Origin of the sequence: Streptomyces sp. NPDC048254 (genome assembly GCF_043201895.1) — a bacterium.
Classification (GTDB): Bacteria; Actinomycetota; Actinomycetes; order Streptomycetales; family Streptomycetaceae; genus Streptomyces.
Genome location: NZ_JBICZJ010000002.1, coordinates 167,703 through 279,699, shown reverse-complemented (window position 1 = coordinate 279,699; position 111,997 = coordinate 167,703). Strand labels below are relative to the sequence as shown.

The 111,997-nt window shown below is 69.9% G+C and carries 115 protein-coding genes; 32 read left to right on the top strand and 83 right to left on the bottom strand.

All coding sequences use genetic code 11. The features are described 5' to 3' along the window. Window positions 1-143: 143 nt before the first annotated feature. Complete coding sequence (locus ACGFZQ_RS06560) at window positions 144-1,031, top strand: DUF4429 domain-containing protein (protein ID WP_393839426.1); 888 nt, start codon at window positions 144-146, stop codon at window positions 1,029-1,031. 5 nt (window positions 1,032-1,036) lie between these two features. Here the strand turns inward: ACGFZQ_RS06560 and ACGFZQ_RS06555 are convergent, their stop codons facing one another. Beyond that, window positions 1,037-1,831, bottom strand: a complete 795-nt coding sequence (locus ACGFZQ_RS06555) for a class II aldolase/adducin family protein (protein WP_351742103.1) — start codon at window positions 1,829-1,831, stop codon at window positions 1,037-1,039. 139 nt (window positions 1,832-1,970) lie between these two features. Between ACGFZQ_RS06555 and ACGFZQ_RS06550 the strand changes: the two genes are divergently transcribed. Next, window positions 1,971-2,474: a pyridoxamine 5'-phosphate oxidase family protein gene (locus tag ACGFZQ_RS06550; RefSeq protein WP_393839425.1), complete on the top strand. Its 504-nt coding sequence runs from the start codon at window positions 1,971-1,973 to the stop codon at window positions 2,472-2,474. 3 nt (window positions 2,475-2,477) lie between these two features. Here ACGFZQ_RS06550 and guaA read toward each other — a convergent pair whose 3' ends face one another. Further along, window positions 2,478-4,058 (bottom strand): glutamine-hydrolyzing GMP synthase, encoded by a 1,581-nt coding sequence (gene guaA / locus ACGFZQ_RS06545; RefSeq protein WP_351742109.1) that lies wholly within the window; start codon window positions 4,056-4,058, stop codon window positions 2,478-2,480. Between the two features lie 292 nt (window positions 4,059-4,350). Here guaA and ACGFZQ_RS06540 point away from each other — a divergent pair, with 292 nt between their 5' ends. Next, the gene (locus tag ACGFZQ_RS06540) at window positions 4,351-4,659 is read left to right on the top strand and encodes a chorismate mutase (RefSeq protein ID WP_393839424.1); all 309 of its coding nucleotides are present in this window, start codon (window positions 4,351-4,353) and stop codon (window positions 4,657-4,659) included. A gap of 638 nt (window positions 4,660-5,297) precedes the next feature. On the opposite strand, the gene ACGFZQ_RS06535 is transcribed toward ACGFZQ_RS06540, so the two are convergent. Further along, window positions 5,298-6,443, bottom strand: coding sequence for a hypothetical protein (locus tag ACGFZQ_RS06535; protein ID WP_393839423.1), 1,146 nt, complete (start codon window positions 6,441-6,443; stop codon window positions 5,298-5,300). A 294-nt stretch (window positions 6,444-6,737) separates the two neighbouring features. Here ACGFZQ_RS06535 and ACGFZQ_RS06530 point away from each other — a divergent pair, with 294 nt between their 5' ends. Further along, window positions 6,738-7,763, top strand: coding sequence for an LAETG motif-containing sortase-dependent surface protein (locus ACGFZQ_RS06530; protein ID WP_393839422.1), 1,026 nt, complete (start codon window positions 6,738-6,740; stop codon window positions 7,761-7,763). Between the two features lie 106 nt (window positions 7,764-7,869). Here the strand turns inward: ACGFZQ_RS06530 and ACGFZQ_RS06525 are convergent, their stop codons facing one another. The 4 genes from ACGFZQ_RS06525 to ACGFZQ_RS06510 form a co-directional block, all read right to left on the bottom strand. Further along, on the bottom strand, window positions 7,870-9,645 hold the full coding sequence (locus ACGFZQ_RS06525) for a GMC family oxidoreductase N-terminal domain-containing protein (protein WP_393839421.1): 1,776 nt from the start codon (window positions 9,643-9,645) through the stop codon (window positions 7,870-7,872). Between the two features lie 99 nt (window positions 9,646-9,744). Continuing rightward, a complete protein-coding gene (locus ACGFZQ_RS06520) occupies window positions 9,745-11,370 on the bottom strand; it encodes a succinic semialdehyde dehydrogenase (protein ID WP_393839420.1) in 1,626 nt (541 codons plus the stop codon). Between the two features lie 136 nt (window positions 11,371-11,506). Continuing rightward, a complete protein-coding gene (locus ACGFZQ_RS06515) occupies window positions 11,507-12,454 on the bottom strand; it encodes a serine/threonine-protein kinase (protein WP_393839419.1) in 948 nt (315 codons plus the stop codon). Between the two features lie 108 nt (window positions 12,455-12,562). Next, the gene (locus ACGFZQ_RS06510; RefSeq protein WP_393839418.1) at window positions 12,563-14,167 is read right to left on the bottom strand and encodes a serine/threonine-protein kinase; all 1,605 of its coding nucleotides are present in this window, start codon (window positions 14,165-14,167) and stop codon (window positions 12,563-12,565) included. Window positions 14,168-14,380: 213 nt separating this feature from the next. Between ACGFZQ_RS06510 and ACGFZQ_RS06505 the strand changes: the two genes are divergently transcribed. Next, a complete protein-coding gene (locus ACGFZQ_RS06505; protein ID WP_393839417.1) occupies window positions 14,381-14,794 on the top strand; it encodes a hypothetical protein in 414 nt (137 codons plus the stop codon). 71 nt (window positions 14,795-14,865) lie between these two features. Here ACGFZQ_RS06505 and ACGFZQ_RS06500 read toward each other — a convergent pair whose 3' ends face one another. From ACGFZQ_RS06500 to ACGFZQ_RS06490, 3 genes are all read right to left on the bottom strand, one after another. Further along, a complete protein-coding gene (locus ACGFZQ_RS06500) occupies window positions 14,866-16,500 on the bottom strand; it encodes a serine/threonine-protein kinase (RefSeq protein ID WP_393839863.1) in 1,635 nt (544 codons plus the stop codon). A gap of 178 nt (window positions 16,501-16,678) precedes the next feature. Further along, entirely contained in the window at window positions 16,679-19,360 is a 2,682-nt protein-coding gene (locus ACGFZQ_RS06495; RefSeq protein WP_393839416.1) for a protein kinase, read from the bottom strand. Between the two features lie 136 nt (window positions 19,361-19,496). Further along, the gene (locus ACGFZQ_RS06490; protein WP_393839862.1) at window positions 19,497-21,590 is read right to left on the bottom strand and encodes a serine/threonine-protein kinase; all 2,094 of its coding nucleotides are present in this window, start codon (window positions 21,588-21,590) and stop codon (window positions 19,497-19,499) included. A 170-nt stretch (window positions 21,591-21,760) separates the two neighbouring features. Here ACGFZQ_RS06490 and ACGFZQ_RS06485 point away from each other — a divergent pair, with 170 nt between their 5' ends. Then, a complete protein-coding gene (locus ACGFZQ_RS06485; protein ID WP_393839415.1) occupies window positions 21,761-22,804 on the top strand; it encodes a serine hydrolase domain-containing protein in 1,044 nt (347 codons plus the stop codon). A gap of 55 nt (window positions 22,805-22,859) precedes the next feature. On the opposite strand, the gene ACGFZQ_RS06480 is transcribed toward ACGFZQ_RS06485, so the two are convergent. Further along, a complete protein-coding gene (locus ACGFZQ_RS06480) occupies window positions 22,860-24,566 on the bottom strand; it encodes a glycerol-3-phosphate dehydrogenase/oxidase (protein ID WP_393839414.1) in 1,707 nt (568 codons plus the stop codon). A 290-nt stretch (window positions 24,567-24,856) separates the two neighbouring features. Here ACGFZQ_RS06480 and ACGFZQ_RS06475 point away from each other — a divergent pair, with 290 nt between their 5' ends. Further along, a complete protein-coding gene (locus ACGFZQ_RS06475) occupies window positions 24,857-26,065 on the top strand; it encodes a nucleotide sugar dehydrogenase (RefSeq protein WP_351742144.1) in 1,209 nt (402 codons plus the stop codon). A 118-nt stretch (window positions 26,066-26,183) separates the two neighbouring features. Next, entirely contained in the window at window positions 26,184-26,750 is a 567-nt protein-coding gene (locus ACGFZQ_RS06470) for a hypothetical protein (protein WP_393839413.1), read from the top strand. A gap of 70 nt (window positions 26,751-26,820) precedes the next feature. Here ACGFZQ_RS06470 and ACGFZQ_RS06465 read toward each other — a convergent pair whose 3' ends face one another. From ACGFZQ_RS06465 to ACGFZQ_RS06450, 4 genes are all read right to left on the bottom strand, one after another. Continuing rightward, complete coding sequence (locus ACGFZQ_RS06465; protein WP_355923078.1) at window positions 26,821-27,945, bottom strand: GuaB3 family IMP dehydrogenase-related protein; 1,125 nt, start codon at window positions 27,943-27,945, stop codon at window positions 26,821-26,823. A 105-nt stretch (window positions 27,946-28,050) separates the two neighbouring features. Then, window positions 28,051-29,553 carry an IMP dehydrogenase gene (gene guaB / locus ACGFZQ_RS06460; protein WP_393839412.1) on the bottom strand — a complete coding sequence of 501 codons (1,503 nt, stop codon included), beginning with the start codon at window positions 29,551-29,553 and terminating at the stop codon, window positions 28,051-28,053. Window positions 29,554-29,705: 152 nt separating this feature from the next. Beyond that, window positions 29,706-30,293, bottom strand: a complete 588-nt coding sequence (locus ACGFZQ_RS06455; RefSeq protein WP_351693558.1) for a sigma-70 family RNA polymerase sigma factor — start codon at window positions 30,291-30,293, stop codon at window positions 29,706-29,708. 277 nt (window positions 30,294-30,570) lie between these two features. Continuing rightward, on the bottom strand, window positions 30,571-31,182 hold the full coding sequence (locus ACGFZQ_RS06450; protein WP_003948568.1) for a response regulator transcription factor: 612 nt from the start codon (window positions 31,180-31,182) through the stop codon (window positions 30,571-30,573). Between the two features lie 381 nt (window positions 31,183-31,563). Between ACGFZQ_RS06450 and ACGFZQ_RS06445 the strand changes: the two genes are divergently transcribed. Beyond that, window positions 31,564-31,893, top strand: coding sequence for a WhiB family transcriptional regulator (locus ACGFZQ_RS06445; protein WP_351742155.1), 330 nt, complete (start codon window positions 31,564-31,566; stop codon window positions 31,891-31,893). A gap of 81 nt (window positions 31,894-31,974) precedes the next feature. On the opposite strand, the gene ACGFZQ_RS06440 is transcribed toward ACGFZQ_RS06445, so the two are convergent. Continuing rightward, complete coding sequence (locus tag ACGFZQ_RS06440) at window positions 31,975-32,874, bottom strand: LysR family transcriptional regulator (RefSeq protein WP_393839411.1); 900 nt, start codon at window positions 32,872-32,874, stop codon at window positions 31,975-31,977. A 79-nt stretch (window positions 32,875-32,953) separates the two neighbouring features. On the opposite strand from ACGFZQ_RS06440, the gene ACGFZQ_RS06435 reads away from it, so the two are divergent. The 4 genes from ACGFZQ_RS06435 to ACGFZQ_RS06420 all read left to right on the top strand — a co-directional run bounded on the left by ACGFZQ_RS06435 (window position 32,954) and on the right by ACGFZQ_RS06420 (window position 35,607). Then, entirely contained in the window at window positions 32,954-33,622 is a 669-nt protein-coding gene (locus ACGFZQ_RS06435) for an MOSC domain-containing protein (protein ID WP_393839410.1), read from the top strand. A 97-nt stretch (window positions 33,623-33,719) separates the two neighbouring features. Further along, a complete protein-coding gene (locus ACGFZQ_RS06430; RefSeq protein WP_351742164.1) occupies window positions 33,720-34,493 on the top strand; it encodes an SDR family oxidoreductase in 774 nt (257 codons plus the stop codon). A 75-nt stretch (window positions 34,494-34,568) separates the two neighbouring features. After that, complete coding sequence (locus ACGFZQ_RS06425; RefSeq protein WP_393839409.1) at window positions 34,569-35,276, top strand: ester cyclase; 708 nt, start codon at window positions 34,569-34,571, stop codon at window positions 35,274-35,276. A gap of 139 nt (window positions 35,277-35,415) precedes the next feature. Next, a complete protein-coding gene (locus tag ACGFZQ_RS06420) occupies window positions 35,416-35,607 on the top strand; it encodes a hypothetical protein (RefSeq protein WP_393839408.1) in 192 nt (63 codons plus the stop codon). A gap of 232 nt (window positions 35,608-35,839) precedes the next feature. On the opposite strand, the gene groL is transcribed toward ACGFZQ_RS06420, so the two are convergent. From groL to ACGFZQ_RS06400, 4 genes are all read right to left on the bottom strand, one after another. Beyond that, window positions 35,840-37,465 (bottom strand): chaperonin GroEL, encoded by a 1,626-nt coding sequence (gene groL, locus ACGFZQ_RS06415; protein WP_351693584.1) that lies wholly within the window; start codon window positions 37,463-37,465, stop codon window positions 35,840-35,842. A 117-nt stretch (window positions 37,466-37,582) separates the two neighbouring features. Continuing rightward, window positions 37,583-37,891 (bottom strand): co-chaperone GroES, encoded by a 309-nt coding sequence (groES, locus tag ACGFZQ_RS06410; protein ID WP_330459340.1) that lies wholly within the window; start codon window positions 37,889-37,891, stop codon window positions 37,583-37,585. Window positions 37,892-38,143: 252 nt separating this feature from the next. After that, window positions 38,144-38,947, bottom strand: a complete 804-nt coding sequence (locus ACGFZQ_RS06405) for a polysaccharide deacetylase family protein (protein ID WP_393839407.1) — start codon at window positions 38,945-38,947, stop codon at window positions 38,144-38,146. Continuing rightward, entirely contained in the window at window positions 38,944-39,831 is an 888-nt protein-coding gene (locus tag ACGFZQ_RS06400) for a polysaccharide deacetylase family protein (protein ID WP_393839406.1), read from the bottom strand. Before ACGFZQ_RS06400 ends, ACGFZQ_RS06405 begins: the two co-directional genes overlap by 4 nt. Before the next feature lie 90 nt (window positions 39,832-39,921). On the opposite strand from ACGFZQ_RS06400, the gene ACGFZQ_RS06395 reads away from it, so the two are divergent. Then, complete coding sequence (locus ACGFZQ_RS06395; RefSeq protein ID WP_393839405.1) at window positions 39,922-41,118, top strand: methyltransferase domain-containing protein; 1,197 nt, start codon at window positions 39,922-39,924, stop codon at window positions 41,116-41,118. Between the two features lie 19 nt (window positions 41,119-41,137). On the opposite strand, the gene ACGFZQ_RS06390 is transcribed toward ACGFZQ_RS06395, so the two are convergent. From ACGFZQ_RS06390 to ACGFZQ_RS06370, 5 genes are all read right to left on the bottom strand, one after another. Beyond that, on the bottom strand, window positions 41,138-42,406 hold the full coding sequence (locus ACGFZQ_RS06390) for an RNA polymerase sigma factor (RefSeq protein WP_393839404.1): 1,269 nt from the start codon (window positions 42,404-42,406) through the stop codon (window positions 41,138-41,140). Window positions 42,407-42,449: 43 nt separating this feature from the next. Next, on the bottom strand, window positions 42,450-42,806 hold the full coding sequence (locus ACGFZQ_RS06385) for a YciI family protein (RefSeq protein WP_393839403.1): 357 nt from the start codon (window positions 42,804-42,806) through the stop codon (window positions 42,450-42,452). Window positions 42,807-42,947: 141 nt separating this feature from the next. Further along, a complete protein-coding gene (locus ACGFZQ_RS06380) occupies window positions 42,948-44,003 on the bottom strand; it encodes an LCP family protein (protein ID WP_393839402.1) in 1,056 nt (351 codons plus the stop codon). 84 nt (window positions 44,004-44,087) lie between these two features. Continuing rightward, window positions 44,088-45,440: an endo-1,4-beta-xylanase gene (locus tag ACGFZQ_RS06375; protein ID WP_393839401.1), complete on the bottom strand. Its 1,353-nt coding sequence runs from the start codon at window positions 45,438-45,440 to the stop codon at window positions 44,088-44,090. A 102-nt stretch (window positions 45,441-45,542) separates the two neighbouring features. Beyond that, window positions 45,543-46,574, bottom strand: a complete 1,032-nt coding sequence (locus ACGFZQ_RS06370; protein WP_351742186.1) for a LacI family DNA-binding transcriptional regulator — start codon at window positions 46,572-46,574, stop codon at window positions 45,543-45,545. Window positions 46,575-46,678: 104 nt separating this feature from the next. Here ACGFZQ_RS06370 and ACGFZQ_RS06365 point away from each other — a divergent pair, with 104 nt between their 5' ends. From ACGFZQ_RS06365 to ACGFZQ_RS06355, 3 genes are all read left to right on the top strand, one after another. Further along, window positions 46,679-48,976, top strand: a complete 2,298-nt coding sequence (locus tag ACGFZQ_RS06365; protein ID WP_393839400.1) for a glycoside hydrolase family 3 N-terminal domain-containing protein — start codon at window positions 46,679-46,681, stop codon at window positions 48,974-48,976. A gap of 138 nt (window positions 48,977-49,114) precedes the next feature. Continuing rightward, window positions 49,115-49,786 carry a DUF998 domain-containing protein gene (locus ACGFZQ_RS06360; protein WP_393839399.1) on the top strand — a complete coding sequence of 224 codons (672 nt, stop codon included), beginning with the start codon at window positions 49,115-49,117 and terminating at the stop codon, window positions 49,784-49,786. Next, window positions 49,783-50,421, top strand: coding sequence for a TetR/AcrR family transcriptional regulator (locus ACGFZQ_RS06355; RefSeq protein WP_393839398.1), 639 nt, complete (start codon window positions 49,783-49,785; stop codon window positions 50,419-50,421). The genes ACGFZQ_RS06360 and ACGFZQ_RS06355 overlap by 4 nt, the downstream gene beginning before the upstream one ends. Here the strand turns inward: ACGFZQ_RS06355 and ACGFZQ_RS06350 are convergent. Genes ACGFZQ_RS06350 through tsaB form a run of 4 tightly spaced genes read right to left on the bottom strand, consistent with a single transcriptional unit; the run spans window position 50,418 to window position 52,936 of the window. Further along, window positions 50,418-50,684: a hypothetical protein gene (locus ACGFZQ_RS06350; RefSeq protein ID WP_393839397.1), complete on the bottom strand. Its 267-nt coding sequence runs from the start codon at window positions 50,682-50,684 to the stop codon at window positions 50,418-50,420. The genes ACGFZQ_RS06355 and ACGFZQ_RS06350 overlap by 4 nt on opposite strands. Continuing rightward, a complete protein-coding gene (tsaD, locus tag ACGFZQ_RS06345; RefSeq protein ID WP_393839396.1) occupies window positions 50,681-51,772 on the bottom strand; it encodes a tRNA (adenosine(37)-N6)-threonylcarbamoyltransferase complex transferase subunit TsaD in 1,092 nt (363 codons plus the stop codon). Before tsaD ends, ACGFZQ_RS06350 begins: the two co-directional genes overlap by 4 nt. Then, entirely contained in the window at window positions 51,765-52,262 is a 498-nt protein-coding gene (rimI, locus tag ACGFZQ_RS06340; RefSeq protein ID WP_393839861.1) for a ribosomal protein S18-alanine N-acetyltransferase, read from the bottom strand. The genes tsaD and rimI overlap by 8 nt, the downstream gene beginning before the upstream one ends. 17 nt (window positions 52,263-52,279) lie before the next feature. Continuing rightward, window positions 52,280-52,936, bottom strand: coding sequence for a tRNA (adenosine(37)-N6)-threonylcarbamoyltransferase complex dimerization subunit type 1 TsaB (gene tsaB, locus ACGFZQ_RS06335; RefSeq protein ID WP_393839395.1), 657 nt, complete (start codon window positions 52,934-52,936; stop codon window positions 52,280-52,282). 112 nt (window positions 52,937-53,048) lie between these two features. Between tsaB and ACGFZQ_RS06330 the strand changes: the two genes are divergently transcribed. Further along, window positions 53,049-53,612, top strand: coding sequence for a hypothetical protein (locus tag ACGFZQ_RS06330; RefSeq protein WP_393839394.1), 564 nt, complete (start codon window positions 53,049-53,051; stop codon window positions 53,610-53,612). A 105-nt stretch (window positions 53,613-53,717) separates the two neighbouring features. Here ACGFZQ_RS06330 and ACGFZQ_RS06325 read toward each other — a convergent pair whose 3' ends face one another. From ACGFZQ_RS06325 to glmS, 8 genes are all read right to left on the bottom strand, one after another. Then, entirely contained in the window at window positions 53,718-53,879 is a 162-nt protein-coding gene (locus ACGFZQ_RS06325) for a hypothetical protein (protein WP_393839393.1), read from the bottom strand. Window positions 53,880-54,054: 175 nt separating this feature from the next. Beyond that, the gene (tsaE, locus tag ACGFZQ_RS06320) at window positions 54,055-54,597 is read right to left on the bottom strand and encodes a tRNA (adenosine(37)-N6)-threonylcarbamoyltransferase complex ATPase subunit type 1 TsaE (RefSeq protein WP_393839392.1); all 543 of its coding nucleotides are present in this window, start codon (window positions 54,595-54,597) and stop codon (window positions 54,055-54,057) included. Further along, entirely contained in the window at window positions 54,563-55,816 is a 1,254-nt protein-coding gene (locus ACGFZQ_RS06315) for an alpha/beta fold hydrolase (protein WP_393839391.1), read from the bottom strand. Before ACGFZQ_RS06315 ends, tsaE begins: the two co-directional genes overlap by 35 nt. A gap of 129 nt (window positions 55,817-55,945) precedes the next feature. Beyond that, window positions 55,946-57,142, bottom strand: a complete 1,197-nt coding sequence (gene alr / locus ACGFZQ_RS06310; RefSeq protein WP_393839390.1) for an alanine racemase — start codon at window positions 57,140-57,142, stop codon at window positions 55,946-55,948. A gap of 93 nt (window positions 57,143-57,235) precedes the next feature. After that, window positions 57,236-58,156, bottom strand: coding sequence for a L,D-transpeptidase (locus tag ACGFZQ_RS06305; protein ID WP_393839389.1), 921 nt, complete (start codon window positions 58,154-58,156; stop codon window positions 57,236-57,238). A gap of 226 nt (window positions 58,157-58,382) precedes the next feature. Beyond that, window positions 58,383-59,834, bottom strand: a complete 1,452-nt coding sequence (locus ACGFZQ_RS06300) for an NAD(P)H-hydrate dehydratase (protein WP_393839388.1) — start codon at window positions 59,832-59,834, stop codon at window positions 58,383-58,385. A gap of 54 nt (window positions 59,835-59,888) precedes the next feature. Further along, a complete protein-coding gene (locus tag ACGFZQ_RS06295) occupies window positions 59,889-60,260 on the bottom strand; it encodes a holo-ACP synthase (protein WP_351742222.1) in 372 nt (123 codons plus the stop codon). A gap of 53 nt (window positions 60,261-60,313) precedes the next feature. Further along, entirely contained in the window at window positions 60,314-62,161 is a 1,848-nt protein-coding gene (glmS, locus tag ACGFZQ_RS06290) for a glutamine--fructose-6-phosphate transaminase (isomerizing) (protein ID WP_393839387.1), read from the bottom strand. Between the two features lie 197 nt (window positions 62,162-62,358). On the opposite strand from glmS, the gene ACGFZQ_RS06285 reads away from it, so the two are divergent. The 3 genes from ACGFZQ_RS06285 (at window position 62,359) to coaA (ending at window position 63,903) form a co-directional block, all read left to right on the top strand. Further along, on the top strand, window positions 62,359-62,721 hold the full coding sequence (locus ACGFZQ_RS06285; RefSeq protein ID WP_393839386.1) for a hypothetical protein: 363 nt from the start codon (window positions 62,359-62,361) through the stop codon (window positions 62,719-62,721). Beyond that, window positions 62,718-62,852, top strand: coding sequence for a CbrC family protein (locus ACGFZQ_RS06280; RefSeq protein WP_393839860.1), 135 nt, complete (start codon window positions 62,718-62,720; stop codon window positions 62,850-62,852). The genes ACGFZQ_RS06285 and ACGFZQ_RS06280 overlap by 4 nt, the downstream gene beginning before the upstream one ends. Window positions 62,853-62,934: 82 nt before the next feature. Then, window positions 62,935-63,903, top strand: coding sequence for a type I pantothenate kinase (gene coaA, locus ACGFZQ_RS06275; RefSeq protein ID WP_393839385.1), 969 nt, complete (start codon window positions 62,935-62,937; stop codon window positions 63,901-63,903). Between the two features lie 142 nt (window positions 63,904-64,045). Here coaA and glmM read toward each other — a convergent pair whose 3' ends face one another. The 3 genes from glmM to rplM all read right to left on the bottom strand — a co-directional run bounded on the left by glmM (window position 64,046) and on the right by rplM (window position 66,646). After that, window positions 64,046-65,404, bottom strand: a complete 1,359-nt coding sequence (gene glmM, locus ACGFZQ_RS06270; protein WP_393839384.1) for a phosphoglucosamine mutase — start codon at window positions 65,402-65,404, stop codon at window positions 64,046-64,048. A 228-nt stretch (window positions 65,405-65,632) separates the two neighbouring features. Beyond that, window positions 65,633-66,160 (bottom strand): 30S ribosomal protein S9, encoded by a 528-nt coding sequence (gene rpsI / locus ACGFZQ_RS06265; RefSeq protein ID WP_046730620.1) that lies wholly within the window; start codon window positions 66,158-66,160, stop codon window positions 65,633-65,635. Window positions 66,161-66,202: 42 nt separating this feature from the next. Next, window positions 66,203-66,646 carry a 50S ribosomal protein L13 gene (rplM, locus tag ACGFZQ_RS06260; RefSeq protein WP_046730621.1) on the bottom strand — a complete coding sequence of 148 codons (444 nt, stop codon included), beginning with the start codon at window positions 66,644-66,646 and terminating at the stop codon, window positions 66,203-66,205. 335 nt (window positions 66,647-66,981) lie between these two features. Here rplM and ACGFZQ_RS06255 point away from each other — a divergent pair, with 335 nt between their 5' ends. From ACGFZQ_RS06255 to ACGFZQ_RS06225, 7 genes are all read left to right on the top strand, one after another. Beyond that, window positions 66,982-67,860, top strand: coding sequence for a hypothetical protein (locus tag ACGFZQ_RS06255; RefSeq protein ID WP_351693671.1), 879 nt, complete (start codon window positions 66,982-66,984; stop codon window positions 67,858-67,860). A gap of 84 nt (window positions 67,861-67,944) precedes the next feature. After that, on the top strand, window positions 67,945-68,349 hold the full coding sequence (locus tag ACGFZQ_RS06250) for a hypothetical protein (protein ID WP_393839383.1): 405 nt from the start codon (window positions 67,945-67,947) through the stop codon (window positions 68,347-68,349). 65 nt (window positions 68,350-68,414) lie between these two features. Continuing rightward, entirely contained in the window at window positions 68,415-69,806 is a 1,392-nt protein-coding gene (locus ACGFZQ_RS06245; RefSeq protein WP_393839382.1) for a glycoside hydrolase family 26 protein, read from the top strand. A gap of 256 nt (window positions 69,807-70,062) precedes the next feature. Then, on the top strand, window positions 70,063-71,514 hold the full coding sequence (locus ACGFZQ_RS06240; protein WP_393839381.1) for a glycosyltransferase family 2 protein: 1,452 nt from the start codon (window positions 70,063-70,065) through the stop codon (window positions 71,512-71,514). A 21-nt stretch (window positions 71,515-71,535) separates the two neighbouring features. Beyond that, a complete protein-coding gene (locus ACGFZQ_RS06235; RefSeq protein ID WP_393839380.1) occupies window positions 71,536-72,759 on the top strand; it encodes a glycoside hydrolase family 113 in 1,224 nt (407 codons plus the stop codon). A 15-nt stretch (window positions 72,760-72,774) separates the two neighbouring features. After that, window positions 72,775-73,872, top strand: a complete 1,098-nt coding sequence (locus ACGFZQ_RS06230; protein ID WP_393839379.1) for a sugar phosphate nucleotidyltransferase — start codon at window positions 72,775-72,777, stop codon at window positions 73,870-73,872. 35 nt (window positions 73,873-73,907) lie between these two features. After that, the gene (locus ACGFZQ_RS06225; protein WP_393839378.1) at window positions 73,908-75,932 is read left to right on the top strand and encodes an acyltransferase family protein; all 2,025 of its coding nucleotides are present in this window, start codon (window positions 73,908-73,910) and stop codon (window positions 75,930-75,932) included. Here the strand turns inward: ACGFZQ_RS06225 and truA are convergent. From truA to ACGFZQ_RS06035, 38 genes are all read right to left on the bottom strand, one after another. Continuing rightward, window positions 75,898-76,779, bottom strand: coding sequence for a tRNA pseudouridine(38-40) synthase TruA (gene truA, locus ACGFZQ_RS06220; protein WP_393839377.1), 882 nt, complete (start codon window positions 76,777-76,779; stop codon window positions 75,898-75,900). The genes ACGFZQ_RS06225 and truA overlap by 35 nt on opposite strands. A 126-nt stretch (window positions 76,780-76,905) precedes the next feature. Continuing rightward, window positions 76,906-77,415, bottom strand: coding sequence for a 50S ribosomal protein L17 (gene rplQ / locus ACGFZQ_RS06215; RefSeq protein ID WP_351693695.1), 510 nt, complete (start codon window positions 77,413-77,415; stop codon window positions 76,906-76,908). Between the two features lie 161 nt (window positions 77,416-77,576). Next, entirely contained in the window at window positions 77,577-78,599 is a 1,023-nt protein-coding gene (locus ACGFZQ_RS06210) for a DNA-directed RNA polymerase subunit alpha (protein ID WP_003966937.1), read from the bottom strand. Between the two features lie 124 nt (window positions 78,600-78,723). Continuing rightward, complete coding sequence (rpsK, locus tag ACGFZQ_RS06205) at window positions 78,724-79,128, bottom strand: 30S ribosomal protein S11 (RefSeq protein WP_003956432.1); 405 nt, start codon at window positions 79,126-79,128, stop codon at window positions 78,724-78,726. 70 nt (window positions 79,129-79,198) lie between these two features. Further along, the gene (gene rpsM / locus ACGFZQ_RS06200) at window positions 79,199-79,579 is read right to left on the bottom strand and encodes a 30S ribosomal protein S13 (RefSeq protein ID WP_393839376.1); all 381 of its coding nucleotides are present in this window, start codon (window positions 79,577-79,579) and stop codon (window positions 79,199-79,201) included. 224 nt (window positions 79,580-79,803) lie between these two features. Beyond that, window positions 79,804-79,917 carry a 50S ribosomal protein L36 gene (gene rpmJ / locus ACGFZQ_RS06195; protein WP_003998809.1) on the bottom strand — a complete coding sequence of 38 codons (114 nt, stop codon included), beginning with the start codon at window positions 79,915-79,917 and terminating at the stop codon, window positions 79,804-79,806. 61 nt (window positions 79,918-79,978) lie between these two features. Next, entirely contained in the window at window positions 79,979-80,200 is a 222-nt protein-coding gene (gene infA, locus ACGFZQ_RS06190) for a translation initiation factor IF-1 (RefSeq protein ID WP_003948620.1), read from the bottom strand. Between the two features lie 174 nt (window positions 80,201-80,374). Then, entirely contained in the window at window positions 80,375-81,211 is an 837-nt protein-coding gene (gene map / locus ACGFZQ_RS06185) for a type I methionyl aminopeptidase (RefSeq protein ID WP_351748634.1), read from the bottom strand. A 104-nt stretch (window positions 81,212-81,315) separates the two neighbouring features. Continuing rightward, window positions 81,316-81,981 (bottom strand): adenylate kinase, encoded by a 666-nt coding sequence (locus ACGFZQ_RS06180; protein WP_393839375.1) that lies wholly within the window; start codon window positions 81,979-81,981, stop codon window positions 81,316-81,318. After that, window positions 81,981-83,294, bottom strand: a complete 1,314-nt coding sequence (gene secY, locus ACGFZQ_RS06175) for a preprotein translocase subunit SecY (protein WP_351693704.1) — start codon at window positions 83,292-83,294, stop codon at window positions 81,981-81,983. The genes ACGFZQ_RS06180 and secY overlap by 1 nt, the downstream gene beginning before the upstream one ends. Before the next feature lie 189 nt (window positions 83,295-83,483). Continuing rightward, a complete protein-coding gene (rplO, locus tag ACGFZQ_RS06170; protein ID WP_007443991.1) occupies window positions 83,484-83,939 on the bottom strand; it encodes a 50S ribosomal protein L15 in 456 nt (151 codons plus the stop codon). Between the two features lie 2 nt (window positions 83,940-83,941). After that, on the bottom strand, window positions 83,942-84,124 hold the full coding sequence (gene rpmD, locus ACGFZQ_RS06165; protein WP_006376032.1) for a 50S ribosomal protein L30: 183 nt from the start codon (window positions 84,122-84,124) through the stop codon (window positions 83,942-83,944). Beyond that, on the bottom strand, window positions 84,124-84,729 hold the full coding sequence (gene rpsE, locus ACGFZQ_RS06160; protein WP_016645168.1) for a 30S ribosomal protein S5: 606 nt from the start codon (window positions 84,727-84,729) through the stop codon (window positions 84,124-84,126). The genes rpmD and rpsE overlap by 1 nt, the downstream gene beginning before the upstream one ends. A 36-nt stretch (window positions 84,730-84,765) precedes the next feature. Next, window positions 84,766-85,149 (bottom strand): 50S ribosomal protein L18, encoded by a 384-nt coding sequence (rplR, locus tag ACGFZQ_RS06155; protein ID WP_089099426.1) that lies wholly within the window; start codon window positions 85,147-85,149, stop codon window positions 84,766-84,768. A 3-nt stretch (window positions 85,150-85,152) separates the two neighbouring features. Beyond that, window positions 85,153-85,692, bottom strand: coding sequence for a 50S ribosomal protein L6 (gene rplF / locus ACGFZQ_RS06150; protein ID WP_351693707.1), 540 nt, complete (start codon window positions 85,690-85,692; stop codon window positions 85,153-85,155). Window positions 85,693-85,716: 24 nt separating this feature from the next. Next, window positions 85,717-86,115 (bottom strand): 30S ribosomal protein S8, encoded by a 399-nt coding sequence (gene rpsH, locus ACGFZQ_RS06145; protein ID WP_089099428.1) that lies wholly within the window; start codon window positions 86,113-86,115, stop codon window positions 85,717-85,719. 238 nt (window positions 86,116-86,353) lie between these two features. Beyond that, window positions 86,354-86,539 (bottom strand): type Z 30S ribosomal protein S14, encoded by a 186-nt coding sequence (locus ACGFZQ_RS06140; protein WP_003948630.1) that lies wholly within the window; start codon window positions 86,537-86,539, stop codon window positions 86,354-86,356. A gap of 5 nt (window positions 86,540-86,544) precedes the next feature. Further along, entirely contained in the window at window positions 86,545-87,102 is a 558-nt protein-coding gene (gene rplE, locus ACGFZQ_RS06135) for a 50S ribosomal protein L5 (RefSeq protein ID WP_093499638.1), read from the bottom strand. Then, window positions 87,102-87,425, bottom strand: coding sequence for a 50S ribosomal protein L24 (gene rplX / locus ACGFZQ_RS06130; RefSeq protein WP_030967306.1), 324 nt, complete (start codon window positions 87,423-87,425; stop codon window positions 87,102-87,104). Before rplX ends, rplE begins: the two co-directional genes overlap by 1 nt. 2 nt (window positions 87,426-87,427) lie before the next feature. Then, window positions 87,428-87,796: a 50S ribosomal protein L14 gene (gene rplN / locus ACGFZQ_RS06125; RefSeq protein WP_003992364.1), complete on the bottom strand. Its 369-nt coding sequence runs from the start codon at window positions 87,794-87,796 to the stop codon at window positions 87,428-87,430. 132 nt (window positions 87,797-87,928) lie between these two features. Continuing rightward, entirely contained in the window at window positions 87,929-88,216 is a 288-nt protein-coding gene (gene rpsQ, locus ACGFZQ_RS06120) for a 30S ribosomal protein S17 (RefSeq protein WP_351748630.1), read from the bottom strand. Next, window positions 88,216-88,440 (bottom strand): 50S ribosomal protein L29, encoded by a 225-nt coding sequence (rpmC, locus tag ACGFZQ_RS06115; protein ID WP_010036720.1) that lies wholly within the window; start codon window positions 88,438-88,440, stop codon window positions 88,216-88,218. The genes rpsQ and rpmC overlap by 1 nt, the downstream gene beginning before the upstream one ends. After that, window positions 88,440-88,859 (bottom strand): 50S ribosomal protein L16, encoded by a 420-nt coding sequence (rplP, locus tag ACGFZQ_RS06110; RefSeq protein WP_030788270.1) that lies wholly within the window; start codon window positions 88,857-88,859, stop codon window positions 88,440-88,442. The genes rpmC and rplP overlap by 1 nt, the downstream gene beginning before the upstream one ends. Before the next feature lie 5 nt (window positions 88,860-88,864). Beyond that, the gene (gene rpsC, locus ACGFZQ_RS06105) at window positions 88,865-89,692 is read right to left on the bottom strand and encodes a 30S ribosomal protein S3 (protein WP_093499641.1); all 828 of its coding nucleotides are present in this window, start codon (window positions 89,690-89,692) and stop codon (window positions 88,865-88,867) included. Continuing rightward, complete coding sequence (rplV, locus tag ACGFZQ_RS06100; RefSeq protein WP_003974262.1) at window positions 89,692-90,039, bottom strand: 50S ribosomal protein L22; 348 nt, start codon at window positions 90,037-90,039, stop codon at window positions 89,692-89,694. The genes rpsC and rplV overlap by 1 nt, the downstream gene beginning before the upstream one ends. Before the next feature lie 43 nt (window positions 90,040-90,082). Then, complete coding sequence (gene rpsS / locus ACGFZQ_RS06095; RefSeq protein WP_003948639.1) at window positions 90,083-90,364, bottom strand: 30S ribosomal protein S19; 282 nt, start codon at window positions 90,362-90,364, stop codon at window positions 90,083-90,085. Window positions 90,365-90,376: 12 nt separating this feature from the next. After that, window positions 90,377-91,213 (bottom strand): 50S ribosomal protein L2, encoded by an 837-nt coding sequence (gene rplB, locus ACGFZQ_RS06090; RefSeq protein WP_189268841.1) that lies wholly within the window; start codon window positions 91,211-91,213, stop codon window positions 90,377-90,379. 38 nt (window positions 91,214-91,251) lie between these two features. After that, window positions 91,252-91,671: a 50S ribosomal protein L23 gene (gene rplW / locus ACGFZQ_RS06085; protein WP_382528428.1), complete on the bottom strand. Its 420-nt coding sequence runs from the start codon at window positions 91,669-91,671 to the stop codon at window positions 91,252-91,254. Continuing rightward, on the bottom strand, window positions 91,671-92,327 hold the full coding sequence (rplD, locus tag ACGFZQ_RS06080) for a 50S ribosomal protein L4 (protein WP_351693717.1): 657 nt from the start codon (window positions 92,325-92,327) through the stop codon (window positions 91,671-91,673). Before rplD ends, rplW begins: the two co-directional genes overlap by 1 nt. Before the next feature lie 8 nt (window positions 92,328-92,335). After that, the gene (gene rplC, locus ACGFZQ_RS06075) at window positions 92,336-92,980 is read right to left on the bottom strand and encodes a 50S ribosomal protein L3 (RefSeq protein WP_062706771.1); all 645 of its coding nucleotides are present in this window, start codon (window positions 92,978-92,980) and stop codon (window positions 92,336-92,338) included. 18 nt (window positions 92,981-92,998) lie between these two features. Further along, complete coding sequence (gene rpsJ / locus ACGFZQ_RS06070; protein WP_003948644.1) at window positions 92,999-93,307, bottom strand: 30S ribosomal protein S10; 309 nt, start codon at window positions 93,305-93,307, stop codon at window positions 92,999-93,001. Between the two features lie 505 nt (window positions 93,308-93,812). After that, window positions 93,813-94,079: a hypothetical protein gene (locus ACGFZQ_RS06065; RefSeq protein WP_393839374.1), complete on the bottom strand. Its 267-nt coding sequence runs from the start codon at window positions 94,077-94,079 to the stop codon at window positions 93,813-93,815. Window positions 94,080-94,555: 476 nt separating this feature from the next. Beyond that, entirely contained in the window at window positions 94,556-94,768 is a 213-nt protein-coding gene (locus ACGFZQ_RS06060; protein WP_351693732.1) for a bacteriocin immunity protein, read from the bottom strand. 27 nt (window positions 94,769-94,795) lie between these two features. Further along, entirely contained in the window at window positions 94,796-99,424 is a 4,629-nt protein-coding gene (locus ACGFZQ_RS06055) for a DUF6531 domain-containing protein (protein ID WP_393839373.1), read from the bottom strand. A 115-nt stretch (window positions 99,425-99,539) separates the two neighbouring features. Next, complete coding sequence (locus ACGFZQ_RS06050; RefSeq protein ID WP_393839372.1) at window positions 99,540-99,854, bottom strand: hypothetical protein; 315 nt, start codon at window positions 99,852-99,854, stop codon at window positions 99,540-99,542. Window positions 99,855-99,871: 17 nt separating this feature from the next. Continuing rightward, complete coding sequence (locus tag ACGFZQ_RS06045) at window positions 99,872-100,483, bottom strand: hypothetical protein (protein ID WP_393839371.1); 612 nt, start codon at window positions 100,481-100,483, stop codon at window positions 99,872-99,874. Window positions 100,484-100,498: 15 nt separating this feature from the next. Further along, window positions 100,499-100,957, bottom strand: a complete 459-nt coding sequence (locus ACGFZQ_RS06040; RefSeq protein ID WP_393839370.1) for a hypothetical protein — start codon at window positions 100,955-100,957, stop codon at window positions 100,499-100,501. A 4-nt stretch (window positions 100,958-100,961) separates the two neighbouring features. Then, the gene (locus ACGFZQ_RS06035; RefSeq protein ID WP_393839369.1) at window positions 100,962-101,609 is read right to left on the bottom strand and encodes a hypothetical protein; all 648 of its coding nucleotides are present in this window, start codon (window positions 101,607-101,609) and stop codon (window positions 100,962-100,964) included. A gap of 78 nt (window positions 101,610-101,687) precedes the next feature. Here ACGFZQ_RS06035 and ACGFZQ_RS06030 point away from each other — a divergent pair, with 78 nt between their 5' ends. The 4 genes from ACGFZQ_RS06030 to ACGFZQ_RS06015 all read left to right on the top strand — a co-directional run bounded on the left by ACGFZQ_RS06030 (window position 101,688) and on the right by ACGFZQ_RS06015 (window position 104,007). Further along, window positions 101,688-102,032, top strand: a complete 345-nt coding sequence (locus ACGFZQ_RS06030; protein WP_351748618.1) for a hypothetical protein — start codon at window positions 101,688-101,690, stop codon at window positions 102,030-102,032. Window positions 102,033-102,062: 30 nt separating this feature from the next. Then, a complete protein-coding gene (locus ACGFZQ_RS06025; RefSeq protein ID WP_393839368.1) occupies window positions 102,063-102,611 on the top strand; it encodes an isochorismatase family protein in 549 nt (182 codons plus the stop codon). 154 nt (window positions 102,612-102,765) lie between these two features. Continuing rightward, window positions 102,766-103,608 carry an FkbM family methyltransferase gene (locus ACGFZQ_RS06020; RefSeq protein ID WP_393839367.1) on the top strand — a complete coding sequence of 281 codons (843 nt, stop codon included), beginning with the start codon at window positions 102,766-102,768 and terminating at the stop codon, window positions 103,606-103,608. Window positions 103,609-103,719: 111 nt separating this feature from the next. Then, window positions 103,720-104,007, top strand: a complete 288-nt coding sequence (locus ACGFZQ_RS06015) for a hypothetical protein (protein ID WP_393839366.1) — start codon at window positions 103,720-103,722, stop codon at window positions 104,005-104,007. 49 nt (window positions 104,008-104,056) lie between these two features. Here the strand turns inward: ACGFZQ_RS06015 and ACGFZQ_RS06010 are convergent, their stop codons facing one another. The 5 genes from ACGFZQ_RS06010 to rpsL form a co-directional block, all read right to left on the bottom strand. Further along, on the bottom strand, window positions 104,057-107,032 hold the full coding sequence (locus ACGFZQ_RS06010) for a glycosyl hydrolase 115 family protein (protein WP_393839365.1): 2,976 nt from the start codon (window positions 107,030-107,032) through the stop codon (window positions 104,057-104,059). Between the two features lie 185 nt (window positions 107,033-107,217). Then, window positions 107,218-108,411: an elongation factor Tu gene (gene tuf / locus ACGFZQ_RS06005; RefSeq protein ID WP_351748608.1), complete on the bottom strand. Its 1,194-nt coding sequence runs from the start codon at window positions 108,409-108,411 to the stop codon at window positions 107,218-107,220. A gap of 156 nt (window positions 108,412-108,567) precedes the next feature. Beyond that, window positions 108,568-110,694 carry an elongation factor G gene (gene fusA / locus ACGFZQ_RS06000; protein WP_351748606.1) on the bottom strand — a complete coding sequence of 709 codons (2,127 nt, stop codon included), beginning with the start codon at window positions 110,692-110,694 and terminating at the stop codon, window positions 108,568-108,570. A 39-nt stretch (window positions 110,695-110,733) separates the two neighbouring features. After that, a complete protein-coding gene (gene rpsG / locus ACGFZQ_RS05995) occupies window positions 110,734-111,204 on the bottom strand; it encodes a 30S ribosomal protein S7 (protein ID WP_007384059.1) in 471 nt (156 codons plus the stop codon). Between the two features lie 2 nt (window positions 111,205-111,206). Beyond that, window positions 111,207-111,578: a 30S ribosomal protein S12 gene (gene rpsL, locus ACGFZQ_RS05990; RefSeq protein WP_003948652.1), complete on the bottom strand. Its 372-nt coding sequence runs from the start codon at window positions 111,576-111,578 to the stop codon at window positions 111,207-111,209. Between the last annotated feature and the right edge of the window lie 419 nt (window positions 111,579-111,997).

Sequence of the window (111,997 nt, the reverse complement as noted above, 5' to 3'; positions counted from 1 at the left end):
CCTCCCCGGGGCCGGACGACGCCGTGCAACTCCCTTGTGTCGAGAGCGAATTGTGCCCTACGCCACGCTGTTCGCGTTCAGCAGGTTGGTCACGACGGGTGAAGGTACGGCCGACAGGTTGACCCGGCTGCGAGAATTCCCCCATGGCCGAGATCATCCAGCGGGACGGGACCTGGGCCTTCGACGGCAGCACGGTACGGATCACGCCGGGACGCCATCGCTCCGTGCCGCTGTTCCGGCAGACGTACGGGGAGATCGCCGTACCGCTGGAGGCGGTGTCGGGGGTGGTGTACGAGCCGGAGCGCAAACGCGGGCGGCTGCGGATCCGGCTGCGCGAGGGCGCGGATCCGCTGCTGCAGGCGACGGGCGGGCGGCTGCCGGAAGGAGCGGATCCGTATCTGCTGACGGTGGACAAGGACCGCTCCGGGGTGGCGGAGTACGTCGTGGCGGAGATCCGGCAGTCGCTGCTGCTGGACCAGATCCCCACGGAGCCGACGAAGGCGTATCTGCTGCCGGGGCCGCCGGTGCCGGTGTCGGTGCGGTCCTCGGACGGCACGGTGTCGTTCGACGGTGCGCAGGTGCGGATCGACTGGGCCGACACCTCCGACCGGGTCAAGCGGGCGACCGGGCCTCGGATCATCGGCATCGGCGACCTGGTGCAGGTGGAGTGGCTGCCCAACTCCGGTTACGAGGACGGCTTTCTGCGGTTCGTCACCCGGGAGACGGTGTTCTCGAAGCTGCCGGCGGAGCGCGACCCCTACGCCCTGGACCTGTGGGGCAGTGTCCGCCGCGATCTGCTGACGGCGCTGGTCGCGGCGGCGGTCACGGCCCGGCTGCCGCATCCCTCGACCCGCGCGGGCGCGGAGTACGCCGACCGGGACCGGTCCCCGGCGGCCGTGCCGCGCCAGTCGGCCGACCATCACGACATACTGCTGCGCAGGCTGCGGGAGTTGGGCGAACTGCACCGGGACGGCGTGCTCACGGACGAGGAGTTCGCGCTGACGAAGGCGGCCGTGCTCCGGAGTTTCTGAGGCCGCTAGCTCAGCAGGTCCGGTTCTGCGCGGCTGATGTCCTGCCACACGGGCTGGTAGTTGATCCAGGCCACCAGGTCGCCGCCGAGCTGTTCACGGGTGGCGACGGCGAGTTTGTGGTCGATGAGCAGCGGGCGGCCGGCGGCTTTGGCGGTCAGCTGGACCTGCGCGGACTTCTCCATCGACAGGAACCACCAGGCGGCCGCGTCCACCGAGTCGCCGACCGTCAGCAGCCCGTGGTTGCGCAGCACCAGTGCCTTGCGGGAGCCGAGGGCGCCGGCGATCCGGCGGCCTTCATCGGCGTCGACGGCGACCCCGGTGTAGGCGTCGTAGAGGGCGTGGTCCTCGTAGAAGGCGCAGCTCTCCTGGCTGATCGGGTCGAGCAGGTCGCCGAGGGCGGACAGGGCACGGCCGTAGACGGAGTGGCAGTGGGCGACGGCGACGACGTCCGGGCGGGCCGCGTGCACCTGGGCGTGCACGGTGAAGGCGGCCTGGTTGACGTGGTAGCGGCCCTCGATCACCTGGCCGTCCTGGTTGGCCAGGACGAGGTCGCTGACGGTGACGTGCTTGAACGGCATGCCGAACGGGTTCACCCAGAAGCAGTTCGAGTACTCGGGGTCGCGGGCGGTGATGTGCCCGGACACCCCGTCCTCGAATCCGGCCCGGCCGAAGATCCGCAGCGCGCCCGCGAGCCGTTCCTTGCGATGCCGGCGCTCGTCGTCGAGCGAGTCGTGCATCGGCGGCATCGCGAACCGGAGCTGATCGGTGGGCAGCGGCAGGGGCGGGGTCGGCCCGTGCATAGATCCTCCAGCACTGGGTTTGTGTTACGGGCGGAAGTTACCGTCGGTCAGCGCAGGAAAACAGAGCTGTTCTGTAAAGATGACGCGCGCGAGCAAATCACGACAGAAGATGTCGGGTATCGGCAGCACAGTGGCTCGTATGACACGTACAACCCCCACGAGCGGAACAGCCGGTACCGACTGGGCGGCCTTCGTCGCCGCCGCGCCCGACCTGGCGCGAACCGTCGAGAGCCGCTTCGCCGCCCACCGCCACCACGTCCTGGCCACCCTCCGCAGGGACGGCTCCCCCCGCACCTCGGGCCTGGAGGTCCGCTTCCTGGACGGCGGGCTCTGGCTCGGGATGATGCCCGACTCGGTGAAGGCGCTCGACCTGCTGCGCGACCCGCGGTTCGCGCTCCAGGCCAACCCTGGGGACGGCACCGACATGGGCGGCGGGGACGTACGGATCGCCGGGCGGGCGTACGAGGTCGAGGATACGGCTGTGAAGGGGGCGTACATGGAAGAGGTGGAACCGCCGGAGCCGTTCCACCTCTTCCGTACCGAGCTGACGGAGGTCGTGCGGACCCACGTCGAGGACGACACCTGTCTGGTCGTCGAGATCTGGCAGCCCGGTGAGCCCCTGCGCACCGTCAGGCGCCGGTAGGCACTACTCCCACTCGATGGTGCCCGGCGGCTTCGAGGTGACGTCGAGGACGACCCGGTTGACGTCACTGACCTCGTTGGTGATCCGGGTGGAGATCTTCGCGAGGACGTCGTACGGCAGGCGGGACCAGTCAGCCGTCATGGCGTCCTCGGAGGAGACCGGGCGCAGCACGATCGGGTGACCGTAGGTGCGGCCGTCGCCCTGGACGCCGACCGAGCGGACGTCCGCGAGCAGGACCACCGGGCACTGCCAGATGGCGCGGTCGAGACCGGCCGCGGTCAGCTCCTCGCGGGCGATGGCGTCGGCCTCGCGGAGCAGGTCGAGGCGGTCCTTGGTCACCTCGCCGACGATCCGGATGCCGAGGCCGGGGCCGGGGAACGGCTGGCGCTGGACGATCTCCTCCGGCAGGCCGAGTTCCTGGCCGACCATCCGGACCTCGTCCTTGAAGAGCTTGCGGAGCGGCTCGACGAGCTTGAACTCCAGGTCCTCGGGGAGACCGCCGACGTTGTGGTGGGACTTGATGTTGGCGGTGCCGGTGCCGCCGCCGGACTCGACGACGTCCGGGTAGAGCGTGCCCTGCACCAGGAACGCGACCTCGGGGCCCGCGTCCGCGATGATCTCGGCCTGGGCCTGCTCGAAGACCCGGATGAACTCGCGGCCGATGATCTTCCGCTTCGCCTCCGGGTCGGAGACACCGGCGAGGGCCTTCAGGAACCGCTCCTCCGCGTCCACGACCTTGAGCTGGACGCCGGTCGCGGCCACGAAGTCCTTCTCGACCTGCTCGGTCTCACCCTTGCGCATCAGGCCGTGATCCACGTACACGCAGGTCAGCTGGGCGCCGATGGCCTTCTGGACGAGGGCGGCGGCCACCGCGGAGTCGACACCGCCGGACAGGCCGCAGATGGCGCGCTTGTCGCCGACCAGCTCGCGGATCGCGGCGACCTGCTCCTCGATGACGTTGCCGGTGGTCCAGGAGGGCGTGAGACCGGCACCGCGGTACAGGAAGTGCTCCAGGACCTGCTGGCCGTGCGTGGAGTGCATGACCTCGGGGTGGTACTGGACGCCGTAGAGCTTCTTCTCGTCGTTCTCGAAGGCGGCGACCGGGACGACGTCCGTGGACGCGGTGACGGCGAAGCCCTCGGGGGCGGCGGAGCAGGCGTCGCCGTGCGACATCCACACGTGCTGCTCGTCCGGGGTGCCCTCGAAGAGGGTGGAGGCCGGCTTGGAGACGTGCAGGTCGGTACGGCCGTACTCGCGGGAGCCGGTGTTGTCCACCGTGCCGCCGAGGGACTGTGCCATCAGCTGGAAGCCGTAGCACATGCCGAAGACGGGGACGCCGGCCTCGAAGAGCGCGCGGTCCAGGCGGGGGGCGCCCTCCTCGTACACGGACGAGGGGCCGCCGGAGAGGATGATCGCCGCCGGGTTCTTGGCGAGCATCTCGGCGACCGGCATGGTGCTGGGCACGATCTCGCTGTAGACCCGGGCCTCGCGGACGCGACGGGCGATGAGCTGGGCGTACTGCGCGCCGAAGTCGACGACCAGGACGGTGTCGGGGGTGGCGGCAGCGGGAGTCGCTGATGACACGGGGTGCCTTCCGGCGGTGGGGCGGGGGTCTGTGGTTACCGATTCTAACGGGGCGGGCGGGGGACACCCCGACGAGGTGATGTGGCATACTCGCCGCCATGCTCACGCAGACGACCTTCCTCTTTACCTATGGCAACCGGCCCGCCGGCTGCCATGGTCGTCACGCTTGAGCAACTGACAAGCGACTTCCCCAGGCGCCCCGGGCCGACAAGGTCCGGGGCGCCTGGTGTTTCTCCGGATCGTGTCGGCCCGGGGGGCCTCCCGAGAACGACGAGAACGAGGAGCCCCCGACATGACCGCCAGCCCCACCGCGCAGCACGTCAGCCCCGCCGAGAGGACCGGTGCCCGTACCGCCGAGGCCGCCGACGTGATCACCGGTGCGCGGGAGCGCATCGACGCGCTCGACGACCGGATCATCGGTCTGATCCAGGAACGGATGGCGGTCTCCGCCGTCATCCAGGAGGCCCGGATCACCTCCGGCGGCCGCCGGGTGAACCTGTCCCGGGAGATGGAGGTCCTCGGCCACTACAGCGAGGCGCTCGGCAGGCCGGGCACCTCCCTCGCCATGACACTCCTCGAACTGTGCCGCGGCCGGATCTGAGTTCGGGTGGATCTGAGTTCGGGGCCTTCTCACCCGTACGGCGCGTGACCGGCACGCGAACCGCTTCGTTGGTGGGGTGTCCGTGTCAGCCAGGGGCGGGCCCGAAAGAACCACGCGTGGCTCACTGGAGCGATGAGGCGGACGGATCGTGCCGTGCGCCGTGGGACCTCGTTCCAGTCACGTGACCGGACGGCAGGGGACAGCAGCCCGGTCACACCAGAGACGGCCGGCTCCGGGGACGCCCGGGGCCGACCGGCGGAAAATTGCAAAAATGCACAAGGGCTGGGTCAAACGGTTGCGGAGGCCGCGTGCATCCAGCACGATGCCTAGAAGGCCCCCAAGGCCTTCACAGCTCCCAAGTCCCAGTTCAGGCAACGGAATCGCCGTGTGCCGACCGTCCGTCAAAGGTCGAGACCTGCCGTACGCCCCGAGTGCGCAGGGGCGCCGACCCGGGGCACGGACGGCGGCACAGGGCACAGAGACCAGCGGCGCAACCCCCCGGCGCCGCTCCCCGGCACCGGCGCTGCCCTGACGTCGGTGCTGACGGAAGAAGGGCCCCGCGGCTCCGTCCCGCGGGGCCCTTCGCCTGCCCGTAGGCACCCGTAGGCACCCGTAGGCACCCGCACAGAGCTGTACGGCTAGGTGCGGCTCACCGTGCCGCACCCCTCCGGCTCGTTCCCGAGTTTCCGGCTGCGGTCGTACGGGTCGATCGACGGGCCGCTCGGGGCGGCGCTGCCCGTCGGCGCCCGGGACGGGAACTGCGGGTGCAGATAGCCGTCGTAGATGTCGCAGGCCGAGTTGCCGGCGTCCCGGACGTGGCTCAGCAGGGTCAGGCGGCCGGGGGTGACCCGGTAGTGCGCGGGGTCGGAGAGTTCGGTGTCGATGACCCGGCGCACGATGGTGCGGGTGACCTCGGTGGAGCCGTCGGCACGGACGACCGGGTAGACGAAGGTGAAGTCCGCGTGCACGGCCACGCCCTCGAACTTGCCCTGGGCGAAGGTGATCCGGCCGCGCGTCTTGACGACCTGGCCGGCCAGCTGGACGTCCTCGGGGTCGAAGCGGCTGAAGAGTGACAGCGGGTCGTGGGCCTTGCTCGGGGTGTGCAGTGCGGTGTTGAGCCCGTCGAGCAGGCGGGGCTGCTGGGGGTCGAGCACGGCGAGGGCGGCATCGGGGTGCGCGCCGGCCACGACCTCGGGGTTGAGATTGGCGTCGACCAGCAGCTTCTTGGTCTGCTGGAGGGCCAGTTCGACGCGGTCCTTCGGGATCGAGCCGAGCGCGGTGGCCTTCGGCAGCACGATGCCGTCCGCGCCGTCGGCCCAGCGCAGTGCCGGGGAACCGGCGAACGGGTGGGCGAGGGTGGGGGTGTCGGCGGCGACCGCGGACGGCGGCGCGGTCGGGGCGGCGGTCTCGGCGGGGAGCTGCGAGGTGGCGGTGTCCACGTCGGACGCCGAGCCGAAGGGGTCGCCGGGGATCAGCGACGGCCGCATCGCCACGACGGCGACGGCGATCGTCAGCGGCAGGCCGATCACGGCCCATATCCTGCGGCGCCGGGCGGCCCGCCCGTTCGTCTCCTGCCAGGCCGGCCCGGTCCGCCACCCCTCGGGCTCCCCCCGCTGCCCCTTGAGCCGCTGGGTCACCTCACGGACCCGGGCGGAGGGCTCCTTGGGGGCGGACTTGCGGATGTCCCGTTCGCTGTCGCGGAGGAACTGCTCCCACACCTCGTCGGATATGGAGGAGGACGACGGCTCGTCCCCCGACGATTCTTCGGACCGTCTGTCAGACATGGCACTCTCTCGCTCGGCCGTTCGACGCGGCGAGAATAACCTTGGCGTCGGCCGTGTCCATGCCTGCCCCCGCACCCGGCCTTCCGTACCTTGCCGCAGGAGTTGGGGCCGGCGCCGGCCGTGCCGCCCGGACCGGCCGCTGTCGGCAGCTGCACATCGCGCCCACATCCTGAAGTGACGACCGTCACATAAGAATTCGGTGAATGTGGAGGCAACCATTCGCAGGATTCGCCGGTCACATCACCGGAACCAGCGGTTACATCCGTCTGCCGCACCTGAGTCACGGGGGTCCTCATGAAGCTTCGCCGCGCCATGGCCGCGGCAGCCGCCACGGCTGTCATCGGGCCGGTCGCCCTGCTGTCCGCACCGGCCGCCTTCGCGGACGACCTGCCCTCCACGCCGGCGTCCGAGAGCGCGCCGAGCGAGATCCCGAGCGACTCCGCCTCGGCCTCGCCGTCGGACTCCGTACCGCCGAGCGACAGCGCTTCGGCGTCCGCGTCCGAGTCCGCTTCGGCGTCCGCCTCGCCCAGCGACAGCGCGAGCGCCAGTGCCAGCGCGTCCGCCTCGGCCGAGCCGTCCGAGTCGGCGGAGCCCAGCGAGGACCCGTCCGACCCGGACGTGCCGTACTGCGAGGACCTCGACGAGGACTTCGGCAACGCCAAGGTGTCCGCCGACATCAAGGGCCTGCCCGGCAAGATCGTCGCGGGTGACGGCTTCCACGGCTTCAAGCTGGTCGTGACCAACGAGTCCAAGACCGACATCGAGGGCGTCGCCTTCTACGCCGAGATCGAGAACTACGAGCTCACCGAGTCGAAGTACCTCAGCCCGTACGTCGATCTGGAGTTCAAGAACCCCGACAGCGGCTCCTGGGACCGGATCGGCAGCGACGACTGGGCCGGCGACTACTTCTTCTACGTCGAGAAGCTCAAGTCCGGCGCGAGCAAGTCGGTCGACCTGCGCGTCTCCATCGACGCCAAGGCGCCCGCCGGTGACGCCTACTCCTTCGGCTCCGGCGCCTACCTCGACAAGGTCGACGGCCAGGACTGCATCGCCGAGGGCTGGGCCCAGTACGACTTCACGGTCCTCAAGGCCGGCTCGTCCAACCCGGACCCGGGTACGGCCACGCCGGGCGACGACGGCGGCAAGGACTCCGTGAAGAAGCCACAGGGCAGCGTCTCCGACCTGCCGACCGGCAACCTCGCCGAGACCGGCTCCAGCTCGGCCCTCCCGGTCATCGGGCTCGTCGGCGGGGTCGCCGTCGTGGCCGGCGCCGGTGCGGTGTTCGTGGTGCGGCGCCGGAAGGCCGGGGCGGCCGCATAGCCATGTGAACGAGGTCGCGCGGACCGTCGTCGTACGGCGGCCGCGCACACCGGACGAAGAGGGACCTGGGCTCGGAGGGGGGCACAGGTCCCTCTTCGGCGTCCGGCTACTTCTTCGGGGGCACGGCCGGCATGCCGAGGAAGGGCAGCCGCAGCGCACCGAACGCCTCGGCCGGAACCACCGGCCGGTGCGGCTCGACCGGCCGGAGGCGCTCGTACGCCTCGCCCTGCCGTGGCCGCGGATCCGCCTCGCCCTTGTTCGGCCAGTACGACATCGCGCGCTCGGCCTGCGCGGTGATGGTGAGGGACGGGTTCACGCCCAGGTTCGCGGAGACGGCGGCGCCGTCCACGACCGAGATGCCCGGGTGGCCGTAGAGCCGGTGGTAGGGGTCGATGACCCCGGTCTCGCGTGAGTCGCCGATCGGGCAGCCGCCGAGGAAGTGCGCGGTGAGCGGGGTGCCCATCAGCTCGCCGACGTTGCTGCCGGCGAAGCCGTTGATCTCGGCGGCGAGCACGGTGGCCGCCTCCGAGGCGGCCTTGATCTGCTTGGGGTTGGGGGCGCCGTGACCCTGCCGGGCGGTGAGCAGGCCCTTGCCGACGCCGTCCGGTTTCAGGTACGTCGTCAGCGAGTTGTCCAGCGACTGCATCACCAGGCCGATGATGGTCCGCTCCGACCAGCGCCGGTTGGAGAGCGAGCGCAGCACGAGCAGGGGGTGGCGGGCCGCGTTCGCCAGCCAGCCGAGGACGCGGGAGGAGCCCTCCGCGTACGGCACCTGGAGGATGGACATGCCGCCCATCGCGTTGGAGCCCTTGCCGTAACGGACCGGCTCGATGTGCGTGTTCTCGTCCGGGTGGATGGACGAGGTGATCGCGACACCCTTGGTGAAGTCGGCCTTCGGGGTGCCGTGTGCCCTGCGGTAGCGGCGGTCGTCGGTCTGGGCGCCGACCAGGGCCTCGGAGTTGGTACGGGTGAGGTCGCCCAGCCGGTCGGAGAGGTACGGCAGCTGGCCGCCGGCCTTCATCCGGTGCAGCAGGGTCTGGGTGCCGTAGGTGCCGGCCGCGACGACGACCCGGCGCGCCTTGAGGATCCGGCCCTTCGCCTTCTTGTCGTCGGTGGGGAGGGTCGCGACCGCGTAGCCGCCCTGGGAGTCGTCGGTGACGGAGACGACGGTGGTCATGGCGTGGACGACCGCGCCCGCCTGCTCGGCGAGGTGCAGGTAGTTCTCGTTGAGGGTGTTCTTCGCGCCGTGCCGGCAGCCGGTCATGCACTCGCCGCACTCGGTGCAGGCGTTGCGGGCGGGGCCGGCGCCGCCGAAATAGGGGTCGTCGACCTGGTCGCCCGGCGCGGCCTTCGTCTCGCCGTCGGCGTCCTTGCCGTCGCCGAAGAAGACGCCGACGGGGGCGAGATGGAAGGTGTCGCCGACGCCGAGCTTCTCCGCCGCCGCCTTCAGGTGGACGTCGGAGGGGGTCATCGTCGGGTTGAGCCGTACGCCGAGCATGCGCTGCGCCTGGTCGTAGTACGGCTTCAGCTCCTCCTGCCAGTCCGTGATGTCACGCCACTGGGGGTCGTCGAAGAAGGGCTTCGGGGGGACGTAGAGGGTGTTGGCGTAGTTGAGCGAGCCGCCGCCGACGCCCGCGCCGGCCAGCACCATGACGTTGCCGAGGAGGTGGATGCGCTGGATGCCGTAGCAGCCGAGCTGCGGGGCCCAGAGGTAGTTCTTGATGTCCCAGGAGTTCTTGGGGAGGGTTTCGCGGGTGAAGCGGCGGCCGGCTTCCAGGACGCCTACGGTGTAGCCCTTTTCTGTCAGGCGCAGGGCGGTTACCGATCCGCCGAATCCTGATCCGACGACTATGACGTCGTAGTCGTAGGTGTCCTGGGGCACGATTTCTCCTCTTTGAGCCTACGTGCAGGTAGTTCGTGGTTGCTCGCGCCCACGCGGCGGAGCCGCATATCGATACGGGCCGCGCCCCTGACGGGGCGCTTATCGCAGCCTCAGCGCCTTCATCACCCGGAGACTGGTGCTCATGAACGCGGCGTACTTCTCGTCGTCCATGCCCAGTGAGGGGGCCATGGGAAGGAGCCTCTGCTGCGCTACGGTCTGCGCCTCGGTGTACTTGAGGATGCCCTCCGAGCCGTGGCGCCGGCCCAGGCCCGAGTCCTTCATGCCGCCCATCGGGGACTGGACGCTGCCGTAGGCGGGGGCGTAGCCCTCGTTGACGTTGACCGTGCCGGTGCGCAGGCGGGCGGCGACCTCGCGGCCGTGGCCGCCGTTCTTCGTCCAGACCGAGGAGTTCAGGCCGTACGGGGTCGCGTTGGCGTGCTCGACGGCCTCCTCCTCCGTCTTGAAGCGGTAGAGGGAGACGACCGGGCCGAAGGTCTCCTCCGTGCAGACGGCCATCGCGTCCTCGACGCCGTCGAGGATGGTCGGCTCGTAGAAGTAGGGGCCGATGTCGGGGCGGGCGGTGCCGCCGGCGACGACCGTCGCGCCCTTCTCCACGGCCTCCGCCACATGCCGCGTGACCGTCTCCAGCTGGCGCTCCCCGACCAGGGATCCCATGTCCGCTCCGTACGCGAGGGACCGGCCGAGGCGCATCGCCTTGGTGCGGGCGGCGAATCGCTCGACGAAGGCGTCGGCGATCGACTCGTGGACGTACAGCCGCTCGATGGAGATGCAGAGCTGGCCGGCCGAGGAGAAGCAGGCGCGGACCGCACCGGCGGCCGCCTTCTCGATGTCGGCGTCCGCGAGGACCAGCATGGCGTTCTTTCCGCCGAGTTCGAGGGAGACGCCGACGAGCCGGGCGGCGGCACCCTGGGCGACCTCGCGGCCGGTGCGGGTGGAGCCGGTGAAGGAGACGTAGTCGGCGTGCCTGACGACCTCGGGGCCGACGACCGGGCCCTCGCCGAGGACGACCTGGAAGACGTCGGCGGGCAGCCCGGCCTCGATGAGGATGTCGCGGGCCCACAGGGCGGTCAGGCAGGTCTCGGTGTCCGGCTTCATGACGACCGCGTTGCCCGCGACGAAGGCGGGCAGCGCGTCGCCGACGGAGAGTTCGAGGGGGTAGTTCCAAGGGGCGATCTGGCCCACCACGCCCCGCGGGTGGCGCAGTTCGGTGACCTTGGTGAGGGTGGGCATGGCGCCCACGTGCCGCTTCGGCCTCAGATAGGAGGGGGCCTTGCGGCCGTAGTGGCGGGCGGCGACGGCGACGGCCTGCACCTCCTCGTGCGCGTGCAGCCGGGCCTTGCCGGTCTCCAGCTGGATGAGGTCGAGGACCTCCGCCTGCCGGGCCAGGACCAGGTCGTGGAAGCGGAGCAGGACGGCCGCGCGCTGCCGTACCGGCACCTTCGCCCACACGGCCTGTGCCGCGCGGGCCGCGTCGAAGGCCTTGGCCACGTCCTCGGGGGTGGACTCGGGCAGGTCGGCCAGCTTCTCGCCGGTGAAGGGCGTGTGGTTGGCCGTGCGGCCGGAGCCGGCGACGCCCTTGGTGAGCTGGGCGATCAGCTCGGGCGTGACCACGTCGGCGGCCGTTCTGGCGCCCGCCGGGGCGGGGGCGAGGGGATTCGTGCCGGTGTGCGCCGGTGCGTGGGCCGGGGCCTGCGAGTCCGTCATGAGCCGCAGGGTATTCGGGAGCGGGGCCTTTGGGTACCCGTGGGTAACCCGGTTTCACCGAGTACACACACGCCGCCAGTGATCACTGGCAGAGAATGTGCTGATCAGGGTGTTGGACGGGGGTGGTCGGCGCCGGTCAGCCGCGTTCCGGTTTCTTGGCGAGCAGGAGGCCGAGCGCGGCGAAGGGGGTGAGGCGGCGGGGCTCGGGGGCCGTCGGGGACGGTACGGCCGGGGGCGGCGACTGTGCCGGTGCGGCGGGCACCGTGACCCACTTCGGCAGGGCCTCCCCCGCGACCCCGGCGAGGGCCTCGGCGGCCTCCGGGGCGGCCGGCCGGGCCTCCGGGTCGGGGGCGAGGAGCCGCTCCAGGAGCGGGCCGAGGGGACCGGCGTCCTGCCCGGTGGCCGCCCTCAGCAGCGCGCCCAGGGACCACAGGTCGGAGGCGGGACCGGCACCGCGCCCCGCGGCACATTCGGGCGCGACGAAACCGCCGAAACCGTCGGGGCCGCCGAGACCGTCGGAGCCGTCGGAGCCTCCGCCGTCGCCACCGTCGTCGGAGCCGATGTGCCCCTGCTGCCCCGCGCCGATACCGAAGTCGGTCAGCACGACCCGCTCGCCCCCGGTCTCCAGGAGAACGTTGGACGGCTTGAGGTCACGGTGCACGATGCCGACACAGTGGGCGGCGTGCAGGGCGCCGAGCACGGCGAGCCCGATCCGGGCGGCCTCGGCGGGAGCCAGCGGGCCGTGGGCGGAGAGGGCCTCCTTGAGGGACTCGCCCTCCACCAACTCCATGACGACCCAGGGAAGTTCGTCTTCAAGAAGTACGTCGTGAATGGCGACGGCGGCCGGATGGTCGACGCGGGCGGCGGCGCGGGCCTCGTGCAGCAGACGGTGTGCGGCGCGCTGCCGCTCCTCGTCGTCCGGCTCGCCGGTCAGGCGCGGCTCCTTGACGGCGACCTGCCGCCCGTCCTGCTCGTCCCGGGCGCGCCACACGGTGCCGGACGGCCCGGAGCCGATGCGCCCGGCGAGCCGATAGCGCCCACCGATCAGACGTTCCCCGACCGGCTGTTCGCCGTCTTCACTCATGTCACATGAGTACCTTGCGCACCATGCCCTTGTCGAAGCGGCGCGGTCAGAGGCCCACGGCCGGCGGATGTCGGCGTCACTCCGGCCGAGTCACCCCTTCCGGGGCCCTCAGTCCCCCGCGAACGTGTCCACCGCGACGTCGAAGTACTCCCGTGCCTCCCGTACCTTCCCGACCGGCGCGGACACCCACACGTCGTACATCCGGCCGTCCTGCTCCCAGCAGAGGTCGTAGGTGTGCCGGGGGCCCTCCGTCGCGCTGAAGCCCTTCCAGGTGAACTCCCAGAAGGCGGCGGGGTGCCCGGAGTGGGTGGTGTCGGTGACCCGGCCGTCGTGGTAGCCGGGGTTCGTGCTCGGCCCGTCGGCCGCCGCCCGCCGCATCGCCGTCCCCGGTCCGCCCGTCTGGGGCTCGGAGACCTTGATGCCGAGCCGGAAGGTCTGCCCCGGCGACAGGTAGAAGACGCGCTGGCCCTGCGCGTCGCGGGTGAAGCCCTCCGGGACGGCGAGGGAGAAGCCGGCCGAGTCCTGGGCGAGGCGGTAACCGGAGGGCGCGGTGCGGGAGTCGGTGGGCGAGGGTGAGAGCGAAGGGGGCGACGAGGACGGAGTCGGGGTGGTGGGCGCCGGGTGCGACGTGGAGAGGGTCGCCGTGCCCCCGGGGCCCGGGGTGCCGCCGCCTCCGCCGCCGTTGAACAGCAGCGCGGCCGCCGACACTCCGGCTCCGGCCATCGCCGCGACCAGCAGCGCGGCGACCAGTACCCCGCGGGGCGAGTACCGGGGCGGCCCGGCCGGTGCCGGGGCCGGTGCCGGCGGCCAGGGCAGGTCCCGCTGGGTCGGCGTGTACGCGGAGACGCCGACGCTCTCCGTCGTACTCGCGACCGCCACGGCTCCCGTCTCCAGGAAACCGCGCAGCATCCGCTCGGCCTCCGCCGCACCCAGCCGCCGCTCGGGATCCCGCTCCAGCAGCCCTCGTACGACCGGCAGCAGCGGCTCCGCCTGGGCGGGTGGCCGGATCTCGTCGGAGACCACGGCGTGCAGGATCCCGCCGAGCGAGTCGCGCCGGAACGGCGACTCGCCGCTGAGCGCCGCGCACAGCAGCGCGCCCAGTGACCACAGGTCGGAGGCGGGACCGGACCGGGAGCCGGACATCCGCTCGGGCGCGGTGTACTCGGGCGATCCCACGAAGGAACCGGTCTCGGTGAGCGTGGTGGCGCCCGCGACCTGGGCGATCCCGAAGTCGGTGAGCACGACACGCCCGGTGTCCGCCTCGACGAGCACGTTCGCCGGCTTGATGTCCCGGTGCAGCACCCCGGCGGTGTGCGCCGTCCGCAACGCGCTCAGCAGGGCGATCCCGATCCGCGCGGCCTCCCCGACGTCCACCGGGCCGCTCCGGGAGATCCGGTCGGCGAGCGAGCCGCCGTCGATCAACTCCATGACGATGTAGGGCCGTTCGCCCTCCTCCACCACGTCGTGCACGACGATGATGTGCGGGTGGTGCAGCTGCGCGACGGCCTGCGCCTCCCGCAGGGTGCGGTCGCGGCGCAGCCGGGCGTCGTCGTCCGGGAGGGAGTCGTCGACGATGAGTTCCTTCACGGCGACCTGGCGGCCGAGCAACTGATCGGTCGCGCGCCATACGACACCCATCCCGCCCCGCCCGAGCCGCGTTTCCAGGCGATAACGCCCCGCGATCAGACGGACGGCTTCCCCGTCGGTCCCCATGGCCCCATGATGCCGCACCGGACGGACCCCTTCCGGCGCGGTGACCGGCCAAGTGCACCACCGACCGACTTCAGCGGCGATCATTTTCAGCCATGAACGATTTCAAAACGGGTGCAAGCATGGCGAACAGCCATGCCATACGCCCCATAAAAGGTAAACCGGGCGGCTGGAATCATGCTGTCAAGTGAATCATGGAAGCCTTATCTTCCCTTTATGGGAAACACATTGAAGCGCCTTTCCGTCACGAGCGTCGCAGCGGTGGCGATATTCGCCGCGACCACAGTCACCAATGCCAGCGCGGCGAGCGGCGGAGCCGCGTGCTCGGTGACGGGCGCCACGGGGAGTCTCACGTTCACCAACTGGTCAGCCCACTATGTGGACATCAGCGGTTGGATCAAGGACACCGCTGCCGATGGTCACCATGTGGCCATTCGCCTCGTTTCCATAGACGACAGCACTGGATTCGTCACGGAGTGGGGCTGGCATTCCGAATACGACGGAAACGACCAGAAGAGCAGCTTCTCCACTTACGCGGCGCCCTCGGGTGATTCGCTCGACTACATCGGCGCGCAGGTGGCGGTCATAGAAGGAAGCACGATAGTCCGTTCTTGCACCGACTACGCCTGAGCCTCAGCGGAGGGCGGCCGAGTGCGCCGCCGCCCAGTAAGGACGGCGGCGGCGCACTGTTCCAACTCGGGTCAGCCCTCCTGGAAACCCCGCAGGATCACGCCGAACTGCTTGCTGGTGGTGGTCCAGTCGTCGGCCGGCGAGGCCGCGTAGATGGCGTACTCGGTGCCGGCGCTGTTCATGTACCCGACGTCGATCGCATGGTAGGGCCCCGGGAAGTAGTGGGGAGCGTCCTTGGCCAACGCGTTCCAGGTGTACTCCCAACGGACGCCCGGCTGGTCGCGGAAGAGCTCCTCCTTGAGGCTCAGCTGCTTGTAGCCGAGCAGCCGATTCGAGACCCGTTGATCCAGGTCTTTCATGTGCTCGTACGCGGTGCTGAAGTCCGGCGCGGTGTCGACGGCGACCCGCACGAGGTGCTTGCCCTTGTCGGGCGAGTAGTCGACCTGCCGGAGGCCGTCCTGGTCGATGGAGACGGACCGCTTCCACCCCTTGGGCAGGGAGATGCTGAAGCCCACCGGGTCATCGCGCCGCTCCCAACCGGCGGGAACCGCCCCCTGACCGCCCCCGTCGCTCGGCGAAGCACTGGCGCCGGCGCCGGCACTGGCACCCGGAGTCGACGAGGCAGAGACGAGGCCGCCGGGGCTGTCCGTGCCGAACTGCTGCAGCGCGACCGCGACGCCCCCACCGACGACCGCCGCGAGGGCGACGATCAGGGCGAACGTGCGCAGGCGGTACCGCTTCGCCGGCACGGGCACGGGCACGGGCCCGATCGTCACCGGCGGATACGGCGTGGCGACGGCCGACTGCACACGGGTACTGGTGCCCGTCCCCGTCCCCGTGACGTCGTACCCCGTCTGCCCCGTCGCCACATACATCTGCGCCCCGCTCGGCCGCCGGCCCTCGGCCGCCTCGGCGAGCATCTGCTCGGCCTCTTCGGGGCCGGGCCGCTGGGCGGGTTCCTTGCGCAGCAGCGCGGTGATGACCGGCTCCAGCGCACCCGCGTTGCTCAGCTCGGCGGCCTCGTCCTCGACGACGGCCTGCATGGTGGTCAGCGGTGAGGTGCGGCGGAACGGCGAGCGCCCCTCCACCGCGGTGTACAGCGTCGCGCCCAGCGCCCACAGGTCGGAGGACGGCCCGGGATCGTGCCCGCGCACGCGCTCCGGCGCGAGATAGTCGACGGATCCGACGACTTCCCCGGTACGGGTGATCGTGGTGTCGCCCTCGATCTGGGCGATGCCGAAGTCGGTGAGGAGGACCCGGCCGTCCCGGCCGATCAGGACGTTGCCCGGTTTGACGTCCCGGTGCAGCACGCCGGCGCTGTGCGCGGCGCGCAGCGCGCGCAGCACCCACAGCCCGATCCGCGCGGCCTCCCGCGGCTCGACGCGCCCGCGCTCCTTGACCTCGTCGGCCAGCGAGTGGCCCTCGACCAGCTCCATGACGATCCACGGACGGCCGTCGTGTTCGAGGACGTCGTGGACGGTGACGACGGCGGAGTGGTTGATGCGCGCCGCGGCCCGGGCCTCCGCCCGGGTGCGGGCCAGCAGGATGGCCTGGTCGCCCTCGGAGACGTAGAGCGCGGCCGTCAACTCCTTGATGGCGACCGCCCGGTGCAGCACTTCGTCGTGGGCGCGCCACACCCGGCCCATGCCGCCGCTGCCGATGGTGTCGGCCAGCCGGTAGCGGCCCGCGATGAGCAGGCCCTGCATCTGATTCACGTTGCCCCGCAATGGTCTTGTCAGGGCCAGACTAAGGACCGGCCTTCGGTCATGGAACCGGTGGGGTCCCACGGAGACAGCACTGTGACGGTTTTCGCTTTCGCCACGAAAAGTGAACGGAATCCGCCCAGCGGAACGGGAACCATTCGACGCGCACCGGCGTTGACGCTCAGCCGGTGTACTTGTACGTCGACGACGCCTGGTCGTACAGCCGGGTGACCTCGTCCCGTTCCGACTCCGGGCCGCGGACCTGCACGATGTGGTACCGGCCGTTGATCAGGAAGACCATGTTCCGCACGAACAGGTCGCCCTGCCCGCTGTCCGTCCAGGTGAACTGCCCCTCGGCCGACACCTGCCGGCCCACCGTGATGGTCCGCAGCCCGCCCGCCGTGGCCCAGCTGGAGTCCCGGTACGGCTGCAACTCCGCCTCCTTGTCCCGCTGGTACGTCATCGGGTCGTTGCCGTAGGTCGCCGCGCTGTCCCGCCCGGCCACGACGATCAGCTCGAACTTCCCGTGCGAGTAGATCACCTGGCCGCTGCCGTTGCGCGGGGTGCGGCTCCAGCCCTTGGCGACGGCGATCCGGAAGCCGTCCGGGTCGCCGCGCAGGGTGAAGCCGTCGGCGGCCGTGTCGCCGCCCGTCGAACCGGCGGTGGTCTGCGTCTCGGTGGACGGGTCCGCCGTCTGCGTCTGCGTCGGTGTCGGCGTGGGGGTCGGGCTCGGACTCGACGCGGGACCGGCCTCGCCGGCCGCGCCGGTCCGGTCGCCGTTCGTCGCGGCGCCGTTGTCCGCGCTGTCCTTCTTCGGCAGGAACACCATGGCGTACGCGACCACGGCGGCCAGCAGGAGCAGCACCAGCAGAAGCAGCGTACGGCCCAGTCTGCGCGGGGACTTGGCCTCCTGGCGGGCCCGCTTGTGCCGGCCGTGCGGACTGGTCGCCGGGAGCCCGGCCCGGCGCCAGCGCACCAGTTGCCCGCGCCGGCGGACGATCGGCAGCCGAGCCGGGTCGGCGGCGGGCGGGGCGGCGACGACATGCGCGCCGGCGTCCGGCTCGGGCGCGGACCGCACCAGCGAACGCAGCCAGCCGCGCAGCTCCTCGAAGTCCAGCCGCTCGGTGGGGTCCTGACGCAGCAACGACTCCACGACCGGCCTGAGCGACCCGCACTCCTCCGCGAAGGCGGGCGGCTCCGAGCACACCAACTGCACCAGCTCGGCCGTCGACTCCTCCGGATACGGCGCGTGTCCCTGCACGGACCGGAACAGCAGCGCGCCGAGCGCCCACAGGTCGGTGGCCGGTCCGATGGGCGCCGCCAGCTGCCAGTTCTCGTGCACGGGCCCGGCCTGTTCCGGCGCCCAGCGCTCGGTCACCGGCCCGACCACGGTCATCCGCACCTGCCGCGCCCGCTCGGCGGCCAGCGCGGTGGCGGGCCCGCGCCGCCCGGTCACGGCGGCGACACCCGGCTCGCCCCAACGGGGGGCCTGCGCGGGCAAGACCGGTCGCGGGAGGTCGGTACCGGGACCGACGGCCGGCAGCGCGGTGCGCTCCGCGGGAGCCGCGCCGGGACGGGGCACGGCCCCGTGCCAGGACGACGGCGCACCGCTCACCCCGTACGGGTCGGCGATCTGGCCGGGCGGCACACTGCCGCCGGATCCCTGCACCTGCCCCTGCACCTGCACCTGGGTGTACGGCGGTTGCTGGGCCGCCCCGTTGGCATACGGCGGCTGCGCCGCACCGTTGGCCTGCCCCGGACCGTACGGCGGCTGCGGGGTGGGCGTGCCGGTGTCGGCGTCGGCCGGCGGCCGGGCGCCGGGCAGCGCGGCCCGGCCGTTCTGCTGGGCCTCCTGGACCCGGGCGGCGGCCCTGGCCCCCGCCCGGTACGCGGCGATCGCCCCGGCCCGCGCGGCCCGGACGTCCGCACCGGTCTCCAGCGCCCGCCGCTCCACCGCGCCCGTACCGGTTCCGCCCGGACCTTCGTCCGGCCCGCCCCCCGGCAGCCCGCCGGCGGCCCGGGCCTGAATGGCGGCACGCCGGGCGGCCTCGGGATCCGCTTCCGGCACGCCGGGCGCCGTCCGCGCGCCGGTCGTACCACCCGACGCACCACCCATGCTCCCGATGCCCCCGACAGCGAGGGCGCCCGAGCCTCCGGGACCGGCCGGACCGCCGGATGTGGCGGAACCTTCCGCCTCCCCGGCCCGCCGACGGCCGGCGGTCTCCGCGCCGCCCTCTCCCTCCGGCGCCGGCACCGGGTCGTACCCGCACAGCGCCTCTTCCGCCGCCCCGACGGCGAGGCCGGTCAGCATCACCCGGCCGTCGTCGCAGACGAGGACCGTGCGGGCGGTGATGTTGCGGTGCACCCAGCCGTGCGCGTGCAGCACCCGGAGCGCCATCAGCACGTCGGAGGCGACCTCGGCCGCCCGGTACGGCGTCAGCGGCCGCTCGGCGAGCAGGGTCGCCAGCGACCGCGCGGCCACGAACTCGCTGACGATCCAGAGCGAACCGCCCTCGGCGAACACGTCGAAGACCTGGTCGAGCCGGGGATGGTCGGGGATCCGGGCGGCGGCCTGCGCGGCCTCCACGGCGCGGCGCACCGCGGGATCGCTCGGCCGGCGTGTCGCGGTACGGGCGGCCGGTGGCCGACGCGCGCCACGGTCACGGGCCGTGAACCCGTCGGGCAGCCCCTCGGCGTCCAGCACCTCCGCCTCGACGACCTCCGGCAACGGCACCTGCCGGACGTACACTTCCTGCCCGCTGTAGGTGTCGAAGGCCCGGGTCTCGGTGTGTTCGTACTCGTCGGAGGGGGGCAGGGGCAGGCGGTAGCGGTCGGCGAGTACCCGACCCGCGTAGTCGTCCACGTAGCCTCCCCCGGCCGCCCGGTGGTCAAATCCGTTCGTTTCGCGGCCCGTTCCGCACACCTACCTGGATGCGTACGGTCCGCAACCACTCACGATACGTGCCGGAGGCAAGTCGCATTGAGGGGATGCGAATTTGTCACTTCGGCTCGAAGCTCGCCGTCAGTGTCTTCCAGGTGTCCTTGCGCAGCTCACTGCTCCAGTCGGCGGCCTTCGCGGTGTACATCAGCGCGTAGCCCTGCTTCGGGCTGACGACGAACCCGCGGTCGACGGTCCGGTACTCCGTGCCGCCGTCGACGTAGGTGAACTCCCAGTCAGCCGTGTTCCAGCCGCGGTAGCTCACCGCTGCTATTCGGATCTTCTGGTACTGGGAGCGCACCATGTAACGCTCCTGGTTCTTCCAGTCCGCCACCGGGTCGTCCTTGGGCGTGCTCGTCCAGGCGATCAGCAGCTTCTGCCCGTCGGGCCCGGTGAACCGGTCCCCGGCGGAGCTGCCGGTCTGGAACTTCCAGCCCTTGGGCAGCCCGATCGAGTACCCCTGGCCTCCGTTGTACGTCTGCACCGCCGAGGCGCTGTCGCTGCCGCTGCCACTGGAGTTCGACGCCGAGGAACCGTCGTCGTTCGACGCGTCGGTGTCGTCGCCGGTGCTCCCGGCGGCCGCGGCCGCCGCGGAGTCGCCGTCCGCCTGGTTACCGCCGCTCGTGTCCTCCTTGGTGGAGGATCCGCCGCCGGACCCCGAGCCGGAACTCGCGCTCGCGCTCGCGCCCGAGCTGGCCACCGCCTTGGAACCGCCGCTCTTGCCGCTCCCCTTGTCGTCCCCGTCGTCGCCGCCCAGCGTGAGGGCGAGCACGGTACCGAGCACCGCGAGCACCACCACCACGGCGATGATCACCAGGGTCCGCTTCGGCACCACGTCCGTGAGCGGAGCCCGCGGCACGGGCCGGGGCGCCAGGTCCAGATCCGGCGGCGGCACCACGGGCCACCCGGAACTCGCCTTGCCGGCGGCGGGCTTGGCCCCCGCCGATGCACTGCCGGCACCAGCACCGGCACCAGCACCAGCACCAGCGGCGGACCCGGTGCCAGGACCGGCAGCGGGACGTGCGCCGCCCGCCGAGCCGGAGACCGGGCCCGAAACGGAAGCGGCCGAACCGCCCTTGGCGCCGCCCGCCTCCACGGCGGGGCTCTTCGTGCGGGTCGCGGACGCGGCGCTCGCCGCTCCCGCGGCCTTCCGCACGGACCGCAGCGCCCCGCGCAGCTTCTCCCCCGCCTCCTCGCCCCGCCTGGCCCCGGCGCCCTTCTCCGCCTGCGGCGCGTCCGGCTGCGGAGGCAGCGGCACGACCCGCGTGGCATCGACGGGCAGTTCCTCGGGCGCGCTGATCACCGCGTTGAGCATCGCCCGCGCGCCGGCGTCGTCCAGCCGCTTGGCCGGGTCCTTGGTGAGCAGCCCGTAGATGACGTCCCGGAGCGGCCCCGCGTTCTTGGGCTCCTCCAGCTGCTCGGTCATCACCGCGGTCAGCGTGGCGATCGCCGACCCCTTGTCGTAGGGCGGGGCGCCCTCGACCGCCGCGTACAGCAGGCCGCCGAGCGACCACAGGTCGGCCGCCGGGCCGGGCTTGTGACCGCGGGCCCGCTCCGGGGAGATGTAGGAGGGGGCGCCGACGAGCATGCCGGTGGAGGTGATCGACGGGTCGCCCTCGACCTGGGCGATACCGAAGTCGGTGAGCACCACCCGGCCGTCGCCCTCGGAGATCAGCACGTTGGACGGCTTCACGTCCCGGTGCAGGATGCCCTCACGGTGCGCCGACCGCAGCACGTCCAGGATCGCGAGCCCGACCTCGGCCGCACGCCTGGGCTTGAGCAGGCCGTCCTCCCGGATCACCTCGGCCAGCGACTTGCCCTCGACCAGCTCCATCACGATCCAGGGCCGGTCGTCCTCCTCGACCACGTCGAAGACCGTCACCGCGCTGTTGTTGCGGATCCGGGCGATCGCCTTGGCCTCGCGCAGGGTGCGCGTGATCAGGCGCCGCTTCTCCTCCTCGTCGATGTTCGACGGGAACCGCAGCTCCTTGACGGCCACCGTCCGGCCCAGGGTCTCGTCCTCGGCGCGCCACACCGTGCCCATGCCACCGCGGCCGAGCACCCTTCCCAGCCGGTACCGCCCGGCGAGAAGACGCTCACTGTTGTCCTGACGAGTCTCCTGACGAGAAGTACCCGCCCGCTCCGCCTCCGACATGCGTCCCCTCATGCAACCCGCCCTGACAGAGCCTTCATTGTCCCTCACCCGACAAGTGCCCGACGCCCAGGGTGCCCCTGACCGCACATCGGGGCCGGCCGACCGGAACCCCCCGTGACGAGGGCGTCACCCGAGCCTGGATGATGGGCCGCGACAAGGGAGGAACCCGGATGCCGTCGCTTCGGACACTGGTGGCCATACCGGTCTCTCTTGCCCTGCTGATCGCCCTGGTGACGGTCGGTTCCGCGTCCTCGGCGGAGGCCACGGACCCGCTCCTGTCACAGTTCGTCACCAAAGGCCGGGCACCCGCGGCCGCCCTCCTGGACCGTGACGGCGACGACGTCCGCTATGCGGCCGCCGGCCGGGGCATCACCCGTGCCGACCACTTCCGCGCCGGCAGCATCACCAAGACCTTCGTCGCCACCGTCGTCCTGCAACTGGCCGCGGAACACCGGCTGTCCCTGTCCGACCCCGTCGAGCGGTACCTGCCGGGGCTGCTGCGCGGACGTGGCGTCGACGGCCGGCGGATCACCCTGCGTGCCCTGCTCGGCCACACCAGCGGGCTCGCCGACTTCACCGAGCTCACCCGAGGGGCCGTCCCCCTGACCCCGCTTCAGGCCGTACGCATCGCACTCGCCCTCCCTTCGACCGGCCTCGGCCGCTACTCGTACTCCAGCACCGACTACGTCGTGCTCGGCATGGTCATCCGCCGGGTCACCGGTCACTCTTACGCCACCGAGGCGCGGCGCCGCATCATCGCTCCTCTCCGTCTCACCGGCACGTCCTTCCCGGGTGCCCGTGCCGCGCTGCCCGCGCCGCACGGCCGCGCCTACGCGGCCGACGGCTCCGACGTCACCGAGCTCGACCCGCGCGTGGCCGGCGCCGCGGGTGAGCTGGTGACCACGCTCGACGACCTGGACCGCTTCTACGCGGCGCTCCTGGACGGCGAGCTGCTGCCCTCGCACTGGCTGCGCGAGATGCTCAGCACCCGTGCCGCACATGGGGTGTACGGCCTGGGGATCTTTCCTGTGAAGCTGCCGTGCGGGACCACGGTGTGGGGGCACAACGGCCGGATCGCGGGCAGCTATGTGCGGAGTGCTGCCTCGATCGGCGGCCGGCATGTCCTTACGTTCCGCGTGAACACGACGGCGGTCGGGGACCCGGACCTCGAACCCGCACTGCTCGCGGCCGAGTTCTGCCCTCGCGGTAGGTAGAACGGCCGGGGTTCGGGGGAAGATCCCGGCCCCGGGTCGCTCGATCGGGTGGGTTTCAGAGCGGTGCGATGTCCGGGGCTCCCAGGCGGGCCGCGTCGGCCGTCTGGTCGTCCGGCTGGAGTTGGGACGCCCGTTCCGCCTCCACCCGCTTCTCATAGTGCTCGACCTCCCGCTCGATCTGGTCCTTGTCCCAGCCGAGGACCGGCGCCATCAGCTCGGCGGCCTCGCGGGCGCTGCGGGTGCCCCGGTCGAAGGTCTCGATGGAGATGCGGGTACGGCGGGTGAGGACGTCGTCGAGATGGCGGGCGCCCTCGTGGGAGGCGGCGTAGACGACCTCGGCGCGCAGATAGTCGTCGGCGGCCGAGAGCGGCTCGCCGAGCGCCGGGTCGGCGGCGATGAGTTCGAGGACCTCGTCCGCCATCGAGCCGTACCGGTTCAGCAGGTGCTCGACCCGGACCACGTGGATGCCGGTGCGGGCGGCGATCCGCGCCCGCGCGTTCCACATCGCCCGGTAGCCCTCCGCGCCGAGCAGCGGGATGTCCTCGGTGACGCACTCCGCGACCCGCGTGTCGAGCCCGTGCACCGCCTCGTCGACGGCGTCCTTGGCCATCACCCGGTACGTCGTGTACTTGCCGCCCGCGACGACCACGAGCCCCGGCACCGGATGCGCGACCGTGTGCTCGCGCGACAGCTTGCTGGTGGCGTCGGACTCCCCGGCCAGCAGCGGGCGCAGACCGGCGTAGACGCCCTGGACGTCGTCGCGCGACAGCGGCACCGCGAGCACCGAGTTGACGTGGTTGAGGAGGTAGTCGATGTCGGCGCTGGAGGCGGCCGGGTGGGCCTTGTCCAGGTCCCAGTCGGTGTCGGTGGTGCCGATGATCCAGTGCCGGCCCCACGGGATGACGAACAGGACCGACTTCTCGGTGCGCAGGATCAGGCCGGTCGCGGAGTGGATGCGGTCCTTGGGGACGACCAGGTGGATGCCCTTGGAGGCGCGGACGTGGAACTGGCCGCGCTCGCCGACCATCGCCTGGGTGTCGTCGGTCCACACACCGGTCGCGTTGACGACCTGCTGGGCGTGGATCTCGTACTCCCCGCCGCCCTCCACGTCCTGCACCCGGGCCCCGACGACCCGCTCGCCCTCGCGCAGAAACCCGGTCACGCGCGCGCGGTTGGCGGCCTTCGCACCGTAGGACACCGCCGTGCGCACCAGGGTCGCCACGTAGCGGGCGTCGTCCATCTGGGCGTCGTAGTACTGGATGGCGCCGACCAGGGCGTCCTTGCGCAGGGCGGGCGCGATCCGCAGGGCGTGACGGCGGGTCAGGTGACGGTGGATGGGCAGGCCCCGGCCGTGCCCGCTGGCCATGGACATCGCGTCGTAGAGCGCGACGCCCGAGCCGGCGTACAGGCGCTCCCAGCCCTGGTGCTGGAGCGGGTAGAGGAAGGGCACCGGCTTGACCAGGTGCGGGGCGAGGCGTTCCAGGAGCAGGCCGCGCTCCTTGAGGGCCTCGCGGACCAGGGCGAAGTCGAGCATCTCCAGATAGCGCAGGCCGCCGTGGATCAGCTTGCTGGACCTGCTGGAGGTGCCGGAGGCCCAGTCACGGGCCTCGACGATGCCGGTGTTCAGGCCCCGGGTGGCCGCGTCCAGCGCGGTTCCGGCGCCTACCACTCCGCCGCCCACGACCAGCACGTCCAGCTCGCGCTCGGCCATGGCCGCCAAGGACTCCGCCCGTTGCTTCGGCCCCAGTGTCGCTGTCCTCACCGCTGCCTCCCGCTCTGCCGCCATCGGTCATGGCTCGTCGTCGGTCGTCGGTCGCATCGGCCACACCCGGCAGGTGAGGCCCATGCCCAAAGTCTGACCGCGTTGCCCGACTTCAGCCACCACGCGCCCCCAGCCTGTGGACAACGCTCACCGAACCCCCGGAAGACACACGTACACAATCCCACATAACGTTCATATTTACTCCTAGTCTGACATTGCGCTTCGCTCATCCTGTCCACAGGGCTTGCGCACCTGTCCCGCTTCGGTTACTGGGAAGGACGGCCCACGCCATGCCCGCAGACCTCGCCGTCATGGGACTCGGTCCCTACGGCCTGCCCCTCGCCCAGGCCGCCGTGGCCGCCGGCATCCCCACGATCGGGTACGCCACCGGTCCCGAGGCGGGCTCGCTCAGCCCCGCCGAGCTGCGCCGGATGCTCTCGGGGGGCTTCCGGGTGGCCAAGGACCCGGCCGAGCTCGGGCGGGTGCGGACGGCCGTGATCTGCGCGCCGACCCCGCGCGGCGCCGACGGCGGGCTCGACCTGAGCCGGGTGGAGGCCGCGGCCCGCACCCTGGCCGAGCGGCTGCGCCCGCACACCACGGTCATCCTGGAGTCGCCGGTCCACCCGGGGACGACGGAGGACTTCCTGCGGCCTCTGCTGGAGAAGGGCTCGGGTCTGCGCGCGGGGCGCGATTTCCATCTCGCCTACTCGCCCAGCCGGGTGGATCCCGGCAGCCGCGACTTCACCCCGGCCAACACCCCGAAGGTCATCGGCGGTCTCACGCCGGCCTGCACGGAGTCGGCCGCCGCGTTCTACGGCCGGCTCACCGACAAGGTGGTACGCGCGCGTGGCCCGCGCGAAGCCGAGACCGTGCAGCTCCTGGAGACCAACTTCCGGCACGTCAACATCGCCCTCGTCAACGAGATGGCCGTCCTCTGCCATGACCTGGGCGTCGACCTGTGGGACGTGATCCGCTGCGCGGAGACCAAGCCGTTCGGATTCCAGGCCTTCCGCCCCGGACCCGGTATCGGCGGCCACGGGGTCGCCCAGGACCTGTCCGGCGTCGCCGGCCGCGGCCTGCGCATGGTGGAACTGGCCCAGCAGGTCAACAACCGGATGCCGGGGTACGTCGTCCAGCGCGCCGCCGCGCTGCTCAACGAGCACGGCAAGTCGGCCCGCGGCGCGCGCGTGTTGCTGCTCGGCGTCACCTACAAGGCCGACCTCGCCGACCAGCAGGCCACGCCCGCCCGTGAGATCGCGATCCGGCTGATGGAACTGGGCGCCTCGATCAGTTACCACGACCCGCACATCGCGTCCTGGAACGTCCTGGACCGCCCTGTCCCCCGCGCGGACTCCCTCTACGAGGCGGCCGCCGACGCCGATCTGACGATCCTGGTCCAGCAGCACCGGACGTACGACCTCCAGGGTCTGTCGGTGAAGGCACAGCTGCTGCTGGACACGCGCGGGGCGACACCGACGGGGGCGGCTCACCGGCTCTGAAATCACCAGGAGCGTTGTCACAGGCTCCTGTTAGTCTCCCCTCACTCGTCGCACAGGTGTGCGCACGTCGCTTCACCTCGCCGTTCTCGCAGTGATCCACCAGGGGGGATTTTCTGTCATGAGCCAGTCAGCTCCACCACCGCCGCAGCCACAGCCCCAGTCGCACCCGCAGCCGCAGCCGCAGCCCGCCGACGGCAACCCGTTCGCCCAGCAGCAGGCTCCGTCGCCGTACGCCGCCCAGCCCGGCGCCGTACCCCCGCCTCCGGCGCCGCCCGCGCCGCCCCGGGGCAATGTCGCCGTCGGCCTGGCCGCCGCCGTCGTCGCGGCCGTGGCCGCCGCCGCCCTCTACGGCGTGGTCATCGGCCTCACCAAGCACGAGATCGGCTGGGCGGCGGTCGGCGTCGGCTTCGTCATAGGCCTCGCGGCCGGCCGGCTCGGCGGCCGCAACCCGATGCTCGCCGTCGTCAGCACCGTCCTCGCGCTCGGCTCCGTCTACCTGGGCCAGCTGGTCGGCGAGGCGATGATCGGCGCCGACCAGCTCGACGTGAGCTTCTCCGAGCTGTTCTTCCAGCACTTCGGCGTCGTCCAGGACGCGTGGAAGGAAGAGTCCGACCCGCTGACCTTCCTCTTCTTCGCGATCGCCGGGTGGGCGGCGTTCTCGGGAGCCAAGAAGGCGGCGGCCTGACCGGCTCGTGGTACACGAGAGGGCCGGTCACCCCACCCGGGTGTCCGGCCCTTCGCTCGTCCTCCGGGAACTACCGCTTGTGCTGGCTGTCCGCCACCGTCACCTCGACGCGCTGGAACTCCTTCAGCTCGCTGTAGCCGGTCGTGGCCATCGCCCGCCGCAGCGCCCCGAAGATGTTCATCGAGCCGTCGGGGATGTGGGACGGGCCGGTGAGGATCTCCTCGATCGTGCCGACCGTGCCGAGGTCGACCTTCTTGCCACGCGGGAGTTCCTCGTTGACGGCCTCCATGCCCCAGTGGTGGCCCTTGCCGGGGCCGTCCGTGGCGCGGGCCAGCGGGGAGCCCATCATGACCGCGTCGGCGCCGCAGGCGATCGCCTTGGGGAGGTCGCCGGACCAGCCGACACCGCCGTCGGCGATGACGTGGACGTACCGGCCGCCGGACTCGTCCATGTAGTCGCGGCGGGCGGCGGCCACGTCCGCGACGGCCGTGGCCATCGGGACCTGGATACCCAGCACGTTGCGCGTGGTGTGCGCGGCGCCGCCGCCGAAGCCGACGAGCACGCCGGCCGCGCCCGTGCGCATCAGGTGCAGGGCGGCGGTGTACGTGGCGCAGCCGCCGACGATGACCGGGACGTCCAGTTCGTAGATGAACTGCTTCAGGTTCAGCGGCTCGTGCGAACCCGACACGTGCTCCGCCGAGACCGTCGTACCGCGGATGACGAAGATGTCCACGCCCGCGTCGACGACGGCCTTGGAGAACTGGGCCGTGCGCTGCGGGGAGAGCGCGGCGGCGGTGACCACGCCCGAGTCGCGCACCTCCTTGATGCGCTGCCCGATCAGCTCCTCCTTGATGGGAGCCGCGTAGATCTCCTGGAGGCGGCGGGTCGCGGCGTCCGCGTCCAGCTCGGTGATCTCGTCGAGCAGCGGCTGCGGGTCCTCGTAGCGCGTCCACAGACCTTCGAGGTTCAGCACCCCGAGGCCGCCGAGCTCGCCGATGCGGATCGCGGTGGCCGGGGAGACGACCGAGTCCATGGGGGCGGCCAGGAACGGCAGCTCGAACCGGTAGGCGTCGATCTGCCAGGCGATCGAGACCTCCTTCGGGTCCCGCGTACGGCGGCTGGGGACGACGGCGATGTCGTCGAAGGCGTACGCCCGGCGGCCGCGCTTGCCGCGCCCGATCTCGATCTCAGTCACGTCTGTGGCCTTTCCCTCTTCGTTTCAGCGTCTTCCAGTATCGCCGACGGGTACGACAAGGGCGGCCCCGGTGCATCCGGGGCCGCCCTGGAAAGGCCGTGGTGACTACTTGCGGCTGTAGTTCGGCGCCTCGACCGTCATCTGGATGTCGTGCGGGTGGCTCTCCTTGAGGCCCGCGGAGGTGATGCGGACGAACTTGCCCTTGGACTCCATCTCCTCGATGGTGGCGGCGCCCACGTAGCCCATGGTCTGGCGCAGACCGCCGACGAGCTGGTGCAGCACGTTGGAGAGCGGACCGCGGTAGGGCACCTGGCCCTCGACACCCTCGGGCACGAGCTTGTCGTCGGCGGCCACCTCGGCCTGGAAGTACCGGTCCTTCGAGTACGACCTGCCCTGGCCGCGGGACTGCATCGCACCGAGCGATCCCATGCCGCGGTACGACTTGAACTGCTTGCCGTTGATGAAGAGGAGCTCGCCGGGCGACTCCTCGCAGCCGGCCAGCAGGCTGCCGAGCATCACGGTGTCGGCACCGGCGGCGAGCGCCTTGCCGATGTCGCCGGAGTACTGCAGACCGCCGTCGCCGATCAGCGGGATGCCGGCCGCGCGGGCGGCGAGGGACGCCTCGTAGATGGCGGTGACCTGCGGGACACCGATGCCGGCGACCACGCGCGTGGTGCAGATGGAGCCGGGGCCCACGCCCACCTTGATGCCGTCGACACCGGCGTCGATGAGCGCCTGGGCGCCGTCGCGGGTGGCGACGTTGCCGCCGATCACGTCGACGTCCACGCTCGACTTGATCTTCGACATCCAGCTGAGGGCGTTGCTGTTGTGACCGTGCGAGGTGTCGACGACCAGGAAGTCCGCGCCGGCCTCGGCGAGCGCCTGGGCCCGCTCCAGGGCCTCGGGACTGGCCCCGACGGCGGCGCCGACGAGCAGGCGGCCCTCGGCGTCCTTGGCGGCGCTCGGGTACTTCTCGGCCTTGACGAAGTCCTTGACCGTGATCAGCCCCTTGAGGACGCCCTCGGCGTCGACCAGCGGCAGCTTCTCGATCTTGTGCTTGCGCAGCAGCTGGATGGCCTCGGTGCCGGAGATGCCGACCTTGCCGGTGACCAGCGGCATCGGGGTCATGACCTCGTGCACGCGGCGGGTGCGGTCGCTCTCGAAGGCCATGTCACGGTTGGTGACGATGCCGAGCAGCTTGCCGGCCGGATCGGTGACGGGCACACCGCTGATGCGGAACTTGGCGCACAGGGCGTCGGCCTCGGCGAGGGTCGCCTCCGGGCGCACCGTGATGGGGTCGGTGACCATGCCGGACTCGGACCGCTTGACCAGGTCGACCTGGTTGACCTGGTCCTCGACCGACAGGTTGCGGTGCAGCACGCCGACGCCGCCGAGGCGGGCCATCGCGATCGCCATGCGGGACTCGGTCACCTTGTCCATCGCCGCCGACAGGAGCGGGATGTTGACCCGGACGTTGCGGGAGATGCGGGACGAGGTGTCGACCGCGTTCGGGAGCACCTCGGATGCGCCCGGCAGCAGCAGCACGTCGTCGTAGGTAAGCCCGAGTGTCGCGAATTTTCCGGGCACTCCGTCGACGTTGGCAGTCATGACACCTTCCCCAAATGGCCTTGAACGGTGCGGATGTCCATGCTAACGGGAAGCACAGGCCCCAAATTCCACGGTACGACTCAGCCTCGGGCTTCGTATGTTCGTACGGAAACGAGCGCACGCCTGTTCATCGGGGGCGGCGAACCGTGCGGCTACTGCTCCGCCAGGGCGCGCAGCCGGCTCAGGGCCCGGTGCTGGGCGACCCGGACCGCGCCCGGTGACATTCCCAACATCTGACCCGTCTCCTCGGCGGTGAGGCCCACCGCGATGCGCAGGAGAAGGAGCTCGCGCTGGTTCTCGGGGAGGTTGGCCAGGAGTTTCTTGGCCCATTCGGCGTCGCTGCTGAGCAGCGCCCGCTCCTCGGGACCGAGGGAGTCGTCGGGGCGTTCCGGCATCTCGTCGGAGGGGACGGCCGTGGAGCCCGGATGGCGCATCGCGGCCCGCTGGAGGTCGGCGACCTTGTGGGAGGCGATGGCGAAGACGAAGGCCTCGAAGGGGCGGCCGGTGTCGCGATAGCGGGGCAGCGCGAGGAGAACCGCCACGCAGACCTCCTGGGCCAGGTCCTCCACGAAGTGGCGGGCGTCACCCGGGAGGCGCGACAGGCGCGTACGGCAGTAGCGCAGCGCGAGCGGGTGGACATGGGCGAGCAGGTCGTGCGTGGCCTGCTCGTCCCCGTCGACGGCGCGATGGACGAGAGCGCCGATCGTCCCTATGGCGGTGACCGCCTCGTCGTCGCGCATCGGTCCATCGTGCCCTGCGGCCGTCGGCGGTGTGGCACCGCGTCCGTCGTTGTGCACCGAAGCGTTATGAGCAGGTGCGCCGGAACTCATCCCTTGCGCCCTCCCCTTCCGCTCGAACGACTCGTCCCCGAGAGACTCCACACCTCAAGGATGCGGCATCGGCGCCGAAACGAGCAGCGGGCCTCCGGCGCTCCGCCTTGCGGACCCCGCCCACCATGGGGTAGGCGGGGGCGTCCGGTCGGTCCGCGGTCCCGCTGCGACGCAGCTCACCGCCCTGCTAACGGACCAGTCCCCAGCGGAAGCCGAGGGCCACCGCGTGGGCGCGGTCGGAGGCGCCGAGCTTCTTGAACAGGCGCCGGGCATGGGTCTTCACGGTGTCCTCGGAGAGGAACAGCTCGCGGCCGATCTCGGCGTTGGAGCGGCCGTGACTCATGCCCTCCAGGACCTGGATCTCGCGCGCGGTGAGCGTGGGCGCGGCGCCCATCTCGGCCGAGCGGAGACGGCGGGGCGCCAGCCGCCAGGTGGGGTCGGCGAGCGCCTGGGTGACGGTCGCGCGCAGTTCCGCACGCGAGGCGTCCTTGTGCAGGTAGCCGCGGGCGCCGGCCGCGACGGCCAGGGCCACCCCGTCCAGGTCCTCGGCGACCGTGAGCATGATGATGCGCGCGCCGGGGTCGGCCGACAGCAGCCGGCGCACGGTCTCGACACCGCCCAGTCCGGGCATGCGCACGTCCATCAGGATCAGGTCGGAGCGGTCGGCGCCCCAGCGGCGGAGGACTTCCTCGCCGTTGGCCGCCGTCGTCACGCGCTCGACGCCGGGCACGGTCGCCACCGCGCGGCGCAGCGCCTCTCGGGCAAGCGGGGAGTCGTCGCAGACGAGGACGGATGTCATGACCGCCCTCCGCAGCTGATGCGCGTCACCTTGAGCCTCCAGGCTGGTACGGAATCGTCACCTGTGCGGTCGACCGTCTCGGACGCCTGCCCGAGCGCTTGTTGTTTCAACCGCCTCCGCACTCTCAACGACGGTCACTCGAAAGAGTTACGGGGCCTCATGCCGTCTTCGGCACTCTACGTGAGGGGGCGGACACGGTGCAGACATGGACGTCAGACCCTCAACTTTTCATCACATCCAATGCCCCATTTAGACCTTTTTCTTCCCGTTTCACGGTGTCTGGGGCTAGATTCGCAATGAGTCATATTTTCATCTCTCTAGACCGGAGATGTACGGTCGTTGGCACCGTATCCGCCCAGAACGGCTACAAGGGGTCACGTAATGGCAGATTTCTCCCGCCTTCCCGGACCGAACGCGGACCTGTGGGACTGGCAGCTCCTGGCCGCCTGCCGTGGGGTCGACAGCTCGCTCTTCTTCCATCCCGAGGGCGAGCGCGGGGCGGCTCGGAGTGCCCGTGAGAACTCGGCCAAGGAGGTCTGCATGAGGTGCCCGGTCCGCGCGGAGTGCGCGGCGCACGCGCTGGCGGTCCGCGAGCCGTACGGCGTCTGGGGCGGCCTGACCGAGGACGAGCGCGAAGAGCTCATGGGGCGGGCGCGCAACAGGCTGGTGTCGGCAGCGACGACCAGCGGCGACCCCCTCCCGCACACCTGAAAGAACCGACTCCCCCGCACACGCCTGAAATAACGTTTCTTCAAACCGCTGCCGAGTGGGCCGTCCGTCGGCCCCGCCTCCCTAGGCCCGCCGGGCCGCCCTGCGCAGCTGTTCCAGCGTCGCCGCCACGGCCGGCACCTGTGCCAGGTCGGGCAGGGTGAGGGCGACGATCTCCCGCACCACCGCGGGTTCCAGCGCCACCGTGCGCACGCCTCTCGGGCGTACCGACTCGACCGCCAGCTGGGGCAGCACCGCTACACCCAGACCGGCGCCGACCAGGCCGACCACGGCCGGGTAGTCGTCGGTGGCGAAATCGATGCGCGGCGTGAAGCCCACGTTCTCGCACGCCTGGACGAGCTGTCCCCGGCAGCGCGGGCAGCCCGCGATCCAGGGCTCGTCGGCGAGTTCCCCGAGGGCGACCGATTCCGCGCGCGCGAGCCGGTGCCGTTCGGGCAGCAGGCCGACCAGCCGGTCCGTCAGCAGCGGCCGCACCACCAGGTCGTCCCACTCCTCGGCGCCCGCCGCACCCTCGTAGCGGAAGGCCAGCGCGATGTCGCAGTCGCCCGCGCGCAGCAGCTCCACGGACTTCGGCGGCTCGGCCTCCTCCAGGGAGACCCGGGTGCCGGGGTGGGCCGCGCGCAGGGCGGCCAGTGCCGTCGGGACCAGGGTGGAGCTGCCGCTCGGGAAGGAGACCAGGCGGACCCGGCCGGCGCGCAGGCCGGCGATCGCGGCGACCTCCTCCTCGGCGGCGGTGAGCCCGGCGAGGATCCCGGAGGCGTGCCGCACGAGGGCCTCGCCGGCCTGGGTCAGGCGCATCTCACGGCCGTTGCGCACCAGCAGCGGGGTGCCGACGGAGGTCTCCAGGGCCTTCATCTGCTGGCTGACGGCGGGCTGGGTGCAGCCCAGTTCGCGCCCCGCCGCCGAGAAGGAACCGGTGGTGGCGACGGCACGCAGGACACGGAGATGACGGGCCTCTATCACTCTCCGAGCATAAGGCGGGCTTGGACAGCACGCGTAATAACGCGTCGACGCTTTGAGGCAGGTCCCGTACCTTCGGACCATGGAGCTTCTCTCGGTGAACCTCGGCATCCCGACGCCGTCGCCCCACACGGACCAGAAGGACGGCGTGACCGGCATCGACAAGCGACCCGCGGACGGCCCGGTGCGGGTGCAGGCGCCCGGCCCGAAGGGGGTCGCGGGCGGCGGGCTGGCCGGGGACACGGTGTGCGAGCTGCGCCACCACGGCGGCGACGACCAGGCTGTGTACGCCTACGCGCGCGAGGACCTCGACGACTGGGAGAAGGAGCTCGGCCGGCCGCTGCCGAACGGCTGTTTCGGTGAGAACCTCACGACAAACGGGCTGAACGTGTCGGATGCGCTGATCGGCGAGCGCTGGCGGATCGGTTCCGAGGTCGTACTGGAGGTCACCTCCGGGCGCATCCCGTGCCGCACTTTTCAGGGCCATCTGGGCGAGCGGGGATGGGTGAAGAGGTTCACGCGGAAGGGTGCGACCGGTGCCTACCTCCGGGTGATCGAACCGGGTGAGATCCGGGCCGGCGACCCGATCGAGATCATCCACCGCCCGGCCCACGGGGTGACGGCGGCGCTGCAGTTCCGCGCGGTCACCACCGAGCGGGAGCTGCTGCCCCGGCTCCTCGCGGCGGGCGAGGCGCTGCACCCGGAATCGCTGGCGCGGGCCCGGAAGTACATGGCGGCGCGGCAGGACTGAACGGCTGTCACCCGCACGCCGTTCACCAGCGCTTCACCCATCGGGAGAGCTGGTGCGCGCAGCGGACGCCGTCAGTCCGGGTAACTACCCTTGGGCCATGACAACGGCTCTGATTACGGGATCGACCGCGGGGATCGGTGCCGCGTTCGCGCGGCGGCTGGCGGCGGACGGGCACAACCTCGTCCTGGTGGCGCGGGACACCAAACGGCTGCGCGAACAGGCGACCGAGCTCCACGACCGGCACGGCATCGAGGCGGAGGTGCTCACCGCCGACCTCGCGGAGGACACCGGCATCGAGTCGGTCGCCGCCCGCCTCGGCGACCGCCGGAACCCGGTCGACCTGCTGATCAACAACGCCGGTTTCGGCAACAAGGGCCGCTATCTGGACGTCTCGATGGCCGACGAGCTGAAGATGCTCAAGGTGCACTGCGAGGCGGTGCTGCGGCTGACCTCGGCGGCGGCGGAGGCGATGCGGGAGCGCGGGCGCGGCGGTGTCGTCAACGTGGCCTCGGTGGCGGCCTTCGTGCCCCGGGGCACCTACGGCGCGTCGAAGGCGTGGGTCGTGCAGTTCACCCAGGGCGCGGCGCGCGATCTGGCGGGGACCGGCGTCCGTCTGATGGCGCTGGCGCCCGGTTTCGTGCGCACCGAGTTCCATCAGCGGGCCGGGATGGGCACGGACAACATCCCGGGCTGGATGTGGCTGGACGCCGACAAGCTGGTCGAGGCGGCGCTCGCCGACCTCGCGCGCGGCAAGACGCTGTCGATCCCGGACCCGCGGTACAAGGTGCTGACCGGCCTGGCGAAGGTGGCCCCGCGCGGGCTGCTGGGCGGGATCACCTCGAAGACGGGGCGCAAGTACGGGCCGCAGTGACGGCTGCGGTGCCGCTTCCCCCGGTGGGAAAATGGGCGTGACGGTACCGGACCCAGGGGGGCCGGAGGCGGTGGCATGACGTTCGTACAGCTCATCGAGTGCAGGACCAGCCGGCCGACCGAGATGGACCGGCTGATGGACAAGTGGGTCACGCAGGCCAAGGGGAAGCGGACGGCGACGCATGTGGTGGTCGGCAAGGACCGCTCCGACGCGTCGCACCTGGTCGAGATCGTGGAGTTCCCCTCGTACGAGGAGGCGATGCGGAACTCGAACCGACCGGAGACCGACCAGGTGCTCAACGAGATCCTGGCGCTCAGCGACGGGATGCCGACCTTCACGGATCTGGAGGTGGTGCGTGACGAGCGGTGGTACGCCGACACCGCGCGGCGGTTCTTCGAGACGATCGCCGCGCCCGGCCCGCTGGTTCCGCTGGACGGTCTGATCACCGAGGACTACCACGACCACGAGCCGGTCGAGGGCCAGGACACCATCGGCATGGACGCGATGCGGCGCAAGCTGGAGATGTGGCGGGGGGCCTTCGACTTCTCGTTCCTCGTCGAGGACCAGATCGCCCAGGGCGACCGGGTGTGCACCAGGTGGCTCTGGACGGGTGTGCATAAGGCGGCGTTCATGGGGGTGCCGAACACCGGCCGGCAGGTCAGCATGGCCGGGACGACGATCCACCGCTTCGACGCCGACGGGAAGATGGCCGAGGGCTGGTTGCAGTACGACCGGCTCGGGCTGATGGAGCGGCTCGGAGCGCTGGACGCGCTGCAGATCTGAGATGACAGCGGCCGTGAAGTAGTACGACGGGCTCAGGGGTACGACAGTAGGAAGTACCCGCGAGGGGCGAAGCCCCCGTTCCGGATACGGAACGGGGGCTTCATCTGTCCCTGGTCCCGGATGTCGGCTCTGCCGTCAGATGAACCATCACAGCCGCAGGACTGTTCGCCGTCAGCGCGGGGACGGGCGGCCGCCGTCCAGTGGCCAGTACGCCTTCTGGCCCTCGAACCAGAACCACAGCGCCTTCGAATGGGCGGGCAACCTGGACGACACCGACAACGGTGACGGTCACAACGTCTACATGCAGGTTCGCGTCGAGGGCTACGCCTGACCGGTCGGCTCGCCATGGCGAAAGCGGCTGCCCGAAGCCGGGCCTCGGCTTCGGGCAGCCCCTCGGAGCCGAGCGGGGAGGCCGGCCGACGTGGACCGGCGAGCCGACACCGCCGATGCGGACCGGCGAGCCGGATCTGCCGTCCCCTCCGCCCCCAGCACGAGAGCACTGTGCCCCGCCGCAGTGCGGCGGGGCACAGTGACTTACTGCTTACCGGCTTTGCCGGCGTACCTCAGTGCGAGTGGCCGTGGGAGTGACCGGCGGCCGCCGGCTCCTCCTCTTCCTTCTTCTCGACGACCAGGGTCTCGGTCGTCAGGAGGAGGGAGGCGATGGAGGCGGCGTTCTCCAGGGCGGAGCGGGTGACCTTGACCGGGTCGATGACGCCGGCCTTGACCAGGTCGCCGTACTCGCCGGTGGCGGCGTTGAAGCCCTGGCCCTTGTCGAGCTCGGCGACCTTGGAGGTGATGACGTAGCCCTCCAGGCCGGCGTTCTCGGCGATCCAGCGCAGCGGCTCGACGACCGCGCGGCGGACCACGGCGACACCGGTGGCCTCGTCGCCGGTCTTGCCCAGGCCGCCCTCCAGCACCTTCGCTGCGTGGACGAGCGCGGAGCCACCACCGGAGACGATGCCCTCCTCGACCGCGGCGCGGGTCGCGGAGATGGCGTCCTCCAGACGGTGCTTCTTCTCCTTCAGCTCCACCTCGGTGGCGGCGCCGACCTTGATCACGCACACGCCGCCGGCCAGCTTCGCGAGGCGCTCCTGGAGCTTCTCGCGGTCCCAGTCGGAGTCGGTGTTCTCGATCTCGGCCTTGATCTGGGCGACGCGGCCGGTGACGGCACCGGAGTCACCGGCACCGTCGACGACCGTGGTGTCGTCCTTGGTGACCGTGACACGGCGGGCGGAGCCCAGCACGTCCAGGCCGACCTGGTCGAGCTTGAGGCCGACCTCCTCGGAGATGACCGTGGCGCCGGTGAGGATCGCCAGGTCCTCCAGCATCGCCTTGCGGCGGTCGCCGAAGCCGGGGGCCTTGACCGCGACCGCGTTGAAGGTGCCGCGGATCTTGTTGACGACGAGGGTGGAGAGCGCCTCGCCCTCGACGTCCTCGGCGATGATCAGCAGCGGGCGGGAGGCGTTGCTCTGGATGATCTTCTCGAGCAGCGGGAGCAGGTCCGCGATGGAGGAGACCTTGCCCTGGTTGATGAGGATGTAGGGGTCCTCCAGGACGGCCTCCATGCGCTCCTGGTCCGTCACGAAGTACGGCGACAGGTAGCCCTTGTCGAAGGCCATGCCCTCGGTGAAGTCCAGCTCCAGACCGAAGGTGTTGGACTCCTCGACGGTGATGACACCGTCCTTGCCGACCTTGTCCATCGCCTCGGCGATGAGCTCGCCGACCTGCTGGTCCTGGGCGGACAGCGCGGCGACGGCGGCGATGTCGGCCTTGTCGTCGATCGGACGGGCGGAGGAGAGCAGCTCCTCCGAGACGGCGGCGACGGCGGCGTCGATGCCCTTCTTCAGGGCGGCCGGGGAGGCGCCGGCGGCGACGTTCTTCAGGCCCTCGCGGACGAGCGCCTGGGCCAGCACGGTGGCGGTGGTCGTACCGTCACCCGCGATGTCGTTGGTCTTGGTCGCCACCTCCTTCACCAGCTGGGCACCGAGGTTCTCGTACGGGTCGTCGAGCTCGACCTCGCGGGCGATGGTGACGCCGTCGTTGGTGATGGTGGGGGCGCCGAACTTCTTGTCGATGACGACGTTGCGGCCCTTGGGGCCGATCGTCACCTTGACGGTGTCGGCAAGCTTGTTGACGCCGCGCTCGAGGGCGCGACGGGCGTCCTCGTCGAACTTCAGGATCTTCGCCATGGGAGCGGTTCAGCCCTCTCGGAAAGCGTGGGTGAAACGAACCGCGCCCCTGAGCCCGGCTTCATAAGGTCGCGGGGGCCAGGGGCGCAGCTCAAAGCAGAATGTGCTTGGGGTGAACTACTTCTCGATGATCGCGAGCACGTCGCGAGCCGAGAGGACGAGGTACTCGTCGCCGTTGTACTTCACCTCGGTGCCGCCGTACTTGCTGTACAGCACGATGTCGCCGACCTTGACGTCGAGCGGCAGGCGCTCGCCGTTCTCGAAGCGGCCCGGGCCCACGGCGAGGACGGCGCCCTCCTGGGGCTTCTCCTTCGCGGTGTCCGGGATGACCAGGCCAGAGGCGGTGGTCTGCTCGGCGTCGAGCGGCTGGACCACAATGCGGTCCTCGAGCGGCTTGATGGCAACCTTGGAGCTGGTGGTCGTCACGATCCGACCTCCCCCTTCGGAGATCTCACGGGGTTAACTGTCTGAGGTGGCGACCAGGTGGATCCGTCGTCGCGGGTGCCGGACCTGCCCGTCGCGTTGTTGGCACTCTCATCTGCCGAGTGCCAGAGCCGAGACTATGACCGCGATTAGCACTCGGTCAAGCGGAGTGCCAATTGCCTGCGGCGCGGCGCCGAAAAAAACGGCGACCGGGGCCGCTGTGACCGTCCCTGGGGCTGCCGCCCCGGACCCCGCTTACAGGTAATCCTCCAGCCGCCCCACCGTCAGGCCGTTCTCCTGGACCCGGCGGAGCAGGCGGGTCGTGCGTTCGCGCAGGGGCAGGCCCGTGGCCTCGTCCGGGCCGACCAGGACGATGTCGCCGGGGCGCAGCCGCTTCTCACCGCGGCGGTAGGCGACGCCGTCGGCCGTCATCGCCGCACGCCACAGGACCACCGCCGTCACCCCGCAGTCGGCCGCCGCGCGCAGGGTGGTGGTGTCGTACGTGCCGTAGGGCGGGCGGAAGAGGCGGGGGCGGATGCCGAAGCGGGACTTGAGTTTCTCCTGCTGGCCGCAGATCTCGGCGCGCTGGCCTGCGTAGGGCAGGCCGGGCATGGCCGGATGGTCGAGGGTGTGGTTCTGGACGCTCGCGCCGACCTCCTGGAGGCGGGCGAAGTGGCCGTAGCCGGGGCCGACCACACTGTCCGTGAGGAACATGCTCACCGGGAGCCGCAGTTCACGGACCATGTCCACGAACCGGGGGTCCTTCTCGGCGCCGTCGTCGTAGGTGAGGAAGACGACCTTGTCGGTGGTGGTGACGTGGTCGACGACCGGGGGGAGGGCCGTGCGGAGGGCGAGCGGGTGGAGCGGGGGGTGCGGCGCCGGGAGCAGGGGCGCGGTCAGACCCCAGTGGCGGTACGGCTGTTCGCCGGCCGGGCCGTGCGGCCTTACCCGGTCGGCCGCCTTCTTGCCCAGCCGTTCGATCGGGTCGACGGACTGGGCGCAGCCCGCCAGGAGGAGGGCGGCGGTCAGCAGCGCGGCCGTCGCCCTCGGCCGGCTCACAGGTAGTCCTCCAGGCGCGCCACCGCATAGCCCTCGCGGGTGACCTTGTTCAGAAAGCGGCGCATGTCGTCGATCATCGTGCCGTCCCAGTCGTCCTTGCCCCGGAAGTGCGTGAGCACGATGTCACCGGGGTGCAGGCCGCGGTCCCACTCGCGGTACTCCCAGTGGTCGACGAACACCTCCTCGTCCCAGATCGGCGCGTACTTGATGCCGCAGGACTTGGCGGCGCGCAGGGTGTCGCCGTTGTAGTTGCCGTAGGGCGGCCGGAAGACCGTCGGCGCCTTGCCGAACTGCTTCTTCATGATCGCCTGCATGCCGCAGATCTCGTCCTTCTGCTCCTCGTAGGACAGGCCCGGCAGATAGGGGTGGGTCAGGGTGTGGTTGTTGAGGGTGTGGCCCTCGGCCTGCATCGTGCGGAAGAAGCCGTAGTCGTCCTTGACCAGGTAGTTGCTGAGAAAGGCGGTGTAGGGGATCCGCAGGTCGTTCATCATGCGGAGGAACCGCGGGTCCTTGTTCCAGCCGTCGTCGATGGTCAGGAAGACGACCTTCTGCCTGGTCGGGATCGTGGTGAAGACCGGGGGCAGGTCGTCCTCCACCTGCCCGTCCACCTCGAAGCCGTCGCGAGCGGTGATCCTCGGCTTCACCTTCGGCGGGGCCGGGGGCCGCAGCGGGACCGCGTCCAGGCCCCAGCGCCTGGCGGCGGCGACCAGGGCGGCGTGGGAGTCGGGGGCGGGCGCTGCCCGGTGCGGCTGCTGGCCGGCGGCGGGACGGGCGGTGGAGCCGGTGTCGGGCCCCGCGCAGCCGGACATCAGGGCGGCCGCGGCCAGCAGGCCCGCCATACCCGCCTTCAACCCTTTTTTGTCATTTTGTACGACTACTCGCATGGCGTCGGATCCTTCCAGGACCTCCCCCGGAACCGGCGCCGACACCTCCGCCGGAGGCGAACCATCCACCGACTGGCCGACAATGACCCGGTGAACGACCTCCTCGCCCCCCTCCTCTCCCCCGAGGGCCGCGCCCTCCTCGCCGAGGTGCGCGGCACCGCGCCCGCCGACGAACTCGCCGTGGCCACCCGGCTGCGCCGCGAGCACCCCGCCGAGCTGGTGTCGGCGGCGCTCACCCAGGCCCGGCTGCGGCAGCGGGCGGCGGCGAAGTTCGGGGAGGCGGACGCGGACCGCATGTTCTTCACGCCGAACGGGGTCGAGCAGTCGACGCGGGCGAGTGTCGCCGCGTACCGGGCCCAGCGGCTGACGGCGCTCGGGGTGACCTCGGTCGCCGACCTGTGCTGCGGGATCGGGGGCGACGCGATCGCGCTCGCGCGGGCCGGGATCCGGGTGCTCGCCGTGGACCGGGACCCGGTGACGGCGGCCGCGGCGCGGGCGAACGCCGACGCGCTGGGGCTCGCCGGTCTGATCGAGGTCCGGGAGGCGGACGTCACGGAGGTGGACACGGCCGGCTACGACGCCGTGTTCGTCGACCCGGCCCGGCGCGGCGGCCGCGGCCGCATCTTCGACCCGGAGGCCTACTCACCGCCCCTGTCCTGGGCGATCGAGGCGGCCCGCGGGGCGGCGCACACCGCCGCGCTGAAGATCGCCCCCGGCATCCCGCACGAGGCCGTCCCGGCCGACGCCGAGGCGGAGTGGATCTCGGACGCGGGCGACGTGAAGGAGGCGGTGCTGTGGTTCGGGACGGCGCCCGGGGCGGTCCGCGCCACCCTGCTGCCCGGCCCGCGCACGCTGCTCGGCCGGGGCCTGCCCGATCCTCGGGTCCGTCCCGTGGGGCGGTACCTGTACGAGCCCGACGGTGCCGTCATCCGCGCCCATCTGGTCGCCGAGGCGGCCGAGGAGCTGGACGGCGGGCTCCTCGACCCGACGATCGCGTACATCACGGCCGACGGACTGCGCGCCACCGACTGGGCGACGCCGTACGAGATCACCGACCGGCTGCCCTTCAACGTGAAGAAGCTGAAGGCGCTGCTGCGGGAGCGGGAGGTCGGCACGCTGACCGTGAAGAAGCGCGGCTCGGCCGTGGAGCCGGAGGAGCTGCGCAGGAAGGTCAAGCCGCAGGGGCCGAACGCGGCGACCGTGTTCCTGACCCGGGTGGCGGGGGCGCCGACCATGCTCGTCGGCGCCCCCGCGCAGCCGGCTACTGGTGCTGGGAGTTGCGGGTGATCAGCTGTGCGCCTCCAGGCTACGGAGCGCACTCCCGCGCCCTGGCCAGCAGCAGCTCCCGTTCCCGCTCGTTGCGTGCCAGCCCCGCCGCCCGTTCGAACTCCGCGCGGGCCTCCGCCGTACGCCCGAGGCGGGCGAGCAGGTCCCCCCGCACGCTGGGCAGCAAGTGGTAGTCGCGCAGGGCCGGTTCGGCCGTCAGCGGGTCCACGATCGCCAGGGCCGCCGCCGGACCGTCCGCCATCGACACGGCCACCGCCCGGTTCAGCTCGACGACCGGGGACGGGGACCGGGCCGCCAGCAGGCCGTACAGGGTGGCGATGGACCGCCAGTCGGTCTCCTCGTAGGTGTACGCGTGCGCGTGGCAGGCCGCGATGGCCGCCTGGAGGGCGTACGGCCCCGGGGCGCCGGTCGCCGTGGCGTCCGCGCGGGCCAGCGCCCTGATGCCGCGGGCGATGAGCATGCGGTTCCAGCGGCGGCGGTTCTGGTCCCCGAGGAGGACGGGGGTGCCGTCGGGGGCGGTGCGAGCGGCCGTGCGGGAGGACTGGAACTCCAGGAGCGACGTGAGGGCGTGCACCTCCGGCTCCTTCGGCATCAGCGAGGACAGCACGCGGGCCAGCCGCAGCGCGTCCTCGCACAGCGACGGGCGCAGCCAGTCGTCGCCCGCCGTGGCCGCGTACCCCTCGTTGTGGATCAGGTAGATGACGTCGAGCACGGAGCCGAGCCGGGCCTCGCGGTCCGGGCCGTACGGCACCTCGAAGGCGATGTTCCTGGTGGCGAGGGTGCGCTTGGCACGGACGATGCGCTGGGCGATGGTCGGCTCGGGGACCAGGAAGGCGCGGGCGATCTCGGCCGTGCTCAGACCGCCGAGGAGCCGCAGGGTGAGGGCCGTGCGGGCCTCCGGCGACAGCACCGGGTGGCAGGCGGTGAAGACCAGACGGAGCAGGTCGTCGTCGATGTCGTCGGGGTCGGCGGGCTCCTCCGGCGGGGGCACGTCCGCGAGGCTCCGGCCGATCTCCCGGAGCTTGCGGGTGTAGTTCTCCCGGCGCCGGACCAGGTCGACGGCGCGGTGGCGGGCGGTGGCCATGAGCCAGGCGCCCGGGTTGTCGGGCACTCCGTCCCGGGGCCACTGCTCCAGGGCGGCGACGAGGGCGTCCTGCGCCAGTTCCTCCGCGATGCCGACGTCCCGGACGATCCGGGCGACGCCGGCGATCACGCGGGGCGACTCCAGACGGAAGACGGTCTCGATGGTGTGCCGGGCGTCGGCGTCGACGGAGGGCTGTGTGCTCACAGCCCTCCATTCGACACCCCCGGACGGCGGTACGCCAGGAGGGTCAGCCCTCCGCGATCTCCCGCACCTCGCAGGTAACCGTCCAGAACTCCTCGTGCACCTTGAGGAACCGCTTGGTCCACTCCAGGGCCTCGGCCATGTCCTTGCACTGCATGATCGCGTAACCGCCGACGACCTCCTTGGACTCGGTGAACGGCCCGTCGGTGACGGAGATCCTCCCGCCCTCCCAGTGCACCCGGGTGCCCTGGGCGGTCGGCGTGAGCCCCGCGGTGTCCAGCATCACGCCGGCCTTGGTGATCTCCTCGATCAGCTCGCCCATCCGCTGCATCAGTTCCTGGCTGGGGCCCTCGGCGGGGGCGGCGGACTCGTCGATCTTCACGAGCGACAGGTAACGGGGCATGGTGACTCCTGGGATTCGGGTGCGGTGCGGGGTCTCTCCCCGCATCTCACCCTTGCGTCGAACGCGCCGGCACCGGATCGACACGCGCGCCGGAATTTCCCGAAGTTTTTTTCCGCACCCTTTCCGCACCGGCTGCGGAGCCTAGCGCAGCGACTTCCACAGGTCGCTCGCCTCGGGCTCGTCGGCGACCACCCGGTTGGGGTCGGAGGGTGCCGTCACCACGGGCATCATCACCGTCTTGAGGTGATCCGAGGTCAGGCCCTTGAGGCTCTGGCCGAGGCGCATCAGCTCGCTGAGCGAGTCCAGGCCCGTGTCGGTGGTGAGGCTGGAGGTGACCGCGTCGGCGACCTCGTAGAGCTTGGCCGGGCTGGTCAGGAGGCTGATGGAGGCCATCTGGTCCAGCAGGGCCTTGACCAGGTTCTGCTGGAGGCCGATCCGGCCGAGGTCGCTGCCGTCGCCTATGCCGTGCCGGGTGCGGGCGAGCGCCAGGGCCGTGGTGCCGTCGAGGTGGTGGGTGCCCTTCTTCAGGTGCAGATGGCTGTCGTCGTCGTCGATGTCCTGGTCGGTGGTCACGGTCACCCCGCCGAGCGCGTCCACCAGCTTGGCGAAGCCCGAGAAGTCGATCTCCAGGTAGTGGTCCATGCGGACGCCGGTGATCGACTCGACCGTCTTCACCGCGCACACCGCCCCGCCCACCGAGTAGGCGCTGTTGAACATCGCGCCGTAGGCGACGGACGTCGAGCCGCCGGAGGACAGCGGGCAGGAGGGGCGGGTGACCAGGGTGTCGCGGGGGATGCTGACCACGGTGGCCGACGTCCGGCCGGCGTCGACATGGACGACCATCGCGGTGTCGGAGCGGGCGCCCGAGCTGTCGCCGCCGCCGAGTTCCTGGTTCTCCTTGCCGCTGCGCGAGTCCGAGCCCAGCACCAGGATGTTCACGGACCCGGTGGGCAGCGGCGAGGCGGAGGCGGACGCGGTGGCCGTCGGCGTCGTCACCGCCTTCGCCGGGCGGTCGTCGCCGAGCGCACTGTTGATGTCGACGCTCTTGATGTTGTCGTTGAGGTGCCAGTAGACCCACCCCGCGCCCGCGACGCCCAGCGTCATGACCCCCGCCAGGGTGAGGCCGACGATCTTCAGCCCTCTCGACCGCCGGCCCACCCGTCTGCCCGCGCCGCCTTGCTCCTCGTGTCCCGTCACGAGACAGGAACGTAAGTCCGAATTATTAGGGGACTGTTAGCGCGAGCGCCGCGAAGAGGTTTTCTTCGGAAAATCTCACCCTTCTCACGCCGAACTCAGCGTGAGCGTCGGCACCGGATTGCTGCCGCTCCAGGACGCGTTGAATCCGAAGGTCACCGAACTCCCGTCCGCCACCGTCCCGTTGTAGGAGGCGTTCGCGCAGGAGACGGCCGCGCCCGACTGGGTGCAGACGGCGTTCCAGGCCTGGGTGATCTGCTGCCCGGCACCGTATGTCCAGTTCACCTTCCAGGAGGTGAGGGAGGCGCCCGAGCAGGAGATGGTCACCTGGCCGGTGAACCCGGTGTTCCACTGGCTGCCCACGCTGTAGGCGGCCGCGCAGGCACCGGTCGGCGGCGGTGTGGTCGTGGTCCCGCCGAGCGCCTCCGCGATGCCGTAGTACGCCGGTTTCGGCGCGTAGTTCGCGTCGTACGGCGTCGCCGCCCCGTACCCCGGGAAGGTGCTGTCCACCCACGAGTCGGAGTCGGTGAAGCCCCACACCGTGACGTTGACGCAACGGCTCACGGCCACGCACGCGGCCACCACCGACTTGAAGTCGGCCTTCTGCTGGGCGAGTTTGGTGCTGTCGGAGGGCAGCGCCATCCGGATGTCCAGCTCGGTGATCGCCACGTCCACGCCCAGGTCGGCGAAGCGCTGGATGTTCTGCTGGAGGGTGGAAGGCACCTGGCCGAGGATGAGGTGGGCCTGGAGCCCGACCCCGTCGATCGGGACACCGGCCGCCTTGAGCGACTTCACCAGGTTGTACAGGGCGGTGCTCTTCGCGTTGACGCCCTCGACGTTGTAGTCGTTGATGTACAGCTTGGCCGCCGGATCGGCCGCGTGTGCCCAGGTCAGGGCGTTGGCGATGTAGTCGGAACCGAGGCCGTTGTACCAGAGCGTCGACCGGTAGGTGCCGTCCTCGTTGAAGGGTTCGTTGACGACGTCCCAGGCGGCGATCTTCCCCTTGTAGCGGCCGGCCTCGGTGCTGATGTGGTTCTGCAGCAGGCTGCTCAGCTGGGCGGAGGTCCAGGTGCCGTTCGTCAGCCAACTGGGGTTCTGGCTGTGCCACACCAGGGTGTGGCCGCGTACCTGCTGGTTGTGGGCCTGGGCGAAGGCCACGATCTGGTCGGCCTCGGTCCAGTTGAAAGTGCCCTGCGTGGGCTCGACCGACCCCCACTTCATGGCGTTGCCCGGGGTCAGCGAGCTGAACTGGGCGCCTGCGACGTCGCCGTACGTCCCGGTGAGCTTGGAGCCGGTGACCGCGGTGCCGATGACCTTGCCCTTGGCGGCGGCGAGGTCGCGCAGCGGGGTGTCGGCGGCGTGCGCCGCGGGCGCCGTGAACAGCAGCGCTGCGCCGGTGACGAGTGCCGCCAGGGATAAGCCTGTTCTCAGAGATCTCATTGCGGGTACCTCCGAAAGTTTCGGCCATACAACCGATTGGCTTCGGAGGAGTGTGGAGACGCGCGCACCACCCGTCAATACGTCAACATCCGGCCACCGCCCTCAAGAAGCCGCGGGCGCCGCCGTGCTCGACCGCACCACCAGGCTGGTGGCCAGCTCCACCCGGGTCGCCGTCGTGGCCTCCTCGGCGCGCCCCATCTCCAGCACGAGCCGGGCCGCCGCCTCGGCCATCTCGGTGAGCGGCTGCCGTACGGTCGTCAGCGGCGGCCCCACCCAGCGGGCCACCGGCAGATCGTCGAACCCGACGATGCTCACGTCCTCCGGGATCCGCAGCCCCAACTCGCGCGCGGCCTCGTACAGCCCGAGCGCCTGGAGGTCGTTGCCGGTGAAGACGGCGGTGGGCCGGTCGGGCATGCGCAGCAGCTCCAGACCGAGCCGGTAGCCGGCGTCGTGGTGGAAGTCCCCGGCCTTGACCAGGTCCTGGTCGACGGGGAGCCCGGCGGTCTCCAGCGCGGCCCGGTAGCCGTCCACCCGGGCCCGGCTGCACATCATCCGGGAGGGCCCGCTGATCGCCCCGATGCGCCGGTGCCCCAGCTCGACCAGGTGCCGGGTGGCGGCCAGGCCCCCCTGCCAGTTGGTCGCGCCGATGGACGGCACGTCCGGCCCCGGGTCCCCCGCCGGGTCCATCACCACGAACGGGATCGACCGGCTCAGCAGCAGCGCCCGCTGCGACTCGTCCAGCCCCGACAGCACCAGCACCACCCCGTGCGGCCGCCGGGCCGCCACCTGGTCGGCCCAGGTCCGCCCGGGGGTGAGCCGCCCGGCGCTCTCGCTGAGCACCACGCTCAGCCCGGCGTCCCGGGCCACGTTCTCCACCCCCCGGATGACCTCCATCGCCCAGGCGCTCTCCAGCTCGTGGAAGACCAGGTCGATGAGCGGCGACCGGGAGGCCTCGGCGCGCCGCCGCCGGTAGCCGTAGGCGCGCAGCAGGTCCTCGACCCGGGTGCGGGTCGCCGGCGCGACATCCGCGCGCCCGTTCAGGACCTTCGAAACAGTCGGAGCGGACACGCCGGCCTCACGGGCGATTTCGGCGAGTGTCGCCGTCTGCGTTTCTGCGGGCTTCGGAGGCGTCATGACCGCGATCGTATCCCTGCACTCCCCCTTGACGAAGACCTGCGCACGCCATAGGTTCCCGGAACATTCGGTGTGTTGCACGAAACATTCGTGACGGGAGTTTCATGACCACCGCTCCTTGGCGAGACCCCGCACTGCCCGCCCCGGCCCGCGTCGACGACCTGCTCCCCCGGATGACCCTGGAGGAGAAGACCGCCCAGCTCTACGGCGTGTGGGTGGGCGCCGCCACCGACGGCGACGGGGTCGCCCCGCTGCAACGCGAGATGACCGCCGACTACGACTGGGACGAGCTGGTAGCCCTCGGCCTCGGCCAGCTGACCCGCTCCTTCGGCACCGCCCCCGTGGACCCGGCGCTGGGCGCGCGCGCACTGGCCCGCGCCCAGCGCCGGATCACCGCCGCCGGCCGCTTCGGCATCCCGGCGATCGCCCACGAGGAGTGCCTGGCCGGCTTCACGGCCTGGCGGGCGACGGCCTATCCGGTCCCGCTGGCCTGGGGCGCCGCCTTCGACCCGCCGCTGGTCGAGGAGCTGGGCCGGAGCATCGGCGCGGATCTGCGCTCGGTCGGCGTGCACCAGGGCCTGGCGCCCGTCCTGGACGTGGTCCGCGACCCGCGCTGGGGGCGGGTCGAGGAGACGATCGGCGAGGACCCGTACCTGGTGGGCACGGTCGGCACGGCCTACGTCCGGGGCCTGGAGTCGGCCGGGATCATCGCCACGCTCAAGCACTTCGCGGGGTACGCCTCCTCGGCCGGCGCCCGCAATCTGGCCCCGGTCCGGGCGGGGGTACGGGAGTTCGCGGACGTCACCCTCCCCCCGTTCGAGATGGCGCTGCGCGAGGGCGGGGCCCGTTCGGTGATGGCGGCGTACAACGAGACGGACGGCGTCCCGGCGTCGGCGGACCCCCGCCTGCTGACCGAACTGCTCCGTGATGACTGGGACTTCACGGGAACCGTTGTCGCCGACTACTTCGGCATCGGCTTCCTGCAGACCCTGCACCGGGTGGCGGGCACGGAGGCGGAGGCGGCACATCTGGCGCTGGCGGCGGGCATCGACGTCGAACTGCCGACCCTGAAGTGCTACGGCCGCCCGCTGGTGGCGGCGGTGCGGGCGGGCACGGTCCCCGAGTCCCTGGTGGACCGGGCGGTCCGCCGGGTGCTGCTCCAGAAGTGCGAACTGGGGCTGCTGGACGCGGACTGGGATCCGGAGCCCCAGGGCCCGGTCGACCTCGACTCGACGGCCAACCGCGACCTGGCCCGCCGGCTGGCGGAGGAGTCGGTGGTCCTGCTGGACAACCCGGACGGCGTCCTGCCGCTGGCCCCCGGCACCCGTGTCGCGGTGGTCGGCCCGCGCGCGGCCGACGCCCTGGCCATGCTCGGCTGCTACTCCTTCCCGTCCCATGTCCTGACCCATCACCCGGAGGTCGACCTGGGCATCGCCATCCCCACCGTCCTGGAGTCGCTGCGGGCCGAACTCCCGGACGCGAAGGTGACGTTCGCGGAGGGCTGCGACGTCTCCGACCCGGACACCGCCGGCTTCGAGGAGGCGGTGGCGCGCGCGGCGGAGGCGGACGTGTGCGTGGCGGTGCTGGGCGACCGGGCGGGCCTGTTCGGGCGGGGCACGTCGGGCGAGGGCTGCGACGTCGCCGATCTGTCGCTGCCCGGCGTCCAGGCCGACCTGCTGGACGCGCTGCTCTCGACGGGCGTCCCGGTGGTCCTGGTCCTGCTCACCGGGCGCCCCTACGCGCTGGGCCGCTGGCAGGGCCGGCTCGGCGCGGTGGTGCAGGCGTTCTTCCCGGGGGAGGAGGGCGGCCCGGCGGTGGCGGGCGTGCTGTCGGGCCGCGTCAACCCGTCGGGGCGGCTGCCGGTGAGCGTCCCGCGGGTGCCCGGCGGCCAGCCCTGGACCTACCTCCAGCCCCCGCTCGGCCTGGCGGGAGAGCTCAGCAACCTGGACCCGACCCCGCTGTACCCGTTCGGGCACGGCCGCTCGTACACGACGTTCGCGTGGGACCTGGTGTCGCGGGGCACGGCCGGGATCGGCACGGACGGTTCGTACGACGTGACCGTGGCGGTCCGCAACACCGGCGACCGGGCCGGCGCGGAGGTCGTACAGCTCTACCTGCACGACCCGGTGGCGTCGGTGACCCGCCCGGACGTCCGCCTGATCGGCTACCGGCGCCTGGACCTGGCGCCGGGCGAGTCCCGCCGGCTGACCTTCCGCTTCCACACCGACCTCTCGGCGTTCACCGACCGGGAGGGGGCCCGGGTGGTGGAACCGGGCGCGCTGGAACTCCGGGTGGGCGCTTCGAGCACCGAGGTCCGAGCCACGGTACGGCTGCAACTGACGGGCCCGGTACGGCGGTTGGGGCCGGACCGGGTCCTGCGCTGCGAGACGGAGGTGGTGTGACCGCCAGGGCACGGCAGACGCCTTCCTGAAGTGCGGCAAGGCACTCCTCACGGCCCGCCACCCCACCAAGCGGATAGAGTTATCCGCTTAATGCTACGGTGGTGCGCGCCGGTCTGGTCCGAAACGTGAGGAGTCCCGATGTCACGCAGCCGTCGGCTGTCGCTGGGCGCCGTCGTCCTGGTGGTGAACGCCCTGCAATGGGTGATCGCCGAAGCCGTCACCGCGGCGGCCTGGAACGATCCGCCCTACAGCTACGCCACCAACTACATCAGCGACCTCGGCGTGCCGGACTGCGGCACGAAGTTCCAGGGCCGCGAGATCTGCTCCCCCTCGCACCAGCTCATGAACACCTCGTTCATGCTCCAGGGGATCCTCTTCGCGACCGGCGTGATCCTGCTGTCCGTGCTGGTCAGCGGCCGTGCGCGGCGCGTAGTCGTCGCCCTCGCCGCCACCCACGGCGTGGCCTTCGTCCTGGTCGGGCTCTTCCACGGCTCCGCGCACGGGCCGGGCTACAGCCTGGTCGTCCATGTCGTCGCGGCCGCCGTCGGCATCCTGTGCGCGAACACCGTCGTGATCATGGCGGGGTCGCTGCGCGGCCTCGGCGCCCCGACGTCGTACCGCGTCCTCAGTGTCACGGTCGGCGTGCTGGGCCTGCTGAGCGAGACCCTGGTCGGTGCCTCGGCGAGCACCGCCGGGGTGTTCGAGCGCGCCGGCGTCTACTCCTGGCTGCTGTGGGGCATCGTGACCGGCGCCCTGCTCCTGGCCGGCCGACTGCCCCGCCCGGCCGTACTGGAGAATGTCCCGGTGTGACCCGGGAAACGCAACGCCCGCTGCGCGCGGACGCGGAACGAAACCGTCGGCTGATCATGGACACGGCCAACCGGATGATCGCGCGGCGGGGTGCCGTCGTCACCCTCAACGAGATCGCCCACGAGGCGGGGGTCGGCGTCGGCACGGTCTACCGCCGCTTCGCCGACCTCCAGGCGCTGATCGACGCGCTGTTCACCGAGCGGTTCACCACGTTCCTGGAGCTCGCGGCGGCGGCCGAGGAGCACACCGACCCCGGACGGGCGCTGCACCAGTACCTGCTGGAGACGGCGCGCTGGCGGGCCGGGGACCCGGCCCTGGACGTCATCCTCGCCCACGCCGACCTCGACACCGGGCCGCTCGCCGCGATGCGCGACGAACTCGGCGGCCATGTGGACGGCCTGGTGGCACGGGCCGTGGCGGCGGGCGCGGTCCGCGCGGACTTCGCCGCCTCCGACGTGTACGCCTACCTGTACATGGTCGGTGCCGTCGTGGACCGCACCCACGACATCGCCCCCGACGCCTGGCGCCGCTACGCCGAGGTCCTGCTCATCGGCTTCGGCCTCGAACAGGCCCCGACGGTCCGCACCTCGGCCATGACCGACGCCCAGATCCGCCAGACGTGGCCGAGGCCCTAGGGGGTCTCCACCCCGGCCGATTCGAAGCGCCAGCGGTGCACCGGGCGGGTCACCAGGTCCCCCGGCGGGTCGGGGAGTTCGGGGCGGCCCGAGTCGTCGTACGACCCGTCCCACCAGGTGATCACCAGTACCCGGTCCTGCGGCGCCCGGAAGGTCTCCCGGCGCAGCGGGGCCTCGGAAAGGCTCTGCCCGCGCGCCCACGTCAGCAGCTCGGCGCCCCGGCCGGGCACCGCCCGCGCCTCCCACATCAACGCGACCGTCACGTGTACAGGTTCTCCTTGCTGACCTCGTGCACATGGTCGTGGTGGTGGCCCGGCACGTGCGGGTCCGTCACCGGCAGGGAGCTGTCCGCCGAGAGGTCCCAGCTGGACGCGGCCCGGTTGCGCTTGACCATCTCGGCACCGAGGGCGGCCACCATCGCGCCGTTGTCCGTGCACAGCTTCGGGCGGGGGACGCGGAGCCGGATGCCCGCGGCCTCGCAGCGCTCCTGGGCCAGGGCACGCAGGCGGGAGTTGGCGGCGACCCCGCCGCCGATCATCAGGTGGTCGACGCCCTCGTCGCGGCAGGCCCGGACGGCCTTGCGGGTCAGGACGTCCACGACCGCCTCCTGGAAGGAGGCGGACACGTCGCGGACCGGGACGTCCTCGCCGGCCGCCCGCCTGGCCTCGATCCAGCGGGCCACCGCCGTCTTGAGACCGGAGAAGGAGAAGTCGTAGGCGGGGTCGCGGGGGCCGGTGAGACCGCGCGGGAAGGCGATGGCCCGCGGGTCCCCCTCCTTCGCGTAGCGGTCGATGACCGGGCCGCCGGGGAAGCCCAGGTTCAGCACGCGGGCGATCTTGTCGAAGGCCTCGCCGGCCGCGTCGTCGATGGTCGCGCCGAGCGGCCGTACGTCGGAGGTGATGTCCGAGGAGAGCAGCAGGGAGCTGTGCCCGCCGGACACCAGCAGGGCCATCGTCGGCTCCGGCAGCGGACCGTGTTCCAGCTGGTCGACGCAGATGTGGGAGGCGAGGTGGTTCACGCCGTACAGCGGCTTACCGAGCGCGTACGCGTACGCCTTCGCGGCCGATACGCCCACCAGCAGCGCGCCGGCCAGGCCCGGGCCGGCCGTGACCGCGACGCCGTCCAGGTCCTTCGCGCTCACGCCCGCGTCCTTCAGCGCGCGCTCGATGGTCGGGACCATCGCCTCCAGGTGCGCCCGGGACGCCACCTCGGGCACCACTCCGCCGAAGCGGGCGTGCTCGTCGACGGACGAGGCGACGGCGTCGGCGAGCAGGGTGGTGCCCCGGACGATGCCGACGCCGGTCTCGTCGCAGGAGGTCTCGATCCCCAGAACCAGGGGTTCGTCAGCCATTGATCTCGGTTCCTTGTCCGGAAGTGGGGCCGTCGGCGGGGGCGCCGCCCGGTTTCGTCGTCAGGCGCATCACCAGGGCGTCCACGTTCCCCGGCTGGTAGTAGCCGCGTCTGAACCCGATGGCCTCGAAGCCGAACCGCTCGTAGAGCTTCTGCGCGCGGGTGTTGTCGACCCGGCACTCCAGCATGACCTCGGCGCACTCGAAGGCGGTCGCGGCCCGCAGCAGCTCGGTGAGGAGCTGTCCGCCGAGCCCGGTGCCCCAGTGGTCGCGGGCGACGGCGATGGTCTGGACGTCCCCGAGTTCGCCCTGGGCGGCCAGCCCCGCGTATCCGACGACCTGCCCGTCGGCCAGGGCCACCACGTACCGCCGGCTCGCCTCCGGGCCCCTGGAGTGTGCCAGCTCGGACCAGAACATGCCCCGCGACCAGGCGTCCTCGGGGAACAGGCCCTTCTCCAGCTCCAGGACCCGGTCAATGTCCCACCAGCGCATCTCGCGCAACTGTGCCGTCACTTGGGGGTGACCACCTTGTAGTTCTTGGGCACCTGGGCGTCCGGCCGGCGCAGATACAGGGGCCGCGGTGCGGGCAGCTCCTCGCCGGCGGCCAGCCGCTCGACGGCGAGTGAGGCGAGGGCGGCCGCGGAGACGTGCTCGGGTGCGTGCACGACCGGGAAGGTGCCGGGGTAGAGCATCGCCCCGGCTCCGACGGCGGGCATCCCGGCGACCTGCTCGGCGATGTCGGCGGGCCGGTCGACGGCCGGATCCGTGAGCCGGGTGCGCGAGTCGGCGTACGTCGCCCAGTAGACCTCCTTGCGGCGGGCGTCGGTCGCCACGACGAACGGGCCCTCCTCGACGTCGGCCGCGTAGGCGAGCCCGTCGAGCGTGCACAGGCCGTGCACCGGCACGCCCAGCGCGAGCCCGAAGGTGTCCGCGGTCATCAGACCGACCCGCAGGCCGGTGTAGGGGCCGGGACCGACGCCTGTGACGATCCCGGTGACGGCGTCCAGCCTGACCCCGGCCTCGGCGAGCACGCGGTCGACGGCCGGCAGCAGCAGCTCGCCGTGCCGGCGCGCGTCCACCTGGCTCGACGAGGCGATGACGGCCTCACCGTCGTGCAACGCGACGGTGACGGCGGGGGTGGCGGTATCCAGAGCGAGCAAGAGCACGCGAACAGCCTACGGCTCCGACGCCGCGAGCACGGCCGCCAGGGGCGGACGGTCACTGGCTGCTACGGTCTGTACGAAGTACGACATATACGGCGAGTCAGAGGTGGCGCACGTGTCAGGGACCAGCTCGGGAATCGTGGCCGGCCTCACCGCGGCGGCCGTCGGGGCGGTCGGTCTCCTCGCCTACCAGGCCTCGGCCACCGTACCGCCCGGCCTCGGCAGCAGGTCCACGTCGAGCCCCGCCCCGGGAGCGGAGGCGACCAAGGCACGCCGCGACCAGCGCCATCCCACCGCCCTGCCGAACAACTCCGGAACGGGTGAACGGGTGGTGTACTCGGTGGACGACGACCGGGTCTGGCTCGTCAACGAGAGCAACCGCGTTGAGCGCACCTTCACGGTGCGCCCCGGCACGATCGACCCGCCCGTGGGGGCCTACTGGGTGACGTCCCGCTCCAAGGCGGTCACGGGCACGGACGGCCTCCCCATCGAACACGTGGTCCGCTTCACCACCACGAAGGACGGCTCGGCGATCGGCTTCAGCGCGGTCACCGGCACCACCATGATCGAACCCCCCGACCCGACGGTCAAAACAGGCGGCATCCGCGAAACCCGCCCCGACGGCGACGCGATGTGGATGTTCGCGACGATCGGCGTGAAGGTGATGGTGATCCGCTGAACGCGCCCCGTAGGGGCGCGGGGCTGTATCGATATGCGGCTGTCGCCGCGCGGGCGTGCTCAGCCCCCACACAGCCGCGCCGGAGAACCTACCGGCCGCCTCCGCCTAGGCAGCCCTACGGCCCTGCTCGACCGGCCTCAGGGGCAGCTCCGGCACTCTCGGCGGCCGAGACACCGCGTCAGCGGCCGCGCAGGACGCCAGAAGCTCGCGCATGGAAACTCCGGCGACCACGGACGGCCGCCGCTCCTCGGACGTGGACGCGGGCATGGACGCCTCCTGAGCTGCGGGGGCGGATGAAGTTAGGTACACCTAACTACGGGTTGGGTACCATGTGACCACGCCCGAGTCACGAAGCGCAATATCTTGCCGACGCCTTGTCGGAATGTTCACGCGCCCCCCGGCCCCCGCCCACCGCAACGGCGGACACGGCCCCGCTCGCCGGTCAGGCGGACAGCACCCCCAGAGCCACCCCGGCCCACCGCTCCCCGAGCCCCGTCAGGGTCACGTGCCGTACCTCGTCGGTCGTGTCCCCGACGGCCCGGTGGATCCGTACTACGAGCCGGTCATCGGTCAGCTCCTCGACCTTGCCGTCGCCCCACTCCACGACGATCACCGACTCGGGCAGCGAGACGTCGAGGTCCAGGTCCTCCATCTCGTCGAGCCCGCCGCCCAGGCGGTACGCGTCGACGTGGACGAGCGGCGGCCCGTCCACGAGGGACGGATGGACCCGGGCGATCACAAAGGTGGGGGAGGTGACGGCCCCGCGCACACCGAGCCCCTCGCCCAGCCCGCGGGCCAGCGTCGTCTTGCCGGCGCCGAGTTCCCCGCTGAGCATCACGAGGTCACCGGCGCGCAGCAACTTGGCCAGCCGGCGCCCCAGTTCCCCCATCTGCCCGGGAGAGTTAACGATCAACTCCGTGCCGTTGCCGGCCGCGGCCCCGGCCAGGCCGTCAGCCTGGCTGTGCCGTGCTGCTGGTGCTTCCATAGCCACTTACCGTAGCCCCTGCCGGCACGGCACCCGCGCGGGTGAGCAGGTCGGCGAGGCGGTCGGTGACCACTTCCGGGTGTTCCAGCATGACCAGGTGCCCGGCGTCCGGGACCAGCACCAGTTCGGCGTCGGGCAGCAGATCGGCGATGACCTCGCTGTGCTCGCTGGGGGTGACGAGATCCTGCACCCCGGCCAGCACCAGCACCGGCAGATCCTGGAAGTAGGCGAGGGCCGCGGTCTTGTCGTGGTCGGTGAAGGCCGGGTAGAACTCGGCGACCACGTCGATCGGGGTGGACTCGATCATCCGCTCGGCGAACCGCTCGACCGCCGGGTCGACGTCCCGGGACGCGAACGAGTACCGCTTGATGATCCCGGCGAACAGTTCGGCGGTGGCCCGCCGCCCCTTCTCCACCAGCGCGGCCTGGGTGCCCAGCGCCTTCAGCACTCCGGGCAGCACCCGGCGCACCGCGTTGACGCCGGCGACCGGCAGCCCGAAGTTGACCTCGCCGAGCCGCCCGGACGACGTACCGACGAAGGCGGTGGCGACGACCCGCTCGCGGATCAGCTCGGGGTACTGCGCGGCGAGCGCCATCACGGTCATGCCGCCCATCGAGTGCCCGACCAGCACGATCGGCCCCTCGGGGACGGCCGCGTCGAGGACGGCCTTCAGGTCCCGGCCCAGCTGGTCGATGGTGAGCGGAACGCCCCGCTCGTGCTGGTCGACGCCCCGCCCTGAGCGGCCGTGGCTGCGCTGGTCCCAGTGCACGGTGCGGACGACCCCGCGCAGGGCCGCCCGCTGGAAGTGCCAGGAGTCCTGGTTGAGGCAGTAGCCGTGGCTGAAGACGACGGTGACGGGGGCCGGGGCCTTGCGGCCGAAGAGCCGCCGACGGCGCGGGGAGACGGCCGGGCCGAGGTCGGGCTCCACCTCGTCCACCTCGTAGTACAGCTCGGTGCCGTCGTCGGAGTACGCCTTGCCGGGCGTGCCGCGCAGGGTGCCGTACGGTCCCGCCGAGTCCAGGGCCAGCCGGGCCTTGCGGCGCATGCCGCGGCCGACGGTCATCCGCTCCAGGGCGACCCCCGCGGCCGCCCCGGCGGCGAGCACTCCTATGGCGGCCCCGGCGATACCGGTGACCTTGAGCCAACTCCCGTCCGCCCCCGTGGCGGAAGCGACGGCCGCCGCGGCGTCCGCTACGGCCTCCGCACTGCTCTCGCTCACGTACCGCTCCTCTTCGCCGTACTGCAGTTCGCTCGTTAGGTGATACGGGTGATGCTGACGAGGTGAGTGTTGCGTCTGTTGCTGCTGTTACAGATGTAACCGGGTTCTGCCGTTGCCGAACCCCGGAGGTCAGTCCCCGTCCCCTGGTTCTTGCCCATTCGGTTGCCCGTTCACATAGACGCGGGGAACCCGGGTTCCGATGCGGGTGACGATTTCGTAGGCGATGGTGCCCGCGGCCTGGGCCCAGTCCTCGGCGGTGGGCTCGCCCCGGTCGCCCGGACCGAACAGCACGGCCTCGGAGCCGACTTCGGGTTCGTCGCCGCCGAGGTCGACGACGAACTGGTCCATCGCGACGCGCCCGGCGACCGTCCGCCACTTGCCGCCGACCAGCACCGGTCCGGTGCCGGAGGCATGGCGCGGGATGCCGTCCGCGTAGCCGACGGGGACCAGCCCGAGGGTGGTCTCGCCGGGGGTGACGTACCGGTGCCCGTAGCTCACGCCGTGGCCGCCCGGGACGTGCTTCACCAGGGCGAGGGAGGCGGAGAGGGTCATCACCGGGCGCAGCCCGAAGTCGGCCGCGCTGCCCAGTTCGGGGCTGGGCGCGAGGCCGTAGAGGGCGATACCCGTGCGGACCAGGTCGAAGTGGGACTCGGGGAGGGTGAGGGTGGCCGGCGAGTTGGCGATGTGCCGCACCTCGGGGCGCACGCCCTGCTCCTCGGCGTGGGCGAGCATCTCGCGGAAGAGGGTGAGCTGGGCGGCGATGGAGGGATGGCCGGGCTCGTCGGCGCAGGCGAAGTGCGACCAGAGCCCCGTGATCCGGACCAGGCCCGCCGTCTGCGCGCGCAGCGCCTCGGCGACCAGCTCGGGCCAGTCACCGGGCTGGCAGCCGTTGCGCCCGAGCCCGGTGTCGGCCTTGAGCTGCACGCGCGCGGGGCGGCCGGCGGCGCGGGTGGCCGCGACGACCTCCCGCAGCGCCCACATCCCGCTCACCGACACGTCGAGGCCGGCCTCGACGGCCTCCCGCCACGGCCCGCCCGGGGTCCACAGCCAGCACATGATCCGCACGTCCGCGGGCAGCCCGGGGTCCGCGCGCAGCGCCAGCGCCTCCTCGGGGGTGGCCGTGCCGAGCCAGCCCGCGCCCGCCTCGACGGCCGCGCGGGCACACCGGACGGCCCCGTGGCCGTAGGCGTCGGACTTCACCACGGCCATCAGGGCCGCGCCCGGCGCGAGGGCGCGCAGGGTCCGTACGTTGGCCCGCAGGGCGGCCAGGTCGATCTCGGCGCGGGCGCGCAGGTGCGCGGTCGGTGCAGTAGCTGTCTCACTCATCGCGCCCCCAGTGTCTCAGAGGCCCCTGACAGCCCTCCGGCGCAGGCCCCGGTACGGGCCCCGGTCACCCTCGGGTACCCGCCGGGCACCGGTTCAGGTACCCGTCCGGTGCCCCCACACGTACACCTTGTCGCCCTTCTTCAGCACGCCCCACAGCTTCTTCGCGTCGCCGAGCTTGAGGTTCACGCAGCCCCAGGAGCCGACGGTGGTGTAGATGGAGCCGTAGACGGCGTGGAAGGCCTGGCCGCCGTCGAAGAACTGGGCGTACGGCATGGGCGAGTTGTACAGGGTCGACCAGTGGTTCTTGTGCCGCCAGTAGACGGTGTGCCACCCGGCGCGGGTCGCGTACCCCTTCCTTCCGCTCCGCATCTGCACCGGCCCGAAGACCACCTTGCTGCCCTTCTGCACCCAGGTGACCTGGCGGTTGAGATCGACACAGGCGACCCGGTACGACTTCACGGGGCAGTTCTTCTTGGCGTTCGGGTTCTTCTTCGCCGAGAGCAGCATCATCTGGTACCAGGTCACGGGCCCCGCGAACCCGATGGCCGGCTTGATCTTGTACGTCTTCTGGAACTTCTGGACGGCCTTGCAGTCGGACACGGACTGCTTCCCGTCCACCTTCAGCTTCAGCCACTGCTCGATCTGCCGCTGGTAAGGCCCGGTCAGCTTGGAGCAGCTCACCTTGGCGACGGCGTCGCTGAGCGGCACGTACTCGACGAGGTCGTACGCCCCCGGCGCCGCCGGCCTGGGCTCGACGGCGTCCTCCTTGGCGCTGGGCGTGTACACCTTCGGCGCCAGCATCTGGTCGGGGGTGTCGACCTGCCAGGGCTGCCCGGGCCCGGGCGCGACCCCCGGCACCAGCTCCGACTCGGCGACGGCGGCGGGCGGTTTGGGAGCGGTGTCCGCGGCGACGCTCCCGGCCCCGAGGCAGAGAACGACCACGGCGGCGACGAGGGCCCCCGCGACCCCACGCGCAGAACCGCCCCGATAACGCAGGATTCGTCCACTAATCATGCGATCAGACAACCCCGCAGGGGTCAGGATTCCGGGGAGCCGCGCGGGGACGTCACCCGGGGGATGCAGGTGCCTCCGGCGGTACGGGGGACGAATTGCGGCCGGGCTGCGCCCTGTCAGAGGCGCGGGCAACTACGCCCCGTCAGGGGCGCGGGGAACTGCGCGATCAGCCCCCACCCACCCGCACCCGCACCACGGCGCTGCCCCGTGACGGTGCGGTCTTGGCCTACCGAGTCAGGCGGGTGGGTGAGAAGACCCCCCTCCACGCCGCCCCCAACTCGTCGGCCACCGCATGCGCGACCGTCGGCGCCCCCTCCGCCGCGAACCGCCCCGCGAGCCCGTGCAGATACGCCGCCACACTCCCCGCGTCCCGCCCGTCGAGACCGCACGCCAGCAACGACCCGGCCAGCCCCGACAGCACATCCCCACTCCCCGCGGTGGCCAGCCACGGCGTCCCCGTCGCGTTCACCCGCACGGCCACCCCTCCCCCCGGCTCCGCCACCAGCGTCGTCGCCCCCTTCAACAGCACCGTCGCCTGATACGCCCCCGCCAACTCCCGCACCGCCGCGAGCCGGCCGGACTCGACCTCCTCCCGCCGTACCCCCAGCAGCGCCGCCGCCTCCCCGGCGTGCGGTGTCATCAGCGTCGGCGCCGTACGAGCACGCACCGCTTCCCGGTCGGCGAGCCGCAGCCCGTCCGCGTCGACCAGCACCGGCACGTCCGCCTCCAGCACCTCGGCGACGGTCTCGGCGTCGTCCCCGGCCCCCGGCCCGACCACCCACGCCTGCACCCGCCCGGCCTTGCGCGGCCCCCCGTCCGACACCAGCGTCTCGGGAAAGCGCGCCAGCACCTCGTCCCCGGCGGGCCCGACGTACCGTACGGCCCCGGCCCCGCCCCGCAACGCCCCCGCGACGGCGAGCACCGCGGCCCCGGGATAACGGGCCGACCCGGCGGCGATCCCCACCACTCCCCGCCGGTACTTGTCGCTCTCCGCGGACGGCGTCGGCAGCAGCCGTGCCACGTCCACGTCCTGCAAGGCCTCCAGCTCGGCCTCCTCGGGCAGTTCGAGCCCGATGTCGACCAGCCGCACCGAACCGGCGTACTCCCGCGCCGGATCGATCAGCAGCCCCGGCTTGTGCGTCCCGAAGGTGACGGTCAGGTCCGCCCGTACGGCCGCGCCCCGCACCTCGCCGCTGTCCGCCTCCACCCCGCTGGGCAGGTCCACGGCGACGACGGCGGCCCGCGACCGTTCCACCAGGGCGACCAGCGCGGCCGCTTCGGGTCGCAGCCCGCCCGACCCACCGATCCCCACGATGCCGTCCACGACGAGATCGGACCGCAGGATCAACTCCCCGGCTGCACCGGCGAGTACGGCCCTGCCGCCGGCCCGGCGCAGCGCCGCCAGGCCGCCGGCGTGGGTGCGCTCCGGCGCGAGCAGCACGGCCGCGACCCCCGCACCTCTCCTGGCCAGCCGCGCCCCGGCGTACAGCGTGTCGCCGCCGTTGTCCCCGCTGCCGACCAGCAGCACCACCCGGCTGCCGTACACCCGTCCGAGCAAGTCGGCGCAGGCGGCGGCCAGCCCGGCGACGGCCCGCTGCATCAGCGCCCCTTCCGGCAGCCGCGCCATCAGCTCCCGCTCGGCCGACCGTACCGTCTCCACGCTGTAAGCAGTCCGCATGCCCCGAGTCTCCCCCGGAACCGCCGGGACGCGCATCCGCCCGCCCCGACCGGGTCACCCCTCCGCGATCACCACCGCCGACGCCACCCCGGCGTCATGGCTGAGCGACACATGCCAGGACCGCACGCCGAGTTCCGCCGCACACGCGGCCACGCTCCCCTTCACGTGCAGGAGCGGCCGTCCGCTGTCCTCCACGACCACCTCCGCGTCCGTCCAGAGCAGCCCGGGCGGCGCCCCCAGCGCCTTGGCCAGCGCCTCCTTGGCCGCGAACCGGGCCGCGAGCGAGGCGATACCGCGCCGCTCCCCGCTCGGCAGCAGCAACTCCCGCTCCACGAACAGCCGCCCGGCCAGCCCGGGAGTCCGCTCCAGCGACTCCCGGAACCGGTCGATCTCGGCGACGTCGATCCCTACCCCGATGATGCTCACCCGGGCACTCTACGAGCCGCCCGGCCGCCGCAGGGCCGCCCGGCCGCCTCGCCTCACTCCACCGTCACCGACTTCGCCAGGTTGCGCGGCTGGTCGACCTCGTTGCCGCGGGCCGTGGCCAGTTCGCAGGCGAAGACCTGGAGGGGGACCGTGGAGACGAGGGGCTGGAGCAGGGTGGGGGTGGCCGGGATGCGGATCAGGTGGTCGGCGTACGGGACCACCGCCTCGTCCCCCTCCTCCGCGATCACGATCGTGCGCGCACCCCGGGCCCGGATCTCCTGGATGTTGGAGACGATCTTGTCGTGGAGGACGGACCGGCCGCGCGGTGACGGCACGACGACCACCACCGGCAGGTCCTCCTCGATCAGCGCGATCGGGCCGTGCTTCAGCTCGCCCGCCGCGAAGCCCTCGGCGTGCATGTACGCCAGTTCCTTGAGCTTCAGGGCGCCTTCGAGGGCGACCGGGTAACCGACGTGCCGGCCGAGGAACAGCACCGTCTTCTTGTCGGCGAGGGAGCGCGCGAGCTCCCGTACCGGCTCCATGGTCTCCAGGACCCGCTCGACCTCGCCGGAGATGTGCGAGAGGTCCCGGATCACGGCGCCGACCTCGTCACCCCACTTGGTGCCCCGCACCTGACCGAGGTACAGGGCGACCAGATAGCAGGCCACCAGCTGGGTGAGGAACGCCTTGGTCGAGGCGACCGCGACCTCCGGACCGGCGTGGGTGTACAGCACCGCGTCCGACTCGCGCGGGATCGTCGAGCCGTTGGTGTTGCAGATCGCCAGGACCTTCGAGCCCTGCTCCCGCGCATGCCTCAGAGCCATCAGGGTGTCCATGGTCTCGCCGGACTGGGAGATGGCGATCACCAGGCTCCGCGAGTCCAGGATCGGGTCCCGGTACCGGAACTCGCTGGCCAGCTCCACCTCGCAGGGGATGCGCGTCCAGTGCTCGATGGCGTACTTGGCGATCAGGCCGGCGTGGAAAGCCGTACCGCAGGCGACGATGACGACCTTGTCCACCTCGCGCAGCTCGGTGGCGCCGATCCGGACCTCGTCGAGGGTCAGGGAGCCGGCCGCGTCGATGCGGCCCAGGAGCGTATCGGCGACCGCCTTGGGCTGCTCGGCGATCTCCTTGAGCATGAAGTAGTCATAACCCCCCTTTTCCGCTGCCGACGCGTCCCAGTCGACGTGGTACGAGCGGACGTCCGCCGGGGCGCCGTCGAAGCCCGTCACCGTCACGCCGTCCCGGCGCAGCTCCACCACCTGGTCCTGGCCCAGCTCGATCGCCGCCCGCGTGTGGGCGATGAACGCGGCGACGTCCGAGGCGAGAAAGGCCTCGCCCTCTCCAACGCCCACCACCAGCGGGGAGTTCCGGCGTGCGCCCACCACCACGTCCGGGTCGTCGGCGTGCACCGCGACCAGCGTGAACGCGCCCTCCAGACGCCGGCACACCAGCCGCATCGCCTCCGCGAGATCGGCGGTCACGGAGAACTCCTCCGCCAGCAGGTGCGCGACCACCTCGGTGTCCGTCTCGGAGGCGAGGTCGTGCCCGCGCTCCGCCAACTCGGCGCGCAGCGCGGCGAAGTTCTCGATGATCCCGTTGTGGACGACGGCGGCCCGGCCCGCGTTGTCGAGGTGCGGATGCGCGTTGGCGTCCGTCGGGCCGCCGTGCGTGGCCCAGCGGGTGTGCCCGATCCCGGTGGCACCGGCCGGCAGCGGCCGCTCCGTCAGCTCCTTCTCCAGGTTGACCAGCTTCCCGGCTTTCTTCGCCGAGGCCAGCCCGCCGTCCGCGAGCACGGCGACGCCCGCGGAGTCGTACCCGCGGTACTCCAGCCGCTTCAGCCCGGCGACCACCACATCGAGCGCCGACTGCGCCCCCACGTATCCCACGATTCCGCACATGAGCGGCAGCCTAAGTGCCGACCCCCGCCCGAACACGGCTCAGCGTGCCCGAAATCGGAAATCATCGCGCCGATCCCGGTTCCCCTCGCCGCTCCTCGCACGAAGTCGCTTGCCCGGCCGGGCCGCCGTGCGCCTACCATGACCCGCGCTCGACCGGCGCATGACCACCCGGCAGGACTGCGAGAGGAAGGGAACCGATGACAAAGCTCGTCTCACTCCCATCCAGCGGGCCGGGAGAGGACCTCAACTGGTTCGCCACTTCCGCCCTCTTCGACGATGTGGCCACTTTTGTTCTCCGGCATGTGACAGACGATCAGGCAAAGCGTGACGTCGCCGCAGGTGTCGCATCGGGCTATGTGTTCCTCGGGGAACTTCCCGAGCCTGATCAGACGAACGTGCTGACTGCGTTGCGTGACGCGTTTCCCGGCCACGTCGATTCCGAGATCTATCCGCCGCGGGTGACTGCCACGATGGACGATCCGGAGATCTTCGTCGCACGCGCCAAGTCGCTCGCACAGCTGGCGGGCAGAAGCCTCATACTGCGCAAGGGTACTGGCTGACGCACTGGCAGTGGCCGGCCGGGCAGGGCGACGGCCTGCTGGACTCGCTCGACAAGGACGGCCCGCCGACCGCCCACCTCTTCCGGTGCCGGGTCTGCGGCGTCCACCTTGCCTGTGCCGACTTCACCTGACCGAAGCCCCACGTGACCGACCCCACCCCCCACCCAGTTCAAACTCCGTTAACAATGGAATGTGATCTCTCCGGTCTCCCCGATGCCCCGGAGCGCCCACCGGCACAGGCCGGAGGCGACTCCCTACGTCGACCTCACCCGTTCCGAGTGGAGCGCGCTGCGCGACAAGACGCCGTTGCCGCTCACCGCCGAGGAGGTCGAGAAGCTACGTGGCCTCGGCGACGTCATCGACCTCGACGAGGTGCGGGACATCTACCTCCCGCTGTCCCGCCTGCTCAATCTGTACGTCGGTGCCACTGACGGGCTCAGAGGTGCCCTGAACACCTTCCTCGGCGAGCAGGGCTCCCAGTCCGGCACCCCGTTCGTCATAGGCGTGGCCGGCTCGGTGGCCGTCGGGAAGTCGACCGTCGCCCGGCTCCTGCAGGCCCTGCTCTCCCGCTGGCCCGAGCACCCGCGCGTCGAGCTGGTGACGACGGACGGTTTCCTGCTCCCCACCGAGGAACTCGAAGCCCGCGGTCTGATGGCACGCAAGGGCTTCCCGGAGTCGTACGACCGCCGGGCCCTGACCCGCTTCGTCGCCGACATCAAGGCCGGCAAGGACGAGGTCACCGCCCCCGTCTACTCGCACCTGATCTACGACATCGTGCCGGACCGGAAGCTCACCGTCCGGCGCCCGGACATCCTGATCGTCGAAGGGCTCAACGTCCTCCAGCCCGCCCTCCCCGGCAAGGACGGCCGCACCCGGGTCGGCCTCGCCGACTACTTCGACTTCAGCGTGTACGTCGACGCGAGCGCCGAGGACATCGAGCGCTGGTACCTCAACCGCTTCCGCAAGCTGCGCGCGACCGCCTTCCAGAACCCGGACTCGTACTTCACGAAGTACACCCAGGTGTCCGAGGAGGAGGCCCTGGAGTACGCCCGCGGTCTGTGGCGCACCATCAACAGGGCCAACCTGGTCGAGAACATCGCCCCCACCCGCGGCCGCGCCACCCTGGTCGTCCGCAAGGGCCCGGACCACAAGGTGCAGCGACTGAGGCTGCGCAAGCTCTAGAACGGCCCGTTCACGAAGGCAGGCACCGAAGGGGCGCTGGGGGTACCCCCAGCCGAAGGCCGGGGGAGGAACTGCGCGATCGGCCACGACGAACCCGCGGCCCGCACCGCACATCCCCCGCCGCCCCGAACCGGCGAAAAACCTACCCCAGCGCGGACTTCACGGCGTCGGCCAACCGCCCCGCCACCGACCGGGCCTGCTCGATGTCCGCGGCCTCCACCATCACCCGGACCAACGGCTCGGTGCCCGAAGGGCGAAGCAGCACGCGCCCCGTCTCCCCCAGCTCCCGCTCCGCCTCCGCGACCGCCGCCGCCAGGTCCCCGGAGGTCTTCACCCGGGACTTGTCGACGTCCGGCACGTTGATCAGCACCTGCGGCAGCCGCTCCATCACGCCCGCCAGCTCCCGCAGCGACCGCCCGGTCTGAGCGACCCGCGCCGCCAGCAGCAGCCCGGTCAGCGTGCCGTCACCGGTCGTCGCGTGGTCGAGGATGATGACGTGCCCGGACTGCTCGCCGCCGAGGGCGTACCCGTGCTCCTTCATCTCCTCCAGGACGTACCGGTCGCCGACCGCGGTCTGGACGAGGTGCAGCCCTTCCCGCTCCAGCGCCAGCTTGAAGCCGAGGTTGGACATGACGGTGGCGACGACGGTGTCCGAGCGCAGCGCACCCCGTTCCCGCATGGCCAGCGCCAGCACGGCCAGGATCTGGTCGCCGTCGATCTCCTCGCCGGTGTGGTCGACGGCGAGGCACCGGTCCGCGTCACCGTCGTGCGCGATGCCGAAGGCGGCCCCGTGCTCGACGACCGCGGCCTTCAGCTTGCCCAGGTGGGTGGAGCCGCAGCCGTCGTTGATGTTGAGCCCGTCCGGCTCCGCGCCGATCGTGACGAGGTCCGCGCCGGCCCGGCGGAACGCCTCCGGCGAGACCCCCGCGGCCGCGCCGTGCGCTTCGTCCAGGACGATCTTCAGCCCGTCGAGCCGGTTCGGGAGGACCGACAGCAGGTGGGCGATGTACTGCTCGGAGCCCTCGTCGTAGGACCGCACCCGGCCGACGCCCGCGCCGGTGGGCCGCTCCCAGGGCTCGCCGTGGCGGTGGGACTCGTAGACCGCCTCGATCCGGTCCTCCAGCTCGTCGGCGAGCTTGTGGCCGCCGCGGGCGAAGAACTTGATGCCGTTGTCGGGCATGGCGTTGTGGCTGGCGGAGAGCATGACGCCGAGGTCGGCGCCGAGTGCGCCGGTCAGGAAGGCGACCGCCGGGGTGGGCAGCACGCCGACACGCAGGACGTCGACGCCCGCGCTCGCCAGGCCCGCGACCACGGCCGCTTCCAGGAACTCCCCGGAGGCGCGGGGATCCCGTCCGACGACCGCCTTCGGCCGGTGGCCCTCGAACGTGCCCGCCTCGGCCAGCACGTGCGCCGCCGCCACCGACAGCGCGAGCGCCATCTCGGCCGTCAGGTCCGCGTTGGCGACGCCGCGCACGCCGTCCGTGCCGAAGAGTCGTCCCACTTGTCCTCCTGAAGAAGCGTCTTTGCTGCCAGGAAATGATGGCAGGCGCTTAGTCATGCGATCACACCAGCCTTTGAGCGTCTTGTGTCGTTATACGCCCTTGGCTGGGATAAACGAACGCCCCGACGGCACATGTGGCGTGCCGCCGGGGCGTTCGGAGTACGCGCAGACCCAGAGCCCGGATACGCGGGCCAGGCCCGTATATGCGTACGGGCAGGCAGCGAGCGATTAACGCTTGCTGTACTGCGGGGCCTTGCGGGCCTTCTTCAGACCGGCCTTCTTGCGCTCGACCGCACGGTCGTCGCGCTTGAGGAAGCCGGCCTTCTTGAGCGGGCCGCGGTTGTTGTCGACGTCGGCCTCGTTCAGGGCGCGGGCGACACCGAGACGGAGCGCACCGGCCTGGCCGGAGACACCGCCACCGGCGATGCGGGCGACGACGTCGTAGCGGCCCTCGAGCTCCAGCACCTTGAAGGGCTCGTTGACTTCCTGCTGGTGCACCTTGTTGGGGAAGTAGTCCTCAAGGGTACGACCGTTGATCTTCCACTTGCCGGTGCCCGGGACGATCCGGACGCGGGCGATGGCGTTCTTGCGACGGCCCAGGCCGGCGGCCGGCTGCGGGTCGCCGAAGCGGGACGCGAGGGACTCCGAGGTGTACTCACCCTCGACGGGGACCTCGGACTCGGTGGTGTAGCTGTCGATGTCGACCAGCTCGGTCTCGGTCTCTTCGACCGGCTGCTCAACGGTGGTCTCGGCCACGATTCTCCTCAGATTCTCTTCAGTCTTAGGGGGTGGCCGGACTTACTGCGCGACCTGGGTGATCTCGAACGGCACCGGCTGCTGCGCAGCGTGCGGGTGCACGTCACCCTTGTAGACCTTCAGCTTCGAGAGCATCTGACGGCCCAGCGTGTTCTTGGGGAGCATGCCCTTGACGGCCTTCTCGATGGCCTTCTCGGGGTTCTTGTCCAGCAGCTCGTCGTAGCGGACGGAGCGCAGACCACCCGGGTAGCCGGAGTGGCGGTACGCCATCTTCTGGGTCCGCTTGTTGCCGGACAGGTGCACCTTGTCGGCGTTGATGATGATGACGAAGTCACCGGTGTCGACGTGAGGAGCGTAGATCGGCTTGTGCTTGCCCCGCAGAAGGGACGCGGCAGTGGTGGCGAGACGACCCAGGACGATGTCCTGAGCGTCAATGACGTGCCACTGGCGAGTCACATCGCCGGGCTTGGGGCTGTACGTACGCACTTCGCAGCCTTCTTCTTCAGTGGATGGGTGCTGACACATGGCATCACTGAAGCGATCGTGCAGCTGGGGACGACAATGCCGGGGACGCTGCCCGTATGCCGCCCACTGGTAACTGCTCCAGGGAACCTAGGTAGAGGCCACTCCCGTGAGAATGAGCGAGCCAATACACAACGAAGAGGAAGCCTACAAGGCTGCCCCCTGACGGGTCAAAACGAGCTCCCGCCGACATCGGAGGCACGCGATGACGCCGGGATGCTCCGCCGTGCCCCAAAGGTCCACTATCACCCTTCGTACTGTCGCACCAGTACCCCCGGGCCCCGTCTAAGATGCGCCCCATGAGCTATGGGCAGGGGGGACCCCAGTCCCAGTGGGATCCCTGGAAACCGCAGTCGCAGCAGCCCTGGAACGGCGGCGCCGACCAGACCCCGGACTGGGCCGCACTCGCCGAGGCCTCGGAGACGCGGAACAAGCGGCGCAGAGTGCTGTTCATCGGTGGTGGCGTGGTCGCCACGCTGGCGATCGGCACGGCCGTCGCCATGGCCGTGGTGTCCGCGAACGGCGACAACAACGCCTCGGGCACACCCAGCAACCTGCCCGCGAGCGCCTCGCTGCCGAGCGATTCGGCGGACTCGACGCCGTCGTTCGCGCCGACCAGTGCGCCGCCGCCGCTGGATCCCGAGGAGTTCATATCCAGTGTGAAGAAGGACACGGCGCCCCTCAGCGCCGAGACCCTCTTCCCGGGCACCCAGCTGACCATGGGCGAGACGGTGTACAAGAAGGGCGCCACGGCCGACACCAAGAAGTGCGCCACGGCCGCCAAGGGCACCCTCCCGAACATCCTCACCAAGAACGACTGCACCCGGCTGCTGCGCGTCACCTACTTCAAGGACGGCGCCGCGGTGACGGTCGGCGTGGCCGTCTTCGACACCGAGGCGCAGGCGGCCAAGGCCAAGACCGAGGCCGACAAGAAGGGCTTCGTCACCGCACTGGCCGGCTCCGGGGTGAAGGCCTTCTGCGCCTCCGGCGTCTGCCGTACGACGACCAACTCCTACGGCCGGTACGCCTACTTCACCACCGCGGGCTTCCTCAACGGCAAGGACGTCACCACCAAGGACACCAAGGTCTTCCAGACCGGTGACGACCTGGCGGAGTTCACCTTCCGGCAGATCCGCAGGCGGGGCGAGGCCCAGGCCTCGGCGGCCGCGAACCAGTGACGGAGCCGCTGAGCGCGTGAGACTCTCCCCGGGCCCGACCGGTGATCAAGGAGATCACCGGTCGCCGAGCCCTTGGGGGGACTCGTGACGGACACGTCCAGACGCAGACTGCTCGCCGGTGCGGCCGGGCTCGGCGGCACGGCTCTCGCCACCACGGTCGCCACCGCGGCCCCGGCGGCCGCCGCCTCCGGCACCGGCGCGGGCTGGCTCAACGTGCGGGACACCGTGTACGGCGCCCTCGGCGACGACTCCACCGACGACCAGCCGGCCATCCAGAAGGCCATCGACGCGGCCGCCTTCCAGCTCAACCAGGTGCACTGCGTCGACAACGACGGCCACGGCTTCACCTTCGGCGACTCGGCGGGCACCGGCGGCGCACCGGCCGGGGTGGCCTACGTGTCGGGACGCACCGCCGGCACGTCGTTCACCGTCAAGGGAGCCGCCGGCGACACCTCGACCGTCGCCTGGCTCATCGTCGAGCCCGCCTAGGGTCTGACCAGCGGCACAATGGCCTCGGGGTTCGGTCGGGGTGGGAACGGGGGCGGGTGAAGGTCATGCGGATGCGGGGACGGGTCGGGCTCATCGGGGCGGGTGCCGCCGCCGGACTGCTGGGTCCGCTGGCGCTGTGGCGGGCCTGGCACGACGACGCGGACGCCGCGCGGGTCCCGCGGCTCGTCCCCACCGACCTGCGGGACCGTGACCCCGAGGCGACGCCCGCGGCCCGCCGGGTCTACGCGCTGCTGGCCGGCCTGGAGAACGACGCCCGCCGCGGCCGTGCGACCCGCACGGTGATCGGGCAGCACGTGGAGCTGCAGAACGAGCGCTACAACGCGGGGTACGGCGACTACCGGGGCACCAAGCAGCCGGGCTACTACTACCGCAAGGCCCGGGACATCGCCGGACGGCTGCCCGGTTTCGTGGAGCTGGACCTCGGCCCCGGTTACGGGCAGCCCGGCTGGGCGGTGGGCACGGCACGCTCCTACTCCCGGGCCTGGCCGGCCTGCCGGCGCTTCTGGGGGTACACCGAGGACGCCGTGGACCTCGCGGTCGGTGTGTGGTCGGGTCTGCCCCGGGCGGCCGACGGCTCCTACCGGCCCTCCGGCACCCACCGGGACTGCGCCTCCGGCGCCGAGGTCTCCCTGCCGCACAACGGCGGCGGTCCCGCGGGCCTGGTCGGCTTCTCCTTCCACCAGCCCTACCCGGGCAGCGCGGTCAAGGGGTTCGAGCAGACCCTGCTGCGCAACTCCCCCGGCGCGAAGGACCGCGGCTGGTTCGGCCGGGTGGTCACCCCGGGCAGCGCCGAGCACCGGGCCCTGCTGCACGACCTCGACTTCCTCGCGGACCATCTCGGCTATCTCGCCGACCAGGGGGTGCCGGTGCTGCTGCGCCCGTACCACGAGATGAACACCCGGCCTGGCCACGGCTTCTGGTGGGCGGGGCAGGATCCGGCCGCCTTCCGGAAGCTGTGGCGGCTGGCCCACGACCATCTGGTGCACCGCCGCGGCCTGCACAACCTGATCTTCGTCTGGTCGCCGAGTTCCTGGGACGGCACCTACGGCCGCCGGCCCGGGGCGTACTACCCGGGCGGCCGCTATGTCGACGTCGTCGGCGTGGACGACTACAGCGACACCCCGGCCGAACCGATCGGCGGCGCCTGGACCGAGGTCTGGTACCGGGGCCTGGAGGAGTACCGCAAGCCGCGTGTCGTCGCCGAGTCCTTCCACGTCCCGCTGAACGCGGCGCAGCCCCGGACCCTCACCCGGACGCCGTGGGTCATGTGGACGGTGTGGGGCCAGGCGCTGTCGTACGACAATCTCGCCGAGCCCCGGGCGAAGAACACCACGGCCGATGTGAAGCGAACCTACGGCTCACCGAAAGTGATAACCGGCGGACGCTCCGTCGACGTTTCGGATGTGGACTGGGAATCACTGAACAAAAGTCACTGAGGTTAACTTCCGAACACAACTTCCACACACGCGTTCCCATGTACCGCACATACATGCAATGATCGCTGCTCTGTTCGGTCAGTGGTTCGGGCGCCCGGGGGGGCATCTGAGAGGCGGCTGGCCGAGGCGCCTATAGAAGGCGCGGGGGATCGAACCCGGAACAGCGAAGCCGTCCTGGCATGCCTTGCCATGCCGCGGCCGAGGTCCGTCGATGCCTCCGCGCGCCACCGATCTCACGGGGAGTTCCACAGCCGTCATGGCATCGACAACGGTCGACGGCGGTGCGCCGCAGTCCCGGCACACCGCGAAACTGGCGAAGCGCACCGCCGCCTGGAAACCGGGCATCCTGCCGTTCCTGATCCCGCTGGTCTTCCTGACCCTGTTCAGCCTCTGGTCGTACACGCCCAGCCACTCGCCGCTGGCATGGCTCATCACCATCTGCTGGGCGCTTCCGGTTCCCGGTGTACTCGTGTCAGTCCAGGGGTTCTTCCTCATCCGCCGCCGGCTCCGCAAGGCGCATCTGATGACCCCGCCGGCTCTGGTGGACCAGGACTTCCTGATCGTCCTCGTCCCCACCATCGGGCGGCACGACACCTACCCGGCCCTGGAACGCTCCGTCCTCTCCTACGTGGAGCACCTCCCCGAGTGGTTCCCGTACATGCGCGTGGACGTGCTCACCGAGGAGGGCTGCGAGGCCGGGGCGCGGATCGACGAGCTGGCCGCGGTCAGCCCGCTGATCCGCGTGGTCACCGTGCCCAAGGCGTACGAGACCGAGAACGGCACCCGCTTCAAGGCCCGTGCCAACAACTACGCCCACGAGCTGCGCATCGAGGAGCGCGAGGCCCTCGACCACGTCTGGGTGCTGCACATGGACGACGACACCGGCGTCGGCCCCGACACCTCGGCGTCCCTCGCCCAGTTCATCAACCGCCAGCGCCGTGCGACCCCCGAAGAGGTCAAGCACATGGCGCAGGGCATCCTGGCCTACCCGCGCGAGAACGCGGTGTCCCTGCTGACCTGGTTCGCCGATGCCATCCGCCCCGCCGACGACATCGCGCGCTTCCGGGCCTTCACCGGCCTCGGCACCCCGGCCGCCGGCGTACACGGCGAGCTGCTCGTCATCCGTGCCTCCATCGAGGCCGAGATCGGCTGGGACTTCGGCCCCAAGGAGATCGTCGAGGACGCCCGGCTCGCCCTGACCTTCTGCCGTCTCTACCCGGGCCGCAGCGACTGGTTCAACGGCCGCTGCTACGGCGCCTCACCGGCCAACGCCAAGGACTTCATCAAGCAGCGCGAGCGCTGGGCCTGGGGCCTGGTCGCCCTCTGCTTCAACCGCAGGGTCCCGCTGCGCTACCGCTGGTTCCTGACCATCTGCGTGACGAGCTGGATCCTCGGGCCTCTCCAGCACGTCGGCACGATCATCTTCGTCGCCTGGTTCATCGGCGACATGAACACCTCGCCCGTGACCCAGTCCGTGGTCCTTCTGTGGTCGATCAGCTTCGCGTACGTGATCTGGGCCTACTGGGAAGGGCTGCGGCTCAACGCGATCGCCTCGGTCAGCGGCCGGCGCAGGTGGTGGGAGCCGATGGCGGTCCTCCTGCTGCTGCCCTACTTCTCCCTCATCGAAGGAATCGGGGGCATCAAGGGCCTCTGGAAGTTCCTCCGCCGTGAGGAGAACAAGTTCGTCGTCATCGCCAAGCCCGCCTGATCCGGAAGAGACCTCACACCCATGAAGCGCGCACGCCTGCCCATGCTCGCCGTGCTCCCCGTCACCGTCGTCTCCCTCGTGGTCGCGGCTCCCTTCGTGATCGGCGACCACCCCCTGCAGTGGTCGTCCGGATCGCTCATGCCCCACCTGGTGCTCGACGGCAGCGAGCCCACCCACCCGGCCGGGTCCAAGTCCGGCACCGGCACCGCGGCCGCTTCGGAGAACACCGAGGTCGCCAAGGTCGACAAGGAGTGGAAGAAGGGCATGCCGCAGTGGGGCGTCCAGCTCTACTGGGAGGACAATCCCGAGCACTCCCTCGAATACGTGGAGAAGCAGGCCCGGCTCCACGCGAACTACCTGGTCGGCCTGCACGCCAACGCCGTCAGCGTCTCCTTCCCGTTCTTCACCGGGACCAAGTCCTCGACGAAGGTCACCGGCGGCGCCAAGACCCCGACCCCCGAGCGGCTCGCCCGGATACTGGCGATCTTCCACGAGGCCGGACTGCGCACGACCGTACGGCCGCTCATGGACGAGACGTCGCTCGACATCGCGGACGGCAACTGGCGCGGGAACATCGCCCCCTCCGACCGCGACGCCTGGTTCGCCTCGTACGAGAAGTTCCTGACGCCCTACCTGAAGGCGGCCCAGGGCGAGAAGGCGGCGACCTTCGTCATCGGCACCGAGCTGAACTCCATGGAGGGCGACAAACGCTGGGACGCGCTCGTGGACAGGGCCGAGAAGGAGTTCACCGGCGAGGTCGCGTACGACGCGAACTGGGACAACTACGTCAGCGGCCCGATCTCCATGCCCGTCAGCCACCTCGGCATCGACGCGTACTTCCCCGTCAAGGTCGACGACGACGCCCCGGTGGACACCCTCGTCGACGGCTGGGACAAGTGGCTGGACAAGAAGGCCACCGGCACCCTGCCGAAGATCACCGTCGCCGAGGCCGGCATCGGCGCCATGAACGGCGCCTACCACTCCCCCGGCAACTTCTACACCAAGCGCGCCGTCAACCTCCGGGTGCAGGCCAACTGGTACACCGCCGTCTGCCGGGTGGTCCAGGAACGGAAGATGAGCGGCGTCTACTGGTGGTCGATCTACTTCGACGACGACCCCAACGACAAGCCCGACGACAAGGTTGCCTCCCGGCTCGACTTCGCCGGTCGCTCCCTCTCCGAGAAGGCGATCAAGTCCTGTTTCACCTCCGACTACGCGGGCCCCGGGACTGACACCGCTAGCTGACCGAGCGAGGCAATCATGCAAGAAGCCATCATTCTGGTGGGCGGCAAGGGAACCCGCCTGCGCCCACTGACCAACCACACCCCGAAGCCGCTGCTCGGCGTCGCGGGCTCCTCCTTCATCCGCCACCAGGTGGCCAAGCTGATGGCGGCCGGTGTCGAGCACCTGGTGTTCGCCACCTCGTATCTCGCCGACCTCTTCGAGGACGAGTTCCGGGGCTTCTCCCAGGACCTGGAGATCTCCTACGCCGTCGAGGAGGTACCGCTGGGCACCGGCGGCGCCATCCGCAACGCCGGCCGCCTGCTGCGCGGCCCATCCCACGCCCCGGTCCTCGTCCTCAACGGCGACATCCTCTCCGGCGTCGACCTGCGCGCCGTCCTGGAGCAGCACGAGGCCCGGCGAGCCGATGTCACCCTGCACCTCACCCGGGTCGCCGACCCGCGCGCCTTCGGGCTCGTCCCCACCGACGGGAGCGGCCGGGTGCTCGCCTTCCTGGAGAAGCCCAAGACGGCCGAGGAGTGCGTCACCGACCAGATCAACGCCGGCTGCTACGTCTTCCGCCGGTCGGTCCTCGACGCCATCCCGGCCGACCGCGAGGTCTCGGTCGAGCAGGAGACCTTCCCGGGGCTCGTCGCCCGGGGCGACCGCGTCTTCGGCCACACCACCGCCGACTACTGGCGTGACCTCGGCACCCCGCTGGCCTTCGTGCACGGCTCCGCCGACCTGGTCACCGGCAGGGCGGCCTCGCCGCTGGTCGGCCCGCCCGCCGAGGCCCTGATCCATCCCACGGCCATCGTCGACCCCACCGCCCGCGTCACGGGCGGCTCGACGATCGGCCCGGGCGCCGTCATCGGCCCGCACGTGGTCGTCGACCGCTCCATCGTCGGCGAGCGCGTCACCGTGGCCGAGGGCGCCCGGATCCACGAGTCCGTGGTGGACCACGACGCCTCCATCGGCAGCGAAACGATTCTGCGCGAGGCCGTGGTGGGCTGCCACTCCCACGTCGGCGCGGAGAACGAGCTGCCCGCCCAGTTGCGGCTGTCCTGCGGCATCCGCATTCCCGCCCAGGGGGTGCGCGTCAGCGGGACGGCTGCCGCCTGCCCGACGGCCCACTGAATTCGCCGGCCCGACCGGACAGTTACTGGAGAGAAGTGACCAGCCATCGTTCAACGGCCGCGAGCGAACAGCGCCTTCGCAAGTACCGGCCGGACATCCAGGGCCTGCGTGCCGTCGCCATCATGATGGTCGTCGCCATGCACTGCGGCATCATCGACATCCACGGCGGCGTGGACGTCAGCTTCGTCCTCAGCGGCTTCCTCATCGGCGGCCAGCTGCTCGCCGAGATCGACAAGACCGGCAAGGTCTCCCTGAGCAAGTTCTGGGCCCGCCGCTTCCGGCGCCTCGGCCCCGCCATGGCGGTCACCATCATCGCCACCGCGATCGCGGCCTGGGTGTTCGGCAGCCCGCTCCGCTTCGACACGTACATGAAGGACGGACTCAGCTCGGCCCTCAGCATCATGAACTGGCGCCTCGTCGAAACCGGTACCGACTACTTCGCCAACGACGGCAGCCAGTCCCCGTATCAGCACTTCTGGTCGCTGGGCATCGAGGAACAGTTCTACCTCGTCGTCCCGGTGACGCTGGTCGTCACCGTCTGGCTGAGCCGCAAGATGTTCCGTAACCGGGCTCTGGTGGGGCTGTTCCTGACGGCCGTCATCGGCAGCTCGTTCTACCTGGGTTACACGCTGACCTCGGTCAACCAGCCCCTCGCCTACTTCGCCACCCACACCCGTATCTGGGAACTCACCACCGGTGTCTTCCTCGCCCTGGTGGCCCGGTCCCTCTCCCGCCTGAACGCGGGTCTGGCGGCGGTCGTTTCCTGGCTGGGGCTCGCGACCACTCTGGTCACGGCGCTGCTCATCTCCGACAAGACCCCGTTGCCGGGGTACGCGGTCGCGGGTCCCGTCCTCGGGGCCGTCATGATCATCGCGGGCGGGTGCGCCGCGCCACGCCTCGGTGTGGAACGGCTCCTCGACAATCCCCTGTTCAACTTCGTCGGCAATGTCAGCTACGGCTGGTACCTCCTGCACTGGCCGCTCCTGATCCTCTGGCCGTACATCGCCGACCGGGACATCACCTACTCCGACCGCTTCCGGGTCGCGTCGGCGTCGTTCATCCTGGCCGTCGCCATGCACTATGTGGTCGAACGCCGGTTCCGCAACAACGTGGACCTGGTACTGCGCCCGTGGAAGGGAATCCTGCTCGGCGGTACGACCACCGCCACCGCGGCCGGGGCGACCGCCCTGGCGATCTTCCTTCCTCTGAACCTCGACACCGTGGCATCCACCACCACCGTCGCGTCCGGATACAGCAACCAGGCCTCGGTGGAAGACGCCGCACTCCAGACCCGGCTGACCGCGGCCGGACAGAGTTCGCTGCAGAAATCCCCCGACGACCACGCGAGCAAGAGCTGCATCGACAGCACCACCGACAAGGAATTCGACCTGGCGGACGCCTGCGTACTGGGGGATGCGAAAGGCAAGCAGACCATGGTCCTCATGGGGGACTCGCATGCCTGGCAGTGGAGCGACGCCTTCGACAAGATCGGGCAGGAGCTGCACACCAGGATCGTGATCGTGTCCAAGGGAGGATGCTCCCCGCAGGTCTACGACATCACCAACCCCGAGCTCAACCGCGAATACACGGAATGCACCAGCTGGCGGAACTCCGCCTTCGCGGCACTCGACAAGATCAAGCCCGACATCATCGTCATTTCCGACCGTGCTCGCCGGGAAGCGACCAGGACGGGAGCCGAAGCCCTGTTCGCGGCCCTGAAGAACAACAGCGCCCAACTGGTCTACATGACGGACACCCCGGAGCCCGGCCAGAACATCCCGGACTGCCTCGCCACCCACACCAATGACCTCTCCGCCTGCAACCGGAAGAGGAGCGAAGCGCTCGAGTTCCCGAAATTCCGGACCATGGAGCAGCAGGTGGCCGAGAAACACGGCGCCTACATCATCGACACGGTGCCCTTGTTCTGCGCGCAGGACGTCTGCCCAGCCGTCATCGGCGACCAGGTCGTCTTCACCGACGACAGCCACATCACCTCGGGCTACGCCAAGACGCTGATCCCGTATCTCAAGCCGACCCTGAAGAAGGTCCTGGCCGGCTGACCCCGTGCACCTCGCCGCGTACCCGGCGGGCCTCCCGCTGCCTCTCCAGCAGCAGGCCGGCCGCCGGGTACGCGACCTCCTCCAGCGTCAGCCCGTGCGGCCGCACGACATGCACGGCGCTGTCCCGCACCCGCGCGTCCAGCACCTTCCGCGGCCACTCCACACCCCGGTGCCCGTCGCCGACGAACAGCAACGCGCCCACCATCGACCGCACTTGGTTGTGGCAGAAGGCATCGGCCCGCACCTCGATCTCGACGACCCCGTCCGCCCGCCGGGTCACCCCGAAGCCGAGGACCTCGCGGATGGTCGTCGCCCCCTCCCGCTTCTTCGCGTACGCGGCGAAGTCATGCTCCCCCACAAGGGACTTGGCCGCGGCGTCCATCGCCTCGACGTCCAACTCCCAGTCGTGCCACAGGACGTGATTGCGCAGCAGCGGGTCCACGCCCCCCGGCCGGTCCCCGACCCGGTACACATACCGCCGCCACAGCGCCGCGAACCGCGCGTTGAACCCCGCCGGCGCCTCACCCAGCGCCCACACCCGCACGTCCTTCGGCAGCCGCCCGGCGAGCCGCTTCAGCAGCTTCTCGCGCTGCTCCTCCCACACCCCGGCCGGCAGATCGACATGCGCCACCTGCCCCCGCGCGTGCACCCCGGCATCCGTCCGCCCGGCCACCGTCAGGTCGTACGTCGTCTTCTGTGACCGGGTGACGACCCGCAGCGCCTCCTCGATCTCCCCCTGCACGGTCCGCTTCCCCCCGGCCTGCTTGGCCCACCCGTGAAACCCACTCCCGTCGTAGGACAGGTCGAGGCGGATACGGACGTGGCCGGGCTGAACTTCGTCACTCACACGGAGATCCTCTCAGGAACACAGAAGCGGGCCCGCCCCTCGAAAGGAACGGGCCCACCAGCACGCCCCTCAGGGGCGCGGGGAACTGCGCGACCAGCCACAACGGACCGGCAGCCAAAGGACGGCTTACGCCTCCTTCGACTCCTCGGCCTCGTCAGCCTTGGCGTCCTCGACGACCTCGGTCTCCTCGACCTTGGTCTCCTCGGCCTTGACCTCGGCGTCCTTGGCGGCACGCTTCGTCGCGGCCTCGGCCTCACCCGTCGCCTGCTGCGCGACCGTCAGCGCCTCGACCAGCTCGATGACAGCCATGGGCGCGTTGTCGCCACGACGGTTACCGATCTTGGTGATACGGGTGTAGCCACCCGGACGGTTCTCGTACCGCGGGCCGATCTCGGTGAAGAGCGTGTGCACGATGCTCTTGTCCGTGATGACCTGGAGCACCTGACGGCGGTTGTGAAGGTCGCCCTTCTTCGCCTTGGTGACCAGACGCTCGGCGTACGGCCGCAGACGGCGGGCCTTCGCCTCGGTGGTGGTGATACGGCCGTGCTCGAACAGCGCCTTCGCGAGGTTCGCGAGGAGCAGCTTCTCGTGCGCGGCACTGCCGCCCAGACGGGCACCCTTGGTGGGCTTCGGCATGGTTCTTCTCCTGTGTGTCTGCCCCGGCCGTATCAGGTACCGGGGTCAGTATCCGAGCAGACGGTCGTCTGTCGGAGACCCCGCGCCCCGAGGGGCGCGGGGAACTGCGTGACCAGCCACAACGGTCCCGCAGCCAAGAACGGGCAGTCGGTCCCGAGCTCTCAGTACTGCTCGGTCTCGACGAACCCGGCGTCCGCGTCGTCGTCGGCACCGAAGGCGTCGGCGGCGGCGGTCGGGTCGAATCCGGGCGGGCTGTCCTTGAGGGCCAGGCCCATGCCGGCCAGCTTCGCCTTGACCTCGTCGATGGACTTCGCACCGAAGTTGCGGATGTCCAGGAGGTCGGCCTCGGAGCGGGCGACGAGCTCACCCACGGAGTGGATGCCCTCACGCTTGAGGCAGTTGTAGGAGCGGACCGTGAGCTCCAGCTCCTCGATCGGCAGCGCCAGGTCGGCGGCAAGGGCGGCGTCCGTCGGGGACGGACCCATGTCGATGCCCTCGGCGTCGATGTTCAGCTCGCGGGCGAGACCGAACAGCTCGACCAGGGTCTTGCCGGCCGACGCCATGGCGTCACGCGGCCGCATCGCCTGCTTCGTCTCGACGTCGACGATCAGCTTGTCGAAGTCGGTGCGCTGCTCGACACGGGTCGCCTCGACCTTGTACGTGACCTTGAGCACCGGCGAGTAGATGGAGTCGACCGGGATACGGCCGATCTCCTGGCCCACCTGCTTGTTCTGCACGGCGGAGACGTAACCGCGGCCACGCTCGACCGTCAGCTCCATCTCCAGCTTGCCCTTGCCGTTGAGCGTGGCGAGGACCAGATCGGGGTTGTGCACCTCGACACCGGCCGGGGGCGCGATGTCGGCGGCGGTGACCAGACCCGGGCCCTGCTTGCGCAGGTACATCACGACCGGCTCGTCGTGCTCCGAGGAGACGACCAGCTGCTTGATGTTGAGGATCAGGTCGGTGACGTCCTCCTTGACGCCCGGCACGGTGGTGAACTCGTGCAGGACACCGTCGATACGGATGGACGTGACCGCCGCACCCGGGATCGAGGACAGCAGAGTCCGGCGGAGGGAGTTGCCGAGGGTGTAGCCGAAGCCCGGCTCCAGCGGCTCGATCACGAACCGGGAGCGGAACTCGTCGACGACCTCTTCGGTCAACGAGGGACGCTGAGCGATCAGCATGGTGTGGATCCTTCAGTTGCGGGCGCCCGCTATTTGACGCCCTACTGGTACTGCAAGGGTACGGGCGATACGGCCCCTTCACGGAGCCGTACCGCCCGGAAACCTCAGGCCCGAAGGCGTCGCGTCAGACGCGGCGGCGCTTCGGCGGACGGCAGCCGTTGTGCGGGGTCGGGGTGACGTCCTGGATGGAGCCGACCTCGAGGCCCGTGGCCTGCAGGGAACGGATCGCGGTCTCACGACCGGAACCCGGGCCCTTCACGAACACGTCGACCTTGCGCATGCCGTGCTCCTGCGCGCGACGGGCAGCCGACTCGGCGGCCATCTGCGCGGCGAACGGCGTGGACTTCCGGGAGCCCTTGAAGCCGACGTGGCCGGCGGAGGCCCAGGAGATCACGTTGCCGGACGGGTCCGTGATGGAGACGATCGTGTTGTTGAACGTGCTCTTGATGTGCGCGTGGCCGTGAGCGACGTTCTTCTTTTCCTTGCGGCGCACCTTCTTGGCAGCGCCCTGACGACCCTTGGGGGGCATCTAGTAACTCCTACGGGGAGGTGGTCGGTCCTACAGCGAAGACCGCTGATGAAGCGTTGTCCGCTGCGGACTACTTCTTGCCCGGCTTCTTCTTGCCGGCGATGGCGCGACGCGGGCCCTTGCGGGTGCGGGCGTTGGTGCTGGTGCGCTGACCGCGGACGGGCAGACCGCGGCGGTGACGCAGACCCTGGTAGCAGCCGATCTCGACCTTGCGGCGGATGTCGGCCTGGATCTCGCGACGGAGGTCACCCTCGGTCTTGATGTTGTTGTCGACGTACTCACGAATCGCGACCAGCTGCTCTTCAGTCAGGTCACGGACGCGGGTGTCCGGGTCGATGCCGGTCTCGGCCAGCGTCAGCTGGGAGAGCGTACGGCCGATGCCGAACACGTAGGTGAGGGCGACTTCCACACGCTTTTCGCGCGGGATGTCAACACCGGAAACGCGTGCCACTTCAATGGCTCCTGGTGATCTTCGGAGGTCTTCCGCAGGACCGGATCCCAGCCGCCGGCCTCTTCACGCTGTTCAAAAGATGCAGCCAAAGATTTGGTACGGCCTGGGTCCCCGGCCTCCGAACCGGGGGTGTCGAGCCGTCTCCGGCTCGGGTCCTGCGTATGAACAAATTCAGCTTGCGTCGCGCGAATCTCTGCGATGGATGCAGAGGGATCGGTCGTGCGTCAGCCCTGGCGCTGCTTGTGGCGCGGGTTCTCGCAGATGACCATGACCCGACCGTGACGGCGGATCACCCTGCACTTGTCGCAGATCTTCTTGACGCTCGGCTTGACCTTCATGGGATTGAGGTTCTCCGGGTCAGTTGCCGGCAGCCCCGCTTGCACGAGACCTGGGCAAGATCTACTTGTATCGGTAGACGATCCGGCCACGCGTCAGGTCGTACGGAGACAGCTCCACCACGACCCGGTCGTCAGGGAGGATGCGGATGTAGTGCATACGCATCTTGCCGCTGATGTGTGCCAGGACCTGGTGGCCGTTCTGGAGCTCGACCTTGAACATCGCGTTCGGAAGAGACTCGACGACAGTGCCCTCGATCTCGATGGCACCTTGCTTCTTGGCCACGCTTCGCCCTTCGAATCGACTACCTTGATCGACTCCCACGCGTCCCGCTTGGGATATCCCACGGGCGCATGCGGACATGCGGGTGCACGAGAGCCGACGAGTCAGTCTACGTCAGCGCACCCGGAAAGACGAATCGAGAAAGACTGCCCCACAAGGCAGATCATTAAGCACGCCTCAGCCCAGGGGATCCGGCGCAGCCGTGATCCCATGCTCGGCCAGCTTGGCCCGGCCCCCGTCGGGAGACGTCAGCACCAGCGGACCCTCTTCGGTCAGCGCGACGCTGTGCTCCCAGTGCGAGGACCACGTCCCGTCGGTCGTGATGACCGTCCAGTCGTCCTCAAGCACCTCGGTCCGCGGCGTCCCCAGCGACACCATCGGCTCGATGGCCAGGCAGAACCCCGGAACCAGCTTCGGCCCCTTCCCCCGCCGCCGGTCGACGTAGTTCAGCAGGTGCGGGTCCATGTGCATCTCGGTGCCGATGCCGTGGCCGCCGTAGTCCTCGATGATCCCGTACCGGCCGCCGCCCGGCTTCGGCTGCCGGCGGATGTACGTCTCGATCGCCCTGGACACGTCCACCAGCCGGCTGCCCTGCTTCATCGCCGCGATGCCGGCCCACATCGACTCCTCGGTCACCCGGGAGAGCTCGATCAGCTCCGGAGCGTGGCCGGAGCCCACGAAGGCCGTGTAGGCCGCGTCACCGTGCCAGCCGTCGACGATCGCACCGCAGTCGATGGAGATGATGTCGCCGTCCTTGAGGACGACGTTCTCCGCGGGGATGCCGTGGACGACCACGTCGTTGACGGACGTGCAGATGGTGGCCGGGAAGCCGCCGTACCCGAGGAAGTTCGACTTGGCGCCGTGCTCGGCGAGGACCTTGCGGGCCACCTCGTCCAGATCCTTGGTGCTGGCACCGGGGACCGCCACCTCGCGGGTGGCCGCGTGGATGGCGGCTACGACCAGGCCCGCCGCCCGCATCTTGGCGATCTGCTCGGGGGACTTGATCTGCACCATGGGGGCCTGCGCTCTCCGTCACTCACGTCAACGTCAACCGGATACCTGTACAACAGTACGGCCGCGGCACCCGAGGGGGCACCGCGGCCGGAACCGCCGTGGAACTACTTCTTCTCGTCCTCGTTCTGCCCCAGCGCGTCCAGCGCCCGCCGGGTGATCTCGTCCACCGGGCCCAGCGAGGAGATCGTACGGACCAGGCCCTGCGACTTGTAGTAGTCGATGATGGGCTCGGTCTGTGTGTGGTAGACCTCCAGCCGCGTACGGACGGTGTCCTCGGAGTCGTCGTCGCGCTGGTACAGCTCGCCGCCGCAGATGTCGCAGACACCCTCGACCTTCGGCGGGCTGTACGTCACGTGGAAGACGTGGCCGTTGTCCTTGCGGCAGATGCGGCGGCCCGCGATCCGCTTGACGACCTCGTCCTCCGGGACCTCGAGGTCGAGTACGGCGTCGAGCTTGATGCCCTCGTTCTTCAGGAGCTCGTCGAGCGCCTCGGCCTGCGAGACGTTGCGCGGGAACCCGTCCAGCAGGAAGCCGCCGGCGGCGTCCGGCTGCTCCATGCGGTCCTTGGCCATGGCGATGGTGACCTCGTCGGGGACGAGGTTGCCGGCGTCCATGTAGGACTTCGCGAGCTTCCCGAGGTCCGTCTGCTGGCTGATGTTGGCCCGGAACAGGTCGCCCGTGGAGATGTGCGGGATCTTCAGCTTCTCGGCGAGGCGAACGGCTTGCGTTCCCTTACCGGCGCCCGGCGGCCCGACGAGGACGATTCGCATCAGCGGAGGAACCCTTCGTAATTGCGCTGCTGAAGCTGGCTCTCGATCTGCTTCACCGTCTCGAGGCCCACACCCACGATGATCAGGATGCTGGTGCCACCGAACGGGAAGTTCTGGCTTGCCCCAAAGCCAACCAACGCCATCGTCGGTACGAGAGCGATCAGGCCCAGATACAGCGAACCCGGCCAGGTGATCCGGTTGAGCACGTACGACAGGTACTCAGCGGTCGGTCGGCCAGCCCGGATGCCCGGGATGAAGCCACCATACTTCTTCATGTTGTCGGCTACTTCTTCGGGGTTGAAGGAGATGGCGACATAGAAGAACGCGAAGAAAACGATGAGCAAGAAGTACAGGGTGATGTAAATCGGGTGGTCACCCTTGGTCAGGTTCGTGGAGATCCACTGCTTCCAGCCCGAGTTGCCGCCGGCGAACTGCGCCACGAGTGCCGGGATGTAGAGCAGCGACGAGGCGAAGATGACCGGGATCACACCGGCCTGGTTCACCTTGAGCGGGATGTACGTGGACGTGCCGCCGTAGGACCGGCGGCCGATCATGCGCTTCGCGTACTGGACCGGGATCCGACGCTGGGCCTGCTCGACGAAGACCACCAGGGCGACCATGATCAGGCCGACCGCGATGACGGTGCCGAACTCGATCCAGCCGCCCGCCAGGGTGCCCTGCTTCTTGATGGCCCACAGCGCGGACGGGAACGTCGCGGCGATCGAGATGAACATCAGGATCGACATGCCGTTGCCGATGCCGCGGTCGGTGATCAGCTCACCGAGCCACATGACGACGGCCGTACCGGCGGTCATGCAGATCACCATCGTGATGGTGGTGAAGATCGCCTGGTCCGGCACGATGCTGGAGGCGACCGTGCAGCCGGAGAAGAGGGCGCCGCTGCGGGCGGTGGCCACCAGGCCGGTGCCCTGCAGGATGGCGAGGGCCACCGTCAGGTAACGGGTGTACTGGGTGATCTTCGTCGTACCTGCCTGGCCCTCCTTCTTCAGGGCTTCCAGGCGCGGGATGACCACGGTCAGCAGCTGAAGAATGATGCTGGCGGTGATGTACGGCATGATGCCGAGCGCGAAGATCGTGATCTGGAGCAGCGCGCCGCCGCTGAACATGTTGACGAGACCGAACAGGCCCTGGTTGCCGGAGGCCTCGTTCACACACGTCTGGACGGCTTTGTAGTTGACGCCGGGGATCGGGATATGGGTACCGACCCGGTAGACCACGATGATGGCCAGCGTGAAGAGCAGTTTCTTGCGCAGGTCGGGCGTCCTGAACGCCCGGGCGAACGCGGTGAGCACGGTGCCTCCTGCGACCCCCGCGCAACTGCGTCAAGGGTGACGGTCTTGAGGTTCGACGAATGAGGAAAAAGAACAGCGCAGGCCACCTTACCGGCGACCACGCCCCCTAGGAACGACCAACCGGGGATACCCCACTGTGAGGGTATCCCCGGTCGGAATCGCTTACGTCATCGATGACGTCCGAGATGCTCAGACGAGCTCGGTGACGGTGCCGCCGGCGGCGGTGATCTTCTCCTTGGCGGAGCCGGAGACGGCGTCGACCGTCACCTGCAGCGCCACGGAGACCTCACCCTGGCCGAGCACCTTGACGAGGCTGTTCTTGCGAACGGCACCCTTGGCGACGAGCCCCTCGACGGTGACCTCGCCACCCTCCGGGTACAGCGCGGCCAGCTTGTCGAGGTTCACGACCTGGAACTCGGTCTTGAACGGGTTCTTGAAGCCCTTCAGCTTCGGAAGACGCATGTGGAGGGGCATCTGGCCACCCTCGAAGCGCTCCGGAACCTGGTAACGGGCCTTCGTACCCTTGGTACCACGACCGGCCGTCTTACCCTTCGACGCCTCACCACGACCCACACGGGTCTTGGCGGTCTTGGCGCCCGGGGCGGGACGGAGGTTGTGGATCTTGAGCGGGTTGTTCTCCGCCATGATCAGTCGACCTCCTCAACCGTCACGAGGTGGCGGACGGTGTGCACCATGCCGCGGAACTCGGGGCGGTCCTCCTTGACGACCACGGTGTTGATCCCCTTGAGACCAAGGGACCGCAGGGTGTCACGGTGGTTCTGCTTGCTGCCGATGTACGACTTCGTCTGCGTGACCTTGAGGCGAGCCATTACGCACCCGCTCCCGCACGCGCACGAAGCAGAGCCGCGGGGGCGACGTCCTCGAGGGGCAGACCGCGGCGGGCCGCGATCTCCTCGGGACGCTGCAGGCCCTTGAGGGCCGCCACGGTCGCGTGCACGATGTTGATCGCGTTGTCGGAGCCCAGGGACTTCGACAGGATGTCGTGAACGCCGGCGCACTCCAGCACGGCACGCACGGGACCACCGGCGATAACACCGGTACCCGGCGAAGCCGGCTTGAGCAGGACGACGCCCGCGGCCTTCTCACCCTGGATGGGGTGAGGGATGGTGCCCTGGATACGGGGGACCTTGAAGAAGTGCTTCTTGGCCTCCTCAACACCCTTGGCGATGGCGGCCGGCACCTCCTTGGCCTTGCCGTAACCGACACCCACGGTGCCGTCACCATCGCCCACCACGACCAGCGCGGTGAAGCTGAAGCGACGACCACCCTTCACAACCTTGGCGACGCGGTTGATCGCGACAACGCGCTCAACGTACGCGGTCTTCTCGGCGGCAGCAGCGCCGCCGTCACGGCCCTTCCGGTCCCGCCGCTCGCCGCCACCGGCACCGCCACCGCGGCGCTGGGGTCCAGCCATTGGATTACCTCTCTCTTTCCGCTAGCTACAAGCGGCTCAGAACTTGAGCCCGGCTTCGCGGGCGGCGTCCGCCAGGGCAGCGATGCGCCCGGCGTACTGGTTGCCACCACGGTCGAACACCACGGCCTCGACACCGGCGGCCTTGGCACGCTCGGCGACCAGGGCGCCGACCTGCTTGGCCTGCGCGGACTTGTCACCCTCGCCACCACGGACCGAGGTGTCCAGCGTGGACGCCGACGCCAGGGTGTGACCCTTGATGTCGTCGATCACCTGGGCCACGATGTGGCGGTTGGAGCGGGTAACGACCAGACGGGGACGCTCCGCCGTACCGGAAATGTTCTTACGGATCCGGATGTGGCGGCGCTTGATCGCGGCGCGCTTGTAGGCGTCGCCCTTGAGGATCTTCTGTCCGTATGCCATGGCTTACTTACCCGCCTTTCCGACCTTGCGGCGGATGACTTCGCCCTCGTACTTGACGCCCTTGGCCTTGTACGGGTCGGGCTTGCGCAGCTTGCGGATGTTGGCCGCGACCTCGCCGACCTTCTGCTTGTCGATGCCCTCGACCGAGAACCGGGTGGGGTTCTCGACCTTGAAGCTGATGCCCTCGGGGGCCTCGACGAGGATCGGGTGGCTGTAACCGAGCGCGAACTCGAGGTTCGAGCCCTTGGCGGTCACGCGGTAACCGACACCGCTGATCTCGAGCTTCTTCACGTAACCCTGGGTCACGCCGGTGATCATGTTCGCCACCAGCGTGCGGGACAGGCCGTGCAGGGCCTTGCTCTGACGCTCGTCGTTGGGGCGGGTGACGTTCAGAACGCCGTCCTCACCCTTGGCGATCTCGATCGGCGCCACAACGGTGTGGGTCAGCGAGCCCTTGGGACCCTTGACCGAGACCGTCTGGCCGTCGATGGTGACGTCCACGCCGGCGGGAACCGTGATGGGGAGCTTGCCAATACGCGACATAGCTGTTTCCTCCGTTCCCTTCTGCTACCAGACGTAGGCGAGGACTTCCCCGCCTACGCCCTTCTTGCCGGCCTGCTTGTCGGTGAGGAGCCCGTGCGACGTGGAGATGATCGCCACGCCGAGGCCGCCCAGCACCTTCGGCAGGGAGGTGGACTTCGCGTACACCCGGAGACCGGGCTTGGAGATCCGCTTGATGCCCGCGATGGAGCGCTCACGGTTGGGACCGAACTTCAGGTCCAGGACGAGGTTCTTGCCGACCTCGGCGTCCTCGACCTTCCAGCCCGTGATGAAGCCCTCCTGCTGGAGGATCTCCGCGATGTGAGACTTGATCTTCGACGCCGGCATCGTCACGGAGTCGTGGTATGCCGAGTTCGCGTTCCGCAGACGCGTAAGCATGTCTGCGATCGGATCAGTCATGGTCATGAATTGGCCTTCGGCCTCTCTCGCCGGGGTTTCCAGGTGCCCATCCCTCTCCTCGATCCGAGACGAGGCGGGTGCGGTGCGGTGGACCTACGGCGTAGTAAGCAAACATTTGTGGGCCCTGCCCACGGGCGTACGGGCGACCGTCAGGCGCCCAACCCTCCAAGCCTAAGCCATGAAGGGGTGGGCACCTGACACGCCCATTGCTTACCGAGAGTCTCCGGAATCCCTAAAAGGGGGATTACCAGGAGCTCTTGGTCACGCCCGGCAGCTCGCCACGGTGAGCCATCTCACGAAGGCACACGCGGCAGAGGCCGAACTTGCGGTACACGGAGTGCGGACGGCCGCAGCGCTGGCAGCGCGTGTAGCCACGCACACCGAACTTGGGCTTGCGAGCAGCCTTGGCAATCAGAGCCTTCTTCGCCATCTCGCTCACGCCTCCTTGAACGGGAAGCCGAGGTGACGAAGGAGCGCGCGGCCCTCAGCGTCGTTGGTCGCCGTGGTGACCACGGTGATGTCCATACCCCGGGTACGGTCGATCTTGTCCTGGTCGATCTCGTGGAACATGACCTGCTCCGTGAGACCGAAGGTGTAGTTGCCACGGCCGTCGAACTGCTTGGGGGACAGACCACGGAAGTCGCGGATGCGCGGCAGCGCGAGCGACAGGGTGCGGTCCAGGAACTCCCACATGCGGTCGCCACGGAGCGTGACGTGGGCACCGATCGGCTGACCCTCACGCAGCTTGAACTGCGCGATGGACTTACGGGCCTTGGTGACGGCCGGCTTCTGACCGGTGATCGTGGTCAGGTCGCGGATCGCGCCCTCGATCAGCTTCGAGTCACGGGCGGCGTCGCCGACACCCATGTTGACCACGATCTTGACGAGGCCGGGGATCTGCATGACGTTCTCGTACTTGAACTCGTCACGCAGCTTGCCCGCGATCTCCTCGCGGTACTTCAGCTTCAGACGCGGAGCAGTGGTGGTAGCCATCAGATGTCCTCACCCGTCCGCTTGGCAACGCGGATCTTGTTGCCTTCGTCGTCGAAGCGGTAACCGACACGCGTGACGACCTTGTTGCCGTCCTTCTCAACGACCAGCTGGACGTTGGAGACGTGGACAGGCGCCTCGGTCGTGACGATGCCGCCGGCCTGCGAACCGCGAGCGGTCGGACCGGCCTTGGTGTGCTTCTTGACCCGGTTGACACCCTCGACCAGGACCCGGTCCTCGCGGGGGTAGGCCGCGATGACCTTGCCCTGCTTGCCCTTGTCCTTACCGGTGATGACCTGGACCAGGTCGCCCTTCTTGATCTTCATGCTTACAGCACCTCCGGAGCCAGCGAGATGATCTTCATGAACTTCTTCTCGCGCAGCTCACGGCCGACCGGGCCGAAGATACGGGTGCCACGAGGGTCGCCGTCGTTCTTGAGAATGACAGCGGCGTTCTCGTCGAAGCGGATGTACGAGCCGTCCGGACGGCGGCGCTCCTTGACGGTGCGAACGATGACCGCCTTGATGACGTCACCCTTCTTCACGTTGCCGCCGGGGATCGCGTCCTTGACGGTGGCGACGATGACGTCACCGATGCCCGCGTAGCGGCGACCGGAGCCACCGAGCACACGGATGCAAAGGATTTCCTTCGCACCAGTGTTGTCGGCGACGCGCAGTCGCGACTCCTGCTGGATCACGTCTATCTCCTGTGTGTCTGCCGGTTCCCGGCAGGGGTCCTGTTACGGAACCCCTGCCGAGCCTGGCGGAACTGTCCTGCGAGGAATGCCCCGCAGGAACGTACTTTTTTGGAATTCCCTTGCGGGAATTACCTACTTGGCCTTCTCGAGGATCTCGACGATGCGCCAGCGCTTCGTCGCGGACAGCGGCCGGGTCTCCGCGAGGAGGACACGGTCGCCGACGCCCGCGGCGTTCTGCTCGTCGTGCGCCTTGAGCTTGTTCGTACGGCGGATGACCTTGCCGTACAGCGCGTGCTTCACGCGGTCCTCGACGGCGACGACGACGGTCTTGTCCATCTTGTCGCTGACGACGAGACCCTCACGGGTCTTGCGGAAACCGCGCGCCTCGGTTGCGTTCTCAGTCACGTTGCTCTCGCTCATCAGGCGCTCTCCACCGTCTCGATGCCCAGCTCGCGCTCACGCATCAGGGTGTAGATCCGCGCGATGTCCTTACGGACGGCCTTGAGCCGACCGTGGTTCTCGAGCTGACCCGTCGCCGCCTGGAAGCGGAGGTTGAACAGCTCTTCCTTGGCCTCGCGGAGCTTGTTCAGCAGCTCCTCGTTGCCCAGCTCGCGCAGCTCGGACGCCTTGGTACCGGCCGACATCACGCTTCACCTGCCTCGCGCTTGACGATCCGGCACTTCATCGGCAGCTTGTGGGCTGCGCGAGTCAGGGCCTCACGGGCGATCTTCTCGTTGGGGTAGGACAGCTCGAACATGACCCGGCCCGGGTGCACGTTCGCGATCCACCATTCCGGAGAACCCTTACCGGAACCCATGCGGGTCTCGGCAGGCTTCTTCGTCAGCGGGCGGTCCGGGTAGATGTTGATCCAGACCTTGCCGCCACGCTTGATGTGGCGGGTCATCGCGATACGAGCCGCCTCGATCTGGCGGTTGGTCACGTACGCCGGCGTGAGGGCCTGGATGCCGTACTCGCCGAACGCGACCGTGGTACCGCCCTTGGCCTCACCACGACGCTTCGGGTGGTGCTGCTTGCGGTGCTTGACCCTACGGGGGATCAGCATGTCGGTCAGGCCTCCGTTCCGGTGCTCTCAGCAGCCGGAGCGGCAGCGGCCTCGGCCTGGGGGGCCTCGGCAGCGGGAGCCTGCTGCGGCTTGCGACCGCGCCGCTCGCCACCACGGCCACCACGGGCCGGGCGGTCACCAGCGCCACCGCCACGGGCCGGGCGGTTGCCGGCGCGGGCTGCGGCGTTCTCGGCGCGGACCTCGGCGATGTTCTTGACGTCGCCCTTGTAGATCCAGACCTTCACACCGATACGGCCGAAGGTCGTCTTGGCCTCGAAGAAGCCGTAGTCCACGTTCGCGCGGAGCGTGTGCAGGGGCACACGGCCCTCGCGGTAGAACTCCGAGCGGGACATCTCGGCGCCGCCGAGGCGGCCACCGCACTGGATCTTGATGCCCTTGGCGCCCGCCTTCATCGCCGACTGCATGCTCTTACGCATGGCGCGACGGAAGGAGACGCGGGAGGACAGCTGCTCGGCGACGGCCTGGGCCACCAGCTGAGCGTCCGTCTCCGGGTTCTTGACCTCGAGGATGTTCAGCTGGACCTGCTTGCCGGTCAGCTTCTCCAGGTCACCGCGGATGCGGTCGGCCTCGGCGCCGCGGCGGCCGATGACGATGCCCGGACGCGCGGTGTGGATGTCCACGCGGACACGGTCACGGGTGCGCTCGATCTCGACCTTCGAGATACCGGCGCGCTCCATGCCGGACGTCATCATCCGACGGATGGCGACGTCTTCCTTGACGTAGTCCTTGTACAGCTTGTCGGCGTACCACCGGGACTTGAAGTCCGTGGTGACACCGAGCCGGAACCCATGCGGGTTAACCTTCTGGCCCATTACCGGGTTCCTTCCTTGCTGCTGACGACCACGGTGATGTGGCTGGTCCGCTTGCGGATCCGGTAGGCACGGCCCTGGGCGCGCGGCCGGAACCGCTTCAGGGTCGGACCCTCGTCGACGTATGCCTCGGAGATGAAGAGGCTGTCGGCGTCGGTGTGGTCGTAGTTGTGCGCGGCGTTGGCGATGGCGCTGTCGAGCACCTTGCCGACCGGCACGGAGGCTGCCTGCGGAGCGAATCGCAGAACAGCCTGGGCCTCCGTGGCGTCCATGCCACGGATGAGGTCCACCACTCGGCGGGCCTTCATGGGCGTGACGCGGATGTACCGCGCCTGGGCCCTGGCTTCCATGGTTGTCCCTTCAGTTTCTTACGTGTCTGAATGCGATCCGCTGTTAGCGGCGCTTCGACTTCCGGTCGTCCTTGACGTGGCCCCGGAAGGTGCGGGTCGGCGAGAACTCGCCGAGCTTGTGGCCGACCATCGACTCGGTGACGAACACCGGGATGTGGGTCTTGCCGTTGTGCACCGCGATCGTGTGACCGAGCATGGCCGGGACGATCATCGAGCGACGGGACCAGGTCTTGATGACGTTCTTGGTGCCGGCTTCGTTCTGGACATCCACCTTCTTGATCAGGTGGTCGTCTACGAAGGGCCCCTTCTTCAAGCTACGAGGCATCTCAACCAGTCCTTAACGCTTCTTGTTCGTCTTGCGGCGGCGGACGATGTACTTGTTCGACGCCTTCTTGGGCGAACGAGTACGACCTTCCTTCTTGCCCCACGGGGAGACGGGGTGACGACCACCGGACGTCCGGCCCTCACCACCACCGTGCGGGTGGTCGACCGGGTTCATGACGACACCACGGACGGTCGGGCGAACGCCCAGCCACCGCTTGCGGCCGGCCTTGCCCCAGTTGATGTTCGACTGCTCGGCGTTGCCGACCTCACCGACGGTGGCGCGGCAGCGCGCGTCCACCATGCGGATCTCGCCGGACGGCATACGGAGGGTCGCCATGGCGCCCTCACGGGCGAGCAGCTGCACCGAGGCACCCGCGGAGCGGGCGAACTTGGCACCGCCACCGGGACGGAGCTCGATCGCGTGGATCGTGGTACCGACCGGGATGTTGCGGAGGGCCAGGTTGTTGCCCGGCTTGATGTCGGCCCCGGGACCGTTCTCCACGGTGTCGCCCTGCTGCAGGTTGCGCGGGGCGAGGATGTAGCGCTTCTCGCCGTCCGCGTAGTGCAGCAGCGCGATGCGCGCGGTGCGGTTGGGGTCGTACTCGATGTGCGCGACCTTCGCCGGCACGCCGTCCTTGTCGTGACGACGGAAGTCGATCACTCGGAAGGCGCGCTTGTGTCCGCCACCCTGGTGGCGAACGGTCACACGACCGGCGTTGTTACGGCCGCCCTTGCTGTGCAGCGGGCGGACCAGCGACTTCTCCGGCGTGGACCGCGTGACCTCGACGAAGTCGGCGACGCTGGCGCCACGACGGCCCGGCGTAGTCGGCTTGTACTTGCGGATTCCCATTTCTCAGTCCTCGTCCGATATCGGACGATCCGACCCGCTTACGCGGTCGGACCGCCGAAGATGTCGATACGGTCGCCCTCGGCGAGGGTCACGATCGCGCGCTTGGAGCCCGCGCGCTGACCGAAACCGGTCTTGGTGCGCTTGCGCTTGCCCTGGCGGTTCAGGGTGTTGACCCCGGTGACCTTGACGTCGAAGACCGCCTGGACGGCCTGCTTGATCTGGGTCTTGTTGGCGCCCGGGGCGACGACGAACGTGTACTTGCCCTCGTCGAGAAGCGCGTAGCTCTTCTCCGAGACGACCGGCTTGAGCAGCACGTCACGGTGGTCCGTGAAGGACTTGCTCAGCGGGGTCTCGACGGTGTTCTTGCCCTCGGCCTCGTGGCGGCGCGCCTTGGCGACGCGCGCGGCCTTGGCGGCCTTGGCGGCCTTCGAGGCGATGCTCGGGTGACGGGTAGCCATCAGACCTCGGTCCCTTCGGTGTCGTTGGCCTTCGGGCCGGCGACGAAGGACTCGAGAGCGGCCTGGGTGAAGACCACGTCGTCCGAGACGATCACGTCGTACGTGTTCAGCTGGCCCGGCTCCAGGATGTGGACCTGGGGCAGGTTTCGGGCGGACAGCCACGCGGCCTCGTCGGCGCGGTCGACGACCAGGAGCAGGTTCTTGCGCTCCGAGATCTTGCCGAACAGCGTGCGAGCGGCCTTGGTGCTGGGGTTCTCGCCCTCGACCACGCCGGAGACGACGTGGATGCGGTTGTGGCGCGCCCGGTCGGTGAGGGCGTGACGCAGAGCGGCAGCCTTCATCTTCTTCGGGGTGCGCTGCGAGTAGTCACGCGGCTGCGGGCCGTGGACGACGCCACCGCCGGCGAACTGCGGGGCGCGGGTCGAGCCCTGACGGGCGCGGCCGGTGCCCTTCTGGCGGTACGGCTTCTTGCCGCCACCACGGACCTCGCCACGGGTCTTCGTCTTGTGCGTGCCCTGGCGGGCGGCCGCGTTCTGCGCGACGACGACCTGGTGGATCAGCGGGATGCTGACCTTCTCCACGCCGAAGATCTCCGCGGGGAGCTCGACGCTACCGGTCTTCTCGCCGGCAGGCGAAAGGATGTCAACAGTGCTCATCGGTTACCTCAGGCCCCCTTGGCCGCGGTGCGGACCAGGACGAGGCCGCCGTTCGGACCGGGAACCGCGCCCTTGATGAGCAGCAGACCCTTCTCCGCGTCAACGGCGTGGACGGTCAGGTTCTGGGTGGTGACGCGCTCGTTGCCCATGCGACCCGCCATGCGGAGGCCCTTGAACACACGGCCCGGGGTGGCGCAGCCACCGATGGAACCGGGAGAGCGGTGCTTGCGCTGGGTGCCGTGACCGGCGCCGAGGCCCTTGAAGTTGTGACGCTTCATGACACCGGCGAAGCCCTTGCCCTTGCTCTTGCCGGTGACGTCGACCTTCACGCCGGCCTCGAAGACCTCGGCGGTGACTTCCTGACCGAGGGTGTACTCGGAGGCGTCGGCCGTACGGATCTCGACAAGGTGACGGCGGGGGGTGACGTCGGCCTTGGCGAAGTGGCCCTTGAGGGGCTTGTTCACCTTGCGCGGGTCGATCTCGCCGAAGGCGATCTGGACCGACTCGTAGCCGTCGACGTCATTGGTACGGACCTGGGTGACGACGTTGGGGCCGGCCTTGACGACGGTGACCGGGACGACACGGTTGTTCTCGTCCCACACCTGCGTCATGCCGAGCTTCTCGCCCAGGATGCCCTTGATCTGCTTAGCCATTACTCAGCTCACCGACCCTCAGAGCTTGATCTCGATGTCGACACCGGCCGGGAGGTCGAGTCGCATCAGAGAGTCAACGGTCTTGGGGGTGGGGTCGAGAATGTCGATCAGGCGCTTGTGCGTGCGCATCTCGAAGTGCTCGCGCGAGTCCTTGTACTTGTGCGGCGACTTGATGACGCAGTACACGTTCTTCTCAGTGGGCAGCGGCACCGGGCCCGCGACCGACGCACCAGTGCGGGTCACCGTCTCGACGATCTTCTTCGCCGAGGAGTCGATGACCTCGTGGTCGTAGGCCTTGAGCCGGATGCGGATCTTCTGTCCCGCCATGGCTACTCAGTAGTCCTGTCTCTGTTTAACGCTCTGGAACCCGGCGGATTCCTTCTGCTGCCTTCACATCCTCCGACCCACGCGGTCGGGCGTGTCGCGCTCCCGCTGACACAGATGCCCCTTGTTCGAACATCCCTGCGGGGAATGCACACGGCCCTTCCGGAACCGCAAGCCGAGGGCGAAAGGCCCACCGGGCGCCTGGCCGGTGCCGCACCGCGCTTCCCGAAAGATTCCCGTACGTCCGTCCCAGTGCTGCCCTGGGGCAGTTAGGACGACGAGTACTGTGGGACTCGCTTCCGGTCCTCCCGGCGGGAGGCGCACAGCATCAACACTCGACCGAGCAACTCCGACAGTCTGCCATAGAGGGCGGGGGGCTGGCCAATCGGGCCGGAGAGAATACCCCCAGGGTGACGTAGGTCAAACACGAGGCCGAGCGCGTCCCCCGGCGCCATGATCGTCGAGTGACGCAGCGCACGTCCGACGGGTGACGCGCCGCTCGCGGGGATCACAACCCCCACGGATCGAGGTGCGGAGCGGCGGACGGCTCCGGTGACCACAGCAGGCGGCCCTCCAGATCGCCTCCGAGGATCTCGCCGAGCAGATCACGCATCCAGCCGGTCCAGCACACCGCGACGGGAAACTGCGGAACCCGGAACGCCGACAGCTCGACAGGCACCGCCTCCGGACGGAAGACCGTCTTCCGCATCTCTCCGGTGGCCTTCTTCGGCCGGGCCGACCTGCGGGTGTCCACGCAGTCCACGAGAGACTCCACCACGTACAGGGCGTCGTCGTGCGGCCCAGGGCCCGGTGTACGGACGGGACCAGCCGACCGGCCCGCTCCAACTGCTCCTGCCCTACCCGGTCGACGAGGCCCCGGCTCAGCATCGGCGCGCCCGGACAGTCGGAGGCGAAGTCGGCCTTGCGCGCCTTGGGATCACCGGTCCACTCGGCCTCGAACGAGTCCGGCAGAGCGACCCGCGGCCCCTGGAACTGCCGGCGCTTCAGATCGATCAGCGAATCGCCCAGGCGCAGCGTCCTCAGGCTCCTCGTGCCGACCAGGAGGCGCTACACGGCCGAAGGGACCGAGGGGCTCGATACGGAGGCCGGTGCGGAGGACGGGTCAGAGGTCATGGAGTCCGGCCGCCCGCCGTGACGCGGGTCGCACCGATCCGGTCCGGACCGCCTTCCGGGGTGTCCGGGTCGGCCAGGGTCACCATCGCTCCGCGCGCCGCCGGGAGAACGCCTGGCTCACAGCTCGATCGGCCGGTAGGCCAGTGCCTGATCCACCACTTCCTCAGCCGTGAGATCCCGGTCCGAGTAGTAGATCAGATCGGTTACCCGAGGATGCGGCACACTCCGCTTCAGTTCCTCTACCAACGCGTCTTCCTCCGCCTCGGGCAGACGTGCGTCAATGAGCTGCTGAACCATCTGAACGAGTTCTTCACGTGTTTTCGAGATCACGTAATACTTCCCCTCGACCTGATCCTGCTAGCTGCCGAAATGGTAGCCACCCTCCAGCACCTCCTTATGATATCGCGGCGTTACGACCACCAGGTTGTCGAGGTCGTATACACCGCCGCCTCGCCCGATGGGCTGGACGTGATGCAGCACGTAACGGCCCTGGCCCGGAATGGCCTGACCGGCTGCGGTGAAAGGCGCCTTCCCCTCGGCCATGGCGGTCTGGCCGGACTTCTTGAACTGTCCGGCCAGTTCCGGATTCTTCGAGACCTCTTCCCAGAACGCCGCCCTGAAGTGGTCGAAACTCTTGAACTCGCGCCCCTGCAGTCCTCGGGCCACCTGTCCTGGAATTCTCCCCGCATTTCCATGGCTCCCCCTCAGCCACTTACCGGTGATATCCGGAAGCCGGTCACCTCCTGTGACCATGCCCGGAGAATTGCGAAGCTCCGTCGCACTCTTCCGGGCCGCGATCTCGCAGGGGGTCAGACCGAGAGGATCACCCCATGTGTGCGGATTGTGCACATATGCAACGGGGTTTGGGGCGGGCTCCAGTCCGAGCGGGTCCTGGGTGAGGTAGAGGGCCGTTTCAGGGTCGTAGTGGCGAAAGAAGTTGTAGTGCAGGCCCGTTTCCAGGTCGTGGTACTGACCCGGAAAGCGGAGCGGTGTGTGAGCAGTGCCGTCCGCCGCCCACGCGGTGACACCCCACAGGGTGCTGCGGGCCCGCCCGGCGACGTTCCCGGTTTCGTCGACGAGTTCGGTGGGAGTGCCGACGACGTCGGTGACGATGGCGAAGAAGCGGGAATCGATCTCGTCCTGAGGTGCGTCCGCGGCCGACTTCCGCTCCGTCTGGGCTATCGGCGCCAGGCCGTGGTGGTCCCAGGTGAGGGTGACCGAGGTGTCGACCGACGTCGACGTGGTGGTCTGTTCGCAGAGAGCCGTGCCGTCCCAGGTGAAATCGACCTGTTCGACCACGGTGACACCGTCGTCGGCAAGACGCAGTTTCGCCGTCCTGCGCCCCAGTGGGTCATACGTGTACCGCCAGCGCGTGCCGTCGGGTGTGACGACCGAGACGAGCCGGTCCTCGGCGTCCCAGGTGTAGCGCCAGGTGTCGGGCTTGCGGGACAACCGTGTCTTCTGCCGCAGGGTCACCCGGCCGAGGCCGTCATGTTCGTAGCGGACCTTCCCGGCCCGCGTGAGACGAGTACCGCGGTAGGCGCGGTCTCCGGTGGCTTCGTGGCCGGGGTGGGTGTGGGGCCAGTCGGCCTGGGTCTGGTTACCGGCACTGTCGTAGGCGTAGGTCTCGGTCCAGTTCTCCGCCCGCACCGCGGTGACCCGCCCGGCCGCGTCCAGATCGAAACGACGGCTTCCGAGGACCGAGGCGTCGACCCCGGTCAGATTCCCGTCGGCCCGGTAGGCGAAAGACCGGTGCAGGACGGGCCGGATGTCGGTGCGCGTGATCGTCTGGCTCGTCAGGCGCCCCACCTCGTCGAACGCCTGGGCCAGGGTCGCGGCGGTGCCGATGCGCCGCGTCACCTCTCGGCCCGCCGAATCGTGCTCGAAGTCGATGACTCGCCCGGAGGTGACGAGACGGGTGAGCCGCCCTGCTTCGGCGTAGGTACGGCTGCTCGTGGCACCGGAAGGAGTGACACGGCCCACGAGCTGCCCCGCCGCGTCATAGGAATAGGTCACGGTCCGTCCGTTGACCGTCTCGGCCAGGAGACGGCCGACGCTGTCGCGCTCGAGGGTGAGCGCGGAGTCGGGTCCGGCGGCGTGCGTGAGGTTGCCCAGTTGGTCGTACGCCCAGGTGGTGACGGTCCCGCACGAGTCCTTGCGTATCAGCTGGCCAAGGGCGTCGTATGTGCAGGTGATGGTCTGGCCGAGTGCGTCGGTGCGGGAGACGAGGCGCCCGGCGGCATCGTGGGCATACGTGAGAACGCGGCCGTCGAAGTCGGTCTCCGATGTCAGTCGACCGGCCTGGTCGTAGTCGTAGCTCCAGGCCATGCCCAGGGGGTTGGTGACGCGGACGAGGCGCAGGGACGCGTCGTAGGAGAACTCATGGCGAGCCCCGTCCGGACCTGTGCGGGCCGCGAGCAGGTCGAAGTGGGTGTAGTCGGAACGGGATACCTGCCCCAACTGATCGGTGTGGCTCGTGCAGTTGCCCTCGCCGTCGTAGCTCCACTCCTCCACGGCACCGTCCGGTGTGACACGGCGCAGAAGCCGGCCCTCCGTCGACCAGGACAGTCGCGTGGTGTGCCCCAACTCGTCGGTGATGGTGACGGGGTTCCCGAAGGCGTCTCGTTCCCAGCCGGTGGCGCCTAGCTGGTCGGTGACCTCGAGAGGCATGCCCGCACGATCGCAACGCACGGTGGTCGTGCGGCCCAGAGGGTCGGTGACGGTAAGGGGATGACCTTCCGGTGTGTAGGTGCTGCGAGAGGTCGCCCCGCCTGGATCGGTGATCGACGTGCAGTTGCCGCGTTCGTCGTAGGAGTAACGCCATGAGGTGCCGTCCGGCAGGTTCACGCACGTAGTGAGATGGAGATCGTTGTACTCGTAGCGGACCGTGACGCCGTCGGGCCCCGTGATCGCGACCGGCTGCCCCAGTTCGTTGACGCTGATCCGCGTGGTGTGGCCGAGCTGATCCGTCGTCGAGGTGACGTGCTGGTGGGTGTCATGGTCGGTGCGCACCATGCCGCCCAGCGGGTCGATCTCGGCGATGACGAGGGAACGCTCGTCGACGACGAAACGGCTGGTGGCACCGTCCGCGCTGGTGATCTCCGTGACACGGCGGTCGGGCCAGGCCGGTGCGGCCTGGTCGTAGGCGAAGGTGTTGGCCATGTGCCCGGCCTCACCGCCTTGGGCGATGCACCGGTCCTGCTCGTCGTAGGTGTACGAATAACGGCGGAGGTTCGTGTCCTGCCACGACGTGATGCGCTGCCGCTCGTCGTAGGTGAATCGCGTCGGCGTGGCTGCCGAGCCGGCGACTTCGGTGAGGTTCCCGGCGGTGTATCCGTACCGCTTGACCGTGACGTCTCGCCCGTCCTCGCCCGCGCCGGCCAGTGCCAGCGCGATGACGCGCCCGTCTTCGACGGTGAGCCTGAGGTGATACCCACCGGAGTGGCGGACGGCCTGAGGGGCACCCTCGTCGTCGTAGTCGAAGTCGACGGTGTTGTCGTTGCGGTCGGCTGTTCGCTCCAGGAGTGCCACGCCACCGGCAGGAGCGGCGAAGCGGCGGCTGATGCCCGTGAGCGGCTCGGTGATGAGGTAGCCACCCGTGTCCAGCCGGGTCAGCGGCCAGAGAGGGCCGCTCTCAGGAGATACGGAAGCCGCGGGCCCCTCGGGGTGCGGATAGGCCAGCAGCATGCCGTCCTCGGTGACGAACACGATTCCGTGCTCGTCGATTTCGAGACGCTGGTCGACAGTGGAGGACCAACTGGGCCCGAACCACCGGCCCGAGCGACCACCCGAGGAGGCGCGGCGGGTGAAGTCAAAGGCCAGGGTGCCCGGCAACGCGACATCCGTCTGCGCCAGGTACATATGGCCCGTAGCCGGGTCGATCGGGTCGCCGCATCCTTTGATCAGGCCTTTCAGCCTGCTGTAGGCGCCCTTTGAGCCTTCCGCGAGCAGTCCTCGGGCGGACTTGAGGCCCCGCAGGCCGCCAGCCATCGCCTTCATGCCGCCCTTGATGTTCCTCAGTTCCTTGAGGCCCTTGGCGAGCTTGCCGAGCGACGTGATGCCCTTGCCGCCGGGTATGCAGTCCAGCGCGGCGAACGCCACGTCCCATAGAGACGCTTGGCCCTTGGAGTATTTGTAGAGCGTGTCGGCGAGCACGACGAGGGCGGCCACGAGGACGATCGCGCCGAGGATGGGCCCGCCGATGATCAGCGCGATGATCCCGACGACCGCGACGACGACCTTGCAGACGGTGACGATGGTGTCCCAGTTGTCCTCGAACCAGTGGCCGACGTCCTGCCACCAGTGCCGGTTCGGGATCCCCGCGTCGGAGGCCTCGTCGATCTTCCGCTTCGCCTCACCCGCCGCGTCGTCCCGCATCTTCCGGGCGTCCTCGGCCATCTTCTTCGCGGCGTCGAGGGCGTTCTGCGCGGTGGTGACGTCCGACTGCGCCTTGGTGTGCGCCGACTTGGCGCTCTGCACGTCCCGCGTGGCGGCCCGCACCTTCGCCTCGTCCGGCTTGTCACCGTCCGACTTGCTGCCGGTGGGATCGTCCTTGTACTTGTCGGCTTCCTTGCCGGCGCGGGTGACCCAGGAATCGGCGGAAGACAGCCGGGACTTGGCCGAGGAGAGATCCGACTGGGCCTCCTTCGCCTTGGCCAGGGCCTTGTCGGCCAGGGCCTGCGCCCGCTCCAGCTTCGGCCAGTAGTCGGCGAGCGCGTCGCCGCACATCTCGTACGACTTCTTCAGCTTCTTCAGGTTCTTCGGGACGTCCTTGAACTGCTCCTTGAAGACGTCCGCGGACTTGCCCGCCCACTGCAGGAGTGTGTCCTCGCCGGCCATGCCCTTGACCAGGCGCAGGGCGTCGGAGACGTCGTCGGCGAAGTCGTGGAGCTGTGTGGCGAGCGAGCGGACGCGTTGCGGGTCGCCCGGGGTGGGGTCCCGGTCGAGGTCGAGTGGATGCCAGTCCGCCGGCCGATACCCCGCCATAACCCGCAACCCCCGTCGCGTGTGCCCCGTCAACAAGCCTGTGCACAAGCGAACTTACAAGGAACGGTCGTTCGAGGTGAAGCCCGGCGGTCAGGCTGGGCCGTGGACCGGGCCCTCAGGCGGCGCCAGGGCGGTCGCCGACGGTCCAGAAGCGTGAGCCCTTCGGCGGCGCCGGACGCACGTCCCAGCCGGACAGGTCCTCTTCGGGATCCCCGTCCGGTGTCCTCCCCTCCTTGGGCTCGAAGTAGAGCCCGTAGGCCCAGAACTCGGGAAACTCATGGCACATGAGATCCGGATAGGGTCCTGTCTCCGCGCCTTCAAAGGCCGCGTTGACCCGCGCCACCGCCTCTCCGGGAGAAACACCGAACCTGGTCACCAGCACTTCGGTGATCTCCCGGAAGAACTCCAGCATTCCCTGGTCCAGCGCCACAAGAAATTCCCCGGTTCTCATTCCGGCGCCCGTTCTGGCGTCGGATGGTCGGGCCGCCGCGTCCTCGGGCGGCGGCGGACAACGGCCGGATCCGGCTGCGGTGCGAAGGCGGGACGGGCGCTGGGGAAGTCGCTCGGGAACACGTCCATGCGGGTTGCGCCGGAGAGGACGGCCACGAGGAACTCCACGAGTCCGCCGTCGAAGTGGGGCCACTTGGTGTGGCGTGCCCCGTTCGCCGTGACGGTCCATTCGTTCGGAGTGGTTTCGGGGTCGGTGACCCAGTAGATCGTGTCTCCGTTGTCGGTCTTCCCGGCCGCCAGCAGGTGATCGATCTTGTACGGGACTCTCTCCTTCAAGCTCTCCGGCATCCGCTCCAGCAACTCGGCAGAGCGTTCGGCGGCGTCGACGAGGCGGGTCGGCCAGTACCGTGAACGCGGGTGCAGGATCGTCATGAAGTCGTCGAAGCCGCCCGGTCCGTACCGCTCCGACAGCCACTTGTAGTCGTCGGGCAGGGAGATCCCTGGCTCGCCCTCGACTCGTTCCCAGTCGACGGCGTCGTCCACGGTCGCGTCCCCGGACGGTGGTGGCGGTACAAGTCGTAGCAGTTCTTCGCGTGCGGTCGTCGTCACGGTGTCTCCATCCGTTCAGCGGTGGCGGTGGCCGCGCAGGGCCCGCCGGCCGTCCTCGACCGCGTCCGCGGAGCGCAGCCACCAGTACTCCAGCTTGTCCCGCACCGTCACGTACACCCACCGGCGCTTGAACCAGGGCGGCAGGTCCCGGAACGGCACGAAGGTCAGCGTGTCCCTGATCGGGTGCTCCGCGACGCCGCCGAGGCCCTCGGCCCGCAAGGCGGCGAACAGTTCCGGGGTCAGCCGCCAGTTGAGCCGTGCCGCGTGCCCGGCCGCGACGAAGGCGTTCGTCCGCTGGAGACCGTCCGGGAACCCCATCACCTTGACGATCCGGAGCGACGCCTCCTCCAGCGGGCAGTGGAACGCCAGCCCGATCACCGCCGTGCCGAGATGGTCCTCGCCGCGCTCGAACGCGGCGTCCCACTCGGCGGGGTCGGCGAGCCCCAGCAAACCCTCGCCGGTCTCCCACCGCACAAGGTCAGCCCGCGAACCGGAACGTCGACGTGATCGCGTCGAAGATGTCGAAGAAGGAGTCGGCCAGGTCCAGGACCTGGCTGCTGCCGGCGACCAGGGCGACCTTGCCCTCCTGGCCGGGGACCGGGATGAACGTCTGCATCAGGACCGCGCGGATCGTGCGGTTGAGGCTGTCCTCGGGGATCGGGATGTCCTCGATGCCGTACGTCCGGGCGGCGGGGCCGACGCCGGGGATGTCGACGGTCGTCACCTTCCGCCAGGAGTCGCCCTCCCGGTGCGCCTCCTTCGGCGCGAGCTGGGCGGCGATGGCTGCCGAGTCGTTGGAGAGCGGCGCGCCGTCGCGGGTCCGGCCGCCGACCAGCGACACCGTGACCGAGCCCGTGATCGGGGTGTCACCGCCGAAGCTCTCCGCCATGCAGCCGCAGTACATCGCGCCCGACTTCCACGCGTCGGCCGCGGACTTGCGCAGGAAGCCGACGTACGTGTCCCGGTACTGGGCGAGCTCCGGGTGCTGGGCCACCCGCTCGTTCACCATCCGCCGGATCGAGTCGTCCCGCGACTCCGGCCGTACGTCGAACTCCCACCACGATTCCGGCACCTTGATGCGGAATCCGCCGCGCTCGATGGTGAGCGTCTCCATATAGCGGGCCATGGTGTACGTCGTCCCCCGTCCGATGGTGTGATGTACGGTGCGGCCAGACTACGAGATGCGCGAACGGGGGACGGTCACGTGGGCAAAGGCAAGAGCGACCTCGCGATACCGCTGAGCGAACTTGAGGACTACGGCCGTCAGCTGCGCTCCATCAAGGAACGTCTCAACCACACCAAGAAGATGTTCGAGTCCTACAAGGACGACGTCGGCAGCGGCACGGTCTACGACGCCCTCGACGACTTCGAGTCCAACTGGCACGACGGCCGCGAGGACATCACCAAGCAGATCGACTCGCTCGCCGACATGTCCGACACCGTGGTCCGCGAGTTCAAGAAGCTGGACGACGACCTCGCGAAGAAGGCGAAGGACGCGGTGCGGCCGGAGGAACAGCAACAGGGCGGCGGCGGGAACAAGGCGGAGTAGTACGCGCTCTCCCGGGACAGGTCTCTCCGTATGCCGGACACCGCACTGCTCATCATCGACATGCAGCGCGCCCTGTTGAAGGACGCCCACGACGGCGAGGCCTGCCTGGGCAGGGTCGCCGAGCTCGCGGAGCGGGCCCGCGCGGCCGGCGTACCGGTCGTCTACCTACGGCAGCGGTTCGATCAGGTGCCCCCGGAGTGGCTCGAAGTCCATCCGACGCTGACGCCCCGGCCGGGGGACGTCGTCCTCGACAAGGACAGCGCGGACTCCTTCCTCGGCACGGCGCTCGGCGAGGTCCTGGCCGGGCTGGCCGTCCGCCGTCTCGTCGTCACCGGCAACGCCTCCGACTACTGCGTCGACTCCACCAGCCGCAGCGCCCTCTCCCACGGCTACGACCTCGTCCTCGTCGCCGACGGCCACACGACGATCGGACGCCCGGCCGGCGCCGAACCCACGGCCGCGCAGATCGTCGCCCACCACAACGGAATCTTCTCGGTCATCCGGTACGCGGGACGGTCGGTCGCGGTCACACCGGCGGCGGAGATCCGCTTCACCGCCTCGCCCCACTCGCCGACGTGAACGTGTCTGCAGCCCAAGCAAAAGGACGGGTTAATTCCAGGTTATTCGGAATGAACAATCTCCGGAAATACCGCTCACAAAAGTCTGCCTGGTTCCCCTGCTGATCATTTCCAAACCCTGTGACATTTTCTGACCTTGGCTTTACCATCGCCCAATGCGTATTTCCGAGGTCGAAGCCGCCAACGCCCGCATGCTGGCCCACGCACCATCGGTCAGGCCGGTCACCACCAAGGACATCATCCGCGAGCACCGCAAGAAGTTCCCGTACCGCGGCTACGTCGACATCGAGTCGCCGTACTGTCCGCCGTTTGTGATGTTCTGCGTGAACGACGATGCGGTAGCCATGGACACCCTGTGGAACGGGAGGTTCGGCTACGAGCCCGGAACCCTCGGCACCTGGTCCCGGCTGGCGGCGCGGAGCGCGACGATCGCGGACGTCGGTGCCCATGTCGGCTACTTCTCGATGATCGCCGCGCACGCCAATCCGAAAGCGAAGGTGCACTCCTTCGAGCCGGTCGACCAGATTCACTCGCGGCTGTCCGTGAACGTCCGGTCGAACGGCGTCCAGAACGTCAAGCTCCACCAGGCCGGCGTCTCCAGCAAGCCCGGCTGGGCCGACATCAGTGTCCGTTTCTCCGGGAACCTGCTGTCCACCGGTTCGACCCTGGAGGGCGTCGCCTCCGACGCCCGGCTCCAGCACATCCAGCTCGTCACGCTCGACGAGGTGTTCGCCGACACCAAGCTGGACCTCGTCAAGATCGACGTGGAGGGCCATGAGATGTCCGTGCTGCACGGGGCCCGCCAGGTGCTGAAGCGCGACCGGCCGTTCCTGGTGATCGAGGCCCTGGTCAACGCCCCCCTCGACGACCTCTTCGCCGAGTTCGAGCCGCTCGGCTACGACGCCCACTGGATCACCGAGGCCGACGGCACACTGGTGCCCTGGCAGGAGCCCCGGCCCCCGCGCACCCGGAACCTGCTCTTCGCCCCGAAGGGCTGAACTGAGGCTGTCCCCACCCCTGGCACACCTGTGTCCCGGATGGTCGGCCCGGGCCGCGTCCGGCACCGTGACAGTCGGAAGCGGAAGTGGCGTGGGTGGAAGGACGTCATCGTGAGCGTGCGTCGCAACGTCGCTGTCTCCATCGCAGCCTGTTCCCTGACCCTGGGCCTCGCCGCCGTGGGCGTCGTGGGAGCGCCGCCCGCCCTGGCGGGCGGTACGGGCCGTCTGGACGGCGTATGGCGCATGGACGGGTACGGGACCGTCCTCGCCGTCGACGGCCGAGGGGTGCAGGAGTACCAGACGACCGCCGTCAGCTGCCTCAAGGACGACGAGGAGTTCCGGAAGAACCGCGACTCGGCGTTCGACCGGGCCGTCGCCCTGTTCCGGCAGCGGGCCTGAGGTGAACGGCCGCCGGGAATCCCGGCCCCGCAGCCGGCCGGCGTACCGCCTAGACCCGACGGCTCTCCAGCGGCCCCAGATACGTCGGCGTCAGCCCGCCCGTGTCGATCACCAGCCGCTGTACCACCACCGTGGGGTCCACCGCCCAGAACTTCAGGCGGTGGACTCCGGATCCCACCGTGTGGTGCGTCGCCGTCCGGTTCACGTTGTCCGACGTGTTCCGCGCCCACACCACGTTCAGCAGGCCGTCGTCCGCGCCCGCGGTGATGTCCACCGGCTGGGGGCGGTCGTCGTCGAAGGACAGCGCGCAGCGCAGGCCGGCCGTCGTCGGCAGTGCCGGATTCCGCGGGGACAGGTACGCCCACACCGTCACCTCCCCCGCCGACAGCAGGGTCACCTCGTACTCCAGCCGGGGACACGCGTCTCCCCAGCCCCCCGTCACCGGCCACGCCGTCATCCCCGCGCCGGTCCGGCCGATGCCCTCCAGCCGGCGCCAGCCGCCCACCGCGCGGTCGTGATGCTCCGCGTCGATCGCCACATAGCCGCCCGCCTCGACGAAGCCCCGCAGCCCCCGCGCCGACGGCCTCTCCGCGACGCAGCCCACCGTCACCGACTCCCCCGCCCCGCTCACCGTCAGCGATCCCACGGACCGGCCGGCCGGTGCCCGGGACCAGTCCACCCGCACCTCCACCCGGACCTGCCGCGCCACCCGGCCCCGGGGACGGTCCACCCGCAGCCACGGCACCGACGTCTCCACCCGGTAGTCGAAGGGGGTACGGCCCCGGTTGAACACCTCGACGTACTGCTGCGGCCGGGTCTGGTACGGGCTGAACGACGGCAGACCCGGCGCGTTCCCGTCCCCGTCCACCGACACCCCCAGCCCCGCCGCCTCCGGCACCTCGATCCGCCGTACCGCCGGGAACAGGACGTCCGGCAGGGCCACGTTGTCCTTCTCCGGCTGCTGCCAGGGCGCGTTGGGGCCGTACCGGTCCACGTCCCCGTAGTCGATGTGCGGCTGGGTCTGGAAACCCTGCCATTTGCCGCCCGCCACCGCGGAGTCGAACCGCTCGGCCAAGGCGAAGTCCCGCAGCAGGCCCTGCTCCGCCTCCGCCGCACGGTCATTGGCCGCCGCTCTGCCCTCACGGGCGTAGCGCAGGTTCGTGAACTCGGCCTCCCGCAGCGCGTACAGGTTGGCGGTCGCCGTCACCTCGTACCCGACCAGCTCGAACCACGCGTCCCGTACCGCCGCCGGCAGCCGGCGCTCGATCCGCGCCGCCCTTCTGCCCAGCTCCCGCCACTCCTCCGTCACCCGCTCCAGCTCGCGGTGTTCGAAGGAGAAGGGCGTCTGCTGATCGTCGTACACCACCTGGCCGTCGTCCGTGAGCGTGATCCGGCGGTTCAGCAGCTCCGGCTTGCGGCGCGCCTGCAACCGGCCGTAGGCGGCGAGCACTTCGGCTGCCTCCCGCGCGACCTCCTCGCCGAAGTTCTGGCGCGCGTACCGCCGCTCCCACTCACCCAGCCGGTCGATGTCCCAGCGCTCGGGGTTCCAGGCGTAGTCGAGGAAGAACTGGGTCGGCAGTTCGTTGCCCTTCAGGTCGCCCACGTTGGCCACCCACAGGCCGTGGTTGCCGTAGGCGTGCGCCTGGTGGAGCTGGTCCCAGACGTTGCGCAGGTTGGCCGTGTCGACCCACTTGTAGTTGCGGCCGGCCCCGACGTAGTCGAAGTGGTAGTACAGGCCGTGTCCGCCGCTGCGGGGCTCCGCCGGGGACGGGTGCCTGCGGATGTTGCCCCAGTTGTCGTCCGTCAGGACCACGGCGACGTCGTCGGGGGCCCGCAGCCCCCGGTCCCAGTAGCGCTGGACCTCCTTGTAGAGCGTCCACACCTGGGGGGTCTCGGCGGCCGGTCTGCCCGTGACCTCCTCGATGATCCCCCGCTGTGCCGCGATGATCTCCCGCATCAGTTCGATGCCGTCGCCGTCGGGGAGTCCGGTGTCGCCGTTGCCGCGCATGCCGAGGGTGACGACGCCCTCGAAGCCCTGGTCGACCATCCGCTGGATACCGGCCCGCCAGTACGCCCTGATCGCCGTCGGGTTGCGGAGGTACGACCACTCGCCGGTGCCCCCGTAGGGGTCGGTCCCGTTGGCCGCGTGGCGGTTCCACTCCTCGATCCCCCGCATCATCGGCGCCTCATGAGACGTGCCCATGACAACGCCGTACTCGGCGGCCCTGCGGTGGTTCTCCGGGTCGTCCTCCGCGAACGCCCGCCCCCACACCGCCGGCCAGAGGTAGTTGCCCTTCAGCCGGAGCAGCACCTCGAAGACGCGCGCGTAGAAGTCCGCGTTGAAGCCGCCGGGATAGCCCGGGGCCTTGCCGGGTCCGAAGTGGGCCGGCGCCCAGGTCCCGAGCGCCGGGTTCTCGTCGTTGATGAAGAACCCGCGGTATTTCACCGCCGGCGTGCCCTGGGTGTGGCGGCCCGGCAGCACCCACACCCGGTCGCGGTGGACCGGCGGGACGTCGTCCCACCAGTACCAGGGCGAGATCCCGATGCCGTACGAGACGTCGTACGCCCCGAAGATCGTGCCGCGCGGGTCGCTGCCCGCGATGACGAAGGCCTTCTCCACGCCGGGCAGCGGATGCTCGACCACCGCCTGGAGCGAGGTCTCCCAACGACCCCTGACCCCCGTCACGTCCAGCTTGCCGGACGCCGCCAGGCCGTCGATCAGCGGGCTGCGGCCGATCGTGCCGACGAGCACCGCGTGCCGGGCGACGGTGGAGCCCGGGCGTACGCCGGTCACGCGCTCGATGTCGGCACGGAGGTCGCCTGCCACCCGTACGACTCCGGGGTGATCCTGGGCGCTCACCACGACCGGGGCGCCGACGAGGGAGAACGCCCCGCCGGTGAAGGAGATGTACGCCCCGGGGTCCGTCACCCGCGGCCCATCGCCGGCCGTGGCCGCCCACGCGATCCCCGGCGAGAGCACCGGTACGGCAGCGGCACCCAGCACGGTTCTACGGCGCACGGACATGGCGCACCCCACCTCTCCACCCGAATTTGGTCAGCGGCATGACAAATGGTGGGGTGAGTGGCTCCCGGGAGCCAGGGGTCGTACGCGCCGAATAGTTTCGAGACGCCGACACGCCGAGAGGCCCGTACGACCGGAGTCGTACGGGCCTCTCAGATACCTACCGGGTCAGCCCTTGCGGGCCGAGATCACTTGTTGATCTTGGTGACCTGGCCGGCGCCCACCGTGCGACCACCCTCACGGATGGCGAACTTCAGGCCCTCCTCCATGGCGATGGGCTGGATCAGCTCCACCTTCATGTCGGTGTTGTCGCCCGGCATGACCATCTCGGTGCCCTCGGGGAGGGTCACGACGCCGGTCACGTCCGTGGTACGGAAGTAGAACTGCGGGCGGTAGTTGTTGAAGAACGGCGTGTGACGGCCACCCTCGTCCTTGGACAGGATGTACGCGGTCGCCTCGAACTCGGTGTGCGGCGTGACCGAACCCGGCTTGATGATGACCTGGCCGCGCTCGACGTCCTCGCGCTTGATGCCACGGAGGAGCAGACCGACGTTCTCACCGGCCTGGCCCTCGTCGAGCAGCTTGCGGAACATCTCGATGCCGGTGACCGTGGTGGTGGTCTTCTCGGTCTTGATGCCGATGATGTCGACGGTCTCGTTGACCTTGAGGACACCACGCTCGATACGACCGGTGACGACGGTGCCACGACCGGTGATCGTGAAGACGTCCTCGATCGGCATCAGGAACGGCTTGTCGACGTCACGCTCGGGCTCCGGGATGGACTCGTCGACGGCCTTCATCAGGTCGAGGACGGACTGCGTCCACTCGGAGTCGCCCTCGAGGGCCTTGAGCGCGGAGACCTTGACGACCGGCAGGTCGTCGCCCGGGAACTCGTACTCGGAGAGCAGCTCACGGACCTCGAGCTCGACGAGCTCCAGGATCTCCTCGTCGTCCACCATGTCGGCCTTGTTCAGGGCGACGACGATGTACGGAACGCCGACCTGGCGGGCCAGGAGCACGTGCTCCTTGGTCTGCGGCATCGGGCCGTCGGTGGCGGCGACGACGAGGATCGCACCGTCCATCTGCGCGGCACCGGTGATCATGTTCTTGATGTAGTCCGCGTGACCCGGGCAGTCGACGTGGGCGTAGTGACGGGTCTCCGTCTGGTACTCGACGTGCGCGATGGAGATGGTGATACCGCGCTGACGCTCCTCGGGCGCCTTGTCGATGTTGTCGAACGCGGTGGCCTCGTTCAGGTCCGGGTACGCGTCGTGCAGCACCTTGGTAATGGCGGCCGTGAGGGTCGTCTTACCGTGGTCGATGTGACCGATGGTGCCGATGTTGACGTGCGGCTTAGTCCGCTCGAACTTCGCCTTCGCCACTGGGGTCCTCCTGGGAGTGGTTCTGTACGCCTTGATTCGATCGGCGCCAGGTGATCTTTGCTGTTGGTTCCCGGGCCCCGGGCCATTCCGCCACGAATGCGGAGGAACGGCCCGTGAGGCTCCGGGGTCAAGCCTAAAGCGTCGTAGCGCGGTGCGTTACTCGCCCTTGGCCTTCGCGATGATCTCCTCGGCGACGTTCCGCGGAACCTCGGCGTAGGAGTCGAACTGCATGGAGTAGCTGGCCCGGCCGGACGTCTTGCTGCGCAGGTCGCCGACGTAACCGAACATCTCCGAGAGGGGCACGAGGCCCTTCACGACGCGGGCACCGGCCCGCTCCTCCATGGCCTGGATCTGACCACGGCGGGAGTTGATGTCGCCGATGACCTCACCCATGTAGTCCTCGGGCGTGGTGACCTCGACGGCCATCATCGGCTCAAGGAGCACGGGGGACGCCTTGCGCGCGGCCTCCTTGAAGGCCTGCGAACCGGCGATCTTGAACGCGAGCTCGGAGGAGTCGACCTCGTGGTAGCCGCCGTCGAGAAGAATGACGCGGACGCCCGTCATCTCGTAGCCGGCCAGGATGCCGAACTGCATGGCCTCCTGCGCACCGGCGTCCACCGAAGGGATGTACTCCTTCGGGATGCGGCCACCGGTCACCTTGTTCACGAACTCGTACGAGGCGTCGCCGCCCTCGATCGGCTCGATCGCGATCTGCACCTTGGCGAACTGACCGGTACCACCGGTCTGCTTCTTGTGCGTGTAGTCGACGCGCTCGACGGCCTTGCGGATCGTCTCGCGGTAGGCGACCTGCGGCTTGCCGACGTTGGCCTCGACCTTGAACTCACGGCGCATACGGTCGACCAGCACCTCGAGGTGCAGCTCGCCCATGCCACCGATGATGGTCTGGCCGGTCTCCTCGTCCGAGTGGACCTGGAAGGACGGGTCCTCCTCGGCCAGGCGCTGGATCGCGATGCCCAGCTTCTCCTGGTCACCCTTGGACTTGGGCTCGATGGCGACCTGGATGACCGGCGCCGGGAAGTCCATGGACTCCAGGATCACCGGGTTCTTCTCGTCGCACAGCGTCTCACCGGTCGTGGTCTGCTTCAGACCCATCACGGCGATGATGTCGCCGGCGCCCACCGACTCGATCTCCTCACGCTTGTTCGCGTGCATGCGGTAGATCTTGCCGATGCGCTCCTTGCGGCCCTTGACGGAGTTCAGCACGGCCGTGCCGGACTCCAGGCGGCCCGAGTAGACCCGGACGAACGTGAGCTTGCCCAGGTGCGGGTCGCTCATGATCTTGAACGCGAGGGCGGACAGCGGCTCGTCGTCGGACGGCTTGCGCTTGACGACCTCCTCCGGGTTGTTGACGGCGTGGCCCTCGATGGCCTCGACGTCAAGCGGGGAGGGCAGGTAGCGCACGACCGCGTCGAGCAGGGGCTGAACACCCTTGTTCTTGAACGCGGTACCACAGAACACCGGGGTGACCGTGATGTCCTTGGACTTGCCGGACGCGATGGTGATGCGACGGATCGCGGCGTACAGCTGCTCCTCGGAAGGCTCCTCGCCCTCCAGGTACAGCTCCATGACCTCTTCGTCGTTCTCGGCCACGGCCTCCAGCAGCTTGCCGCGGTACTCCTCGGCAGCCTCGGTGTGCGTGGCCGGGATGTCGACGACGTCGTACATCTCGCCCTTGGTGGCCTCGGCGGACCACACGAGCGCCTTCATCGTGACCAGGTCGACGACGCCCTGGAAGTCGGCCTCGGCACCGATCGGGAGCTGCATGACGATCGGCTGCGCGCCCAGACGGTCCTTGATCATGTCCACACAGCGGTGGAACTCGGCACCGGTCCGGTCGAGCTTGTTGACGAAGCAGATACGCGGCACGCCGTAGCGGTCCGCCTGACGCCAGACAGTCTCGGACTGGGGCTCGACACCAGCGACGCCGTCGAACACCGTCACGGCACCGTCGAGCACGCGGAGCGAACGCTCCACCTCGACGGTGAAGTCGACGTGGCCCGGGGTGTCGATGATGTTGATCGTGTGGTCGACGTCTTCCAGCGGCCAGTGACAGGTGGTGGCAGCAGAGGTGATCGTGATGCCACGCTCCTGCTCCTGCTCCATCCAGTCCATGGTGGCGGCGCCGTCGTGAACCTCGCCGATCTTGTACGACACACCGGTGTAGAACAGGATCCGCTCGGTAGTGGTCGTCTTGCCCGCGTCGATGTGGGCCATGATCCCGATGTTGCGGACCTTGGCCAGGTCAAGTGAAGTGGTAGCCATAAGGCTTCAGTCTTCTCTCGGTCTCGATGTGGGTAGCGACTACCAGCGGTAGTGCGCGAAGGCCTTGTTGGACTCGGCCATCTTGTGGGTGTCCTCGCGCTTCTTGACGGCCGCACCGAGGCCGTTCGAAGCGTCGAGAAGCTCGTTGAGCAGACGCTCGGTCATGGTCTTCTCGCGACGGGCGCGGGAGTAGCCGACCAGCCAGCGCAGCGCCAGGGTGTTGGCGCGGCCGGGCTTGACCTCGACCGGCACCTGGTAGGTGGCGCCACCGACACGGCGGGACTTGACCTCAAGCGTGGGCTTGATGTTCTCCAGCGCGCGCTTGAGCGTGATGACCGGGTCGTTGCTGGTCTTCTCGCGCAGGCCCTCCATGGCGCCGTACACGATGCGCTCGGCGGTGGAGCGCTTGCCGTTCAGCAGCACCTTGTTGATGAGCGAGGTGACAAGAGGAGAACCGTAGACCGGGTCGATGATGACCGGGCGCTTCGGGGCAGGGCCCTTACGAGGCATTCTTACTTCTCCTTCTTGGCGCCGTAGCGGCTGCGGGCCTGCTTGCGGTTCTTGACACCCTGGGTGTCAAGGGAGCCGCGGATGATCTTGTAGCGAACACCGGGCAGGTCCTTCACACGGCCGCCGCGCACGAGCACGATGGAGTGCTCCTGCAGGTTGTGTCCCTCACCCGGAATGTAAGCAGTGACCTCGATACCGCTGGTCAGACGCACACGCGCGACCTTACGCAGGGCCGAGTTCGGCTTCTTCGGGGTGGTCGTGAACACACGCGTGCAGACGCCACGACGCTGAGGGGACCCCTCGAGTGCGGGCGTCTTGTTCTTCTCGACCTTGTCCTGCCGGCCCTTGCGGACCAGCTGCTGGATCGTAGGCACTACTTCTCCGGTTTCTGTGTGCCGAATGGTGAAGCTAACCTGGAACATCGCCGACCCACGCGGTCGGGTGTGTCGGATCCCGCGGACTCCTGCCGGGAAGCAGAAGGGGACGCGTATCACGGTGGCCACTTCGTCGCTCAGGTGCGGTTTGAAGGCACGCACGAGGGTCAGGGCACACCCCAGGCACAAGGTCTGAGCGTACCTAGCGCAATCACTCCGGTCAAAACAAAAGGGCGGGGACCGGTTGTGGGGGGCGTGAGCTGCGGTTTTATCCGGGGTCTCCGGCATACCACGAAAGCCAACGACACGCGAACGGGAGTGGGCGCGGAGTCCCGGGCTGCGCAAGACGATCCGGCCCTCCGCTCGTCGGGTGCCCGGAGCGCCCCCCTGGGACCTCCCTCTGGGGAGGGTCCGTGCTC

Bases quoted from the DNA above. Each gene is read 5' to 3' on its own strand.
- ACGFZQ_RS06450 (WP_003948568.1), bottom strand. From the start codon at position 31,182: ATGACATCCGTCCTCGTCTGCGACGACTCCCCGCTTGCCCGAGAGGCG.
- rplF (WP_351693707.1), bottom strand. From the start codon at position 85,692: ATGTCGCGTATTGGCAAGCTCCCCATCACGGTTCCCGCCGGCGTGGAC.
- ACGFZQ_RS06180 (WP_393839375.1), bottom strand. From the start codon at position 81,981: ATGCGAATCGTCCTCGTCGGGCCGCCGGGCGCCGGTAAGGGAACGCAA.
- alr (WP_393839390.1), bottom strand. From the start codon at position 57,142: ATGAGTGAGACAGCTACTGCACCGACCGCGCACCTGCGCGCCCGCGCC.
- rpsQ (WP_351748630.1), bottom strand. From the start codon at position 88,216: ATGAGCGAGAGCAACGTGACTGAGAACGCAACCGAGGCGCGCGGTTTC.
- ACGFZQ_RS06055 (WP_393839373.1), bottom strand. From the start codon at position 99,424: ATGGCGGGGTATCGGCCGGCGGACTGGCATCCACTCGACCTCGACCGG.
- ACGFZQ_RS06025 (WP_393839368.1), top strand. From the start codon at position 102,063: ATGCCGGACACCGCACTGCTCATCATCGACATGCAGCGCGCCCTGTTG.
- rpsE (WP_016645168.1), bottom strand. From the start codon at position 84,729: ATGGCTGGACCCCAGCGCCGCGGTGGCGGTGCCGGTGGCGGCGAGCGG.
- ACGFZQ_RS06520 (WP_393839420.1), bottom strand. From the start codon at position 11,370: ATGACGGACTCGCAGGCCCCGGCCCACGCACCGGCGCACACCGGCACG.
- ACGFZQ_RS06255 (WP_351693671.1), top strand. From the start codon at position 66,982: ATGAGCTATGGGCAGGGGGGACCCCAGTCCCAGTGGGATCCCTGGAAA.
- rpsG (WP_007384059.1), bottom strand. From the start codon at position 111,204: ATGCCTCGTAAGGGCCCTGCCCCGAAGCGCCCGGTCATCATCGACCCG.
- ACGFZQ_RS06370 (WP_351742186.1), bottom strand. From the start codon at position 46,574: ATGACGCCTCCGAAGCCCGCAGAAACGCAGACGGCGACACTCGCCGAA.
- map (WP_351748634.1), bottom strand. From the start codon at position 81,211: ATGGTGCAGATCAAGTCCCCCGAGCAGATCGCCAAGATGCGGGCGGCG.
- ACGFZQ_RS06560 (WP_393839426.1), top strand. From the start codon at position 144: ATGGCCGAGATCATCCAGCGGGACGGGACCTGGGCCTTCGACGGCAGC.
- rpmC (WP_010036720.1), bottom strand. From the start codon at position 88,440: ATGTCGGCCGGTACCAAGGCGTCCGAGCTGCGCGAGCTGGGCAACGAG.
- rpmD (WP_006376032.1), bottom strand. From the start codon at position 84,124: ATGGCTCGCCTCAAGGTCACGCAGACGAAGTCGTACATCGGCAGCAAG.
- ACGFZQ_RS06210 (WP_003966937.1), bottom strand. From the start codon at position 78,599: ATGCTGATCGCTCAGCGTCCCTCGTTGACCGAAGAGGTCGTCGACGAG.
- fusA (WP_351748606.1), bottom strand. From the start codon at position 110,694: ATGGCTACCACTTCACTTGACCTGGCCAAGGTCCGCAACATCGGGATC.
- ACGFZQ_RS06245 (WP_393839382.1), top strand. From the start codon at position 68,415: ATGCGGATGCGGGGACGGGTCGGGCTCATCGGGGCGGGTGCCGCCGCC.
- rpsK (WP_003956432.1), bottom strand. From the start codon at position 79,128: ATGCCCCCCAAGGGTCGTCAGGGCGCTGCCAAGAAGGTGCGCCGCAAG.
- ACGFZQ_RS06305 (WP_393839389.1), bottom strand. From the start codon at position 58,156: ATGATTAGTGGACGAATCCTGCGTTATCGGGGCGGTTCTGCGCGTGGG.
- rpsC (WP_093499641.1), bottom strand. From the start codon at position 89,692: ATGGGCCAGAAGGTTAACCCGCATGGGTTCCGGCTCGGTGTCACCACG.
- ACGFZQ_RS06435 (WP_393839410.1), top strand. From the start codon at position 32,954: ATGGAGCTTCTCTCGGTGAACCTCGGCATCCCGACGCCGTCGCCCCAC.
- tsaD (WP_393839396.1), bottom strand. From the start codon at position 51,772: ATGGCTGACGAACCCCTGGTTCTGGGGATCGAGACCTCCTGCGACGAG.
- ACGFZQ_RS06365 (WP_393839400.1), top strand. From the start codon at position 46,679: ATGACCACCGCTCCTTGGCGAGACCCCGCACTGCCCGCCCCGGCCCGC.
- ACGFZQ_RS06455 (WP_351693558.1), bottom strand. From the start codon at position 30,293: ATGCGCGACGACGAGGCGGTCACCGCCATAGGGACGATCGGCGCTCTC.
- ACGFZQ_RS06535 (WP_393839423.1), bottom strand. From the start codon at position 6,443: ATGTCTGACAGACGGTCCGAAGAATCGTCGGGGGACGAGCCGTCGTCC.
- ACGFZQ_RS06530 (WP_393839422.1), top strand. From the start codon at position 6,738: ATGAAGCTTCGCCGCGCCATGGCCGCGGCAGCCGCCACGGCTGTCATC.
- ACGFZQ_RS06510 (WP_393839418.1), bottom strand. From the start codon at position 14,167: ATGGGGACCGACGGGGAAGCCGTCCGTCTGATCGCGGGGCGTTATCGC.
- ACGFZQ_RS06555 (WP_351742103.1), bottom strand. From the start codon at position 1,831: ATGCACGGGCCGACCCCGCCCCTGCCGCTGCCCACCGATCAGCTCCGG.
- guaB (WP_393839412.1), bottom strand. From the start codon at position 29,553: ATGACTGCCAACGTCGACGGAGTGCCCGGAAAATTCGCGACACTCGGG.
- rplX (WP_030967306.1), bottom strand. From the start codon at position 87,425: ATGAAGATCAAGAAGGGCGACCTGGTCCAGGTCATCACCGGTAAGGAC.
- ACGFZQ_RS06430 (WP_351742164.1), top strand. From the start codon at position 33,720: ATGACAACGGCTCTGATTACGGGATCGACCGCGGGGATCGGTGCCGCG.
- ACGFZQ_RS06360 (WP_393839399.1), top strand. From the start codon at position 49,115: ATGTCACGCAGCCGTCGGCTGTCGCTGGGCGCCGTCGTCCTGGTGGTG.
- rplP (WP_030788270.1), bottom strand. From the start codon at position 88,859: ATGCTGATCCCCCGTAGGGTCAAGCACCGCAAGCAGCACCACCCGAAG.
- ACGFZQ_RS06400 (WP_393839406.1), bottom strand. From the start codon at position 39,831: ATGCGAGTAGTCGTACAAAATGACAAAAAAGGGTTGAAGGCGGGTATG.
- ACGFZQ_RS06490 (WP_393839862.1), bottom strand. From the start codon at position 21,590: ATGTCGGAGGCGGAGCGGGCGGGTACTTCTCGTCAGGAGACTCGTCAG.
- ACGFZQ_RS06385 (WP_393839403.1), bottom strand. From the start codon at position 42,806: ATGCCCCGTTACCTGTCGCTCGTGAAGATCGACGAGTCCGCCGCCCCC.
- ACGFZQ_RS06485 (WP_393839415.1), top strand. From the start codon at position 21,761: ATGCCGTCGCTTCGGACACTGGTGGCCATACCGGTCTCTCTTGCCCTG.
- ACGFZQ_RS06300 (WP_393839388.1), bottom strand. From the start codon at position 59,834: ATGCGGACTGCTTACAGCGTGGAGACGGTACGGTCGGCCGAGCGGGAG.
- ACGFZQ_RS06445 (WP_351742155.1), top strand. From the start codon at position 31,564: ATGGCAGATTTCTCCCGCCTTCCCGGACCGAACGCGGACCTGTGGGAC.
- ACGFZQ_RS06425 (WP_393839409.1), top strand. From the start codon at position 34,569: ATGACGTTCGTACAGCTCATCGAGTGCAGGACCAGCCGGCCGACCGAG.
- ACGFZQ_RS06010 (WP_393839365.1), bottom strand. From the start codon at position 107,032: ATGTCCGTGCGCCGTAGAACCGTGCTGGGTGCCGCTGCCGTACCGGTG.
- rplD (WP_351693717.1), bottom strand. From the start codon at position 92,327: ATGAGCACTGTTGACATCCTTTCGCCTGCCGGCGAGAAGACCGGTAGC.
- ACGFZQ_RS06020 (WP_393839367.1), top strand. From the start codon at position 102,766: ATGCGTATTTCCGAGGTCGAAGCCGCCAACGCCCGCATGCTGGCCCAC.
- ACGFZQ_RS06470 (WP_393839413.1), top strand. From the start codon at position 26,184: ATGAGCCAGTCAGCTCCACCACCGCCGCAGCCACAGCCCCAGTCGCAC.
- ACGFZQ_RS06505 (WP_393839417.1), top strand. From the start codon at position 14,381: ATGGGAAACACATTGAAGCGCCTTTCCGTCACGAGCGTCGCAGCGGTG.
- rplQ (WP_351693695.1), bottom strand. From the start codon at position 77,415: ATGCCGAAGCCCACCAAGGGTGCCCGTCTGGGCGGCAGTGCCGCGCAC.
- ACGFZQ_RS06550 (WP_393839425.1), top strand. From the start codon at position 1,971: ATGACACGTACAACCCCCACGAGCGGAACAGCCGGTACCGACTGGGCG.
- rplW (WP_382528428.1), bottom strand. From the start codon at position 91,671: ATGGCTACCCGTCACCCGAGCATCGCCTCGAAGGCCGCCAAGGCCGCC.
- rplR (WP_089099426.1), bottom strand. From the start codon at position 85,149: ATGGCATACGGACAGAAGATCCTCAAGGGCGACGCCTACAAGCGCGCC.
- ACGFZQ_RS06420 (WP_393839408.1), top strand. From the start codon at position 35,416: ATGAACCATCACAGCCGCAGGACTGTTCGCCGTCAGCGCGGGGACGGG.
- ACGFZQ_RS06230 (WP_393839379.1), top strand. From the start codon at position 72,775: ATGCAAGAAGCCATCATTCTGGTGGGCGGCAAGGGAACCCGCCTGCGC.
- glmS (WP_393839387.1), bottom strand. From the start codon at position 62,161: ATGTGCGGAATCGTGGGATACGTGGGGGCGCAGTCGGCGCTCGATGTG.
- ACGFZQ_RS06235 (WP_393839380.1), top strand. From the start codon at position 71,536: ATGAAGCGCGCACGCCTGCCCATGCTCGCCGTGCTCCCCGTCACCGTC.
- ACGFZQ_RS06500 (WP_393839863.1), bottom strand. From the start codon at position 16,500: ATGCAGGGCCTGCTCATCGCGGGCCGCTACCGGCTGGCCGACACCATC.
- rpmJ (WP_003998809.1), bottom strand. From the start codon at position 79,917: ATGAAGGTCAAGCCGAGCGTCAAGAAGATCTGCGACAAGTGCAGGGTG.
- ACGFZQ_RS06515 (WP_393839419.1), bottom strand. From the start codon at position 12,454: ATGAGTGAAGACGGCGAACAGCCGGTCGGGGAACGTCTGATCGGTGGG.
- rplV (WP_003974262.1), bottom strand. From the start codon at position 90,039: ATGGAAGCCAGGGCCCAGGCGCGGTACATCCGCGTCACGCCCATGAAG.
- rplC (WP_062706771.1), bottom strand. From the start codon at position 92,980: ATGGCTAAGCAGATCAAGGGCATCCTGGGCGAGAAGCTCGGCATGACG.
- rpsJ (WP_003948644.1), bottom strand. From the start codon at position 93,307: ATGGCGGGACAGAAGATCCGCATCCGGCTCAAGGCCTACGACCACGAG.
- ACGFZQ_RS06285 (WP_393839386.1), top strand. From the start codon at position 62,359: ATGACAAAGCTCGTCTCACTCCCATCCAGCGGGCCGGGAGAGGACCTC.
- groL (WP_351693584.1), bottom strand. From the start codon at position 37,465: ATGGCGAAGATCCTGAAGTTCGACGAGGACGCCCGTCGCGCCCTCGAG.
- rplO (WP_007443991.1), bottom strand. From the start codon at position 83,939: ATGGCGGAGAACAACCCGCTCAAGATCCACAACCTCCGTCCCGCCCCG.
- ACGFZQ_RS06540 (WP_393839424.1), top strand. From the start codon at position 4,351: ATGACCGCCAGCCCCACCGCGCAGCACGTCAGCCCCGCCGAGAGGACC.
- rimI (WP_393839861.1), bottom strand. From the start codon at position 52,262: ATGCGCTGGTGGGACATTGACCGGGTCCTGGAGCTGGAGAAGGGCCTG.
- coaA (WP_393839385.1), top strand. From the start codon at position 62,935: ATGCCCCGGAGCGCCCACCGGCACAGGCCGGAGGCGACTCCCTACGTC.
- ACGFZQ_RS06325 (WP_393839393.1), bottom strand. From the start codon at position 53,879: ATGCCCGCGTCCACGTCCGAGGAGCGGCGGCCGTCCGTGGTCGCCGGA.
- tsaE (WP_393839392.1), bottom strand. From the start codon at position 54,597: ATGGAAGCACCAGCAGCACGGCACAGCCAGGCTGACGGCCTGGCCGGG.
- rplE (WP_093499638.1), bottom strand. From the start codon at position 87,102: ATGGCTACCACCACTGCTCCGCGTCTGAAGCTGAAGTACCGCGAGGAG.
- rplB (WP_189268841.1), bottom strand. From the start codon at position 91,213: ATGGGAATCCGCAAGTACAAGCCGACTACGCCGGGCCGTCGTGGCGCC.
- rpsH (WP_089099428.1), bottom strand. From the start codon at position 86,115: ATGACCATGACTGATCCGATCGCAGACATGCTTACGCGTCTGCGGAAC.
- ACGFZQ_RS06035 (WP_393839369.1), bottom strand. From the start codon at position 101,609: ATGGCCCGCTATATGGAGACGCTCACCATCGAGCGCGGCGGATTCCGC.
- rpsS (WP_003948639.1), bottom strand. From the start codon at position 90,364: ATGCCTCGTAGCTTGAAGAAGGGGCCCTTCGTAGACGACCACCTGATC.
- ACGFZQ_RS06140 (WP_003948630.1), bottom strand. From the start codon at position 86,539: ATGGCGAAGAAGGCTCTGATTGCCAAGGCTGCTCGCAAGCCCAAGTTC.
- ACGFZQ_RS06375 (WP_393839401.1), bottom strand. From the start codon at position 45,440: ATGAGATCTCTGAGAACAGGCTTATCCCTGGCGGCACTCGTCACCGGC.
- ACGFZQ_RS06475 (WP_351742144.1), top strand. From the start codon at position 24,857: ATGCCCGCAGACCTCGCCGTCATGGGACTCGGTCCCTACGGCCTGCCC.
- ACGFZQ_RS06240 (WP_393839381.1), top strand. From the start codon at position 70,063: ATGGCATCGACAACGGTCGACGGCGGTGCGCCGCAGTCCCGGCACACC.